103 protein-coding genes and 1 pseudogene (2 of these 104 cut by a window edge) are annotated in these 113,651 nt (G+C 71.5%); 58 read left to right on the forward strand and 46 right to left on the reverse strand.

The features are described from left to right. Both LNW73_RS18660 and LNW73_RS18665 read right to left on the reverse strand, forming a co-directional pair. Nucleotides 1-649: the 5' portion of a hypothetical protein gene (locus tag LNW73_RS18660; protein WP_250990681.1), read on the reverse strand. 353 nt of this gene lie to the left of the window's left edge; 649 of the gene's 1,002 nt are visible here — the first part of the coding sequence; its start codon is at nt 647-649; the stop codon falls past the left edge of the window. A 23-nt stretch (nt 650-672) separates the two neighbouring features. Then, nucleotides 673-1,335: a hypothetical protein gene (locus tag LNW73_RS18665; RefSeq protein ID WP_250990682.1), complete on the reverse strand. Its 663-nt coding sequence runs from the start codon at nt 1,333-1,335 to the stop codon at nt 673-675. 386 nt (nt 1,336-1,721) lie between these two features. Here LNW73_RS18665 and LNW73_RS18670 point away from each other — a divergent pair, with 386 nt between their 5' ends. The 10 genes from LNW73_RS18670 to LNW73_RS18715 all read left to right on the forward strand — a co-directional run bounded on the left by LNW73_RS18670 (nt 1,722) and on the right by LNW73_RS18715 (nt 11,095). Beyond that, nucleotides 1,722-2,417 carry a hypothetical protein gene (locus LNW73_RS18670; protein ID WP_250990683.1) on the forward strand — a complete coding sequence of 232 codons (696 nt, stop codon included), beginning with the start codon at nt 1,722-1,724 and terminating at the stop codon, nt 2,415-2,417. A gap of 8 nt (nt 2,418-2,425) precedes the next feature. Continuing rightward, on the forward strand, nt 2,426-3,226 hold the full coding sequence (locus LNW73_RS18675; RefSeq protein ID WP_250990684.1) for a ParA family protein: 801 nt from the start codon (nt 2,426-2,428) through the stop codon (nt 3,224-3,226). Between the two features lie 13 nt (nt 3,227-3,239). Continuing rightward, nucleotides 3,240-4,547, forward strand: a complete 1,308-nt coding sequence (locus tag LNW73_RS18680; protein WP_250990685.1) for a CpaF family protein — start codon at nt 3,240-3,242, stop codon at nt 4,545-4,547. After that, the gene (locus tag LNW73_RS18685) at nt 4,547-5,437 is read left to right on the forward strand and encodes a type II secretion system F family protein (RefSeq protein ID WP_250992960.1); all 891 of its coding nucleotides are present in this window, start codon (nt 4,547-4,549) and stop codon (nt 5,435-5,437) included. The genes LNW73_RS18680 and LNW73_RS18685 overlap by 1 nt, the downstream gene beginning before the upstream one ends. Beyond that, nucleotides 5,434-6,339 (forward strand): type II secretion system F family protein, encoded by a 906-nt coding sequence (locus LNW73_RS18690; protein ID WP_250976392.1) that lies wholly within the window; start codon nt 5,434-5,436, stop codon nt 6,337-6,339. The genes LNW73_RS18685 and LNW73_RS18690 overlap by 4 nt, the downstream gene beginning before the upstream one ends. Before the next feature lie 84 nt (nt 6,340-6,423). Continuing rightward, the gene (locus tag LNW73_RS18695) at nt 6,424-6,672 is read left to right on the forward strand and encodes a hypothetical protein (protein ID WP_138353525.1); all 249 of its coding nucleotides are present in this window, start codon (nt 6,424-6,426) and stop codon (nt 6,670-6,672) included. A gap of 8 nt (nt 6,673-6,680) precedes the next feature. Beyond that, nucleotides 6,681-7,160 (forward strand): TadE family protein, encoded by a 480-nt coding sequence (locus LNW73_RS18700; protein WP_250990686.1) that lies wholly within the window; start codon nt 6,681-6,683, stop codon nt 7,158-7,160. An 8-nt stretch (nt 7,161-7,168) separates the two neighbouring features. Further along, entirely contained in the window at nt 7,169-7,606 is a 438-nt protein-coding gene (locus LNW73_RS18705; protein ID WP_250990687.1) for a TadE/TadG family type IV pilus assembly protein, read from the forward strand. Continuing rightward, on the forward strand, nt 7,603-8,061 hold the full coding sequence (locus LNW73_RS18710; protein ID WP_250990688.1) for a pilus assembly protein TadG-related protein: 459 nt from the start codon (nt 7,603-7,605) through the stop codon (nt 8,059-8,061). Before LNW73_RS18705 ends, LNW73_RS18710 begins: the two co-directional genes overlap by 4 nt. A 55-nt stretch (nt 8,062-8,116) precedes the next feature. After that, the gene (locus LNW73_RS18715) at nt 8,117-11,095 is read left to right on the forward strand and encodes a LysM peptidoglycan-binding domain-containing protein (RefSeq protein ID WP_250990689.1); all 2,979 of its coding nucleotides are present in this window, start codon (nt 8,117-8,119) and stop codon (nt 11,093-11,095) included. A 121-nt stretch (nt 11,096-11,216) separates the two neighbouring features. Here LNW73_RS18715 and LNW73_RS18720 read toward each other — a convergent pair whose 3' ends face one another. The 3 genes from LNW73_RS18720 to LNW73_RS18730 form a co-directional block, all read right to left on the reverse strand. Continuing rightward, nucleotides 11,217-12,818 (reverse strand): transporter, encoded by a 1,602-nt coding sequence (locus LNW73_RS18720; protein ID WP_250990690.1) that lies wholly within the window; start codon nt 12,816-12,818, stop codon nt 11,217-11,219. Beyond that, nucleotides 12,815-13,567 carry an ABC transporter ATP-binding protein gene (locus LNW73_RS18725; RefSeq protein WP_250980207.1) on the reverse strand — a complete coding sequence of 251 codons (753 nt, stop codon included), beginning with the start codon at nt 13,565-13,567 and terminating at the stop codon, nt 12,815-12,817. Before LNW73_RS18725 ends, LNW73_RS18720 begins: the two co-directional genes overlap by 4 nt. Nucleotides 13,568-13,702: 135 nt before the next feature. Then, entirely contained in the window at nt 13,703-14,377 is a 675-nt protein-coding gene (locus tag LNW73_RS18730; protein ID WP_250990691.1) for a bifunctional DNA primase/polymerase, read from the reverse strand. A 282-nt stretch (nt 14,378-14,659) separates the two neighbouring features. Here LNW73_RS18730 and LNW73_RS18735 point away from each other — a divergent pair, with 282 nt between their 5' ends. Both LNW73_RS18735 and LNW73_RS18740 read left to right on the forward strand, forming a co-directional pair. Continuing rightward, complete coding sequence (locus LNW73_RS18735) at nt 14,660-16,042, forward strand: transcriptional regulator (protein WP_250990692.1); 1,383 nt, start codon at nt 14,660-14,662, stop codon at nt 16,040-16,042. A gap of 252 nt (nt 16,043-16,294) precedes the next feature. Continuing rightward, complete coding sequence (locus LNW73_RS18740) at nt 16,295-17,743, forward strand: hypothetical protein (protein WP_250990693.1); 1,449 nt, start codon at nt 16,295-16,297, stop codon at nt 17,741-17,743. A gap of 75 nt (nt 17,744-17,818) precedes the next feature. Here the strand turns inward: LNW73_RS18740 and LNW73_RS18745 are convergent, their stop codons facing one another. Further along, complete coding sequence (locus LNW73_RS18745; protein ID WP_250990694.1) at nt 17,819-19,075, reverse strand: ABC transporter substrate-binding protein; 1,257 nt, start codon at nt 19,073-19,075, stop codon at nt 17,819-17,821. A 160-nt stretch (nt 19,076-19,235) separates the two neighbouring features. Between LNW73_RS18745 and LNW73_RS18750 the strand changes: the two genes are divergently transcribed. Both LNW73_RS18750 and purU read left to right on the forward strand, forming a co-directional pair. Further along, nucleotides 19,236-19,682 carry an SCO4402 family protein gene (locus tag LNW73_RS18750; RefSeq protein WP_250992961.1) on the forward strand — a complete coding sequence of 149 codons (447 nt, stop codon included), beginning with the start codon at nt 19,236-19,238 and terminating at the stop codon, nt 19,680-19,682. 38 nt (nt 19,683-19,720) lie between these two features. Further along, entirely contained in the window at nt 19,721-20,584 is an 864-nt protein-coding gene (gene purU / locus LNW73_RS18755) for a formyltetrahydrofolate deformylase (protein WP_250992962.1), read from the forward strand. 30 nt (nt 20,585-20,614) lie between these two features. Here the strand turns inward: purU and rfbC are convergent, their stop codons facing one another. Both rfbC and rfbA read right to left on the reverse strand, forming a co-directional pair. Then, complete coding sequence (rfbC, locus tag LNW73_RS18760) at nt 20,615-21,217, reverse strand: dTDP-4-dehydrorhamnose 3,5-epimerase (protein WP_250976383.1); 603 nt, start codon at nt 21,215-21,217, stop codon at nt 20,615-20,617. Beyond that, nucleotides 21,214-22,095: a glucose-1-phosphate thymidylyltransferase RfbA gene (rfbA, locus tag LNW73_RS18765; protein ID WP_250976382.1), complete on the reverse strand. Its 882-nt coding sequence runs from the start codon at nt 22,093-22,095 to the stop codon at nt 21,214-21,216. Before rfbA ends, rfbC begins: the two co-directional genes overlap by 4 nt. 139 nt (nt 22,096-22,234) lie before the next feature. Here rfbA and rfbB point away from each other — a divergent pair, with 139 nt between their 5' ends. Both rfbB and rfbD read left to right on the forward strand, forming a co-directional pair. Next, a complete protein-coding gene (gene rfbB, locus LNW73_RS18770; protein ID WP_250976381.1) occupies nt 22,235-23,221 on the forward strand; it encodes a dTDP-glucose 4,6-dehydratase in 987 nt (328 codons plus the stop codon). After that, nucleotides 23,218-24,135 (forward strand): dTDP-4-dehydrorhamnose reductase, encoded by a 918-nt coding sequence (rfbD, locus tag LNW73_RS18775; protein WP_250976380.1) that lies wholly within the window; start codon nt 23,218-23,220, stop codon nt 24,133-24,135. Before rfbB ends, rfbD begins: the two co-directional genes overlap by 4 nt. Before the next feature lie 88 nt (nt 24,136-24,223). On the opposite strand, the gene LNW73_RS18780 is transcribed toward rfbD, so the two are convergent. Together LNW73_RS18780 and LNW73_RS18785 are read right to left on the reverse strand one after the other, a co-directional pair. Next, nucleotides 24,224-25,942, reverse strand: a complete 1,719-nt coding sequence (locus LNW73_RS18780; protein WP_250976379.1) for a hypothetical protein — start codon at nt 25,940-25,942, stop codon at nt 24,224-24,226. 249 nt (nt 25,943-26,191) lie between these two features. Beyond that, nucleotides 26,192-27,517 (reverse strand): hypothetical protein, encoded by a 1,326-nt coding sequence (locus LNW73_RS18785; RefSeq protein ID WP_250976378.1) that lies wholly within the window; start codon nt 27,515-27,517, stop codon nt 26,192-26,194. A 289-nt stretch (nt 27,518-27,806) separates the two neighbouring features. Between LNW73_RS18785 and LNW73_RS18790 the strand changes: the two genes are divergently transcribed. Genes LNW73_RS18790 through LNW73_RS18805 form a run of 4 tightly spaced genes read left to right on the forward strand, consistent with a single transcriptional unit; the run spans nt 27,807 to nt 31,644 of the window. Further along, a complete protein-coding gene (locus tag LNW73_RS18790; RefSeq protein ID WP_250990695.1) occupies nt 27,807-28,259 on the forward strand; it encodes a DUF2304 domain-containing protein in 453 nt (150 codons plus the stop codon). Further along, nucleotides 28,256-28,993 carry a glycosyltransferase family 2 protein gene (locus tag LNW73_RS18795; RefSeq protein WP_250976376.1) on the forward strand — a complete coding sequence of 246 codons (738 nt, stop codon included), beginning with the start codon at nt 28,256-28,258 and terminating at the stop codon, nt 28,991-28,993. The genes LNW73_RS18790 and LNW73_RS18795 overlap by 4 nt, the downstream gene beginning before the upstream one ends. Continuing rightward, nucleotides 28,990-29,934 (forward strand): glycosyltransferase family 2 protein, encoded by a 945-nt coding sequence (locus tag LNW73_RS18800; protein ID WP_250990696.1) that lies wholly within the window; start codon nt 28,990-28,992, stop codon nt 29,932-29,934. The genes LNW73_RS18795 and LNW73_RS18800 overlap by 4 nt, the downstream gene beginning before the upstream one ends. Nucleotides 29,935-29,958: 24 nt before the next feature. Then, nucleotides 29,959-31,644: a N,N-dimethylformamidase beta subunit family domain-containing protein gene (locus tag LNW73_RS18805; protein WP_250990697.1), complete on the forward strand. Its 1,686-nt coding sequence runs from the start codon at nt 29,959-29,961 to the stop codon at nt 31,642-31,644. A gap of 51 nt (nt 31,645-31,695) precedes the next feature. Here the strand turns inward: LNW73_RS18805 and LNW73_RS18810 are convergent, their stop codons facing one another. Together LNW73_RS18810 and LNW73_RS18815 are read right to left on the reverse strand one after the other, a co-directional pair. Beyond that, nucleotides 31,696-32,829, reverse strand: a complete 1,134-nt coding sequence (locus LNW73_RS18810; protein ID WP_250990698.1) for a maleylpyruvate isomerase family mycothiol-dependent enzyme — start codon at nt 32,827-32,829, stop codon at nt 31,696-31,698. Continuing rightward, a complete protein-coding gene (locus LNW73_RS18815) occupies nt 32,826-33,383 on the reverse strand; it encodes a sigma-70 family RNA polymerase sigma factor (protein WP_250976372.1) in 558 nt (185 codons plus the stop codon). The genes LNW73_RS18810 and LNW73_RS18815 overlap by 4 nt, the downstream gene beginning before the upstream one ends. Before the next feature lie 318 nt (nt 33,384-33,701). Between LNW73_RS18815 and LNW73_RS18820 the strand changes: the two genes are divergently transcribed. Continuing rightward, nucleotides 33,702-34,073: an STAS domain-containing protein gene (locus LNW73_RS18820; RefSeq protein WP_138353549.1), complete on the forward strand. Its 372-nt coding sequence runs from the start codon at nt 33,702-33,704 to the stop codon at nt 34,071-34,073. Nucleotides 34,074-34,099: 26 nt separating this feature from the next. Here the strand turns inward: LNW73_RS18820 and LNW73_RS18825 are convergent, their stop codons facing one another. The 3 genes from LNW73_RS18825 to LNW73_RS18835 all read right to left on the reverse strand — a co-directional run bounded on the left by LNW73_RS18825 (nt 34,100) and on the right by LNW73_RS18835 (nt 38,962). Next, entirely contained in the window at nt 34,100-35,308 is a 1,209-nt protein-coding gene (locus LNW73_RS18825; protein WP_250990699.1) for a tetratricopeptide repeat protein, read from the reverse strand. Between the two features lie 220 nt (nt 35,309-35,528). After that, complete coding sequence (locus LNW73_RS18830) at nt 35,529-37,088, reverse strand: DUF11 domain-containing protein (protein ID WP_250990700.1); 1,560 nt, start codon at nt 37,086-37,088, stop codon at nt 35,529-35,531. A 125-nt stretch (nt 37,089-37,213) separates the two neighbouring features. Further along, nucleotides 37,214-38,962, reverse strand: a complete 1,749-nt coding sequence (locus LNW73_RS18835) for a class I adenylate-forming enzyme family protein (RefSeq protein ID WP_250990701.1) — start codon at nt 38,960-38,962, stop codon at nt 37,214-37,216. A 164-nt stretch (nt 38,963-39,126) separates the two neighbouring features. Here LNW73_RS18835 and LNW73_RS18840 point away from each other — a divergent pair, with 164 nt between their 5' ends. From LNW73_RS18840 to LNW73_RS18855, 4 genes and pseudogenes are all read left to right on the forward strand, one after another. After that, a complete protein-coding gene (locus LNW73_RS18840; protein WP_250976368.1) occupies nt 39,127-40,386 on the forward strand; it encodes an amidohydrolase family protein in 1,260 nt (419 codons plus the stop codon). Nucleotides 40,387-40,393: 7 nt separating this feature from the next. Beyond that, nucleotides 40,394-41,560, forward strand: coding sequence for an acyl-CoA dehydrogenase (locus LNW73_RS18845; RefSeq protein WP_250976367.1), 1,167 nt, complete (start codon nt 40,394-40,396; stop codon nt 41,558-41,560). A gap of 37 nt (nt 41,561-41,597) precedes the next feature. Further along, entirely contained in the window at nt 41,598-42,743 is a 1,146-nt protein-coding gene (locus LNW73_RS18850; protein WP_250990702.1) for an acyl-CoA dehydrogenase family protein, read from the forward strand. A gap of 374 nt (nt 42,744-43,117) precedes the next feature. After that, nucleotides 43,118-43,540 (forward strand): annotated as a pseudogene (locus tag LNW73_RS18855) (ATP-binding protein); the annotation flags it as partial. 138 nt (nt 43,541-43,678) lie between these two features. Here LNW73_RS18855 and LNW73_RS18860 read toward each other — a convergent pair. Beyond that, nucleotides 43,679-44,605 carry a cyclase family protein gene (locus LNW73_RS18860; RefSeq protein ID WP_250990703.1) on the reverse strand — a complete coding sequence of 309 codons (927 nt, stop codon included), beginning with the start codon at nt 44,603-44,605 and terminating at the stop codon, nt 43,679-43,681. A 90-nt stretch (nt 44,606-44,695) separates the two neighbouring features. Between LNW73_RS18860 and LNW73_RS18865 the strand changes: the two genes are divergently transcribed. From LNW73_RS18865 to LNW73_RS18880, 4 genes are read left to right on the forward strand one after another with little or no spacing between them, the layout of a single operon-like run. Next, on the forward strand, nt 44,696-45,604 hold the full coding sequence (locus LNW73_RS18865) for an SDR family oxidoreductase (RefSeq protein WP_250990704.1): 909 nt from the start codon (nt 44,696-44,698) through the stop codon (nt 45,602-45,604). Between the two features lie 44 nt (nt 45,605-45,648). Beyond that, a complete protein-coding gene (locus LNW73_RS18870) occupies nt 45,649-46,791 on the forward strand; it encodes an acyl-CoA dehydrogenase family protein (RefSeq protein WP_250992963.1) in 1,143 nt (380 codons plus the stop codon). Next, nucleotides 46,788-48,266, forward strand: a complete 1,479-nt coding sequence (locus tag LNW73_RS18875) for an aldehyde dehydrogenase family protein (RefSeq protein WP_250990705.1) — start codon at nt 46,788-46,790, stop codon at nt 48,264-48,266. The genes LNW73_RS18870 and LNW73_RS18875 overlap by 4 nt, the downstream gene beginning before the upstream one ends. 32 nt (nt 48,267-48,298) lie before the next feature. Next, the gene (locus tag LNW73_RS18880; protein WP_250976364.1) at nt 48,299-49,366 is read left to right on the forward strand and encodes a Zn-dependent alcohol dehydrogenase; all 1,068 of its coding nucleotides are present in this window, start codon (nt 48,299-48,301) and stop codon (nt 49,364-49,366) included. Nucleotides 49,367-49,671: 305 nt separating this feature from the next. Here the strand turns inward: LNW73_RS18880 and LNW73_RS18885 are convergent, their stop codons facing one another. Beyond that, nucleotides 49,672-50,637 carry a GlxA family transcriptional regulator gene (locus LNW73_RS18885; protein WP_250992964.1) on the reverse strand — a complete coding sequence of 322 codons (966 nt, stop codon included), beginning with the start codon at nt 50,635-50,637 and terminating at the stop codon, nt 49,672-49,674. A gap of 301 nt (nt 50,638-50,938) precedes the next feature. Between LNW73_RS18885 and LNW73_RS18890 the strand changes: the two genes are divergently transcribed. Then, complete coding sequence (locus tag LNW73_RS18890) at nt 50,939-52,231, forward strand: MFS transporter (protein WP_250992965.1); 1,293 nt, start codon at nt 50,939-50,941, stop codon at nt 52,229-52,231. Nucleotides 52,232-52,278: 47 nt separating this feature from the next. On the opposite strand, the gene LNW73_RS18895 is transcribed toward LNW73_RS18890, so the two are convergent. Then, nucleotides 52,279-52,911, reverse strand: coding sequence for a flavin reductase family protein (locus LNW73_RS18895; protein ID WP_250990706.1), 633 nt, complete (start codon nt 52,909-52,911; stop codon nt 52,279-52,281). Between the two features lie 121 nt (nt 52,912-53,032). Here LNW73_RS18895 and LNW73_RS18900 point away from each other — a divergent pair, with 121 nt between their 5' ends. Next, nucleotides 53,033-53,977, forward strand: a complete 945-nt coding sequence (locus LNW73_RS18900; protein ID WP_250990707.1) for a hypothetical protein — start codon at nt 53,033-53,035, stop codon at nt 53,975-53,977. A gap of 91 nt (nt 53,978-54,068) precedes the next feature. On the opposite strand, the gene LNW73_RS18905 is transcribed toward LNW73_RS18900, so the two are convergent. The 3 genes from LNW73_RS18905 to LNW73_RS18915 form a co-directional block, all read right to left on the reverse strand. After that, a complete protein-coding gene (locus LNW73_RS18905; RefSeq protein ID WP_374118273.1) occupies nt 54,069-54,893 on the reverse strand; it encodes an enoyl-CoA hydratase/isomerase family protein in 825 nt (274 codons plus the stop codon). A gap of 114 nt (nt 54,894-55,007) precedes the next feature. Continuing rightward, the gene (locus LNW73_RS18910) at nt 55,008-57,185 is read right to left on the reverse strand and encodes an acetate--CoA ligase family protein (protein WP_250990709.1); all 2,178 of its coding nucleotides are present in this window, start codon (nt 57,183-57,185) and stop codon (nt 55,008-55,010) included. A 260-nt stretch (nt 57,186-57,445) separates the two neighbouring features. Beyond that, nucleotides 57,446-58,708, reverse strand: coding sequence for a flavin-containing monooxygenase (locus LNW73_RS18915; RefSeq protein ID WP_250990710.1), 1,263 nt, complete (start codon nt 58,706-58,708; stop codon nt 57,446-57,448). 184 nt (nt 58,709-58,892) lie between these two features. Here LNW73_RS18915 and LNW73_RS18920 point away from each other — a divergent pair, with 184 nt between their 5' ends. After that, nucleotides 58,893-59,345: a DoxX family protein gene (locus LNW73_RS18920; RefSeq protein WP_250976358.1), complete on the forward strand. Its 453-nt coding sequence runs from the start codon at nt 58,893-58,895 to the stop codon at nt 59,343-59,345. Further along, nucleotides 59,342-59,806, forward strand: a complete 465-nt coding sequence (locus LNW73_RS18925) for a Zn-ribbon domain-containing OB-fold protein (protein ID WP_250990711.1) — start codon at nt 59,342-59,344, stop codon at nt 59,804-59,806. The genes LNW73_RS18920 and LNW73_RS18925 overlap by 4 nt, the downstream gene beginning before the upstream one ends. A gap of 83 nt (nt 59,807-59,889) precedes the next feature. Here LNW73_RS18925 and LNW73_RS18930 read toward each other — a convergent pair whose 3' ends face one another. After that, nucleotides 59,890-60,327: a nucleotide triphosphate diphosphatase NUDT15 gene (locus LNW73_RS18930; protein ID WP_250990712.1), complete on the reverse strand. Its 438-nt coding sequence runs from the start codon at nt 60,325-60,327 to the stop codon at nt 59,890-59,892. A gap of 78 nt (nt 60,328-60,405) precedes the next feature. On the opposite strand from LNW73_RS18930, the gene LNW73_RS18935 reads away from it, so the two are divergent. Further along, nucleotides 60,406-61,485, forward strand: a complete 1,080-nt coding sequence (locus tag LNW73_RS18935; protein ID WP_250990713.1) for a pentapeptide repeat-containing protein — start codon at nt 60,406-60,408, stop codon at nt 61,483-61,485. A gap of 237 nt (nt 61,486-61,722) precedes the next feature. On the opposite strand, the gene LNW73_RS18940 is transcribed toward LNW73_RS18935, so the two are convergent. From LNW73_RS18940 to LNW73_RS18950, 3 genes are all read right to left on the reverse strand, one after another. After that, entirely contained in the window at nt 61,723-62,628 is a 906-nt protein-coding gene (locus LNW73_RS18940; protein ID WP_250976356.1) for a trypsin-like serine peptidase, read from the reverse strand. Nucleotides 62,629-62,787: 159 nt separating this feature from the next. After that, on the reverse strand, nt 62,788-63,957 hold the full coding sequence (locus LNW73_RS18945) for an acetyl-CoA acetyltransferase (protein WP_250990714.1): 1,170 nt from the start codon (nt 63,955-63,957) through the stop codon (nt 62,788-62,790). Nucleotides 63,958-64,066: 109 nt separating this feature from the next. Continuing rightward, entirely contained in the window at nt 64,067-64,357 is a 291-nt protein-coding gene (locus LNW73_RS18950) for a hypothetical protein (protein WP_250990715.1), read from the reverse strand. A gap of 107 nt (nt 64,358-64,464) precedes the next feature. Between LNW73_RS18950 and LNW73_RS18955 the strand changes: the two genes are divergently transcribed. Both LNW73_RS18955 and LNW73_RS18960 read left to right on the forward strand, forming a co-directional pair. Next, nucleotides 64,465-65,778, forward strand: coding sequence for an acyl-CoA dehydrogenase family protein (locus tag LNW73_RS18955; protein WP_250990716.1), 1,314 nt, complete (start codon nt 64,465-64,467; stop codon nt 65,776-65,778). Beyond that, nucleotides 65,775-66,281 (forward strand): nitroreductase family deazaflavin-dependent oxidoreductase, encoded by a 507-nt coding sequence (locus tag LNW73_RS18960; RefSeq protein ID WP_250990717.1) that lies wholly within the window; start codon nt 65,775-65,777, stop codon nt 66,279-66,281. Before LNW73_RS18955 ends, LNW73_RS18960 begins: the two co-directional genes overlap by 4 nt. Before the next feature lie 180 nt (nt 66,282-66,461). Here LNW73_RS18960 and LNW73_RS18965 read toward each other — a convergent pair whose 3' ends face one another. Continuing rightward, the gene (locus LNW73_RS18965) at nt 66,462-67,109 is read right to left on the reverse strand and encodes a TetR family transcriptional regulator (protein WP_138353567.1); all 648 of its coding nucleotides are present in this window, start codon (nt 67,107-67,109) and stop codon (nt 66,462-66,464) included. A 794-nt stretch (nt 67,110-67,903) separates the two neighbouring features. Between LNW73_RS18965 and LNW73_RS18970 the strand changes: the two genes are divergently transcribed. Then, nucleotides 67,904-70,393: a serine/threonine-protein kinase gene (locus tag LNW73_RS18970; protein ID WP_250990718.1), complete on the forward strand. Its 2,490-nt coding sequence runs from the start codon at nt 67,904-67,906 to the stop codon at nt 70,391-70,393. A gap of 44 nt (nt 70,394-70,437) precedes the next feature. Here LNW73_RS18970 and LNW73_RS18975 read toward each other — a convergent pair whose 3' ends face one another. Then, complete coding sequence (locus tag LNW73_RS18975) at nt 70,438-71,082, reverse strand: hypothetical protein (protein WP_250980493.1); 645 nt, start codon at nt 71,080-71,082, stop codon at nt 70,438-70,440. Nucleotides 71,083-71,167: 85 nt separating this feature from the next. Here LNW73_RS18975 and LNW73_RS18980 point away from each other — a divergent pair, with 85 nt between their 5' ends. Beyond that, entirely contained in the window at nt 71,168-72,337 is a 1,170-nt protein-coding gene (locus LNW73_RS18980; protein ID WP_250990719.1) for a DNA glycosylase AlkZ-like family protein, read from the forward strand. A gap of 169 nt (nt 72,338-72,506) precedes the next feature. Here the strand turns inward: LNW73_RS18980 and LNW73_RS36025 are convergent, their stop codons facing one another. Next, nucleotides 72,507-72,629, reverse strand: a complete 123-nt coding sequence (locus LNW73_RS36025) for a hypothetical protein (protein ID WP_285369611.1) — start codon at nt 72,627-72,629, stop codon at nt 72,507-72,509. A 91-nt stretch (nt 72,630-72,720) separates the two neighbouring features. Between LNW73_RS36025 and LNW73_RS18985 the strand changes: the two genes are divergently transcribed. Next, complete coding sequence (locus LNW73_RS18985) at nt 72,721-72,981, forward strand: hypothetical protein (RefSeq protein WP_250990720.1); 261 nt, start codon at nt 72,721-72,723, stop codon at nt 72,979-72,981. Nucleotides 72,982-73,000: 19 nt separating this feature from the next. Here LNW73_RS18985 and LNW73_RS18990 read toward each other — a convergent pair whose 3' ends face one another. The 3 genes from LNW73_RS18990 to LNW73_RS19000 are packed head-to-tail and all read right to left on the reverse strand — an operon-like array spanning nt 73,001 to nt 75,421. Further along, entirely contained in the window at nt 73,001-73,765 is a 765-nt protein-coding gene (locus LNW73_RS18990) for an enoyl-CoA hydratase/isomerase family protein (RefSeq protein ID WP_250976348.1), read from the reverse strand. After that, complete coding sequence (locus LNW73_RS18995) at nt 73,762-74,256, reverse strand: Zn-ribbon domain-containing OB-fold protein (protein WP_250990721.1); 495 nt, start codon at nt 74,254-74,256, stop codon at nt 73,762-73,764. The genes LNW73_RS18990 and LNW73_RS18995 overlap by 4 nt, the downstream gene beginning before the upstream one ends. A gap of 13 nt (nt 74,257-74,269) precedes the next feature. Continuing rightward, a complete protein-coding gene (locus tag LNW73_RS19000) occupies nt 74,270-75,421 on the reverse strand; it encodes a lipid-transfer protein (protein WP_250990722.1) in 1,152 nt (383 codons plus the stop codon). A 147-nt stretch (nt 75,422-75,568) separates the two neighbouring features. Between LNW73_RS19000 and LNW73_RS19005 the strand changes: the two genes are divergently transcribed. Beyond that, on the forward strand, nt 75,569-77,143 hold the full coding sequence (locus tag LNW73_RS19005) for a FadD3 family acyl-CoA ligase (RefSeq protein WP_250990723.1): 1,575 nt from the start codon (nt 75,569-75,571) through the stop codon (nt 77,141-77,143). A 51-nt stretch (nt 77,144-77,194) separates the two neighbouring features. Further along, on the forward strand, nt 77,195-77,548 hold the full coding sequence (locus LNW73_RS19010; RefSeq protein WP_250990724.1) for a VOC family protein: 354 nt from the start codon (nt 77,195-77,197) through the stop codon (nt 77,546-77,548). 3 nt (nt 77,549-77,551) lie between these two features. Here the strand turns inward: LNW73_RS19010 and LNW73_RS19015 are convergent, their stop codons facing one another. Next, nucleotides 77,552-78,169, reverse strand: coding sequence for a TIGR03086 family metal-binding protein (locus LNW73_RS19015; RefSeq protein ID WP_250990725.1), 618 nt, complete (start codon nt 78,167-78,169; stop codon nt 77,552-77,554). A 141-nt stretch (nt 78,170-78,310) separates the two neighbouring features. On the opposite strand from LNW73_RS19015, the gene LNW73_RS19020 reads away from it, so the two are divergent. Beyond that, nucleotides 78,311-78,658, forward strand: coding sequence for a DUF6247 family protein (locus LNW73_RS19020; RefSeq protein ID WP_250990726.1), 348 nt, complete (start codon nt 78,311-78,313; stop codon nt 78,656-78,658). Beyond that, complete coding sequence (locus LNW73_RS19025; RefSeq protein WP_250990727.1) at nt 78,655-78,915, forward strand: hypothetical protein; 261 nt, start codon at nt 78,655-78,657, stop codon at nt 78,913-78,915. Before LNW73_RS19020 ends, LNW73_RS19025 begins: the two co-directional genes overlap by 4 nt. Before the next feature lie 390 nt (nt 78,916-79,305). Here the strand turns inward: LNW73_RS19025 and LNW73_RS19030 are convergent, their stop codons facing one another. After that, complete coding sequence (locus LNW73_RS19030; protein ID WP_250976339.1) at nt 79,306-79,470, reverse strand: hypothetical protein; 165 nt, start codon at nt 79,468-79,470, stop codon at nt 79,306-79,308. Between the two features lie 152 nt (nt 79,471-79,622). Next, entirely contained in the window at nt 79,623-82,553 is a 2,931-nt protein-coding gene (locus LNW73_RS19035) for an AfsR/SARP family transcriptional regulator (RefSeq protein WP_250976338.1), read from the reverse strand. Nucleotides 82,554-83,052: 499 nt separating this feature from the next. Here LNW73_RS19035 and LNW73_RS19040 point away from each other — a divergent pair, with 499 nt between their 5' ends. The 6 genes from LNW73_RS19040 to LNW73_RS19065 all read left to right on the forward strand — a co-directional run bounded on the left by LNW73_RS19040 (nt 83,053) and on the right by LNW73_RS19065 (nt 90,061). Continuing rightward, nucleotides 83,053-83,718, forward strand: coding sequence for an AMP-binding protein (locus LNW73_RS19040; protein WP_250976337.1), 666 nt, complete (start codon nt 83,053-83,055; stop codon nt 83,716-83,718). Between the two features lie 74 nt (nt 83,719-83,792). After that, nucleotides 83,793-85,019 carry an amidohydrolase family protein gene (locus tag LNW73_RS19045; RefSeq protein WP_250992966.1) on the forward strand — a complete coding sequence of 409 codons (1,227 nt, stop codon included), beginning with the start codon at nt 83,793-83,795 and terminating at the stop codon, nt 85,017-85,019. Between the two features lie 152 nt (nt 85,020-85,171). Beyond that, complete coding sequence (locus LNW73_RS19050; protein ID WP_250976336.1) at nt 85,172-86,119, forward strand: LLM class F420-dependent oxidoreductase; 948 nt, start codon at nt 85,172-85,174, stop codon at nt 86,117-86,119. Between the two features lie 43 nt (nt 86,120-86,162). Continuing rightward, nucleotides 86,163-86,945, forward strand: coding sequence for an SDR family NAD(P)-dependent oxidoreductase (locus tag LNW73_RS19055; RefSeq protein ID WP_250990728.1), 783 nt, complete (start codon nt 86,163-86,165; stop codon nt 86,943-86,945). A gap of 104 nt (nt 86,946-87,049) precedes the next feature. Further along, nucleotides 87,050-88,177: an LLM class flavin-dependent oxidoreductase gene (locus tag LNW73_RS19060; protein WP_138353581.1), complete on the forward strand. Its 1,128-nt coding sequence runs from the start codon at nt 87,050-87,052 to the stop codon at nt 88,175-88,177. Between the two features lie 144 nt (nt 88,178-88,321). After that, nucleotides 88,322-90,061 carry an N-acyl-D-amino-acid deacylase family protein gene (locus LNW73_RS19065; protein WP_250990729.1) on the forward strand — a complete coding sequence of 580 codons (1,740 nt, stop codon included), beginning with the start codon at nt 88,322-88,324 and terminating at the stop codon, nt 90,059-90,061. 346 nt (nt 90,062-90,407) lie between these two features. Here the strand turns inward: LNW73_RS19065 and LNW73_RS19070 are convergent, their stop codons facing one another. Further along, the gene (locus LNW73_RS19070) at nt 90,408-91,952 is read right to left on the reverse strand and encodes a CehA/McbA family metallohydrolase (protein ID WP_250990730.1); all 1,545 of its coding nucleotides are present in this window, start codon (nt 91,950-91,952) and stop codon (nt 90,408-90,410) included. A gap of 180 nt (nt 91,953-92,132) precedes the next feature. Between LNW73_RS19070 and LNW73_RS19075 the strand changes: the two genes are divergently transcribed. From LNW73_RS19075 to LNW73_RS19085, 3 genes are all read left to right on the forward strand, one after another. Next, entirely contained in the window at nt 92,133-92,957 is an 825-nt protein-coding gene (locus LNW73_RS19075; protein WP_250990731.1) for a TIGR03619 family F420-dependent LLM class oxidoreductase, read from the forward strand. Between the two features lie 139 nt (nt 92,958-93,096). Continuing rightward, entirely contained in the window at nt 93,097-95,691 is a 2,595-nt protein-coding gene (locus LNW73_RS19080; protein WP_250990732.1) for a bifunctional FO biosynthesis protein CofGH, read from the forward strand. Nucleotides 95,692-95,869: 178 nt separating this feature from the next. Continuing rightward, nucleotides 95,870-96,973, forward strand: a complete 1,104-nt coding sequence (locus LNW73_RS19085; protein WP_250990733.1) for an ADP-ribosylglycohydrolase family protein — start codon at nt 95,870-95,872, stop codon at nt 96,971-96,973. Between the two features lie 61 nt (nt 96,974-97,034). On the opposite strand, the gene LNW73_RS19090 is transcribed toward LNW73_RS19085, so the two are convergent. From LNW73_RS19090 to LNW73_RS19100, 3 genes are all read right to left on the reverse strand, one after another. Beyond that, on the reverse strand, nt 97,035-98,615 hold the full coding sequence (locus LNW73_RS19090; RefSeq protein ID WP_250990734.1) for a sodium:solute symporter family protein: 1,581 nt from the start codon (nt 98,613-98,615) through the stop codon (nt 97,035-97,037). 388 nt (nt 98,616-99,003) lie between these two features. Then, nucleotides 99,004-99,786, reverse strand: coding sequence for an SDR family oxidoreductase (locus LNW73_RS19095; protein WP_250990735.1), 783 nt, complete (start codon nt 99,784-99,786; stop codon nt 99,004-99,006). A 100-nt stretch (nt 99,787-99,886) separates the two neighbouring features. Beyond that, a complete protein-coding gene (locus LNW73_RS19100; RefSeq protein ID WP_250990736.1) occupies nt 99,887-101,107 on the reverse strand; it encodes an aminotransferase-like domain-containing protein in 1,221 nt (406 codons plus the stop codon). A gap of 117 nt (nt 101,108-101,224) precedes the next feature. On the opposite strand from LNW73_RS19100, the gene LNW73_RS19105 reads away from it, so the two are divergent. Continuing rightward, nucleotides 101,225-102,064, forward strand: a complete 840-nt coding sequence (locus tag LNW73_RS19105) for a hypothetical protein (RefSeq protein ID WP_250990737.1) — start codon at nt 101,225-101,227, stop codon at nt 102,062-102,064. A gap of 112 nt (nt 102,065-102,176) precedes the next feature. Here LNW73_RS19105 and LNW73_RS19110 read toward each other — a convergent pair whose 3' ends face one another. The 3 genes from LNW73_RS19110 to LNW73_RS19120 all read right to left on the reverse strand — a co-directional run bounded on the left by LNW73_RS19110 (nt 102,177) and on the right by LNW73_RS19120 (nt 104,556). Beyond that, entirely contained in the window at nt 102,177-102,386 is a 210-nt protein-coding gene (locus tag LNW73_RS19110; protein ID WP_138353591.1) for a DUF397 domain-containing protein, read from the reverse strand. Nucleotides 102,387-102,594: 208 nt separating this feature from the next. Next, a complete protein-coding gene (locus LNW73_RS19115; RefSeq protein ID WP_250976325.1) occupies nt 102,595-103,452 on the reverse strand; it encodes a helix-turn-helix domain-containing protein in 858 nt (285 codons plus the stop codon). 390 nt (nt 103,453-103,842) lie between these two features. Then, nucleotides 103,843-104,556 carry a GOLPH3/VPS74 family protein gene (locus tag LNW73_RS19120; RefSeq protein ID WP_164294345.1) on the reverse strand — a complete coding sequence of 238 codons (714 nt, stop codon included), beginning with the start codon at nt 104,554-104,556 and terminating at the stop codon, nt 103,843-103,845. Nucleotides 104,557-104,816: 260 nt separating this feature from the next. Here LNW73_RS19120 and LNW73_RS36400 point away from each other — a divergent pair, with 260 nt between their 5' ends. Further along, nucleotides 104,817-107,189, forward strand: a complete 2,373-nt coding sequence (locus LNW73_RS36400) for a D-alanyl-D-alanine carboxypeptidase family protein (protein ID WP_308407689.1) — start codon at nt 104,817-104,819, stop codon at nt 107,187-107,189. On the opposite strand, the gene LNW73_RS19130 is transcribed toward LNW73_RS36400, so the two are convergent. Both LNW73_RS19130 and LNW73_RS19135 read right to left on the reverse strand, forming a co-directional pair. Continuing rightward, nucleotides 107,173-107,862 (reverse strand): rhomboid-like protein, encoded by a 690-nt coding sequence (locus LNW73_RS19130; RefSeq protein ID WP_250976324.1) that lies wholly within the window; start codon nt 107,860-107,862, stop codon nt 107,173-107,175. The two genes, LNW73_RS36400 and LNW73_RS19130, sit on opposite strands and share 17 nt — an antisense overlap. Before the next feature lie 105 nt (nt 107,863-107,967). Next, entirely contained in the window at nt 107,968-109,203 is a 1,236-nt protein-coding gene (locus LNW73_RS19135; protein WP_250990738.1) for a winged helix DNA-binding domain-containing protein, read from the reverse strand. Nucleotides 109,204-109,350: 147 nt separating this feature from the next. Here LNW73_RS19135 and LNW73_RS19140 point away from each other — a divergent pair, with 147 nt between their 5' ends. Continuing rightward, on the forward strand, nt 109,351-109,764 hold the full coding sequence (locus LNW73_RS19140) for an SsgA family sporulation/cell division regulator (protein WP_250990739.1): 414 nt from the start codon (nt 109,351-109,353) through the stop codon (nt 109,762-109,764). 85 nt (nt 109,765-109,849) lie between these two features. Here the strand turns inward: LNW73_RS19140 and LNW73_RS19145 are convergent, their stop codons facing one another. The 3 genes from LNW73_RS19145 to LNW73_RS19155 form a co-directional block, all read right to left on the reverse strand. Then, nucleotides 109,850-112,108, reverse strand: a complete 2,259-nt coding sequence (locus LNW73_RS19145; protein WP_250992968.1) for a heavy metal translocating P-type ATPase — start codon at nt 112,106-112,108, stop codon at nt 109,850-109,852. Nucleotides 112,109-112,214: 106 nt separating this feature from the next. Then, nucleotides 112,215-112,361: a hypothetical protein gene (locus tag LNW73_RS19150; protein ID WP_250990740.1), complete on the reverse strand. Its 147-nt coding sequence runs from the start codon at nt 112,359-112,361 to the stop codon at nt 112,215-112,217. Continuing rightward, a complete protein-coding gene (locus LNW73_RS19155) occupies nt 112,358-112,633 on the reverse strand; it encodes a heavy-metal-associated domain-containing protein (RefSeq protein WP_374118274.1) in 276 nt (91 codons plus the stop codon). Before LNW73_RS19155 ends, LNW73_RS19150 begins: the two co-directional genes overlap by 4 nt. Nucleotides 112,634-112,843: 210 nt before the next feature. On the opposite strand from LNW73_RS19155, the gene LNW73_RS19160 reads away from it, so the two are divergent. The 3 genes from LNW73_RS19160 to LNW73_RS19170 all read left to right on the forward strand — a co-directional run. Further along, the gene (locus tag LNW73_RS19160) at nt 112,844-113,248 is read left to right on the forward strand and encodes a hypothetical protein (RefSeq protein WP_250990742.1); all 405 of its coding nucleotides are present in this window, start codon (nt 112,844-112,846) and stop codon (nt 113,246-113,248) included. Nucleotides 113,249-113,375: 127 nt separating this feature from the next. Then, complete coding sequence (locus LNW73_RS19165) at nt 113,376-113,531, forward strand: hypothetical protein (protein WP_250990743.1); 156 nt, start codon at nt 113,376-113,378, stop codon at nt 113,529-113,531. Further along, on the forward strand, nt 113,528-113,651 hold the 5' portion of the coding sequence (locus LNW73_RS19170) for a PRC-barrel domain-containing protein (RefSeq protein WP_250990744.1). The gene runs 482 nt beyond the window's last position; only the first 124 of its 606 coding nucleotides appear in the window; its start codon is at nt 113,528-113,530; the stop codon falls past the right edge of the window. The genes LNW73_RS19165 and LNW73_RS19170 overlap by 4 nt, the downstream gene beginning before the upstream one ends.

The following is a 113,651-nucleotide window of genomic DNA, read 5'->3' on the forward strand; positions in this document are numbered from 1 at the left end:
GGCGGGCGGTGACAGACACCGGCTTGAAGTCCGCTTTGTCCAGCCAGACCCAGGTGTCGAGGTTCACCTTCTGCGATCCGGCGATAGGTGAGAGCGAGACATCCGTGTCGGGAACGCGAATCCGGTCGTAGGCGGCCTTGGCCAGAATCTCCGGGGTGACGGCGATCCCCGTATCAGGGACCGTGCCCTTCAGAACCCACGCGGCATGTTCCTGAAAGCACTTCAACGAGGCTGGATCGGCTAGGCGGTTGGGGTTGGCGACCCCGTTCCACCACAGCCCCTTGTCCGAGTTGGGGATTTCGAAGTCGGTGTGCGGGTTGCCATTGACGTAGTACTCCCGCTCCTGCTGCTCCCATGCGTCGCCGGTCGATCCCAGGGCCCACGTGTGTTCACGTTCCACCTTGAGTTGTTCGGCGGTGTACTGCGGTTCCAGCCAGCAGGCCGGTGGTGTCCAACCGGTGGTGGCGGTGAGTGCGGCCCCCGGGGGCGGAGTTGCGGGTTCGAAGCGGATGGAGCTCACGCCGGCCTTGAGGTCCTGGCCGTTGATGCCGCCCGTGGTGGGCGGAGGCTTCTCATTCGCGACGGCCGGGCTCGTCAGGGCTGCAGGGAGGCTCAGAGAGAGGGTCAACGACGTCAGCACGGCTGCCATGACCAGCTGCCGACGGCTCCTTCCTATCCCTTGCACTGGGCCGCTCCCTCAACGACTGTGATCTTGGATGTCTGCCAGACGCCGTTGGACGAGCCGTCCTTGACCAGCAACAGGTTGTACAGGACGTAGCTCTTGTCGTCGGCGGGGGTACGCAAGACTTCTCCGGTCTTCACCTTCTTGCTGAAGACCTTGCTCTGGTCCCGGCAGAAGGTGAGTGTCGCGGATCCGGCCTTGAAGACATCAGCCTTCGCCTCGTAGTAGCGGTCGTCGCCGGTGGGTGCCCAGCCGCCGTCAATGTTCGCCTTGATCTGGTTGTGGGCGTACGCAAGGCCGTCGTTGCGGGAGTAGAACGCGTAGGCCGGGTCCTTGAGGTCATCCTTGGCGCTCGCGCGCTTGATGGCACGCATGTACTGCTCGCCGTCATTGAGAACGCTGTCGCGAGCCGCATCACCGGTCTTCGGCCACGTGAAGACCATTTTGAGATCGCTGGGCAGGTCCGTCGGCGGACGCTTCACGGAGTCGGCGGGCGAGGCGCTCGGAGTGGTCGGGGCCGTGGTCGGGGCCGTGGTCGGGACGCCGGAGATTCCTTCGGAGGGTTTGGCGTCGCTGCCGCAGGCGGTCAGGGCCAGGGCCAGGGCCGTGGCCGTGGCGAGGGCGGCGGCGATGGGCGGCGTGCTGCGGGTCACGATGGGGTCCCCCGTGTGATGCGCGGACAGAGCGTTGAGGCTCGACGCTACCGGTGATGTCCGAGCGGTTATAGGGACCCTGCCCGTTCTGTGACCGGGTCCGCACGCCGGGGTCACATTCCTGACTGAAGTCCGTTCGCCGTTGAATGATCCCGGACAGTTCTGTTGCGCTTCCGTGAGTCTCCTGTCACACGATGCGCCTTGAGGGTGTTTATGCGGCGCTGATAGCGTGCGGTGACTTGACACCGGCCTGCGGGCTGTCGCCATCCGGAGCGCGACGACCTCTCCCCACGCAGCCAGGAGTCCAAGCACGCCAGCTCGACGGGGGCATTGACGTGAAGATCAGGGAACGTTCCGCTGCAGGTGGCAGTGGTGGTAGGCCGTCTGTGCCCGGGCCGATGATGGGTGGGCCGACGGGTGAGCGGCTGCCGGTCGCGCCGCGGGAGCGGAAGCCGGCGCTGGCGGCGCTCGCCGTACTGCTCATCCTCGTTGGGGCGCTGGGTGCGACGGTGCTGGTCATGCGTGCCGGGAACCGGATTTCGGCGATCGAGATCACCGAACCCGTACCGGCGGGGGAGCGCATTCCGACGTCGGCGATCCGTGAAGTAATGGTCGCCGATGGTTCGGATATCAGTTATGTGAAGTGGTCGCAGCGGACGAAGCTGGGCGACTACCGGGCCGCCGCCGACCTCGTCAAGGGGTCCGTTCTCGTCGGGCCGATGCTCAGCAGCGAGGAAAATCAGCTCAAGGCGGGCAAAGCGATCATCGGGCTCTCCCTCAAGGGCGGGCAGTTCCCCGAGGGGTTGAAGATCGGCGACACGGTCGCGGTCTACCGGGTGGGCAACGACGCGACGAAGTCCACCGCGGGCAACTCCGGCAACTCCGGCAATTCCGGCGGCGGGAACACCCTGCTCGCCGACAACGCCAAGGTCAAGGCCGTCCCGGCCGGCGGCGGCGACGGACTCGGGAGCAGCGGCACCGCGTACTCGATCGTCGTCGACCAGAGTGACGCCGGTCCGCTGACGCTGGCCGCGTCCGCCGGCGAGGTCTCGCTGGTGCTCGTTCCCGCCAGCAAGGGCTGAGGCCCGCCATGGCACTTATCGCGATCGCGGCCGACAAGGGTTCGCCCGGTGTGACGACGACGGCTGTCGCCCTCGCCGCCGTCTGGCCGCGCCGCGCGCTGCTCGTCGAGGCGGACCCGTCCGGCGGTGACCTCGTCTACCGCAGCCAGGCCGCGCACGGCGGTGTGCTCGACCCGAACACCGGCATGCTGTCGCTGGCCGCGACGGCCCGCCGCGGGCTGGCCGCGGAACAGCTGTGGGACCACGCGCAGCCGCTGGCCGGGGGCCTCGACGTCGTCGTCGGGCTCGGCGGTTCCGAGCAGGCGGCCGGGCTGGTCGGGCTGTGGCCGACGCTGGGCCGGGCGTTCGCGACGCTCGCCGAATCGCCGAACGGCGCGGCCGACGTGCTCGCCGACTGCGGCCGGATCGGCGCCGACTCGCCCTCGCTGGAACTGTTCTCGCATGCCGCGCTCGTCCTGCTGGTGTCCCGGACGGAGCCCGAGCAGCTCGCCAGGGTGCGGGACCGCGCCGCGGCGCTCTCCGCCAAGCTGCACGGTTCGCAGCGCGGCGCGGCCGCGCTCGGGTTCCCGCCGATCGGCGTGCTGCTGGTCGCCGAACCGGGACAGAGCGCCCGTATCGTCAGCCAGGTCAACGACATGCTCGTCGCCTCGCAGATCGCCGCCCGCGTCGTCGGCACCCTCGCGTACGACCCGGCGGGCGCCGAGCAGCTGGCCGGCCGCCGCCGCGGCCGGCTCGACAAGTCGCTGCTGATCCGTTCGGCCCGGCAGATCACCGCCGATGTGCCGCACCGGTACGGGGTTCTTCGATGAGCGGGGTTCTCCGATGAGCGCGATGGACCACCAGCTCGTCAAGCGGTTCCGGCAGGACGCGGGCGACCGCATATCCGAGCAGCGCCGCCTCGACCAGGCGTCGGGCGTGCCCGCGATGTCCCCCGAGGACGAGCGGCAGTTCGCCCGCGCCGTCATCGCGCAGATCCTGGAGGACTACGCGCGCGCCGAGATCAACCTCGGCCGCACGCCGCCCAACGCGGAGGCCGAGGAGGCGTACGCGGCGGCCGTGCACGCCGCGCTGTTCGGCGTCGGACGGCTGCAGCCGCTGCTCGACGACCCCGAGGTCGAGAACATCGACATCAACGGCTGCGACCAGGTGTTCGTCGGGTACGCGGACGGCCGGGAACTGAGCGCCGACCCGGTGGCCGAGTCCGACGAGGAGCTCGTCGAGCTCATCCAGGTGCTCGGCGCGTACTCGGGCCTGTCGTCGCGCCCCTTCGACTCGGCGAACCCGCAGCTCGACCTGCGGCTCCCGGACGGCTCACGTCTGTCCGCCGTCATGGACGTCACGCGCCGCCCCGCGCTCTCCATCCGCCGGGCCCGGCTCGGCAAGGTCTTCCTCTCCGACCTGGTCGGCAACAACACGCTCACCCCGGAACTGCACTCGTTCCTCAGCGCCGCCGTGCTCGCCCGCAAGAACATCATGATCGCGGGCGCCACCAACGCCGGGAAGACGACGCTGCTGCGCGCGCTCGCCAACGTCATCGGGCCGACCGAGCGTCTGATCACCGTCGAGCGGGCACTGGAGCTCGGGCTCGACCAGTTCCCTGAACTGCACCCGAACGTCGTGGCGTTCGAGGAGCGGCTGCCCAACTCCGAGGGCCAGGGCATGATCTCGATGGCCGAGCTGGTGCGGCGGTCGCTGCGTATGAACCCCTCGCGCGTCATCGTCGGTGAGGTGCTCGGCGACGAGATCGTCACCATGCTCAACGCGATGTCGCAGGGCAACGACGGCTCGCTCTCCACGATCCACGCCAACAGCTCCGCCGAGGTCTTCAACCGCATCTCGACGTACGCCCTCCAGGCGAAGGAGCGGCTGCCCGTCGAGGCGTCCCAGATGCTCGTCGCGGGCGCCATCGACTTCGTCGTCTTCGTGCAGCGGCGCAACGACTTCGAACGCGGCGGCACCCTGCGCCGTGTCGTCACATCCATCCGGGAGGTCAACGGCATCGACGGCCGCGTCCTGTCCAGCGAGGTCTTCGCGGAGGGCCAGGACGGGCGGGCCTACCCGCACGCGCCGCTGTCCTGCCTGGACGAACTCCTCGCCAACGGCTACCAGCCCTCGGGGGTGTGGCGATGATGACCGGTGTGTTCTCCCTGCCCGTGCTGTACGGACTGCTGGCCGGCACGGCCGTCGGCGGCGGTATCGCGCTGTTCGTCGTCGCGCTGCGCGGCTGGGCGCCCAAGCCGGGCGCCGCCAACGACAACGGCAAGCGGGCCGCCGAGCTGGTCCGCTTCCTGTCCACCCGCGGCTCGCTGGCGATCGGCGGCGGACTCGTCGTCCTGGCGCTCACCCGGTGGATGGTGATGGGCGCCGCGACCGGCATCCTCGTCTTCACCTGGGACCGCCTCTTCGGCGGCGCAGCCGAGGAGCGCGCCGCGATGAAGCGCGTCGAGGCGCTCGCCGCCTGGACCGAGTCGCTGCGCGACACCATCGCCGGCGCCGTCGGCCTGGAGCAGGCCATCCCCGCCTCGGCGCGGGCCGCCGCCCCGGCGCTGCGCACCCACCTGGAGGCGCTCGTCGACCGGCTGCGGTCGCGTACGCCCCTGCCGGACGCGCTGCAGCACCTCGCCGACGAGATCAACGACGCCTCCGCCGACATCATCATCGCGGCGCTCATCCTCAACTCGCGGCTCCGCGGCCCGGGTCTGCGCGAGGTCCTCGGCGCCCTCGCCAAGTCGGCCCGCGAGGAGGTCGACATGCGGCAGCGCGTCATGGCGCAGCGCGCGAGCACCCGGCGCAGTGTGCAGATCGTCATCGTGGTGTCGGTGACCTTCGTGCTGGGGCTGGCGATCTTCAACCGGAGCTTCGTCGAGCCGTACGGGACGGCCATCGGCCAGCTGGTGCTGGGCGTCGTGTGCGCGCTGTTCGCCGCCGGGTTCTGGTGGCTGCGCAATCTGTCGAAGATCGAGACTCCGGAGCGGTTCCTGACGCACGCACCCGAGCGACAGGAGATGGGCGCCCGATGAACAGCATCTTCCTGACCGTGACCGTCGGTGCCATCGCCGGTCTCGGCATCTTCGCCCTCGTCCGGGCGCTGATGCCGAACCGCCGCGGTGCGGTCGCGACCGTCGCGCAGATCGACGCGCTGCGCGCGGCGGGGCCGTCGAACGGTCCCGCACCGCGCGCCACCGACCTCAAGGGGCGGCTCGGCCAGCGCGTTTCGGCCTTCTACCTGCAGCAGGGCTGGGAACAGCGCTCCCTGCGGGCGGACCTCGCCGTGCTCGACCGCAGCTGGGACAGCTTCCTCGCCACGAAGGTGATGCTGTCCGCGGTCGGGGTGTTCTTCGGCCCGTTCCTGTTCGCGATCGCCTGGCAGCTCGGCGTCGGCAGCAACCCCGTCATCCCGCTCTGGATGGCGCTGCTCTTCGGCGGTCTCTTCTTCTTCCTGCCGGATGTGGAAGTACGGCGCGACGCCGTCGACAAGCGCCGCGACCTGCGGCGCGTCATCGGTGCGTACCTCGACCTGGTCTCCATGAACCTCGCGGGGGGCCGCGGTCTGCCCGAGGCGCTCATGGCCGCCGCCGAGATCGGCGACGGCTGGGCGCTGCTGCGCATCCGCAACGCCCTCGCGGACGCGCGGATCACCGGCACGAGCCAGTGGGTCGCCCTGGGGCGGCTCGGCGACGAGCTGGGGGTCGAGGAACTGAAGGACCTGTCGGTCACCTTGGGGCTGGTCGCCGACGACGGTGCGAAGGTGCGCGAATCGCTCGCCTCGCGGGCGGAGACGATGCGGCACCGGGAGCTTTCCGAGATCGAGGGCGGGGCAGGCGAGAAGTCGCAGTCCATGCTCGTGGCCCAGTTGTTGCTCTGTGCGGGCTTCCTGGTCTTCCTGATCTTTCCGGCCGCGATGCGGGTCTTCAAGGTCTGAATCGCCTGAAACATCCGAATCGCCTGAGACATCTGATGTGCAGAGTCTGATCCACGTAGTCACCGAGTCGAGAGGACTTGAACCATGAACCGTTTGCCCATCAGTCACCCCGCGATCGATTTCCTCGTCACGTTCATTCAGGGGCGGGTGCGTCACGCCCGCTCGGAGGAGACCTCACGCGGCGCGTCCGCCGTGGAGTGGGTCATCATCTCGGCCGTGGTCGTGACCATCGTCGGTGTGGTCGCCGCACTGATCAACAACGCGCTCAAGGGCAAGGCCACGGACGTCGGCAACTGCATCTCGGGCACCACCGACACGGGTACCTGCAAGTAAGCGGAGTGATGAGCAGCCGATCAGGGTCTTTCGTACGCCGCAGGCTCGACGCCGCCCGCGGTGACAGCGGTGTGGGCAGTCTCGCCGGCTCCGGTGGCGACCGCGGCATGACCGCGATCGAGTTCGTCTTCCTGACCCCGGTGCTCTTCTTCATGATCTTCGCGACCGTGCAGTTCGGGCTCTTCTACTTCGCCGACCATGTCGCGCAGGCCGCCGCCCAGGCGGGTGCCCGCAAGGCGCGGGCCGAGGCGGACGGGAACCCCGGCGGCTGGGAGGCCAAGGCCAAATCGACGGCGTTGAGCTACATATCGCAGCTCGGACCGAATCTGCTGGAGGGCCCGACGGTGACGTCGTCCGGCCCCGCGAACAACACGGTGGGAATCCGGGTGACCGCCACCGTGCCGACCGTCTTCCCGGGGATGACGTTCACCGTGAACGAGCAGTCGCAGGGTCCGATCGAGCGCTTCGTACCGGACATCGGGGGCTGAGGCCGGACATGCGCAGTTGGCTGCGGAACAGGGCCCGTCGGGCCGGCCACTCCGGCGATCAGGGGATCTCCACCATCGAGGTGGTGATCCTCGCGCCGGTCATGATCCTGTTCATCCTCGTCCTGGTCGCCTTCGGACAGCTGGTCGACGGCCGGGGCGCGGTGGACAGCGCCGCCCGCGACGCCGCCCGCGCCGGCTCGCTGCAGCGCGACGGCGGGACGGCGATGCGCCAGGCCCAGGCGGCGGCCGAGGCGGATCTGGCGGACACCTGCCTCGACCACCCCACGGTGACGAAGACCAGCGCGGGCTTCGAGGCCGGCGGCCTCTTCTCCGTCGATGTGACGTGCACCGTCCGCGGGTTCGGGGTCCTGGGGCTCAACATCAAGAACACCATCACCGCCACGAGCGCCTCGCCGCTCGACCCGTACCGGAGGGCAGCACCGTGACGTGGCTGACGGCGCGAATCTCCGCGACCCGCGACGACCGCGGCTCCGGCACCGCGGCGGTGCTCATGTTCGCCCTGGTTTTCATGACGCTCGCCGCCTTCGTCGTGGACGGCGGCCTGTCGATCCACCAGCGAGAGCGCGCCGCGGACATCGCCGAGCAGGCCGCCCGCTACGCGGCCCAGGACATCGACGTGGAGGCGCTGCGGAACGCGCCCGCGGGAGCCCCGCCGCGCATCAACACCGCGAACTGCGACGCCCGGGTCAAGGACTTCGCCGCGCGGTCCGGGCTCAGCATCGCGGACGCCGCCGCCTCCGGCTGCGAGATGGCGAAGACCACCGACCAACATGTAGAGGTGAGGATCCAGCTCACCTACAGTCCCACTCTGACCGGTTTCTTCTACAGCAAGGACTTCACGGTCCACGGGACGGCGGCGGCCGAGATCGCCACCGGCTGATCCGCCCCGATCCATCCACCGCACCACCGAAGGCAGAAGGCAGAGGAACGAGCCCATGGCACGCACGACCGCCAGTCGGCGTCCGGCCCAACCCGCGCAACCGGGCCGGCCGCAGCCGCCACGGCGCCGCCGTACGTTCGGTGACGTCGTCCGGGCGCTCCTGGCGTTTCTCGCGCTCGCCGTCCTGGTCGTGGGTGTGCCGGTCGCGCTGCTGAAGATCGTCGGCTCGCCGCTGCCGCACTCCTTCTCGATGGAGGTGCTGCGGGAGCCGATCACGACGGAGACGTTCATCAACGTGCTGGCCGTCGTGGTGTGGCTGGCGTGGGCGCAGTTCGCGGCGTGCGTGATCGTGGAGACCAAGGCCGCGATCTCCGGGATCGGGATGCCGTCGCGGGTGCCCGCGTCCGGGCCGAGCCAGCTGCTGGCGCGCCAGTTGATCGCCGCGCTGCTGCTGATCGGCGCGAGCGCCGCCAGCCTCACGCCGGGGCTCGCGCAGCTCGGCAACCTGCACGACCAGCCGCACCGCGGCGGCCCGGCCGTGACCGCCCAGCAGACGCCGGGGCAGGTGCAGCAGCACCAGCAGCACGCGGCCGGTGCGCAGCAGCAGGGCGGCGGGGCCGCCTCCACGACGGTGACGCCCGGTGCGGCCGCCGCCGCGGAGGCCGCCAAGGAGGCGACGAAGTTCTACCGGATCCAGCCGCCGGAGGGCCGGCACCACGATTCGCTGTGGGAGATAGCCGAACGCCACCTCGGGGACGGCCGTCGCTACAACGAGATCTACCAGCTCAACAAGGACCGGGCGCAGCCCGACGGTTCGAAGCTGTCCAAGGCGAGCCTGATCCGGCCCGGCTGGATCATGGAGATGCCGGCCGACGCGCGCGGCGGCGACCTCGTGGAGATGCCGGTCGCGGCACCGAAGCCCGCGCCTGACGTGCAGCACTACGCGGAGCGCGGCGGGGTCAAGGACACGGCGGCCGAAGGAGCCCACGCGGCGCACGCCGCACCCGTCCAGACACCCGCCCAGACCCCGGTCCAGACACCGGCCCAGACGCCCACGCAGAAGCCCGCAGAGCAGCCCGCCCACGCCGAAGCGGCCCCGGTCGGGCCGGCCGTCGCCGCACCGTCCGCATCCCAGGGCTCCGGGCACGGATTCGGGCTGCCCGAGGCGCTCATCGGCGCCCCGCTGCTGGCGGCCGGACTGCTCGCCGCGCTGGGCCGGCGCCGCCGTACCGCGCTGTGGCAGTCGGTCACCGCGGGCGCGGTCCGCACGCCCCGCACCCCCAACGGGCCCGAAGCGGACGCCGCCGACGCGCTGCGGATCGGTGCGGACGCCGACACCGTCGCGTTCCTCGACCGCGCGCTGCGCGCCCTGTCGGCACGGCTCGCCTCGGACGGCGGCAAGCTGCCCACCGTCTACGCGGCGTGGCTCACCGACGAGGCGCTGCACCTCCAGCTGGCCTGGCCCGAGGGGCAGCCGCCCGCGCCGTGGCAGCTCGGCCAGGACCAGACGTTCTGGCGGCTGGACCGGGCGGACCTGCCCGCCGACGCGGACGTCTCCGCCAGCGCCCCGTACCCGGGCCTGGCCGCCCTCGGCACCCTCGACGGCGCCCGGCTGATGCTCAACCTCGAAGCGGTGCCCGGCATCGTGTCGCTGACCGGCGCCCGCGCCGACCGTGAGGCGGTACTCGCCTCCGTCGCCGCCGAACTCGCCACCAACGGCTGGTCGGACCGGATGACGGTGACGCTCGTGGGCTTCGCCGAGGACCTCACGGCCCTCGCGCCGGCCAGGATCCGGCACCTCGCGGACGTCCCCGAGGTCATCGAGACGATGGCCGCCGAGACCGCGCAGCGCTCCGCCGCACTGCGGACCGCCGGCCAGGACAACGTGCTGACCGGCAGGACCGGCAGCGCCCAGCACACCCAGCGCTCCCCGCACCTCGTCCTGATCGCCACCGAGCCCACCGAGGAGGAGGCCGACCGGCTCGCCGAACTCGCCGCCGACTCCGGCCGGCTGGGCATCGGCTACCTCGTCGCATCGGCCCGGGACGACCTGCCGGGCGCCGCCTGGGCACTCGAGGTCACCGCGGCCGGCCGGCTGCTCGCCCCGCTCCTCGGTCTGGACCTGGAGGCGCAGCTGCTCCCGGCCGCCCAGTACCAGGCGATCCTCGGGCTGTTCGCGGCGGCCGACCCGGACCGCGAACCGTCCGCCTCTGTACCGCCGTTCATGGTCGACCTCACCGACCAGGGCCGGCCCGGGGTGTACGCCCGCCTCCTCGGCCCGTTCGAACTCATCGGTCTGGAGACCCCGGAGGCCGGGCGCAGCCTGCTCCTCCACGAGGCGCTGGCGCTGCTCCTGCTGCACCGCGAGGGCGTCCACCCACGGGTGCTGGCCTCCGCGCTCTGGCCGCGCGGCGTCACCGACGACGTGCGCGACGCGCTCATCGACCGGCTGCGCGACTGGCTCGGCACCGACGCCGACGGCTCGTCGCGGATGTCGTACGACGCCACCGGCCGCCTCGTGCTGTCCAGCACGGTCGTCTCCGACTGGGACGTCCTGCAGACCCTGCACCACGCGGCCTCCGAGGGCCCCGGCGCCGACGACCCGCAGACCCGCCGCCGGCTGCTGGCCGACGCCCTCGCGCTGGCCCGCGGCTCCCTCCTGGAGGACCGCGCCCCGGGCCGCTACGGCTGGCTCGCCCACGAGATCGTCGACGCCCAGCACCCGGTCCTCGTCGCCGAGGTCGCCCTCGCCCTCGCGGGTCTGCACCTCGACGCGGGCAAGCCGAAGGCCGCCGTCGCCGCCGTACAGACCGCCCTGGCGGTCACCGGCTCCGACGAGCGGCTCTGGCTCGCCCTCCTGCACGCGACCCACGCCACCGGCGACCCGGCCCGCCTCGAAGCTGCCGCCGAATCCCTCCTGGCCCGCAACCACACCCTCAACGGCGCGGCCCGCGGCCTTCCGCCCCGCGTCGAAGCCCTCCTGGACGAACTGCTTCCGACCTGGCGCGGCAGCATCGGCAGCATCGCCAACTGAGCAATCGCCAACTCTGCAATCGCCGGCCGAGCAATGGCCGGCCGAGCATCCGGCGCCCGGGCATTCCCGCCCGGGCGTTCGGCTTGCTCAGCCCTTCGCCGTGCTCAGCCCTTCGCCGTGCTCAGCCCTTCGCCACCGCCGCCAGGATCTCCGGAAGGCGGTTGAGGAGGCGGGGGGCCGTGAAGCGGAGGGATGCCGCGGCCAGGGCCAGGGCGTAGACGGCGCCGACCGGCAGCAGGATCCAGAGGTAGGCGTGGTGGCCGGCGACGTGGAGGTAGATCGTCAGGCCGACGAGCGGGAGGCAGCAGGCCGCGCCGGTGAGGCCGCCGCCGAAGAGGCTGATCGCGGCGAGACCGCCCTGGCCGGGGGCCGAGCTGCCGAACGGGTTGTCCTGCGGGAGGGCGTACGGGAAGCGGACGCTGGCGAAGGCGCCGGCGGCGATGAGGGCGCCCAGCAGGGCGAAGGACAGCCCCAGGGTCTCCGGGACGGCGTCCGGCCGGCCGAGGAGCAGGGCCGCGCCGATGGTGACGACCGTGACATACGGGACGGCGACGGTCGACAGGGCCAGTGCGCGGGCGCGCAGTTCGGCGTGGGCGTCGGCGCGGGTGGAGATGGTGGAGGCGACCGTCCAGAAGGCGGAGCCGTCGACACCGAACTGGTTGTACATCTGCATGCCGAGGAGCCCGGAGGCCCAGCACGCCGAGTAGACGCTGCCGTGCTGGACGGCGGCCACGATCGGCAGCAGCAGTCCGACGGCCAGCGCCGTCGCCCAGGCCGCCTTGGAGCGCGGGTCGCGCCAGGCGTAGCGGAACTGGCGTTCCATCACGGTGCCGGTGCGGCCGCCGGGCAGCAGCGCGGTCAGCCGGCCGCCACCGGTGCCCGCTTCCTTCTCCGCGGCCTGGAGGGTGGAGGCGTCGGGGATGACCATCAGCCGGTACAGGCTGTGGTGCCACCAGCGGATCACCAGGGCCAGGACGGCCGCGACGTAGAGGAGTTCGAGGACGGCCAGTCCGTACGAGCCCTCGGCCGCCGCGCGGACCGCGTCGATCGCGGGGGCGGGCGGCAGCCAGCGGAGCACGGAGGCGAGGGACTTGACGCGGTCCAGGCCGTCGGACGAGGCGAGCGAGCTGGCGCCGAGGTTGACGAGCTGTGCGCCGACCGCCACGAACAGGCCGCTGAGCAGCGCGAGGTCGCGCCCCTTGCGGCTGGTGAGCAGGCGGGTGTTGGCGGCGGCGACGGCACGCGACAGCGCCACGCAGAGCAGGAGCACGAGGGCGACGGCGGCGACCGCGACGACGATGGAGACCGCGTTGCCAGCCAGCGCGGACACCGCGCCCGCCGTCACGATGACGGTGAAGACCGGCCCTACGCCCAGCAGCGAGGAGATCAGCAGGGCGGTGATCAGCGGCCGCGGGCGCAGCGGCAGCATGGCGAGGCGGGTGGGGTCGAGGGTGTCGTCGCCGCCGAAGAGGAACAGCGGCATCACGGCCCAGCCGATGATGAGGACGACGGCCAGTCCGACGGCGGCCGCCGGCCCGTAGTCGCTGTGGCGCAGCGCGATCATCCCGACGCCCATGGCGAGCCCGTACAGCATCGCGAAGACGACGCCGACGATCCAGCCGATGGTGCGGCCGGTGGACTGCCGCAGCCCGTTGCGGATGATGGCGAGCTTGAGCCGGATGAAGACCGGAGTGACCGACGGGTGGGTGGCTGCGGCGCTCATCGTGCGCCGCCCAGCCAGTCGAGGTCCTGGCCGCCGCGTTCGGTGGCGCCGACGAGCGACAGGAACGCGTCCTGGAGGGACGACGCCTCGCCCCGTACGTCGGCGAGCGGGCCCTGGGCGACGATCCGGCCGGCGGCCATCACCGCGACCCAGTCGCAGAGGCTCTCCACGAGCTCCATGACGTGCGAGGAGAAGACGACGGTGGCGCCCGACCGGGTGTAGCGCTCCAGGACGCCCCGGATGACCTGCGCGGACACCGGGTCGACACCCTCGAAGGGCTCGTCCAGGAAGAGCACTTCGGGGTTGTGGAGCAGCGCCGCGGCCAGCCCGATCTTCTTCCGCATGCCGGTCGAGTAGTCGACGACCAGCTTGTTCTGCGCGGCGGCGAGGTCGAGGACGTCGAGCAGCTGTGCGGCGCGCTTGTCGACCTCGGCGCCGGGCAGGCCGCGCAACCGTCCGGTGTAGGCGAGCAGTTCGCGGCCCGACAGGCGTTCGAAGAGCCGCAGTCCCTCGGGGAGTACGCCGATCCGGGACTTCACGGCGACGGGGTCGGTCCAGACGTCATGGCCGGTGATCAGGACGGTGCCGTCGTCGGGGCGGAGCAGGCCGGTGACCATGGAGAGCGTGGTGGTCTTGCCGGCGCCGTTCGGGCCGACCAGGCCGATGAACCGTCCGGCCGGGAGTTCGAGGTCGATCCCGGCCACGGCCACCTGCTCGCCGAAGGACTTCCACAGGTTGTGGACGCTCACCGCGTAGCCCTGATCCGGTGCGCCTTGCTCCGGCGCGCCCTCGTCGGGCGCCCCCGCCTCGAATGTCTTCGGCACGTTGCGCCGTCCTTCCCCGTGGAGACCGCTGATCCACGGGGAAGCCTAGAGCAGGCCCTGTCAGGCCCCGGCGGGCGCTACCCGGGCCCGGCTCGCCGCCGCCTCGCGGCCGCACGCGTACGCCAGCGGGCTCAGCAGCTCCTCGACGTCGGGGAGCCAGCGGTTGAGGGCGGTGGGCTGGCGCGCCCACTGCACGGAGCCGCCGGTGCCGGTGCGGGTGGGCGGGGAAGCGATGAAGTCGCCCTCGCCACGGACCAGGAGGTCCAGGGAAGCGGGCGGCCAGCCCAGCTTGCGCAGCAGGTCGGGGACCTTGACCGACGCACCGGGCAGCACCAGGAAGATCAGCCGCCGGTTGGGGGTGCAGAGCACCGGGCCCAGCGGCAGGTCCATCCGTTCCATGCGGGCCAGGGCGAGGCAGCCGGCCACCTCGGGGACGTCGATCGCGTCGAAGGTACGTCCGGTCGGCAGCAGGATCGACGCACGCGGCTGCTTGGACCACATCCGGCGCACCGCGACGGCGCTGCCGCTGGCCTGCGTCGCCCAGTCGGGGCGGGTCGGGTGCGCGCCGGGCGCCGGGCAGGCGGGGGAGTCGCACGAGCAGCGTGAACCGCCGCCGTCGTCCTCCAGCCAGGAGCCGGGCAGCACGTCCCAGTGCCGCTCCTCCGCGTATCGGACCGCTGTGTCGAGCAGTTGGTCGGTGAGCTGCTGCGGGGGGGCTCCGATGGTGTCTTCCACGCGCTGCACAACTACCTCGGTCACCAAGGGTTACGGGGTGGAGCCGCGGCTCATCGTGGGCGCACGGGTGCACGGCCGGGGGCGCGTGCGGGAACGCGGCCCCGGATGGGGGTAGTCCCTGGTGGGTGCGGAGACGTACGCCCTGGAAGAAATGCCGTGAAAACGGTGAATTCACGTCATGTGTGCTGGGCATTGATCTCTTATCGAAGATCGCCGGGGTCACCAGGGGGAGCGGGACGACGGGCGCAGGCCCGTGGTCCCGCGACGAAGGAGGGGCACGACATGGCCGCACGACCACTGGTGGCGCGGCAGCCGAACGAACGGCTGCAGGCGCTCATCCAGGAAGCCGGCTGCTCCAACGCCGGTTTGGCCCGCCGGGTCAACATGTGCGGGGCCGAGCACGGCCTCGACCTGCGGTACGACAAGACGTCCGTCGCCCGCTGGCTGAGAGGCCAGCAGCCGCGTGGCCGGGCACCGGCCATCATCTCCGAGGCGCTGGGCCGCAAGCTGGGCCGGGCCGTCTCCATCGACGAGATCGGCATGGCCAACGGCAAGAACCTCGCCACCGGCATCGGGCTGCACTTCGCGCCCACCGTCCTCGGCGCGATCGAGCAGGTCTGCGAGCTGTGGCGCAGCGACGTCGGGCGCCGGGACTTCCTCACCGGGTCGACGGTGGCCGCCTCGGCCCTCGTGGAGCCCAGCCGCGACTGGCTGATCACCCGCACCGACGGCGCCGTCGCCCGGGCCGGCGGCTCACGGGTCGGCAGGGCGGACGTGGAGGCGGTGCGGGCCACGACGAAGGCGCTCGTGGACCTGGACCACCGCTTCGGCAGCGGCCATGTCCGGCCCATCGTCGTGCACTACCTCAACAGCGTCGTGTCGGGCCTGCTGGCGGGCTCGTACCGCGAGGCGACCGGCCGTCAGCTCTTCGGCGCCGTGGCACGGTTGACCGAACTCGCCGGGTACATGGCCATCGACACCGGGCAGCCGGGGCTCGCGCAGCGCTACTACATCCAGGCGCTGCGGCTCGCGCAGGCGGCGGGCGACCGCGGCTACGGCGGATACGTGCTGGCCGCCGGGATGAGCCATCTCGCCGAGACGCTCGGCAATCCGCGCGAGATCGCGCAGCTCGCCCGGGCCGCGCAGGAGGGGGCGCGCGGGCAGGTCACTCCCACCGCGCAGGCGATGTTCTACGCCGCGGAGGCCCGCGGGCACGCGCTGCTCGGCGACGCCCGGACGTTCGCCTCGGTCGCAGGACAGGCCGTCGACGCGCTGGAGCACTCCCAGCCGGACGACGATCCCGACTGGATCTCCCACTTCGACCAGGCCTATCTGGCCGACGAGTTGGCGCACGGCCACCGCGATCTCGGCCAGGCCGCACCGGCCGCCCGGCGCGCCGAGGAGGCCCTCGCGGGCCACCCCGTGACACGGGTGCGCCGCCGCGCGATCGGGCTGCTCCTCCTCGCCGACGCCCAGGTGCAGCAGCGCGAGATCGAGCAGGCCTGCCACACGGGCACCGAGGCGGTGGCCCTGCTGACCGGGCTGCGCTCCCATCGCGGTGCCGAATACCTCGACGACTTCCGCCGCCGCCTCGAACCGTACGGAGCGGAGCCCGCGGTACGGGAGTTCGGCGCCCATCTCCAGGAGCAGGAGGCCGCGGCGTAGGCCGTGTCGTCCGGGTGTTCGCGATACCGGCGGAATCACCACCCGCCGGAATCGTTACCGGAACGACATCGCCGTGCACGACGCCCCAAGAGACGGCCGATACCTCGCCATTCGGTCCTTCCCCGTCGTCAACACGGCCCTGTCCGGCCCTCGCCCGATCGGGTGCGTGGTGGGTTCTCAGGCTGACCCGGTAGCGTGAGCCGTCGAGTCCGATGACGGGTCCGACGACGGGTGAAGGCGGGAGTTCCGGCGATGCACAGCGGACACGGCGACGAGACGCCGGACGATCAGTACCGGCAGAACCCGGGAACGCCCGAGCCCCGAAGGGGTGTGGTGCTGCCACCGGAGCAGCCGCCGCAGCACTACGAGGACCATGTGCGGCCCGCCGGCGGGCAGCCGTGGGACCAGGTGCCGGGCGCCGCGCAGCCGCTGCCGCCCGAGGCCGGCGCGGGGGCGGACGCGACGATGATGTTCCCGCCGTATCCGCAGGCCACCCCGCCCGCTCCCGCGATGCCGCCGGTGCCGCCCGCGATGCCCCAGGCGCCACCCGCGGCCGCCGCACCGGTGCCGGAGGCGGACGCCACCCAGTTCCTGCCGCCGTACCCGCGCTCGTCGCCGCCCCCGGAGCCGTTCACCCCGGATCCGTTCCAGGCCGAGCCGTTCGCGCCGGAACCCTTCGCTCCCGAGCCGTTCACGCCCGAGCACTTCGGGGCGGGGACCGGGCCGGCGGGGTATCCCGCCGAGAGCGAGGCGGAGGCCACCCGGCACCTGTCGCTCTCGATCTTCGACGAGCCGTCGTACGACCAGCCGCAGGGGCCCTCGTACGACCAGTCGTACGACGAGCCGCAGTCCGCCCCGTCGGGCGACTACGACCACCTGTACCGGCAGGACGGCCCCCGGCAGCAGCCGAGGCCGGAGCCGGCCCGTCAGCAGCCCTACCGGGTGCAGGCGGCGCCGCCGGCACCGGCGCCCGCCCAGGGTCATGCGGATCCCTATGACGGTGCGAACGGTACGAACAACGCGAATGGTGCGAACGGTGGCGGCGGTGGCGGATCGCGCCGCCGGCTCTCCCCGGCCGCGGTGATCGGCATCGTCGTCGGCGGCTGCGCCCTGGCCGGACTGGCCGCGGGCGCCGCGCTCAGCGCGGGCGGCGACGACGACAGCAAGGACCAGGCCAAGGCGAGCAAGCCGCCGGCCTCGTCGGCCGGGGCGTCCGCGCAGCCGGGCGGCGCCGCCGACGACGCCGCCACGAAGCAGGCGAAGACCCTGGACGCACTCCTCAAGGACAGCGGCAGCAGCCGGTCCTCGGTGGTCAGCGCGGTGGAGTCGATCAAGTCCTGCAAGAACCTGCCCCAGGCGGCGGCCGACCTGCGCGCGGCGGCCGGCCAGCGCGGCACGCTCGTCACCCGGCTCGCGGCCCTCCAGGTGGACCAGCTGCCGCAGCACGCGGAACTGTCCGAGGCGCTGAACAAGGCGTGGGCGGCGTCGGCCGCGGCCGACAACGCGTACGCGTCCTGGGCGGACCAGGCGGCCGGCGACGGCAAGACCTGCAAGGGCGGCCACGCGAAGGGCACCCCGGTCAAGTCGGTGGGCGACCGCGAGAGCGGTAGCGCGACGGCGCAGAAGAAGCGCGCGGTCCGGCTCTGGAACGCGATCGCGAAGCAGCACAACCTGACCGAGCGCGAGTACTCCCAGCTCTGAGCCGATCGGGCGCCCGGGGTCCGGGCGCCCGCGTCAGCGGCCGCCGGCGCGCACGCCGCTGTGGCCGGACAGGCCCTAGTTGCTCTGGCTCACCTGGCGGCCGAGCGTCGCCGCCATGTCGACGAATCCGGTGCGCGCGGCGACCAGCCGGCCGTCCTTGACGACCTGGTAGACGACCTTCGCGTTGACCATCCGCGGGTGGCCCGGCACCGGGAGCATGTTCTCGTTGCGCCAGCCGAGGTCCGGGGTGAGGCCGCCGGTCGAGATGCCGGTCGCCTTGTCCAGCGCGCGCTTGAGGGTCATCGGGTTGACCTCCTCCGCGCCCATCGTCCGGACGACCTCGGTGAAGACCGAGTAGGCGATCCAGGTGGTCTGGACGCCGGGGTCGGCGACGTCGATCCGGTTGTCGCCGAACGCGTACTTCTTCACGACCTCCTTCATCGCGTCCCACTTGGGGTCCGAGGTCGGCGGGTACCAGCCGGTGGCGAACGCGTTCTCCAGCGGGCTGTTCCTGCCGCCGGTGCTGTCGATCAGCGACTGCTGGATGCTGCCGATCACCGAGGAGAACCGGACGTCGGGCAGCTCTTCGCCGAGCCGCCGGAGCGAGTCGATGAACGTGTCCGTGCGGTCGCCGAGCACGGCCGCGACACAGGTGCCGGAGCGGGCGCTGCCGACCGCCCGCTGGGCGACGCCGGTGTACTCGGTGGAGTCGTCGGCCGTCGGCAGGTCGCTGGCGGCGGGCCGGCCGCCGGCCTTGAGGCCGGCGTCGAGGAACAGCGGGAACTGGTCGCCGACGATGGTGTCCGGCCGCACCAGGCTGACCTTGGAGCAGGAGGCCGCCAGTTGCTTCCCGTTGCCCGTCAGCAGGGCCGGCAGGCCGCCGTTGACGGGATAGGACATCGGGCTCTGGAACTCCTCCTGGGTTATCCCGTAGCCCCCGATGTACGGGATCCCGGCCGACTCCAGGGTGGAGGTGAAGCTGTTGGCGTGCTCGCTGTACGAGCCGATGACGGCGACCACGCCCTCGTCCTGGGCCCGCTGCGCGCACTTCGCGGCCTCGACGGTGTCGTTGTGGTCGTTGCAGGTGAGGACCTTGAGCTCGCGGCCGTTCAGCCCGCCCGAGGCGTTGATGTGGGCCGCGAACGCCTGCGCCATGGCAGGCATTCCTGGCATGTTGGTCGATTTCGTACCGTCCGGTGCCCAGGTCATGACGACCACGGGTCCCGGGGAGCCCCCCGCGCTCCCCGGGATCACACCGCAGCCGCTGATCAGCGCCGCGCAGGTCGTCGATACAGCCAACAGGACAGCCTTGCGCGAACGCCGTTCAGTCATGAACATGGACGCTTCCGTTCCGCGCCCAACGCGGGGGTGACCCCGAGCGAACGCAGCGTCACGTTCAGGTGAATTACAGGTGCGGATTCGAGGGAACGTACGATCGGTCACCGTGCAGACTTCGGAGAAGACTTCCCGCCGCGGTGCCCGCTCCTCCACGATGGGGGGCATGCCGCTCAATGACATGCCTTGGTGGCGCTGGCGCAGCAATGTGCGCTCGGCGCTGCACATGATCAGCGACCCGGTGTTCCAGCAGGAGTGCTGGCTCGCCGGGGTGCCCGGTTTCGGCGACGTCACCGACGCCGTCTACCGCCTCGTCGAGGACACCTGGCTCGACAACTGGTCCGCCGAGAAATACGTCGGGACGATCTTCCGCGACTCGCAGGAGGCCGCGCTCGTCGACGTCGCGGTGCTGCGGGTGCTGAAGATCCTGCACCAGGTGGGCGCGGACGCGCCGGTCGGCACCTACCTGGAGCACCACGCCTGGCCGGAGGCGGTCCGCGCCGCCCGTGAGGCGCACGTCAAGCTCGCGACGGCCGACGGGGACGACGTGGACGCGCCGCCGCGCTCGCTCGACGTCCTGGCGATCTACACGCGTACCGCCTGACGGACGGCGGCGCCGCGCCGGCCGCCGCGTGTGCGAGGCTGGCCCGTGTGAACGAGCCGCAATATGTGCTGACGCTGTCCTGTCCCGACAAGCAGGGCATCGTGCATGCCGTGTCGAGTTACCTCTTCATGACCGGCTGCAACATCGTGGACAGCCAGCAGTTCGGGGACCAGGACACCGGGCTGTTCTTCATGCGGGTGCACTTCACGGCCGAGCCGCCGGTGGACCAGGACAAACTGCGCGCGAGCTTCGCGGCGATCGGCAGCGCCTTCCAGATGGACTGGCAGCTGCACGCGGCGGACGAGAAGATGCGGGTCGTCCTCATGGTCAGCAAGTTCGGGCACTGCCTGAACGACCTGCTGTTCCGCACCCGGATCGGCGCGCTGCCCGTCGAGATCGCGGCCGTGGTCTCCAACCACACGGACTTCGAGGAGCTCGCCGGCTCCTACGGCATCCCGTTCCACCACATCCCGGTGACCGCCGACACCAAGGACCAGGCGGAGGCGCGGCTGCTGGAACTGGTCGAGGCGGAGCGCGTGGACCTGGTGGTGCTGGCCCGCTACATGCAGGTCATCTCCGACGACCTGTGCAAGCGGCTGCCCGGCCGGATCATCAACATCCACCACTCGTTCCTGCCGAGCTTCAAGGGCGCCAAGCCCTACCACCAGGCGCACGCACGCGGGGTGAAGCTGATCGGCGCGACCGCGCACTACGTGACGGCGGCCCTCGACGAAGGACCGATCATCGAGCAGGAGGTCGAGCGGGTGGGGCACGAGGTCACCCCCGAGCAGCTCGTGGCGGTCGGCCGGGACGTCGAGTGCCAGGCGCTGGCGCGCGCCGTGAAGTGGCACAGCGAGCACCGCGTCCTGATCAACGGGCACCGCACGGTCGTCTTCGCCTGACGTGCGGTGCCGCGGGCCGTACCGGTCCGGTCAGGCGCCGGCGCCCAGCTCCTTGTAGTGGGCCTGGCAGACGTCGAAGTCCGGCAGCCGGCCGCCGTCCCGCATCTCCGCGAAGCTGGGGGCGGCCGCGTCCCGGGCGGACAGCTGGGGCGCGCCGGTCTGCCAGTCGATGCCGAGCTCGGGGTCGAGCGGGTGCACACCGTGCTCCTTGTCGGGACGGAAGACGTCCGAGACGAGGTACGAGAGCGTGGCGTCGTCGCTGAGGGCGCAGAAGCCGTGGCCCATGCCCTCCGCGATGTACAGGGCCTTGCGGTCCACGTCGTCCAGCCGGACGCCGTCCCACTGCCCGAAGGTGGGCGAGCCGACCCGCAGGTCGACCACCACGTCGAGCACCGCGCCGCGTACGCACGTCACGTACTTGGCCTGGCCCATCGGGACGTCGGCGAAGTGGATGCCGCGCACGACGTCCTTCGACGACACCGACATGTTGGCCTGCGCGAGCCGCATCGGATGCCCGACCTCGGCCTCCAGCCGGTCGAAGCGGTACCACTCCAGGAACAGCCCGCGCGGGTCGCCGTGCTGCTGCGGGGTGATCTCCCAGGCGCCGTGGAAGGACAGCGGTCGGATGTTCATCGCGGGAGGTCCTCTTCGAGGGCGAGCGTGTTGACCAGGTATTCGCCGTAACCGCTCTTCAGCAGCGGTTCGGCCAGTTTGCGCAGCTGCTCGGAGTCGATGAACCCCATCCGCCAGGCGGTCTCCTCGACGCAGCCGAGCTTCAGCCCCTGCCGCTCCTCGATGACCCGGACGTACTCCGAGGCCTGGACGAGGGAGTCGAAGGTGCCGGTGTCCAGCCAGGCGGTGCCGCGGTCCAGTACGGAGACGCGGAGCTTGCCCTGCTTCAGGTAGGTCGCGTTGACCTCGGTGATCTCCAGCTCGCCGCGCGCGCTGGGCTTGAGGCTGTTGGTGATGTCCACGACCTGGCCGTCGTAGAAGTAGAGGCCGGGGACGGCGAAGCGCGACTTCGGCCGCTCCGGCTTCTCCTCGATCGACAGCGCGTTGCCGTGCTCGTCGAACTCGACGACGCCGTACGCGGTGGGGTCCTTCACCTGGTAGGCGAAGATCACACCGCCGTCGGGGGAGCTGTGGTCCTGCAATTGCCGCCCGAGGCCCGCGCCGTGGAAGATGTTGTCACCGAGAATGAGCGCCACCGGCTCGCCGCCGATGAAGTCCGCACCGATCTGGAAAGCCTGGGCGATTCCACCGGGATTCGGCTGCGAGCGGTATTCGATATTGATACCGAATTGCGAGCCGTCGCCGAGGAGCCGACGGAACTGCTCCTGGTCCTGCTCGGTGGTGATGAGCAGTATGTCGCGAATTCCCGCCATCATGAGCGTCGACAGCGGGTAATAGACCATCGGCTTGTCGTAGACCGGCATCAGCTGTTTGGAGACCGCTTTGGTGATCGGCCACAGCCGGGACCCGGTCCCGCCGGCGAGGAGGATACCACGCATGTTGTTTCTACTTTCTCCGGCGGCAGGCGGCCGATGACTGCTCGGCTTCGCCCCTGCACTCGGGGAACGGCTAGAGTTACGGCGAAGCAAACCATCTTACGCCGCCCCCCAGTAGGGGCCTGACTGGACTCTGGCACTCATGAACATTCTTGTTACCGGTGGCGCCGGATTCATCGGCTCGCAGTTCGTCCGCGCAGTCCTGTCAGGGGAGATGCCGGGGCTCGAGACCGCCTCCGTCACCGTACTGGACAAACTCACCTACGCCGGCAATCCGGAGAACCTCGCTCCGGTCGCCCACCTGCCCGGCTACCGGTTCGCGCACGGCGACATCTGCGACGCGGACTTCGTCGCCTCCGTCCTGCCCGGCCATGACGCGGTGGTGCACTTCGCCGCGGAGTCGCACGTCGACCGGTCGATCACCGGCGCGGCCGCGTTCGTCACCACGAACGTGCTCGGCACCCAGACCCTGCTGGACGCCGCCCACAAGCTCGGCATCGGCCGCTTCGTGCACGTGTCCACGGACGAGGTGTACGGCTCGATCAGCGAAGGCTCGTGGACCGAGGACTGGCCGCTCGCGCCCAACTCCCCGTACGCCGCGGCGAAGGCGGGCTCCGACCTGATCGCGCTCGCCTACCACCGCACGCACGGGATGGACGTGGTGGTCACCCGCTGCTCCAACAACTACGGGCACCATCACTTCCCCGAGAAGATGATCCCGCTGTTCGTGACGAACCTGCTGGACGGCAAGAAGGTCCCGCTCTACGGCGACGGCGGCAACATCCGTGACTGGCTGCACGTCTCCGACCACTGCCGGGGCATCGCGCTCGCGCTGCAGGGCGGCAAGGCCGGTGAGGTCTATCACATCGGCGGCGGCACCGAGTTGACGAACAAGGAGCTCGCCGGCCGGCTGCTGGAAGCCTGCGGCGCCGGCTGGGACATGGTCGAGTACGTCGAGGACCGCAAGGGCCACGACCTGCGCTACTCCCTGGACATCGGCAAGTCCCGCGCCGAGCTGGGCTACGAGCCGCTGATCGGCTTCGACCAGGGCCTCGCCGACACCGTCGCCTGGTACCGCGACAACCGCGCCTGGTGGGAGCCGCTCAAGGCCAAGGCGGCGCTTTCATGAGCGATGCCGGCACGAACGAGGACCCGGCCGCCGGCGTCACCCGCTGGCTGGTGACCGGGGCCGGCGGGATGCTCGGCCAGGAGGTCGTGGCGGCCCTCGCGGCTGATCCGGCTTCGGCCGTCACCGCCGCCACCCGGGCCGACCTGGATCTGACCGACCCCGCGGCGCTGCTCGCGGCGGTCCGCGGCCACCGGATCGTGGTCAACGCCGCCGCCTGGACGGACGTCGACGGCGCGGAGGCCGACGAGGCCGCCGCCACCGTCGTCAACGGCGACGGGGTGCGCCACCTGGCCGCCGCCTGCGCCGCCGCGGGCGCGCTGCTCATCCATGTCTCCACCGACTACGTCTTCCCCGGCGACGCCAAGGAGCCGTACCGCGAGGACGACCCGACCGGGCCCGTCAACGCCTACGGCCGCGGCAAGCTCGCCGGTGAACTCGCGGTCGCCGAGCTGCTGCCCGACAGCGGCTACACCGTGCGCACCGCGTGGCTGTACGGCGCGCACGGCCGCAACTTCGTGGCGACCATGCTGAAGCTGGCGGCCACCCACGAGACGCTCGACGTCGTCGACGACCAGCTCGGCCAGCCCACCTGGGCCCGCGCGCTGGCCGTCCGGCTCACCGAGCTGGGCCGCGCCGCGCTCGCCGGCGACGCCCCGGCCGGCGCGTACCACGGCACGGCCGCCGGCCAGGCCACCTGGTACGAGCTGGCCCGCGCCGCGTTCGAGCTGTCCGGCCTCGACCCGGAGCGGATCCGCCCCACCACGGCCGACAAGTTCGTCCGGCCGGCCAAGCGTCCGGCCTACAGCGTGCTGGGCCACGACCGCTGGTCCGCCGCCGGGCTGCCGGCGATGGCCGACTGGCGGGACGAGCTGAAGGCCGCGGTCGCGGCGGGAACGTTCGCCGCCGGAGCCTGAGTTCGGCCGGCCGCACGACGCAGGACCACGGAACGACGAAGGAGGGGCACCCGCCGCGGCGGGTGCCCCTCCTTCGTCGTTCCGTGGGTTACGGCTGGCCCTTGCGCCAGGCGTACTCGCAGCCGTGCAGCAGCTGGTCCGTCTCCGGCGGGGAGATCGGGTTGAGCTTGCGCGGCGGGTCGCACTTGCCGTGCGGGGCGAACTTGGAGCAGGTGCCGTCGGGCTTCGCGAGCAGGTGCGCCTGGTACGCGAGCCGGCCCATGGTGCTGACGCCCTTCGGGTTCTCCGGGAAGAAGGGGTCGGACTGGGCGGAGGCCGCCATGCCGGTGAGCACCACGGTGGCGGTCAGTACGCCGATGGCGGCGTAGCGGCCCGCGTTGCGGGACGCGGCCGGCGACTGCAGCGCGGGGATCGCGGCGAGCCGCTCCTTGACGCGCTCGCCGGTCAGGACGCAGGCGAGACCGAACAGCGCGAGACCGCAGTAGAGGAGCGTCTGGTAGGTACGGGGGAAGAGCTGGACCGCCTGGTCGCGCTCCATGTGGGAGGCGAAGAAGAAGCGGATCGCCCAGGCGCTGCCGAAGCAGGCGACGACGCCGATGACGGCGGAGCGGCGCAGCCCGACGGTGAGCGCCACCGCGACGCCGACCATCATCAGCGCGGTGAACACCCCGACGCCGCCGAGTTCGCCCGGCGGCGGCCACATGCCGGGCAGGTTGCCGTTGCGGGTGTAGAACGGCGTCATCGCGATGTAGCCGGGGTCGACCAGCGTCAGCGTCGAGCAGAAGCGGTCCTTGGTGCTGTCGGCGGCCGACAGCAGCATGTAGCCGTACTTGCCGCCGATGATCAGGAACGCCAGCAGGGCGGTCCCGAGGAACGCGCCGGCCCGCAGCATGCCGTCCCGCCCGGAGCGCCAGGGGAACAGCCCGACGATGGCGAGGAGTATCCCGGGGGCGGACCAGATGTGCCAGCCGGAGTAGACGATGAACAGGACGCCGAGCATCGCTCCGACGGCCGCGCCCCGCCAGGCCACGGCCGGATACGGCCGGCGCGGTGAATTGCGCAGCAGCTGCAGGAGCTTGGCGAGCAGCGGGATGAGGACGACGAGCACCAGCGGGCTGTACGGCTTGTAGACCACGACCGAGGGGATGCCGGCCAGCATGCCGACGCCGAGCGCCGGCAGCGGACGCAGGAACATCCGCCAGGCCAGGTACGCGGCCGGACCGGTGAGCGCGATCGAGATGATCAGGATCCACTTGAGGGCGAACGCCGTCTGGTGGTTGTCGACGAAGTGGTCGGCCCAGAAGGCGGTCAGGTGCGGCAGCACCGGCGGGTAGATGTTGACCATGTGGCCGCTGTGCTGGATCTGGGTGGCCCAGGCCTCCAGCCGTCCGTTGTCACCGCTCTGGCCGTTCAGCGGCCAGGGGGTGCCGCGCAGGGCGACGACCTGTCCGCCGGCCGTCATGCCCGTCGCCAGTCCGGCGATGGCGGCGCAGACCAGCCGCAGCACGATCCGGTGCACCCGGGGACTGGCCCGGAAGACCGACCAGAGCACGAGGGCGAGCAGCGGCAGTGCCACCGCGATGAGCCGGAACTGCAGCGCCGCCAGCCCGCTGACCTGTCCGATCCGGGTCATCGGGTTGACCGCGATGGACGTGCTCCACCGGGCGAAGGCGAGGGCGGCCCCGATCGCGACGGCGAACTCGGCGGCGATCATCGCCAGCCGTTTGCGCCAGGGCTTGAACGCGACAGCGGCGGCGTTGAGCACCCCTGCTGCTCCGGGCGCCCTCGGCGCGTCGGTCGGTGTCATATCTCAGTCAGCTCCAGCGATCCGGTCGGTCGCCCTGGCAGCGGCGTGACCGTCTTCGAGGTCGGTGTGTGTGCGCCGGAGCCGGACGGGTAGGGCGGCTAGCGTGCTGACCGCCGTCTTCACGTGTGAGGTGCTGCACACCAGTACTGATGAGGTTCGGTGGGACAGCGTTCCAGATCGTACGGGAATCCCGATCGGGGTTTGCCGCCGGGCGGGCCCCGGGGCCTGCGGGCACTGGCCCCCGGCCGGTCAGCCGGGCTTGACGGTGCCGATCGCCTCGGCATCCCCGACGAGTGCCCGGGTCGTCGGGTCGAAGGGCCGGTCGAAGCGGCGCAGCCCGACGCGCAGTCCGAACAACAGGGCGACGGCGGCGGCACTGGCGGCGATCGCGTAGGACAGTTCGACCTGCAGCGCCGTGCCGCCGGGCAGCAGGGGGGCGATGCCGAGGGCGAGGGCCCCGATGGTCCAGGCGACGCACAGTATGCGGTGGCCGCCGGTGGCCAGGGTGCCGCTGCTGAGCACGATCGCCGCGAGGTGGGCGACCGCGCCGAGACCCAGCAGACCGAAGTCCAGGGAGCTGAGGGCCGGCGGCGCGTGGAAGGCCGTCTCGTTCAGGGCCGGGCCGATCACCGCGCAGACGACCGCCCAGCCGGCGCCGAGCGCCGACACCATCAGCAGGTTGCCGCGCAGGGTGCGCAGGAAGCCGGCCTTGTCGCCGGCGGTGTGCCGGCCGGTGAGCTCCACCAGCAGGGACGCCTGCATCGAGCTGACCAGGAACTGCGGCACCCGCACCAGGATCAGCGCCGAGACCAGGGCGGTGACCAGCGGGGCGTTGTCCGGGTCGAGGAGCTTGGCGGTGACGACCGGAGCGTTGGCCACGGCCTGCATCAGCGTGGTGGAGACGACCAGCACGCCGAAGCCGTTGTGGATCTCACCGGGGCCGGCGGCCGGTCCCGGCCGGGACGCCCGGCGCATCGCGGGCAGGCACAGGAGCACGGCGGGCAGCGGGGCCAGCGCCATGGCCAGGCCGAAGGCGAGGAAGGAGCCGTTCGCGGCCAGCAGAGCGACCGCGGCGCCCACCCGCAGCGCCGCGTCGGCGGTCAGCTGGACGGCGTACCAGCGGAAGTTCCCGTACCCGGCGAGGATGCCGCGCGCGGTGTGCTGCGCGGCCCAGCCCACGAAGGCCGCGCCCAGCACCGCGACCATCGCCCGGTCGCCGTTGAAGAGCAGGTTCGCCAGCGGGCCCGAGGCCGCGGCCAGCGCCGCCAGGACCACGGCCAGCATCGCCGTCGCCGTGAGTATCCCGCGCCGGATGGCGGGTCCGGCGCCCAGCCCGGAGGCGGTCCGCGCGGCGACCACCCGGGTCAGCTCCTGCTCGACGGGGAAGAACAGCCCGATGCCCGCGAAGGCGATCACCGACCACAGGACGGAGATCTGGGCCATGTCGTCATGGCCGAGCGTCCGTCCGGCCAGGGCCAGGAAGATGTACGAGGCGCCGGCGTTCGCCGCCACCCCGGCCCCGACGAGAAGGGTCCCGGAAGGGAGCGTGCGCAGGAGTGCTGTGGGCGACTTCATGTGGCGGCCAGAATACCCCGGAGGGCATGACAGGTACTCGCCGGACCTGCGCCCCGAGCGGCCCGGAGCCCGTGGGGCGTGGGCGTCCACCCGGCTTTCGGCTCTTGTGGCCAAGGGGTACCATGAGCGCCGTGTCCGGCAGCGTGTGTGACGTCGCCACCCAGTCGAGGGTTGGCGGGACGTCTTCTTCGCCCTCTGCCCGGTAGCCGGTCATTCCCTGGACGTCAGCCGACGTCGGTATGACGCGGCAGCCTCGTACTCCGACCGGAAAGACGGCTGAATCGTGCAATTGTCCGTACTGACTTCGGTGACCGGCTTGGCGGTGCTCGGATGCATCGTCGAGCTGTTGCGTCGCCAGCAACTGCGCGAGAAGTACGCGGCCCTGTGGCTGCTCATCGGCCTGATCATCGCTCCGCTCGGTTTCTTCCCGACCTGGCTCGACTCGATCGCCAACAAGCTCGGCGTCGCCTCCGGTGTGAGCCTGGTGCTCTTCGCCGGCTTCGTCCTTGTGCTGCTCGTCACACTGCACCTGAGCTGGGAGTCCAGCCGTCTCGAGGCCGAGACGCGCACCCTGGCCGAGGAAGTGGCCCTGATCCGGGCGCACTTGGCGCAGAGCGCCGACCCGATGCCCGCCAACGCGGTGAAGCCCGTCATCGACGGCACCACCGGCACCGACGGCACCACCGGCACCGACGGCACCACCCCCACCACCCCTACGGATGATCGCGAGGCCCGGGCATGATCGATGGCCGACGGGTGCTGGTGATCGTGCCGGCGTGGAACGAGGACGCCGGACTGGCGACGACCCTGGGTGAGATCAACAAGGAACTGCCCGACGCGGACATCCTCGTCGTGGACGACGGTTCCACCGACCGCACGGCCAAGGTCGCCGCGGCGGAGGGCGCGATCGTCGCCCGCCTGCCGTACAACCTCGGCGTCGGCGGCGCCATGCGGCTGGGCTACCGCTACGCGCTGGAGTACAACTACGACGTCGCGATCCAGATCGACGCCGACGGCCAGCACGACCCGAGCTATGTGCCGGCCCTGCTGCGCGAGCTCGACAACGCCGACCTGGTCGTCGGCGCCCGCTTCGGCGGCGAGGGCGACTACCAGGCCCGCGGCCCGCGCCGCTGGGCGATGCGGCTGCTGTCCGGAGTCATGTCCAAGCTGGCCGGCACCCGGCTGACCGACGCCACCTCCGGCTTCCGCGCCTGCAACCGCGACCTGATCGAGTTCTTCGCCGGCTGGTACCCGGTGGAGTACCTCGGCGACACGGTGGAGAGCACCGTCGGCGCGATCCGCTGCGGCTACACCGTCCGGCAGGTCCCGGTCGCGATGCGGCCGCGCACCACCGGCAAGCCGAGCCACTCGCCGCTGCGCGCCATGGTCTACCTGGCCCGCGCGGGCCTGGTCCTGCTGCTCGCGCTGATCCGGCGGGTGCCGACCCAGGCCCCGCACACGATGGCCTCGGCATGACCGACCAGGATCCGTCCGGCGGCGGTTCCGCCGGACCGCGCTTCGACATCCTGATGCCGTACTACGGTGACGTCACCCTGATGCAGGACGCCGTCCGCAGCGTGCTGGCCCAGGACGGGGACGACTGGCGGCTCACCGTCGTCGACGACGGCAAGGAGGCGGGCGTGCCGGAGTGGTTCGCCGCCCTCGCCGACGACCGCGTCCGTTACCTCCGCAACGAGCGGAACCTCGGGGTGACGGGTAACTTCAACCGGTGCGTGGAGCTGTCGGAGGGCGAGTACACCGTCCTCATGGGCTGTGACGACCTGCTGCTGCCGAACTACCTGCGGACGGTGCGCGCCGCCCTGGACCATGAGCCGAAGGCGACCATGGTGCAGCCCGGCGTCGATGTCATCGACGGCGAGGGACGGTTGTCCCGGACCTTGGTGGACACCACCAAGGAGCGGCTCTACGCGCCGAAGGGCCCGCGCCCCCTCATGCTCAGCGGCGAGGACCTGGCGGTGAGCCTGCTGCGTGGCAACTGGCTCTACTTCCCCTCCATCTGCTGGCGTACCGAAGCGATGCGCAGGTTCCGCTTCCGGGCCGACCTCGGGGTCATCCAGGATCTGGCGCTCGTCGTCGACCTGCTGCTCGACGGCGCCTCACTGGTCGTCACGGACACCGTGTCCTTCCAGTACCGCAGACATGCCGTCAGCGAGTCGTCCGCCAAGGCCCTTTCGGGGGACCGCTTCGACGAGGCGCGGCGCTTCTTCCGGGAGACCGCGGAACGGCTGACGGCCCACGGCTGGAACCGCGCCGCGAAGGCCTCGCGCCGGTACTGGTCCTCACGGCTGCACGCGCTGACCCTGCTGCCCGCCGCGGCCCGCCGCGGACCCCGGGGCAGCACCCGCGGATTGATTCGGCACGCGTTCGGTTCCATCGGTAGGGGTCCCACGGCCTGATTGTTACTCAGCTGCACCGCGGCGGTGAACGAATCGTTATCGTCGTTCTTCGCCCGGCCGGGCGAATTCACATTCTGCGATCCTGCTCGCCTGTATGATCGTAAAATCATGAATCTGCGCCGGATAGCTCTCCTTGTCGCCGCCCTAGGCGTAGTTGTCGCAGTATGCGTTCAGTACGGCACCAACCTGCTGGACAGTGCCAAGGAGACGGTGACGGCGCTGCCGACGCCGGGGCGCCCGCCGGTGCAGGTGGTGACTCCGCCCCCCGAGAAGGGCGGTCCCGGCAAGAATGTCGGAATCAATGTCGCCAAGGAAAACGCCCTTCCGGGTACGACCGACTGGAAACTGAAGAACCCCGGTCCGCAAAACGCTATCGAAGGTTATGCCGATCGGGTGAGTGTCGACCCGGGCGATAAATTCGGCCTGTACGTCTCCACCCCTGCGCGCGATTTCCAGGTGGAGGCGTACAGGATGGGTTGGTACGACGGTAAGCAGGGCCGGCTGGTCTGGTCCTCCGACCGTGTCAGGGGCCAGCGACAGGCCGCCGCGGAGATGACTCCGCAGATCTATATGGCGCGCGCCCCCTGGAAGCGTTCCCTGGAGGTCTCCACCCAGGGCTGGCCGGAGGGCGACTACCGGCTGAAGCTCGTCTCCGCCGCCGGCCACGACCGCTGGGTGCCCCTCACGGTGCGCTCGAAGTCGGCCGAGGGCCGCAGCGTCTTCATCAACGCGGTCGCCACGTGGGCGGCGTACAACTCCTGGGGCGGCGCCAACATCTACGGCGGCATCAAGGGCTACGGGGACCGGGCGCGCAAGGTGAGCTTCGACCGCCCCTACACCGGGGCGGGCGACGGCCTGTTCGGCTGGCACGAGCTGCCGATGCTGACGCTCGCCGAGCGCATGGGCATCCCGCTGGCCTACGGCACCTCGCTGGAGCTGGATTCCGAGCCGGCCCGCTTCAAGGGCGCCCGCGGGATGATCTTTCCGAGCCATGACGAGTACTGGTCGTCGGGAATGCGGACCAACACCATCGCCTTGCGTGACAAGGGCGTCAACCTGGCATTCTTCGGGGCGAACAACGCCTACCGCCACGTGCGGTTCGAGTCCTCGCCGCTGGGCGCCGAGCGCGTCGTCACCTGCTACAAGGACGCCGCCGAGGACCCGATGAGCCTCACGGACACCGACGAGGCCACCCAGCAATGGCGGCAGGCGCCCAACCCGCGTCCCGAGTCCTCGTTCCTCGGCATCCAGTACGAATGGGCGGGCGTGCTCGCCCCGTATGTGGTCACCGACCCGAACGTCTGGCTGTACAAGGGCACCGGCGCGCACGCCGGTTCGCAGTATCCGGGTCTCGTCCGCAGTGAATTCGACCGGGTCTTCTCGGACGGAAACACTCCGCGGCCCATTCAGATTCTCTCGAATTCGCCGGTCGTCATTCAAGGCAAGGACAAGAGCTTCGCCAATTCGTCCTACTACACCACTGCTTCCGGCGCCGGAGTGTTCAGCGCGGGAACCCTGGGCTGGACGTGTGCCGTGGACGCTTCGCCGTGCTGGGGCAAACTGCCCAAGGAAACCGGCAAATTCGCCACCAAGGTCGCCGAGAACATAATCAGCGCCTTTCAGGCGGGGCCCGCGGCCAAGGCCCATCCTGCCGTGGACAACTACGAGAAGTACGCCCGTCCGACAGGCCGTTTCAAGTACAACATGTGACCCGCGTCGCACCCGTGCCCTGACCGCCGGGGCACGGGCGGCGCGCGCCGCTCAGAGCCGGGACAGGCTCGCGGCGGCGAAGAGCACATCCCGGATGACGTCGCGGTCCCCGTCCTGGCCCACCGCTATCCGCTCGGGCTCCAGATGACCCGCTGCCAGCTGGCAGAACTCGACGCTGTCGAGCGCGACATGGGCCACCGCCTCCTCGGCGGTGGCGAGCGCGCCCGGTGAGTCCAGGGCGATGTACCAGTTCCCCCCGCCCCGGCCCTCGACCTCCAGATGCACCGACCGGCCGGGTGAGCCCGCGGCGGTGAGCCGGGACGGGGAGGCCGTGAGTCCGGCGCGGCGGCGCCCCGCTATGGCGGTGGGCAGCATCCGGGCCGCCAGGTCGATCATGCGGTTGAGGTTGCGCGGCGCCGGCGGGTCGTACGGGTAGTCGACGGCCTCGGCGATGTCCCAGGCGTGTATCCAGCACTCGAAGGCCCGGTCGAGGAAGGCGTCCCGCAGCGGCAGCGTGAACCCGCCGTACCCGACGTCCAGTCCGGCCGTCCCGTGGCCGGCGAAGGACACCGTGCGCACCAGCGTCCGGCTCTGCTCGCGCCACCGGGCACGCAACGGGGCGCCCGGCACGTTCCGCGCCGTGGCCCAGTAGCTCTCGGTGCGCTGCGCGGGATCGAACGGCAGCTCGTCGATGGGCAGCCCGAGCGCGGACGCGACCAGGCCGTCCACCGCGCAGAGATGGCCGATGACCTGCGCGACGGAGACCTCACGGGCCACCCGCTTGTCCTCGTACCAGCGCAGCTCCACCGGCGCGTCCCAGTAGCCGTCGCCGAGATCGCGCAGCAACGCGTCCAGCCGGGCGGACTCCGCGTCGTACGGGCCCGCCCATTCGGGCACCGGAATGCGCGCCGGGCGGCGGTCGAGACAGCCCGACAGCACCCGGGACCGCAGCAGCGGATCAAGGTCGAGCGTCTCCTCCTGGTGCAGCAGGCCGACGGCGTCGCGCAGCCGCAGCGCCTCGTCCGCGCAGGCCGCGCAGTCCGTGAGGTGCACCTCGACGGCGAGCGACTCGTCGCGTGAGCAGGCGGCCAGCGCCCAGGCGCCGAGCAGGGACTTGAGGGTGCTGTGGTCGTACGGCGGGAACCGTTCCCGGTCCGGCCCGGTGCCCGACGTCCCGGCGGTCACCGCTGCCGCCCGTCGAGACCCGCGTGCGCGGCGGGTGCCATCGCGGTGGACAGCAGCTGCAGGCCCAGGCGCAGCCGGCGCCTGGCCTCGTCCTCGGTCACGCCCAGGTCGGCGGCGGTCTGCCGGTAGTCGCGCCGCCGGAAGTAGGCGAGTTCGAGGGCGTCGCGCAGCGGGGCCGGCATGGAGGTGACGATGAAGTCGGCGCGGGCCGCGGTGTTGGCCTCGCGGACCTTCGCCTCGACCTCGTCCTGGCTGCTCCGGCCGCGGTTCTCCGCGTGGCGCAGCCGCTGCACGGCCCGGCGCTGGGTGAGCGCGGCGATCCAGGAGCGCAGCGAGCCGCGCCTCGGGTCGTAGGCGTCGGGGTTCTCCCAGAGGAAGCCGAAGACCTCGCGGGTGATGTGGTTCGCGGCCTCGTCGTCGTCCAGCACGCGGTGGGCGAGGCTGTGCACCAGCGACGCGTACCGGTCGTACAGCTCGCCGAGCGCGGCTTCCTCCCCGCGGGCCAGCCGCTGCTGCATCTTGCGGTCCCAGCGGGGTGGTGCCGGTGTCGCCATGCCGCCGCCCCTCTCCCCTCGCCGCCGGCGGTTCCGTCGGCCGCGTCCGCTCTGCCGGGCCTGCCCGGCCCCGTCAGCTCGAATGTAACCGCCACCTACGACGGCGTACGCCCCTTTGCGCCATCCTGCCGCCGTATCGGACCGCTTCTGGCGATGTGTTATGCGGGTGTGACCGCGGTACTGCTCGGCTGTGCGGGATTCCGGGCATAGGGTTCACATGATGACGCTGTCGCAATTCCCCGAGGAGCGGCCTTCCGGGCCTCCGCGGACCGCCAGGGTGGCCGGGCTGCTCCCAGCGACGTCGCGAGGTGAGACTCAGTGGAAGTAACGCAGGTCGAGCAGGACGGCTGGGCCGTGGTGATCGTCACGGGCGAAATGGACCTCCTGACCTCCCCCACCGTGCGCCAGCACGTACACGAGGCGGTCGCCGACGGGCGGCGCAGCGTGGTCCTCGATCTCGCGGAGGTGCGCTTCTGCGACTCCAGCGGAGTGGGTGTGCTGATCGCCGCGCGCCGGCTGATGCGTTCGTGTGCGGGCCGGCTCCGTATCGTCCTGCCGGACCAGGGCGCCGCCGACGACGGCTCCCATGTCAACCGGGTGCTGGCCGCCCTCGGCGTCCGCCGCCTCTTCGACGTCTACCCGGACCTTGCCTCCGCGACCGACGACTCGGCCCGGCCGATATCCGCCTAGCCCGCACCACGTGTTGATGGTGCCTCTCAGTACACCGGTGGTCTGGCCGGGGGCTTCGCCGGAGCCGGGCCCAGCGTCGTGGTGCCGATCGCGGCACGGTGGCCGAGGCCGGTGCGATAGGCGTCCATGGCGGCCTCGACCCGTCCGGTACTGCGCAGCAGATCGCCCAGCAGCCGGCAGAGGTCCGCGAGATCGCCGGCGGCGCCGGCGCGTTCCAGCAGGGACAGCGCGTTGACGTAGTGCTCCTCGGCGGCGTCGAGTTCGCCGTCCTCCTGCGCGATCAGACCGAGCAGCCGGTGGGCGCCGGCCGCGTGGATGGCGCCGCGCTCGGGCCCGATGCGGTCGAGGAGCCGGGCGAGCAGCTCGCCCGCCTCGGAGTGGCTGCCGCGCCGGCGCAGCACGTCGGCGAGTTCCACCTCCACCTGATCGGCGAAGAGCACGGACCGCTGTGCCGCCAGCATGTCGCGGGCGAGCCGCAGTTCACGTTCCGCATGCTCCAGATTGCCGTCCTGGGCGTGTACATAACCCCGCATCCAATGACATTTAGCCAGGTCGGAGCGGAAGCCCAGCCGCTGGTACAGCTCCTGTGCCGTGGCGAGCGAGGCGTCGGCCTCGGTGATCCGGCCCTCGGCGATGAGGGTGCGGGCCACGCTGCGGTGCATTCCGGCGACCAGCGCGGGATCGGTGGCGGAGGGGGCGAGTGCGAGGGCGAGCTCGGCGGCCTGGGCGGCGCGGGCGTGGGCGCCCATGTCCATGTACGGGGCGATGACGGCGGTGTGCAGGAGCAGCAGCGCGTCGGCGTCCTGGGTTCCGGCGGCGTGCAGCCCGTCGATCGCGCTCTCCAGCAGGTAGCAGGCGTAGCGCAGTTCACCCGCGAGCAGATGGGAGACCGCCCGGCCGCGGATCGCCGCGGCCCGGCGCGGCAGCGGCTCGCCGGCCAGCAGCTGCTCCACGGCCTCGAAGTGCTCGCGGGCGACGGTGAGTTCACCGGTCTCGAGGGCGCAGTCGCCCAGTCCGAGCAGGCCCGAGACCTGCTCGTCCGCGAGCTCGTGGTCCCCGGCGGTGGCGAGCGCCGCGCGGAACCGGTCCGCCGCGGTGGCCGCGTCGCCCGCGGCCAGCGCGATCCGGGCCTCGCCCAGCCGGCGCGCCGCGTGCACCTGCGCCTGTGCGCGGCCCGGCCGGCGGTCCCGCGGACCTTTGCGCGCCGCAACCGCACTGTCCGTAGCGTCCGCCACGTCCGCCTCCCAAGGCCTGGTCGCGCCACGCGGCCGGACGTCCTGCGCGCGTCAACTCGGCGACGCGTCCGGGAAGTTACGTGGTCAGCAGACGCAGACTAGCCGCTGTCGGGGCGTGCCCGGCCGCAGCTGTCACGGCCCGCTAATCCTGACGGTGCCAGGAGCCCCATTGGTCCCGGTCATCCCGATCGTCCCGGTCCTTCCCGGGAGTCCCGCGCTCTCAGGCCTGCCGCGACCGGGCCCTTCGCCGGCGCAGCACGACGAAGCCGGCGCCGAGCGCGAGGACCGTGAGCCCGCCGGCCAGCGCGACCCGCTTGCGGGTGAGGAGGCGGCGGTCGCCGGTGACGGCGATCACCGCGGTGTTGTCGCCCGGGTCGGTGTCGAAGTTGGTGCGGGAGTTGGGGTCGTGGTCGATCTGGAGGGTCGCGGAGCCCGCCGAACCGTCGATGACCCGGTCGATCCGCAGCTGGAACGGGAAGACGACGGACTCGCCCGGGTCGAGCCAGTTCTTGGTCTCGCAGGTGTACTGCGGGGCGCCGCCGGCACCGGGCGCGTCCTCGTCGTTCGGCCGCACCGGCCGGCAGCCCTTGGGCGCCTTGACGACGGTGGTGCCCGCCGGAACGCGGATGTCGACGGCGACGACCGGGTTGCCGACGGTGATGTCGGAGACCGCGGCGGGGCCGTGGTTCGTCACCGTCACTCCGGCGGTGACGCGCCGGCCGACCGTGCCGGAGACCCGGCTGCCGGTGACCGCGAGGTCCGCGGTGTTGCGGACGGCGACCGCGGTGGTGGCGAAGTTGTCCTCCTGGTAGAGGTCATCGGCCGAGGGACCCGGGCGTGGCACCAGGCGCAGCGGGGTGCCGGTGCCCTTGGTCCAGGACGCGGTCCCGTGGGCGTCGGCGAGCGCGTCGGCGGATTTCGACGTCACGCGCAGATCCGTCCGCTCCCAGAGCGCGAAGCTCTCGGTGCGGAAGGCCGGCGGCTCGGCGAACGCGTAGGTCGCGCCGGGCGCCAGCGGCTGGTCGATCACGCAGAGCGCGGAGGCGGAGGCGGGGAAGTCGGCCGACGGCGGCGTCCGGAGGGACTCGCAGTTGGAGTGCGCGGCGGACCAGGACAGTCCGCGGGATCCGTAGATGCGCACGATCGCGCCGGGAGCCGTCTCGTTCCCGGCGTTGGTGAGGGTGAACGGCAGCACCACGGTGGCGCCCGGTGCCGGGGGCGCGGCCGCCCGCAGCCGGAACGGCGCGGAGGTGACCACGTCGGGGCCGGAGCCGACGGAGACCGTGGTCCGAACGGCGCGCCCGCCGCCCGGTGCCCCCTTGGGGGTGTACGTGATCACGCCGTGCGCCCCGGCCCGGGCGCCGACGAGGCTGTGTATGCGAAGCGACAGCAGCTTTCCGGGGTTGGAAGGGGTGGTGCGCAGATCGCACTTGGCGACGGCGCTGCCGCGGGCGTGGGTGCAGCTGGTGGGCCAGATCACTTCCGCGACGCGGGCCAGTCCGCGGGCGTCGACGGTGAACACGCCGGGGGTGAGCGTCCCCGTGGGTCCTCCCTGCCGCAGCCCGACCTCCAGCGTGCGCAGCGCGCCCGGGTCGGGGGCGGAGGGGGCCGGCACCACGAGCCGGGCCGGCGCGGTCACCGCGATGTCGCCGCTCGGGGCGCTGCTCCGGGCTCCGCCGTCAACGCCGGCCGGGGCTCCGGCGAACGGGGCTCCGGCGAACGGGGATCCCGCGGCTCCCAGCGTCAGGAGGCACACGGCGGAGGCCACGGCAGCGGTCACAGCACCACGGAAGGACGGACTTCTCAAGGCAACCTTCAGCTGAAGAAAAGGAGATGCCTTCGTGCGGGTGTGCGATATCGAGGGCAGCGAGCAGAGGTGAGAATACGGGAACGGAGCGGGAGAATCTAGGACGGGCCGGTGCCGCCGAAGCGCTCCCGCAGCTTGAACTTCAGCACCTTGCGCAGCACGTCGTTGCGCGGCAGGGCGTCCACGATCTCCAGCTGCTCCGGCAGCTTGTGGGCGGACAGCCCGTGCTCCCGCAGATACCCGGTGATGTCCGCGAGGGTGATCGGCGGTGCACCGGCGGGCTGTTCCACGACGGCGCAGACCCGTTCACCGCGCTCGGGGTCGGGCAGCCCGACGACGGCGGCGTCGGCGACGGCGGGGTGTTCGTAGAGCAGGTCCTCGATCTCCTGGGCGGAGATGTTCTCGCCCTTGCGGATGATGATGTCCTTGAGCCGGCCGGTGAGGACGAGATAGCCGTCCGGGGTGAGCCGGCCGAGGTCGCCGGTGATGAGGAAGCCGTCCGGGTCGAAGACCTCGGCGGTCTGGGCGGCGTGGAGATAGCCCTGGCAGACGGCCTCGCCGCGCAGCCTGACCTCACCGTCGGTACCGGCGGGCAGCGGCTTGCCGTCGGAGTCCGTGATGCGGATCTCCATCGCTGCCGGGGGGCACCCCTCGGTGGTCGCGAGATGGTCGGGGGTGTCGTCGGGAGCGCCCATGGTGATCATGGGGACCTCGGTCATGCCGTAGCCGTGGGTGAGTTGGCAGCCCATCTCCCGGGTGACCTCGTAGTACAGCTCGGGCGGCATGGGCGCGCCGCCGCCGGCGAGCAGTCGCAGGCTGGGGATGAGCTTGGTGGCGGGGTCCTTGCGCTGCTCGGCCAGGAACATCGAGTAGAAGACGGTGCTGCCGCCCGCGACCGTGACGCCGTGCTCCCGGTACGCGTCGAGCGAGGCGGGCAGCGCGAAGTGCTCGAGGAGCAGCGCGGGGAAGCCGTGGAGCAGCAGCATCACGGTGTAGTCGGGGCCGGCGACATGGGCGTAGGGGAAGGCCATGGAGCCGACGTCGTCGGGGGTCAAGCGCAGCGCGTGGGCGAGGCAGCCGCCGGCGGCGATGAGGCTGCGGTCGGTGTGCAGCACGCCCTTGGGGTCGGAGGTGGTGCCGGAGGTCCAGTAGATCCAGCGGACCGAGGTGCCGTCGGCGGGCGGTTCCGGCAGCACGGCCGGATCGCCGTCAGGGAGCCGGTCGTAGGTGGTGAGCAGGAGCGGCGGCCGGGACAGCCGCGGCGCGAGGCGGTCGGCCATCGCCGCGTAGTCGTATCCGCGCCACTCGCCGGGTATCGCGAAGAACTCCGCCTCGGCCTCGCGCAGCGCGTAGCCGACCTCCCGGTCCCGGTAGAAGGGGATGAGCGGGGTCTGTACCGCGCCGAGCCGGGCGAGGGCGAAGGTCAGCAGCACCGTCTCGATCCGGGTGGGCAGCTGCCACGCGAACCGGCTGCCGGGCCGGACGCCGAGGTCGTAGAGACCGGCGGCGACGCGTTCCGCCCGGTGGCAGAGCTGGCCGAAGGTGATCCGGCGGCCGTCGGTGTCGAGGAGGACGGGGGCGTCAGGGGTGAGCTCGGCGCGGCGGGCGGCGAGCGCCCAGAGGGTGGGTGACGCACCGAGGGCCGCTGCGACGGCGGTCGGGGTCTCCTGCGCCGCGACGGTGCCGGGCTTCTGGGCTGCGACCGTTCCGGGCTTCTGCGCCTGGGCCGTGCCGGGCTTCTGCGCCGAGACGGTGCCGGGCTCCTGCGCCGCGACCGTTCCGGGCTCCTGCGCCTGGGCCGTGCCGGAATGCGTCGGGGCCGTGCCGCTCTCCCGCGTCGGGTCCATGCCGGTCTCCTCCGTACCGTCACCACACCTGACGTAGCGTCAGATCCTGGCGGCAGCGTATGCGGCGCGGCCCCGCCGGTCCAGGGGTGTGACGCCGATGGACGCGACGTGCGTGCGTGCGTACTCTAAATCTGACGATCCATCAGATCTGCAGGGAGAGGCCGATGGAACTGCCCAGGATCATCAGCGTCGACGACCATGTCATCGAACCCGCGCACCTCTTCGAGAAGTGGCTGCCGGCCAAGTACCGCGACCGCGGTCCGAAGCCGCTGACCGCCGGTATCGGTGAGCTCGCGTACGTCGCCGGGAAGTACCAGATCACGATGGACCCGGACGGACCGCCCACCGACTGGTGGATCTACGAGGACCTCAAGTTCCCGTACAAGCGGAACATCGCCGCCGTCGGCTTCGACCGCGACGACATGACCCTGGAGGGCATCACCCGCGCCGAGATGCGCCGCGGCTGCTGGGACCCCAAGGAACGCCTGGCGGACATGGACCTCAACCATGTCGAGGCGTCGCTCTGCTTCCCGACCTTCCCGCGGTTCTGCGGGCAGACGTTCTCGGAGGCGCACGACAAGGAGGTCGCGCTCGCCTGTGTGCGCGCCTACAACGACTGGATGGTCGACGAGTGGTGCGGTGACAGCGGCGGCCGGCTCATCCCGCTGTGCATCATCCCGCTCTGGGACATCGACCTGGCCGTGGCCGAGATCCGCCGCAACGCCGCCCGCGGCGTCAAGGCCGTCACGTTCAGCGAGATCCCGACGCACCTGGGCCTGCCGAGCATCCACTCCGGCTACTGGGACCCGTTCTTCGCGGTGTGCCAGGAGACCGGCACGGTCGTGAACATGCACATCGGCTCGTCCTCGCAGATGCCCGCCGCCTCCCCGGACGCGCCGCCCGCCGTCCAGGCCGCGCTCAGCTTCAACAACGCGATGGCCTCGATGATGGACTTCCTCTTCAGCGGGGTCCTCGTCAAGTTCCCGACCCTCAAACTCGCCTACAGCGAGGGCCAGATGGGCTGGATCCCGTACGCCCTGGAGCGCGCCGACACCGTCTGGGAGGAGCACCGGGCCTGGGGCGGGGTGCGCGACATCATCCCCGAGCCGCCGTCGACGTACTACTACCGGCAGATCTTCTGCTGCTTCTTCCGCGACAAGCACGGGGTCGCGTCGCTGGACGTCGTCGGGCGCGACAACGCGACCTTCGAGACGGACTACCCGCACGTGGACTCGACCTTCCCGCACACCAAGGCGGTCGCCGAGGACCACATGAAGGGGCTCGACGACGAGACCGTCTACAAGCTCATGCGCGGCAACGCGATCCGGATGCTCGATCTCGACTTCGACCGCGGTCTCGACCTCTCGTCCTTCGCACGGCAGAGCCCCGCGCCCGCGCCCGCGGCCGGCGCATCCGGCAGGTGAGACGCGCGTGGATCTGACGTACACCGCTGAGCAGGAGGAGTTCCGGGCCGGGCTGCGGTCCTGGCTCGGCGACGTACTGCCCAAGCTGCCGCCCCGGCCCGACCCGCGCGACTGGCCGGGGCGGCGCGCGTACGACGCCGGCTGGCAGCGGATGCTGTACGACGCGGGGTACGCGGGCCTGCACTGGCCGGTCGACGCGGGCGGGCGGGGCGCGACGCCGGTGCAGCACCTGATCTTCCTGGAGGAGACGGAGAAGGCGGGCGCGCCCTATGTGGGCGCCAACTTCGTCGGGCTGCTGCACGCCGGGCCCACCATCGCCGCCGAGGGCACCGACGAGCAGCGGCGGCGCTGGCTGCCGCCGGTGCTGCGCGGCGACGAGGTGTGGTGCCAGGGGTTCAGCGAACCCGGCGCCGGCTCCGACCTGGCCTCGCTGCGGACCCGCGCGGTGCGCGACGGCGACGCGTACGTGGTGACCGGCTCGAAGATCTGGACCTCGCACGCGGAGGTCGCGGACTGGTGCGAGCTGCTGGTCCGCACCGATCCGCAGGCGCCCAAGCACCGCGGCATCTCCTGGCTCGCGATGCCGATGGACGCCCCGGGCGTCACGGTACGGCCGCTGCGCACCCTCGCGGGGTCGACGGAGTTCGCCGAGATGTTCCTCGACGAGGTGCGGGTGCCGGTCGCGAACCGGGTGGGGGCGGAGAACGACGGCTGGCGCGTCACCATGGTCACCCTCTCCTTCGAACGCGGCACCGCCTTCGTCGGCGAGGTCGTCGCCTGCCGCCGCGTCCTGGGCGAGGTCGCGCGTGCCGCCAAGGCCAACGGCAGCTGGGACGATCCGGCGCTGCGGCGCAGGCTGGGCCGGCTAGCGGCCGAGTTCTCCGTGCTGTGGCGGCTCACCCAGTGGAACGTCAGCGAGGCGGAACGCTCGTTGCGGGCCGGCGGCACGGGCGTGCCCGGGACCGGCGGGTCGGTCTTCAAACTGCGCTACTCGCACGCCCGGCAGGAGCTGTACGACACGGCCGCCGACGTGCTGGGGCCGCTCGCGCAGGACGCCGGGCATCCGTGGACGGCGGAGCGGCTGTCGTCGCTCTCGTACACGATCGCGGCCGGCACTTCGCAGATCCAGAAGAACATCGTGGCCGAGCGCATCCTCGGCCTCCCGAAGGGTTGAGGGCCGAAGGTTGACGGCCGAGGAGCGGGGGCTGACCGTGGATTTCCAACCGACAGAAGATCAAGAGGCATTGCGGACGGGGGTGCGGGAGCTGCTCGCCGGGCGCTTCCCGCGCGAGGCGCTGCGCGCGGCGGTCGACGCGGGCGACGCGGTCGACGTGGTCGACGCCCTGGAGACCGGTTCCGGTTCTGGTTCCGGCAGCGGTTCCGCTTCCGGCTCGGCGGGCGGGCCGCCGGTGGTCGACCGGGCGCTGTGGCGTGAGCTGGGGGAGGCCGGGTTCTTCGCCCTCAGGCTGCCGGAGGCGGACGGCGGCGTGGGCCTCGGGCTGCCCGAGGCCGTGCTCGTCTTCGAGGAGGCCGGCCGCGTCCTGCTGCCGGGACCGCTGGTCGGTACGCATCTGGCGGCGACCCATCTGACCGGTCCGGTGGCGGCGGGCGCGGCGGCAGGAGAGCTGCTGGTGGCCCTGGCGCTGCCGCCCGCCCCGGTCGGCCACCTGGGCGCCGCGGACGCCGTCCTGGTGCTGGGGGAGCCCGGGTCCAGGGAGCCCGGGTCCGGGGAGCGCGGGTCGGTGGAGCGCGGGGAGCTCGGCGGGGCGGGCGTTGGGGCGGTCGTCGGGCTCTTCGCCGCGGACGGATATCCGGCGGCGGAGATCCGTTCCGTCGACCCCCTCACCCCCCTTCACCTGCCCGGCAGCGTCCTGACCCCGGCCCGCGCACTCGACGGCGGCGCGGGTGCCGACCCGGTCCTCGCCGGCGCCGACCCGGTCCTGCTGCGGCGGGAGGCCGCGCTGCTGACCGCCGCACTGCAGGTCGGCAGTGCCGGAAGGACCCTCGCGATGGCCGTGCAACACGCCCGGCAACGTGAGCAGTTCGGGCGGCCGATCGGGGCGTTCCAGGCGGTGAAGCACCTGTGCGCGGACATGCTCGTACGGCTGGAGATGGCCCGCACGGCCGTCTACGCGGCGGCGGTGTCCTGCGACGCCTTCGAGACGGCCGCGGCGCGGCTGCTCGCCGACGACGCGGCATCCCGCAACGCACGTGACTGCCTGCAGGTCTTCGGAGGGATGGGCTTCACGTGGGAGGCCGACGTACACCTCCACATCAAGCGGTCCTGGGTGCTCGCCGCCGGGCGCGCGGACGCGGAGCGCCATGAGGAGGAGCTGGCGGGGGAACTGCTCGGATGAAGGCACCGTAAATGATCAGTGACGCTGCGTTGATATCGGGTTGTGTCCTACGCGTTACTCGTGACGGACCGGAGTCGGCGTCCGGCTCGGGTACGCTCCATCGGGTGCGAGAGGTACAGAGGCGCCGAGTGGTCGCCGCCCGGCGGAGCCGGGCGGGCGCCGCGCCTGGGACGCCTGGATGTTCGAATCCTCCCCACACGCCCCGCAATGTGCTTCGCACAGTATGCGGTACGCATACTCCTTTGCGCTGGAATATGCCCGAAGCGCTTGTTGGGGTGACTGTAGGTCAATCATGCTGTGCTACATGGACGTCACGTACGGTGACTCCTCTGTGGCGCGAGGCGATGTGTCCGCCGGTTCGGATGGTGTGAGCGGTGCAGGTGCTTCAGGTTCAGCTCGAGGTCGGCGCGGATCCCGCGGAAGTGGGCCGGGCCAGGCGATGGGCGCGCTCACGGCTTCTGGGCTCCGGCATAGGGGCCGACGAACCGCTCGCCGAGACCTTGATTCTGCTGATCTCCGAGCTCGTGACGAACGCGGTCGTGCACACCGGCTGTCCCGCGGTGCTGCGCATGCTCTTCCCGGACACCTCGGATGCCTCGGGCACCTCGGACTCGACGGTCCGGGTCGAGGTGGCGGACGCCAGCGACTGCCCGCCCACCCCGCGGCACGCGCACCGGGACGAGACCGGGGGCCGCGGCCTGGAGCTGGTGGACGGGCTGGCCGACCGGTGGGGCTGGCAGCCCGAAGGAGCCGGCAAGCGGATCTGGTGCGAGGTGGACCGCGCCGAGCGGATCGCCTGCCGGGAGACCGTGGACCAGCAGCCCGGTGAGCGCCAGAGCACTGGACACCGGGCAGCCGACCGGCCCCTTGCCCGTACGGACCGGACCCCCCTCACCGACCGCACCCTCGCGGACCAGCGGATCAGCCTGAAGCGCCTAGAGCACTGCGACCGGTGCGACCGGACTGCCTGCCCCGCCCACGAAGGGCTCGGGCGTGGCGTCCAGGAAGAACTCGTACCGCCCCGCCTCGGCGCAGGCCTCTGACAACTCCTCCAGATTCCAGTTCTGGCCCTGCAGCATCCCCATTTCCACGAGATCGAGTCCGTGCACCGGCAGCCAGAGGTTCTCGATCTCCGGCGGGAAGATCTCGAAGGTGAGCGTGTCGTTGGCGACCGCCGCCACATCGCGCGCGTGGAACCACTCCGGCGTCCTGATGGACAGCCCGGGGGACGGGAAGGCGTAGCCGTGCTTGTCGCCGCCCAGGTAGGAGCGCAGCTGGCCGGTGCGGACCAGCACGATGTCCCCGGCGCGGACCGTGGTGCCCGCCAGTTCCTCGGCCGCCTCCAGGTCCTCGGGGGTGACCGCGTGGTCGCCGGGCAGCCGGTCCAGCTTCCGGGCGGCGGCGACGTCGAGCAGCACACCGCGTGAGACCAGCGTCGTCACCTTCTCGATGCCGCTGAAGGCGGCGCCGCCGTGCGCGGTGACGGAGTCGGCCGGACGGCCGTTGTAGATCTTTCCGGAGTGCGAGACATGGGTCAGGCCGTCCCAGTGGGTGGCCGCCTGCAGGCCCATGGTGACGGCGTCGTCGCTGGTGGCGATGGTCCCCGGGCCGAACATCTCCAGGTTGAGCGCGACCATCGTGCGCAGTGGGTTGACCCGGCCGGGGATCATGCCGGTCTGCACGCCGTCCTGCTGCAGCGGCAGGGCCAGCGGGACGCGCCGGCCGCTGCGCACGGTCCCGGCCGCGATGCGCACCACTTCGTCGGTGATCAGGTTCAGCGTGCCGATCTCGTCGCCCTCGCCCCACCGCCCCCAGTTGTTGATCCGTTTGGCGATGTCGTGGAACTCGGCGGGAAGCGTCACAGCGGCCTCCTGGTCGTAGGGCTTGTGCTGGGGTGTGTACTCACTCCTAGAATCTAACGGTCCGTCAGAAACCATGAGAAGGGGCGGGACGTGGGCAACTTCCTGACCGGAAAAGTCGTCGCTGTTACGGGTGCCGGGCGTGGCATCGGCCGCGCGGTCGCGCTCGCCTGTGCCGCCGAGGGGGCCAAGGTCGTCGTCAACGACTACGGGGTCTCGATCGACGGCGCGAGCGAACCGGCGAGCGAGATCGCGGAGTCGGTCGTCAAAGAGATCCAGGCGGCGGGCGGCGAGGCCGTCGCCGTCGCCGACGACGTGTCGACGATGGCGGGCGGCGCGCGCATCGTCACCACGGCCGTCGAGACGTACGGGCGTATCGACGGTGTCGTGTGCGTGGCCGGCATCCTGCGCGAACGCATGCTCTTCAACATGGGCGAGGAGGAGTGGGACCCGGTCATCGCCACCCACCTGAAAGGCACCTTCACCGTCTTCCGGGCCGCGTCCGCGGTCATGCGCAAACAGGGCGCCGGCACCCTGATCGGCTTCACCAGCGGCAACCACCAGGGCAGCGTCTCGCAGCCGAACTACTCGGCGGCGAAGGGCGGCATCATCTCGCTGGTGCGCAGCGCCGCACTCGGCCTCAACAAGTACGGGGTGACGGCGAACTGCGTCGCCCCGGTCGCCCGCACCCGCATGTCGGCCAATGTGCCCATGGAGCTGAAGGAGATCGGCGAACCGGAGGACGTGGCCGCCATGGTCGTCTTCCTGCTCTCCGAGCGCGCCTCCGACATCACCGGGCAGGTCTACACCGTCGCCGGACCGAAGATCGCCGTCTGGGCGCAGCCGCGAGAACTGCGGTCGGCCTGGGGCGACGGGCCCTGGACGCCGGAACGCATCGCGGACGTCCTGCCCGGAACCATCGGCGTCGACCCGATGCCGATGCTCGAACAGCTGGAGGCGATGCGCGCGGCAGCGGCCGCGGCCGAGCGGCCCAACGCATAGCGACCGTCCGGCCCTTCATGATCGGCCCGATGACCGGAGGATCCGTGGACTTTACGTTCGGCCCGGAGGCCGAATCCTTCCGCGCCCAGGCGCGGGCCTGGCTCGCCGAACACCGTGACGGGTGGCCGGCGGGCGGGCGCGGCTGGGAGCGCACCCTCGGCACGGCCGGCTGGATAGGGCTCGGCTGGACCGGGGACTACGGCAACCGCCGGGCGACCCTCGCCCAGCAGGTCGTCTGGGGTGAGGAGTACGCGAGATCCGGAGCCCCCGGCCGGTCCGGCCACATCGGTGAGAACCTGCTCGCCCCCACCCTCCTCGCCCACGGCACCGCAGCGCAGCGGGACCGCTTCCTCCCTTCGATAGCCCGCGGCGAGGAACTGTGGTGCCAGGGCTACAGCGAACCGGACGCCGGATCCGACCTGGCCGGGATCCGCACCGCGGCGGTCCGGGACGCCGGCGGCGGCTACCGGATCACCGGCCAGAAGATCTGGACGTCGCTCGCCCAGGACGCCGACTGGTGCTTCGTCCTGGCCCGCACCGAACCCGGCTCCCGCCGGCACCACGGCCTCAGCTTCCTGCTGGTGCCGATGGACCAGCCCGGCCGGATCGAGGTCCGGCCGATCCGCCAGATGTCCGGCGACGCCGAGTTCAACGAGGTCTTCTTCGACGCGGCGCACGCGTCCGCCGACCACCTCGTCGGGGCGGAGGGCGGCGGCTGGACCGTCGCCATGTCCCTGCTCGGCTACGAGCGAGGGGTGTCCACCCTCGTCCAGCAGATCGGCTTCGAGCAGGAACTGCGCGAGATCACCGACCTCGCCCGGACCACCGGCGCCGACACCGAACCCGTCCTGCGGGCCCGGATCGTCCGCCAGTGGGCCGAGCTCAGGACGATGCGCTGGAACGCCCTGCGCACCCTGGGCACCGACTCGCCCGGCGCCCCCAGCGTCGCCAAGCTGCTCTGGGGCGGCTGGCACCAGCGGCTCGGCGAACTGGCCATGGCGGTCCGGGGCACGGAGGCCGCCACCGGCCCCACCGCCTGGACCCCGTCCCGGCCCTACGAACTCGACGCGCTGCAGCGGATGTTCCTCTTCAGCCGTGCCGACACGATCTACGGCGGCTCGGACGAGATCCAGCGCACCATCATCGCCGAGCGGGTGCTCGGCCTCCCGAAGGAGCCGCGGCCATGAGCCGACCTGTACCCCCGACCTACGCGCACTGGATCAACGGGCAGTGGCACGAGCCCGCCCAGGGCCACTACGCGATCATCAACCCGGCCACCGAGGAAATCGTCGGGCACGCCCCCGAGGCGACCGCCGACGACGTGGACGCGGCCGTCCGGGCGGCCCGCGCCGCCTTCGACGGCTGGTCGCGCACCGCCCCGCGCGACCGTGCCGCCGTCCTCGACCGGATAGCCGACGCGATCTCCGCCCGCGCCACCGAACTCGTCCCCCTCCTCCAGGCCGAGACGGGCGCCACCGCGCGCGTCGCCGCCGCCCTGCAACTCCCGCCGGCCGCCGACCGCTTCCGCCGCTACGCCCGCGGCGCGGTCGAGCCCGATGTCATCCCGCTCGCCCCACAACCCGTCAAAGCATCTCCTCTCGCACCCGGTGGACTGATCGGCGCCGCCGCCGTACGCCGCCCGGTCGGCGTCGTCGGCTGCGTCACCTCGTACAACTTCCCGCTCGCCAACCTCGCGGGAAAGGTCGCCCCCGCCCTGGCGATGGGCAACACGGTGGTGGCCAAGCCCGCCCCGCAGGACCCGCTGACCTGCCTGCTGCTCGGTGAGATCTTCAAGGAGGCGGGCCTGCCCGACGGTGTGTTCAACGTGATCGCCGGATCGGGCGCGGCGGCGGGCGAGGCACTCGTCGCGCACCCGGGCGTCGACATGATCAGCTTCACCGGGTCGACGGCGGTCGGGAAGGCGATCGCTTCAGCGTCCGGCCGGACGCTGAAGCGCACGCTGATGGAACTCGGCGGCAAGGGTGCGGCGATCGTCCTGCCGGAATCGGGTGGAGCGGTCCTCAAGGCGGCGGTCGGGGCGGTCGCCTCCACCTGGGCCTTCCACAGCGGTCAGATCTGCACGGCGCCCACCCGCGTACTGGTCCACCGCGACCAGTACGAGCAGGTGATCACCGCCCTTGCACAGTACGCCGGAGCGCTGACCACCGGGGACCCTGTGGATAACTCGACCGTCGTCGGCCCGCTCATCAGTGCCGCCCAGCGCGATCGCGTCGAGGCGTACATCGCCGGCGCCCGCGCCCAGGGCGCCCGCGTCGTCACCGGCGGCGAACGTCCCGACCTCAAGCCCGGCTTCTACGTCGCCCCCACCCTCATCGCCGACGTCACCCCCGACATGACCGTCGCCCAGGAGGAACTCTTCGGCCCGGTCGTCGTCGCCCTCGCCTACGACACCGAGGACGAGGCCGTCGAGATCGCCAACGGCACCCCGTACGGGCTCTACGACTATGTCTTCTCCGACGACGCGGGCCGCGCCTGGGCGCTCGCCGCCCGCCTGCGCAGCGGCAACGTCGGCATCAACACCGTTCAGCGCCACCCCGAGACGCCGTTCGGCGGCTTCAAGGAGAGCGGGGTCGGCCGGGACGGCGGCTCGTTCGGACTGCACGCGTACAGCGAACTCCAATCGGTCGTCTGGCCTTCCTGAAACCGAAGGCCCTTGAGGGAACAGGACAGTTCATGAGAGGCGTCATTTTCGACGGCACGCAGCCCCAGGTGGTCGACGACCTGGAGGTCCGCGGCCCCGGCCCCGGCGAGGTGCTGGTCGCCATCCAGGCCGCGGGCCTGTGCCACAGCGATCTGTCCGTCATCGACGGCACGATCCCGTTCCCCGTCCCCGTGGTCCTCGGCCACGAGGGCGCCGGCATCGTCGAGGCGGTCGGCCCCGGGGTCACCCATGTAGAGCCCGGCGACCACGTGGCGCTGTCGACCCTCGCCAACTGCGGCACCTGCGCGCAGTGCGACCGCGGCCGCCCGACCATGTGCCGCAAGGCGATCGGCTACCCGGGCAGGCCCTTCTCCCGGCAGGGCAAGGACCTGTTCAACTTCGCCTCGAACTCGGCCTTCGCGGAGAAGACCGTGGTCAAGGCCGTCCAGGCGGTCAAGATCCCGAAGGAGATCCCCTTCACCTCCGCCGCCCTGATCGGCTGCGGCGTCCTGACGGGCGTCGGCGCCGCGCTCAACCGCGCCAAGGTCGACCGCGGCGACACGGTCGTCGTCATCGGCACCGGCGGCATCGGCCTCAACGTCCTCCAGGGGTGCCGGATAGCGGGCGCCACCCGGATCGTCGCCGTGGACGCCAACCCCGCCAAGGGCGACGTGGCCCGGCAGTTCGGCGCCACCGACTTCATCGACGCGTCCGCCGTGGACGACACCGTCGCGGCGGTCCGCGAGCTGCTGCCGACCGGCGCCGACCACACCTTCGAATGCGTCGGCAACGTCAAACTCATCCGCCAGGCGATCGACCTGCTCGACCGGCACGGCCAGGCCGTCCTGCTGGGCGTGCCGCCGGCCGACGCCGAAGCGAGCTTCCTGGTGTCGTCCATGTACCTGGACAAGTCCATCCTGGGCTGCCGGTACGGCTCGTCCCGCCCGCAGCGCGACATCGCGCTCTACGCCGAGCTCTACCGCCAGGGCAGGCTGCTGCTCGACGAACTGGTCACCGAGACCTACCCCGTCGAGGACTTCGCGAAGGCCGCCGACGACGCCCACCACGGCCGGGTGGCACGGGGGGTGCTCACGTTCTGACGGGTCCGAACGGGCGCTAGGCCGTGTCTGACAAATCCCTCCCCCAGCTACCGCTGGGAGGTGCCCCCAGCCCGGGGCGTCTGGCACGCACGCTCTCCCCCAGCTACCGCTGGGAGGTGCCCCCAGTTGTCGGGCTCATCCACGTACCCCGGTACGAGGACGACCCTCCGCCTTGCGATCGCACGCACCAGACGCCCCGGGCCCCGCCCTCCGGGCGGACGCCGCTATTTGTCAGACACGGCCTAGCCGCCCACCTTCCGGCAGCCCGGCGACGGCGTCGTCGATCCGGGCGTCGGAGGGGGCGTTCAGGCGATCGGTGTGGCAGTGGCGGTGGTGGCGGTGGCGTTGAAGGTGCGGCGGTAGGCGGACGGTGAGACGCCCAGCGCCGCGTGCAGGTGCTGCCGCATGGACGCCGCCGTGCCGAACCCGGCCCGGTGCGCGACCTGGTCGACGCTCAGGTCGCTGGACTCCAGCAGGTGGCGGGCGCGTTCCACGCGCTGCTGCACGAGCCACTGCCCGGGGCTGATCCCGACCTCCTCACGGAACCGCCGGGTGAAGGTCCGTACGCTCATCGACTCGCGCTCGGCGAGTTCGCGCAGCGTCAGCGGCCGGTCGAGCCGGCCCAGCGCCCAGGCGCGGGCGGCCGTGGTGCTGGCCAGCTGCGGTTCGGGGAGCGGCCGCTGGATGTACTGCGCCTGGCCGCCGTCGCGGTGCGGGGGAACGACGGTGCGGCGGGCGACGGCGTTCGCGATCGCGGTGCCGTGGTCCCGGCGGACGATGTGCAGGCAGAGATCGATTCCGGAGGCGACGCCGGCCGAGGTGAGGATGTCGCCGTCGTCGATGTAGAGCACGTCGGGATCCACTTTGACCTGCGGAAAGAGCCGCTGGAAGTGGTCGGCGCTGTCCCAGTGGGTGGTGGCGGGCCGGCCGTCCAGCAGACCGGCGGCGGCCAGCAGATAGCTGCCCGTGCAGATCGACACGACGCGGGTGCCGGGCCGGATGCGCGCGAAGGCGGCGGCCAGCGGGCCGGACAGCCGGCCCGAGACGTAGATGTCGTCGAGCTCGTGCGTGGCGGGGACGACGACGGTGTCGGCCGCCTCCAGGACCTCGGGCCCGTTCTCGACGAGGATCGGGAAGTCGGCGTCGGTCTGGACGAGCCCCGGCACGGCCGAGCAGGTCACGACCTCGTAGAGCTTGCGGCCCTCCTGGGTGCGGGCCCCGCCGAAGATCCGGGCGGGGATCCCCAGCTCGAAGGGGATCACGCCGGGCATGACCAGGACCGCCACCCGGTGCCGGTCCTGGTGCCGGAACGGTCCCGCGGGGGCGTCGGCGGAGGTCTCGGCCGGGGTCTCGGCCGTTCCCCGCGGTGCGGTGGACCGTTTCCCGGCCTGGTCCGGAGTCGTCATGGCCCGATTCTTTCACATCATGGCCATCCGGCCACTCGTTCCGTGTTGAAGCAGGCCCGAAGCTGATCGTGTGACGCAGACACCTCAAGCCCCCACCCAGGATCCGCAGGACGTTCCGGTCTCCGAGGGGCAGGACGCTCCGGTCTCCGAGGCATCGGGCGCCGGGATACCGTCCGGCGCGGTGCCCACTCCCGGCCGGCGGTCGCGGGTTCACCGCGCCTGGTTCGTGGCGGCCGTCACCTTCGTGACGATCATCGGCGCGGCGGCGTTCGCCTCCCTGCCCGGTCTGCTGATCGAGCCCCTGCACGCGGAATTCGGCTGGTCACGCGGCATGATCGGCTTCGCCGTCTCCATCAACCTCGCGCTGTACGGGATCACCGCACCGTTCGCCGCCGCCCTGATGGATCGATTCGGCATCCGTCGCGTCGTCGCCGCCGCACTCACCACCATCGCGCTCGGCGCCGGCCTCACCATCTTCATGACGCAGACCTGGCAGCTGATCCTCTGCTGGGGCATCCTCGTCGGCACCGGCAGCGGGTGCATGGCGCTCGCCTTCGCCGCCACCGTCGCCAACCGGTGGTTCGTCACCCGCCGCGGACTGGTGACCGGCATCCTGACGGCGGCCGGCGCGGCCGGGCAGCTGGTCTTCCTGCCGCTGCTGTCCTGGATCGTCGAGCAGCACGGCTGGCGGCCCGCCGCCGCGACCGTCGCCTTCTCGGCGCTCGCCGTCGTCCCGTTCGTCTGGCTGCTGCTGCGTGACCACCCCGCGGACGTCGGCCTGTCGGCCTACGGGGCACCGGAGTTCACCCCCAAGCCGGCCCCGGTGCGCGGCGCCGCCCGGCGGGCGCTCAAGGCGCTGTCCGTCGCTGCCCGTACGGGCCCCTTCTGGCTGCTCGCGGGATCCTTCGCGATCTGCGGAGCCTCCACGAACGGCCTGATCAGAACGCACTTCGTACCCGCCGCCCACGACCACGGCATGCCGGTCACGGCCGCCGCGTCCCTGCTCGCCGTCATCGGTGTCTTCGACATCGCCGGAACCATCGCCTCCGGCTGGTTCACCGACCGCTTCGAGCCGCGCCGGCTGCTCGCCGTCTACTACGGGATGCGGGGACTGTCGTTGATGTTCCTGCCGCAGCTGATGGCGAACACCGTGCACCCGCCGATGATCGTCTTCATCGTCTTCTACGGCCTGGACTGGGTCGCCACCGTCCCGCCGACCATCGCCCTCTGCCGTCAGTACTACGGCGACGACAGCGCCATCGTCTTCGGCTGGGTCCTGGCCGCGCACCAGATCGGTGCCGCCGTCGTGGCCTTCCTGGGCGGTGTCGCGCGGGACGCCTTCGGCTCGTACGACCTCGTCTGGTACAGCTCGGGCGCGCTGTGCGCGGTCGCCGCGCTGATGGTCCTGGTCATCCGGCGGGGGCCCTCGACGGGGATCCCGGCCGTCGCGGCGGCGTGACCTGCGCGTCCCTGTTCGACCCTCTGTTTTCCCGCCCTCAGTGTTAACTACTGGGCGAAACGGCCGAAGCGTCCACGGTAGAAGAGCAGCGGCCCGGCCTCGGGCGTGGTCCCGTCCGCGCCATCGGGCTCCGCGCAGCCGAGTTCGTTGACCCGGCCGACGACGATCAAGTGGTCGCCACCGGTGTGCACCGCGTGGATCGTGCAGTCGATCCACGCGGGTATGCCCGCCAGCCGTGGCGAGCCGGTGACGGGCGCCGGCGTCCAGTCGACCCCCGCGAACTTGTCCGCCCCGCTCACGGCGAAGCCGCGGCACAGGGTGCCCTGTTCGTCGCTGAGGATGTTGACGCAGAAGACGCCGGCGCGCGCGATCTTCGGCCAGGTCGTGGACGTACGCGCCACCATGAACGCGACCAGCGGCGGATCGAGCGACAGCGACGTGAACGACTGGCACGCGAACCCCGTCGGGCCCTCCGTCCCGGGGGCGGTGACGATCGTCACCCCGGACGCGAACGTGCCCAGCACCTTCCGGAACACCCCCGGATCGACCGGCGCCCGTTCGTCCGGCCCCACGGCCCGCAAGTCCGGGCGCGGCAGCGGTTCCACGGGGCCCGCCGTCGTGGCGGCCCCTACCGACCTGAGGTACCGGACGGCGGTGGCCGCCATCCCTGCGTGTCCCATCACATCGACCATTGAAGCTGACGGTACGTCAGATGGGAAGGGGGATCCGTCGGCGGCTTGCGTAGGGCATACTTTTGAACGCGTTCAATAATGCGTTCGGGTGTGGGGAGAGGGGACAGCCATGCGCTGGATCAGGCGGGGCGGGCACGAGTTGAAGGCGTGGCTGAGGACCTTCTTCCGGGGTACGCCCCTCTTGGCCGCGTTCCTGACGTACGTCGCGGCGGCCTGTGTGGCGGTGGCGGGCTACCTGGCGCTGGACCCGGCCACGGACCCCCGCACCGGCAGCGAGGGAACGGTCGGCCTGCTCGGCTGCTGCCTCCCCCTGATCGCGCTCCCCCTTCTCGGGCTCTTCGCGATCAGCGGCGCGGTCCTGCACGCGCTGCCGGTCCTCGCGCTTTCCGCGCGGGCGGCCGGACGGCAGGGGCGTTGGTGGTGGCTGTGGTGCGTCCCCATCGCCGCGGGGACCGGGACGCTGTACACCCTGGTCGTCGCTTCCCCCCTCCAGGACCATGTCCTGTGGTGGGTCTGCATTTCCGCGGGTGCGCTCCTGGCCGCCTGGAACGCGGGATTCCACCTGCGGCGGGAGTCGCGCACCGGGGTGACGACAGCGAGAGGCCGGATCGGATTTCGCACCTTCATGGCAGGGAGCCTCAGCGTCGCACTGCTGCTCGCCGGATCGGCGGTGGCGTACGGCACCGGCCTGGTGACGCGGTACGAGCCGCCGGTGCTGAGCGTGGCAGCCGTCGCCGGCACCTGGGCGGACGGCAACGGCGGTACGGCGGTACTCACGGCTGACGGCGGAGCGGTCCTTGCCGGAATCTTCGTCGACGACGGGTTCGGGGACTTCCCGGGAGCGCTCGCGACGACGATCTGCGCCGGCCGCGGGACATGGGCCTATCAGGCGGATCCGGATGTCTGGAAGCAGCGGGTCGTGATCAACGGGCCTGGATGCGGTGAGCTACAGCCCTTCGAGGTTGGCGGAAGGACCGGCCGGCCACAGCTGTTCTTCTTCGTCGGGGATCCGGATTCGCCGACGCGCTACACCCTCACGCAGCAGACCGGTTAGCGCCCCGGCCGGCCGGACCCCCGCCGTCACCGCTCCCCGTCACGGCCCGCCGTTACCGCTTCCCGTCGCCGCTCGCCGTCACCGCCTCCCGTCACCGCCCCCTGAACTCCGGGGACCTGCGCTCCACAAAGCTCCGGACGCCTTCCTGGGCGTCGTCCGTCGTCATGTTGATCTCCTGGGCGGCCGCCTCCGCTGCGAAGGCGGTCGAACGGTCGGCGTCCAGCGAGGCGTTGACCAGCTGCTTGGTCAGGGCGATGGAACGGGTCGGGCCGGTGGCGAGGCGTTCGGCCCATTCGCGGGCGGTCTTCTCCAGGTCGTCGGCGGGGACGACGCGGTTGACGAGGCCGAGGCGTTCCGCGGCGGCGGCCGGGAGGTCGTCGCCGAAGAACATCAGCTCCTTCGCGCGCTGCGGGCCGATGAGCCGCGGCAGCAGATACGCGCCGCCTCCGTCGGGCACGAGGCCGCGGCGGACGAAGACCTCGATGAACTTCGCGCGGTCGGAGGCGAGGACGAGGTCGCAGGCGAAGGCGAGGTGCGCCCCGATGCCGGCCGCCGTGCCGTTGACCGCCGCGATCACCGGCTTCTCGCAGTCCAGGACGGCGGCGACGAGGCGCTGCGCGCCGCGCCGGATCGTCCGGGCGACATCGCCCGCGACACGCTCGCCGGGCGCGGCCGCGCCGCCGCTGAGGTCGGCGCCCGCGCAGAACGCGCGGCCGGTGGCGGTGATGACGACCGCCCGGACGGCGGGGTCGGCGGACGCCGCGTCGAGCAGCGCGATGATGCGTTCGCGCTGGTCCCAGGTGACGGCGTTCATCGCTTCCGGACGGTTGAGAGTGATCCATGAGACGCCGTTGTCAGTGGCGTGAAGTACCAATGAATCAACCGGATCGACCGGCTCGGAATCATCCACATCAATCGGCTCGGCGGAATCTTCACGGGGGTGGGCGTCATGCGGAAGTGGCTCCTTGCTGTACGGAGGGCTGGGGGCGGATCGGACGGCTCACCGGCAGACGGCTCACGGGCAGACACCTCACCGGCAGACCGCCAGTGCGTCGAGCGCCACCGCCCCCTGGCCGCGCGGCAGCACCATCAGCGGGTTGATGTCGAGTTCGGAAAGATCGCCGCCGAGTTCCATCGCCATCCGCTGCACGCGCATGACGACGTCGACGAGCGCGTCGACGTCGGCCGGGGGCGCCCCTCTGACCCCTTCGAGCAGCCGGTGGCCGCGGAGTTCGCCGAGCATGTCGCGGGCCATGTCCTCGCCGAACGGCGGTACGCGGACGGCGGCGTCGGCGAGGATCTCGACGAGCACCCCACCGAGGCCGACGGTGACGGTCGGGCCGAAGAGGGGGTCCTGGGTGACGCCGACGACCATCTCGACGCCGCGTTCGACCATCTGGCAGACGAGGATGCCGTCGAGTTCCACGCCCTCGTAGCGGGCGATGTCGGTCAGGTCGCGATAGGCGTCGCGGACCTGGCTCGCGGAGGTCAGACCGATCTTGACCAGGCCGAGTTCGGTCTTGTGGCCGAGCTGCGCACCGGACGCCTTCATGACGACGGGGTAGCCCACCAGGCCCGCGGCCCGGACGGACCCGGCCGCGCTGGTGACCAGCTGCTCGCGCGGCACGCGGATCCCGTACGCGCGCAGCATCTGCTTCGCCGCGTGCTCGCTGAGCTGGTGGCCCGCGCGCATCAGGGCCTGGGCCTTGCGGGCGGAGGAGGAGCGGGTGCGGGGGGCGTCGTCGAAGGGGGAGCGGTAGGCGGCGGCGAAGTGGTGGTGTTCGAGGTAGGACTTGACGGCGCTGATGCAGTTGCCGAAGGTGCGGAAGGTGGCGAGCCGGGACGAGCCGAGGAGCGTGGTGCGGTAGGCGTCCTCGGTGCCCAGCGGCGAGCCCCACACCACGCACACCAGTTTGTCCGTGCTCTCCGCCGCGTCGGCCAGGTCCTGCGCGAGCTTGTCGCTCATGGGTGGGAACGGACCGGTGATCGGACAGATGAGCACGCCGACGGACGGGTCGGCGAGGATCGCGTCGATGATCTTCCGGCCGCGCCAGTCGCCCACCGGGTGACCGCCGTTGTCGATGGGGTTCGCGACGTTGAGGTAGTCGGGGATCCACTGGTGGAGTTCGGTCTGCTTCGCGTCGGACAGGCGCGGGATGTCGAGCCCGGCGGCGGTGGCGAGGTCGGAGAAGTGGGCCCCGGTGCCGCCGGATATGGAGTAGACGACGACGCCGTCCGCGGTGGGCGGCTTGGCCCGCGCGAGCAGGGTCGCCGTGTCCTGGAGCTGGTCGAGCCCGTCGACGCGGATGACGCCGAACTGCTTGAAGGCCGCGTCGACGACGGCGTCGGAGCCGGTCAGCTTGCCGGTGTGGGAGGCGGCCATACGGGCGCCGGTCTCGGTGCGGCCGACCTTCACCATCACCACCGGCACCTTGTTGCGGGCCGCCCGGTCGGCGGCGAGGGTGAACGAGCGGCCGTCCCTGAGCCCTTCCACATAGGCGGCGATGGCCCCGACCTCGGGCTGCTCGGCGAAGTACGAGATGAAGTCGGCGGTCTCGAGGTCCGCCTCGTTGCCGGTGGGTGCCCAGTGGCTGATGCGGATGCCCAGTTCCTGCAGCGTGTAGAGGGGCCGGCCCTGGTGGCCCGACTGTGTGATCAGCGCGATGGCCGGCCCGGTGAGGTCGTCGCGGAACTTCTCGAAGGCGTTGAGGTTGGTGTTCGGACCGAGCAGCCGCATGCCGGAGGCGGCGACGACCTCGGCGAGCCGGGTCTGCGCGGCGGCGCCCTCCTCGCCGGTCTCGGCGAATCCGGAGGCGAAGGCGACGGCGAACCGGACCTTGGCCTCGGCCAGCTGCTCGATGACGGGAAGGGGGTCACCGACGAGGAGCACCGCGAGGTCCACGGTCTCCGGCAGATCCGTCACCGAGGCATAGCAGGGCAGGTCGAAGACGGTCTCGCGGCCGGGGTTGACCGGGAAGAGCCGGGCCCCGACCCGCTGCGACCAGGCGATGAGCTGTCTGGTGATGCCGGTGTTCGGCCGTCCTTCCGTGTCGGACGCGCCGACCACCGCCACGGTCTCCGGCCGGAAGAACCGGTCGAGGTCCGGGACGGTGTTGTGCAGCGGACGGCCACCGACGTCGGTGTCGGACGCGCCGCGTGCGACGGGCCCGGGGCCGGGGCTGCGGGTGCTGTATGTCGATCCAAGCATCGGTCTCGCCCGCTCCTGCTCGAAGGTATACAGAACTGACGCATAGTCAGATTACTGAACTGACGACGTGTCAGGAACAGTGCGGGCATGTGAAAGATGTGAAGGAGGCCAACTGGGCCGCTATTCAGGGGGTTTTGGGCGCGCGAACTGACGCCGGCGGACCCGCTCGGTGGCATCTTTGGCCGGAAACGGCCAGGGCGGGGTCCGGGGCGGGCAGGGGAGGAAAGGGTGAATATGCGAACGGAGCGGACAGCGGCCGGTCACGGCCGCCGGGAGGTGCGGGCGGCCGCGCGGGCGATACGCCGGGCGTCGATGGCGAGTTCGCGGAACATGCCGCTGATGGGATTGGTGAAGCCGGTGAAGTAGAGACCGGGAGCGCCGGGCGGGGTGTGCGGGCCGTGCACGACGGGGCGGCCGTTGCCGTCGAGGACGCCCAGATGGCCCACGAGGGGCTCCAGGCCGCGCCGGTATCCGGTGGCGGCGATGACGACTTCCGGGCTGATGCCCGAACCGTCGGCCAGCACGACCTTGTCACCGTCGAAGCTCTCCACGGCGGCGACGGGTTCCACCCGCCGTGCCTGGATCGCGTCGATGAGGCCGACGTCCTGCACCGGGATGGCTCCGTCGTCGCGGACTCGGGAGTAGAGGCCCGTGGTGGGGCGGGCGAGTCCGTAGGCGGACAGGTCGGGGATGCTGAGCCGCTCCACGTACGGGGCGACCCGGTCGACGACCGCGGTCGGCAGCCGGCGGCAGAGGATCCCGGTGGCCTGGGCGGGCCAGCCCGCCGTGGTGCGGCGCAGGATGTGCGGCGGCGTCCGGACGGCGATCCGCACGCGGGCGGCGCCCCCCTCGATGAGGTCGACGGCGATCTCGGCGCCGGTGTTGCCGACACCGACGACGAGCACGTCGCGGCCCGCGTAGGGCTGGGCGTTGCGGTAGTGGGCGGCGTGCAGCAGCTCGCCGGAGAATCCGTCGCGGCCTGGCCAGTCCGGCAGGTGGGGTACGTGGTTGGTGCCGGTGGCGACCACGACGACGGAGGCGGTGAGCAGCCGTCCGCCGGTGGCGGGCAGCTGCCACGTACCGCCGCCGCCCGCGCTGCCGCCCTTGCCGCCGCGCCCGCCGGCTCCTCCAGGGCTGCCTCCGGCGCTGTCGGCGCCGTCGACGCGGTCGATCCGGGACACCTCGATTCCGGTGGCGACGTCGATCCGGTGGTGCGCGGTGTAGCGCTCCAGATAGCGGATGACGTCGTCGCGGCCGACCCACCGTCCGTACGCGCGCGGGATGGCAAAGCCGGGCAGGCCGGACAGCCGTCGCGGGGTGTGCAGGTGGAGCCGGTCGTAGTGGCCGCGCCAGGAAGCGGCGACCGCGTCCGACCGCTCCAGCACGAGCGTGCGGACGCCACGCCGGCTCAGCGCCGCCGCCGCGGCGAGGCCGCCGGGTCCCGCGCCGATGACGATCGCGTCGGGGGAGGCGGTGGGTGCGGAGGGGGCCGGCGGGACGGAGGAGGTGGGCTGGTCGACCATGTGGTGCTCCCGGGGCCTGTCGGAGGGGCGGTCGGAGGGACGAACCGGAAGGTGGCAGGTGGCGCGGGAGTGAGAGTAGTCCCGGAAGCGATCAATCCGAGAGCGTTTGGCGCCGGACTCTTGCGCGGATCGGTCTCCATCCGATGAACTGACGTATCGTCAGATTTCGAGTGGGAGGCCCGCGATGCAGACGATCTGGCTCACCGGAGCCGAATGGCTCGCCGTGCTGCGCATAGGCCTCGGTCTGTGGTGGCTGGAGAGCTGGCGGCACAAGGACAAGAAGGGCTGGTTCGAGCGCGGCACCGGCATCGCCTGGGCCAAGAGCGTCGCGGACAAACACCGCTGGAGCTTTGTGCGGGGCGGCTTCACCACCGTCGTCGCGCCACGGCCCAAGCTGATGGCGTACATCGTCGTGTACGCCGAGCTGGCGCTCGGGCTGGGCCTGACGGTCGGCCTGCTGACACCCGTGGCGCTCGTCGGCGGGCTGCTCCTCAACCTGCTCTATCTCGTCCTGATGATCCACGACTGGGCCGAGCAGGGCCAGAACGCCATGATGGCGCTCATATCGCTCGTCGCACTCTTCGCGATGAGCTGGCAGGCCTGGTCCCTCGACAACCTGTGGGGGCTGTTCCTGTGACGGCGCAGCGCTTCGACCTTCCCGACATCGACGCCTTCACCCGCCCGTACTGGGCGGCCGCCGCCGACGGCCGGCTGCTGATCCGGCGCTGCGCCGCCTGCGGGGCCGCGCACCACTATCCACGCGAGTTCTGCCCGTCCTGCTGGAGCGAGGACGTCGCGTGGGAGCAGGCGAGCGGCCGCGCCACCCTCTACACCTGGTCGGTCGTCCACCTCAACGACCTGCCGCCCTTCGGCACCCGGGTGCCGTACGTCGCCGCCGTCGTCGATCTCGCCGAAGGCCCGCGGATGATGACGGAGGTCATCGACTGCGAAGCGTCCGCCCTGCGGATCGGCATGGACCTGCACGTACGCTTCCGCACCGAAGAAGCCACTCCCGACGGGCCGGACGCTCCGGCCGGTTCCCAGGCTCCGGCCGTCGCCGTCTTCGCTCCGGCTTCGCCCATCGCACCCGCCACGTGATCACAGGCAGCTGATCGCCGCGATCGGCTGGAGGTGCCACGCGGGGCTGCCCATGCCGGACGGGGTGATCCGAGTGAAGCGACCTACGGAGGAGGATCGTGGTCGGCGGAGTGCAGGATGGTGTGCGCACCGTCTTGGATGTGACGTATGACCGCGGCGGAGGCAACGAAGATCGGATCCGGCAGGGCATCCAGGGGCCAGAACTTCCAGGAAGTGCATCGCTCCGGCTCCCGCACCCACGGGTCTCCCGTGTACTGGAGAACCTCCACGCCGACCTGCATATGGTGGCCGGCTGCGGGGTCGGGATCGGTCACACACATCACACGTGCCGCGAGGGCATGGATTCCGGTCTCCTCGAGCAGCTCCCTGCGTGCGCTGTTGATCAGTGTCTCACCCAGCTCGAGGTGACCACCGGGCAGTCCCCAGGTACCCGCGCCGAAAGTGTTGACCCGCAGGCCCAGTAGGAGGTGATCGTCCCGGCGGACGACAGCTTGAACCCCCACGCGTACGTGCGCCGTCATCGCAGTCTCCTCACAGATCCGTTTTCACCCTACGCTTCGAGCTTGGTCGGAAGTGCGCCGCTCGACGGACGGAGAAGTGTGAACACAGTTGCCTATGACGGCATTTTGGAACCTGGCGCATTCGCGGGAGTGACACTCGTCGGAGTCGACTTCTCCAACCTGTGTCTCGTCGGAGCTGATTTCTCCGGCGCTGTGTGCAAGGACTGCGACTTCTCGGGCAGCGACCTCAGCATGGCCGACTTCACCGGCGCGGATCTGTACCGCTGCACATTTGCTCGAACGGTTCTGTACGGAGCGAAGTTAGGCGACGCCAACCTCACCCGTACCGATTTCGAAGGGGCGTTCATCTACGGTTGGCTGCTCCACGATTCGGCCAACGTCACCTATGCCAACCTCCTGTCCTTCGAACTTGAGTCGCGCCGACGCTCCGTTGCGTTCTCGGGCTTGCCCAGCGAACAAACCATGCGCTTCGGGCAGATCATCCCGGACACCACTCAACTGTGTCATGACGACTACCAGGTCGGGCGGGTCAGATTCACGTTTGCCGACCTCGACCTCCAGGAGGCAGCCCTTCAGCGGGCCCAGATATTCAACCGGCTGAAACAGCTCTACCGAGAGAATCACGACGGTAGGACGGCGCTGCACTGCCACTTCCACGAGCGCTACTTCCTCACGCGTTCCCGTTTCAAGCACAGTGCACTGACCGAGGGACGCCATCGGGACGGTGTCGCCCGCACCTTCACTCATACCGGCTTTTCCTACGCGGCGGAGGTCATCAGCGGCTACGGGGTCCGTCCGTTGCGCATCCTGAGGGTCCTCGCCGCCCTCTTCGCCGTTTTTCTCGTTACCGCATGTCTGGTGACCAGCCTGTCCGACGGGAGCGGAGTGATCCGCCAAGGCGTGGGCGTTACCGCGGGCCCGACATCTCAGGCCGCCGGCCGTCCCGAAGTCGTGCAGGTCACTGAGGACCTCGGACGGCATGGAGCGGACATCGGTCGACTGGTCCAGTTCTCTGCGCTGTCGCTCGTCAATCCTGAACTGAACCAGTTCACGCCCTACGGGGTGATGATCCCCATCACCTTGGTGTACTTCGCGTTGTCGGCATGCCTGCTCGCCCTTCTCTTCTCATCCGTCTTCGTGAGGCTGCTCAGTGAATAGGGCGATCCGGTGCAGATCTCACCGGAAGTGTCTGGCGTTGATCCAACAGAAGCCGCCTGGTTCGGCCGCCCGTGTCCAGGGGGACGGCGCGCAGGTCTGTCACCAGGGTGCGCACCAGGGTGAGGGCGGCCGCGTCATCCCCACGGAGGGGGACGGCCAGGCCCTCCGTGCGCGCGACCCACACTCCTGCCGCACTCAGGTTGAACGCCCTGACCACGTGTGCGCCTGGCAGGCCTCTCAGCCGCCCGCCGTTCGGTAGAGGGTGAAGAGGGCGTCCTCGAAGAGGGGGCTGTAGGAGACGCTGTCGTCCGGGCCGCCGCCGTCCAGGCCGCCCACCAGGCCGATGACCTTGCCGGTCTTGGTCTTCGGGTCGAAGTCGAGCAGCCAGGGGCTGCCGGACGTGCCGTCGTAGTAGCCGCCGCAGTCCATCTGGAGCTGGCGCAGGCCGGAGAGGCGGGAGGTGGCCGTCGTGCAGCTGATCGCCCGGCCCGTCGGGTCGAAGGCCTCGCCGGGGTAGCCGATCACGGTGACCTTGTTGGTCCAGCCGGGTGTCCGGGTGAGGACGTTGGCGCCGGTGATGTCCTCGATGCTCCGGCCCTCGTCGTTCTTCTTCACCCGTGCGAAGGCGAAGTCGTAGTCCGAGCCCGAGCCGGTGTCGTAGTCGTCCCACCGGGGGTCGGTGAAGACCTGGTCGACGGCCCAGGTCCCGTACGGCTGGGTCTTCGCGCCCTTGACGTAGTCGGGGACGAAGACGACGTCCGTGCCCGCCTCGCAGTGCGCGGCGGTCAGCAGGAGGCTGCGGGACGGGCTGTGGACGACGCTCGCCGAGCAGAAGTGGGCCTCGGCCGAATCGTCGACGGAGAAGAGCACGCCGACGGTCGGGATGCCGTTGATGTGCCGGGCGGCGCCGGCCGGGGCGATGGTGGTGCTGACGTTCGCGTTGGGGAGCGGCAGCTCCTCCGGCCCGAACGGAGCGGTCTGCGGCATGGCGTTCGCCATCCGCTCCGGGGTCCAGAACTGGGCCGCGGCCTGGTTCGTCCAGCCCTCCCGGGCGTTCGGCTGCGGGCTGGCCCACGGCGTCCACAGCGCGGCGGCGGTCAGCACGAGAGTGCAGGCCAGGGGCAGGGCGAACCGCTTGACCACGCGATACCCCTCTCCGGGCCGCCCGTAGATCGACTGACCGGGCCAGCGTACTCACGCACGCCGCGAAGAGGCCTTTCGTGATCTTCGATCTTCGTGATTCTTCCGACCGATGAGACACATGGTCCCGGTCGGGCCACCGCACCCCGGGCCGGACGGGCCCTAGCCGCGTTCCAGGATCACCGTTCCCGAGGAGCAGAACCAGCCGCCGGTGCCGGAGGCGACGGCCAGCCGCGGCAGCCGCCCGCCGGACTTGCGCACCTGCCGGTCGCCCGCCTCGCCGCGCAGCTGCCGGACGGCCTCGATGAGCAGGAACAGACCGCGCATCCCGGGGTGGCAGGCGGACAGGCCGCCGCCGTCGGTGTTGACGGGCAGATCGCCGTCGATCGTGAGCCGGCCCTTCTCGACGAAGGCGCCGCCCTCGCCCTTGGCGCAGAAGCCGAGGTCCTCCAGCGTCACCAGCGTCATGTACGTGAAGGCGTCGTAGATCTCGGCGAGGTCGATGTCGGCGGGGGTCACCCCGGCCCGTTCGAAGGCGATCCGGCCCGAGACCGCCGCCGGGGAGACCGTGAAGTCCTCCCACTCGGACATCGTGGTGTGCGAGACCGAGGTGCCCGAGCCGAGGATCCAGACGGGGGTCTTCGCCGTGTCCGGTACGTACTCCTCGGCGGCCAGCAGCACCGCGCCGCCGCCGTCGGAGCGGATGCAGCAGTGCAGCTTGGTGAACGGGTCGGCGATCATCGGCCCGGACAGCACCTCGTCGACGGTGATCGGGGTGCGGTACATCGCGTCGGGGTTGCGGGCGGCGTTGGCGCGGGCCTGTACGGCGACCTCGGCGAGCTGTTCCAGCGTCGTGCCGTACTGGTGCATGTGGCGGCGCGCGGCCATCGCGTACTTGGAGATGAGGGTGTGGCCGTACGGGACCTCGAACTGCAGCGGTCCGCGGGCCCCGAAGGAGAGGTTCGCGGTGCGCCGTTTCGCCTTGATGTCGGCGCGCGCGGTGGAGCCGTAGACGAGCAGGACGGCGTTGGCGTGGCCGGCGGCTATCGCCTCGGCGGCGTGCGCGGCCATGACCTCCCAGGTGGAGCCGCCCACGGCGGTGGAATCCACCCAGGTGGGGCGCAGGCCGAGGTACTCGGCGACCTCGACCGGCGCGAGGATCCCGAGGCCGGCCGAGGCCAGGCCGTCGACGACCGACCGGTCGAGCCCGGAGTCGGCCAGCGCCCGGCGGGCGGCCTGGGCGTGGAGGGCGTACGGGGTGGCCTCGTCGACCCGTCCGCAGTCGGACAGCGCCACGCCGACGACGGCGACCTTGCGAGCAGCAGCAGCCATGAATCTGACGGTACATCAGATGTGAAAGCCCGGAACAGGGGGAGCGGAACAGGGGCCGGAACAGGGGGCCGGAACGGGGATGCGGCGAGGGGGTGGGACGGGTCCGGGCTCAGCGCCTCTTGCGCAGCTGGGCGGCCGCCGAGGACATCTGCGTCAGGGCGACGAGCGCGAGCAGGATGTACAGCACCCGCTGGAAGCCCGAGATGTCGCTCATCCAGAACTGTGCGCTGATCCACAGGACCAGCAGGGCGGCCCAGATCGCGATGTAGACCTTGAGCTGTGTCGTCGACGTGTCCGGTCCGGGGGAGAGGAAGCGCAGCGTGGTGCTGCGCGGGCGATGCGGCTTCGGGCGCGGGGTCTTGCCGTCCTGGCTGGGGTCCTGGCTGGGGTTCTGGCTCATGCCGGACATCATGCCCGGTCGGGAATGGGTGCTCCCCGGCTCTGTGCATCTGGACTGCCGCTCCCTAAGATGACGGACCGTCAGATGAGCCTGTGAGGAGCCCGCCGATGGATGCCGCGTTCACCGAGGAGCAGGACGAGATCCGGCGCACCCTGCGAGAGGTGCTGCAGAAACGCTGCGGGCCGGACGAGGTCAAGGCCGCGGTCGGCACCGCCGCGGGATACGACGAACCCCTGTGGCGCCAGCTCGCCGAACAGCTCGGCCTGCCGGGGCTCGGGCTGCCGACGGAGTACGGCGGCGCCGGCTGCGGGCCGACCGAACTCGTGCTGGCCTGCGAGGAGGCGGGCCGCACGCTGTTGCCGTCGCCCCTGTTCAGCACCGCGGTGCTGGCCGCCCCGCTCATCGCCGACCTCGGCACCGAGCAGCAGCGCGCCGACCTGCTGCCCAGGATCGCCGCCGGCGCCGTGACGGTGGCGCTCGCGCTGCCGGGCGGACTCGGTACGGCCCTGGGCCTGACCGGCCCGAACGACGGCAGCTGGGCGGGCGGCGGCCGCGCCGGCGGCATCCAGGCCCGTCAGGAGCCGGACGGGGCCGGCTGGCGGCTCTACGGGCAGGCCGACCAGGTGCTCGGCGGGCACAGCGCCGGCCTGCTGCTCGTCGCCGCCCACGCGGGCGGCTACGCGGCCGCCCGCACCCGGCTCTTCCTCGTCGACGGCGACGCGGCCGGCGTCGTACGCACCCGCCTCACCGCGCTCGACGAGACCCGCCCCGAGGCCCGCATCGAGCTGCGCGACGTCGCCGCCGTGCCGCTCGGCGGCGACGAGGCGGCCGACCCGGGGCCCGCGCTCGCCCGGGCAGGTGAACTCGCCGCCGCCGCGCTCGCCGCGGAGGCGGTCGGCGCCGCGGACCAGGCGCTCGCCTCAACCGTGGAGTACGTGCAGGTCAGGGAGCAGTTCGGACGTCCCGTCGGCTCCTTCCAGGCCGTCAAGCACCGGCTCGCCGACCTCTACGTCCAGGTCCAGGCGGCGCGCTCCGCCGCCTACTACGCCGCCTGGGCGGCCGCCGCCTCCGAGGGCGACCTGCCGGTCGCCGGGCCGCTCGCGCTCGCACAGGCGCTGGAGGCGCTGCGGTCCGTCGCGGGTGAGGCGATCCAGCTGCACGGCGGCGTCGGCTTCACCTGGGAGCACCACGCGCACCTGTACTTCAAGCGCGCCGCGTCCGACGAGCTGCTCTTCGGCCCCGTGCACCTGCTGCGCGCCCGCGCCGCCGACCGGGCGGGGCTCTTCGGCCCGGCGGTCGCGACGGCTCCTCCGGCGGCTCCCGTGGTTTCGACGGCTCCTCCGGGGATTCCCGCGGCTGAGGCGGCCGCGACGACTCCGACGGCTTCGACCGAGTCGACGGCCGCCGGGAGCGCGGCATGAAGAAGACGCTGATGGAACGTTCGAAGCCACTCGTCCAGAAGGTGTCGTCCACCCGCGGCTTCGCGAAGGTCGCGCCGTACGTCGTCCCGGCCATGGACAAGGTCGTGCACCGGCTGACCAAGGGAAAGGTGCTGCTCAGCGCCCAGATGCTGCCGGGCATCGTCCTGACGGCTACCGGCGCGAAGAGCGGGCAGCCGCGCCGTACGCCGCTGGCGTGCATGCCCGAGGACGGCGGCACGTTCGTCCTCATCGGCAGCAACTTCGGGCGGACCGATCACCCGGCGTGGACCGGCAATCTGATCAGGCATCCGGACGCGGAGATCAGCTGGAAGGGGAAGGACCTGCTCGTCGTCGCCCGGCTCCTCGAAGGCCCCGAACGCGAGGCGGCCTGGGCGGCGGTCCTGAAGTTCTGGCCGCCCTACGCGTCCTACGCGGCGCGGGTGGACCGGCAGATACGGCTCTTCCGTCTCGTGCCGCGCGGCGCGGAACCGGTCGCGGACTGACCACCGACGACGTATCGAGCGATGGCATCCGGGCATCCGGGCATCCGCACGCACGAGAACGCGGGCGCCGTACCGGCTACCTCCCCCGAGGACCGGACGGCGCCCGCGTTGGGCGTGACGTGGCAGGACGGATGGACACGTGAACAGGAGCGCGCCAAGGGCCGCTTGGGGCCTGATGAGTTACTTGACGGGCTTCTTTCCGGTGACGCCGAGATGCACCAGCAGTGCGAGGTTCGGCTTCAACTCGGCCTGTTTGACGCCCCAGCTGGTGAACCCCTTCTGGTGCGAGGCGACGGCGGCCAGCATGGCGACCAGCGAGCCGGCCATGGCGGCCGGGCTGACCTCCTTGTCGACCTTGCCCTTGCTCTGCAGATCCTTGATGGAATCCGTGAGCGAGTTGGTGACGGCGTTGAGGATCTTCATGCGGATCTTGTAGAACCGCTTGTCCCCTTCCGCCGCTCCGAGGTCGACGACGCGCAGAATCGCGTCGTTCTTCCGCCAGAAGGAGAGGAAGCCGTCGACCAGTTCCTCCGCCGCCAGGGCGCCGGACTTGCCGATCCAGGAGCGTCCGGCGACCAGGTCGGTGAGGCTCGCTCCTTCCTTGGCCATTTCCTCGGCGAGTTCGAGGACCGCGCCCTCGACGTCGGGGAAGTACTGGTAGAACGTTGCGGGGGAGGTGCCCGCCATCCGGGCCACGTCAATGACCTTGACGTCCCGGTACGGCGAGGTGCTGAGCATCTCGCCGAGGCAGTCGAGCAGCTTCTGCCGCGTCGCCTGACCTCGACGACCGGCAACACGGCCGTCGACGGTGCGAACTTGTCCTGTCATGCCGTCAGTTTACCGGCGGGTGATCAGCGCGCGATTCGGCCTCGTGCAAATGGGTTCGACCGGTTTCCGGGTGCGGTCCCGACTGCGTCGGGTGCGGTCCGGACTGCGTCGGGTGCGGTGCCGACCGCGTCGGGTGCGGTGCGGGGGTGTTTGCCCGTCAGGCTTTGCCCGGGCTCCGGCCGGACGCTCCCGGGCCTGCGCCGGACCTTCCCGGGTCTGCACCGGACATTCCGGGGCCCACGCCGGACAACTGGCCGTCAGACCTGTCGGCGGCTCGGTCGCCGGCTCAGTCGCCGGCGCCGGCCCCGCCGCTTCGGGACGCCTCCGGTCCGCCATTCGAGCGAATCATCTTATCAACAGCCTGTGGATAACTTCTGTGGGCAGAGCCCTTCGGAGCTCAAGAAGGGAGCATATGTTCGAATAGTGTCGGAAGGGCCGTATTCGCCGGCCTCGGCGCGACGCGGACGGCCCGCGACACGCCGTCCCGACTTCTTCATCGGTCGGGATGAGTCGGGTCGAAGCCGGCCGGGCTCAGGTCCCCCCGTGGATCGGTCGACGGCCCGCCCCGCGGCGTCCGGGCCCGGGTTTTGCCTGGTTCCGGCCCGGTTCGGGCCCGGTCCCGCGTCCCTTCCGGCTCCGGTCAGCCGTCGGTTCACACCGGTCAGCACCCGGGGTCCGTACCGACAGAATCGACAGATGTCGTGTCGTTACGCCCCCGGGTTCGCAACTGGACCCTTCGCCAGGAAGAATCAGCTTCCATATGGGGAACACCCCACGGGGAGGGACGGGCACCGGTGGAGCAGCTGACGCAGCACGACCCGCGACGGATCGGCCCTTTCGAGGTGCTGGCCCGGCTCGGTGCCGGCGGCATGGGGCTGGTCTATCTCGCCAGGTCGGCCTCGGGCCGCCGGGTCGCGATCAAGACGGTGCGCGCCGAGCTCGCCGAGGACCAACTGTTCCGGGTCCGGTTCAGCCGTGAGGTCGAGGCGGCACGCGCGGTCAGCGGCTTCTACACGGCCGCCGTCGTGGACGCGGACGCGCGCGCGGCCGTGCCCTGGCTGGCCACCGCGTACGTCCCCGCCCCCTCCCTCGAAGAGATCATCAACGAGGCCGGGCCGATGCCCGCCCAGGCCGTCCGCTGGCTCGCCGCCGGCGTCGCCGAGGCGCTCCAGTCCATCCACGGCGCGGGGCTCGTGCACCGTGACATGAAGCCGTCCAACGTCCTGGTCGTCGAGGACGGGCCCCGGGTGATCGACTTCGGTATCGCCAGCGGGGTGTCCAACACCCGGCTGACCATGACGAACGTCGCCGTCGGCACCCCCGCCTACATGTCGCCCGAGCAGGCTCGCGACTCGCGCAGCGTGCGCGGCGCCAGCGACGTGTTCTCGCTCGGCTCGACGCTGGTGTTCGCCGCGACGGGGCACGCCCCCTTCCATGGCGCGAACCCCGTCGAGACGGTCTTCATGCTGCTCCGCGAAGGCCCCGACCTGGCGGGTCTGCCCAGCGAGCTGCGGCCCCTCATCGAGTCCTGCATGCGGATGGAAGCCGACCAGCGGCCCACGCCCGCGGAGCTCCAGGCCCAGCTCGCCCCGCATCTGTTCTCCACCGGCAGTGACGACACCGGTACGGCGTCCGCGTGGCTGCCGCCCGGGGCGGTCGCGCTGATAGAGCAGCGCCGCAGCGGCCGGCCGGCCGTCGCCGTCAACGCCAGCACCGCACCGCCGCGGCTGCCTCCCCCGCCGCCGTCCGAGCCGCCGCGCACCCCCGACCCGGAACCGGTCGGGCACGGCCGGCACGGCGTGGGCGGCCGACAGGGCCCCGGCGGCCCCGGTGGGCTGAACGGTCCTGGTGGTTTCAACGGTCCCGGCGCGCTGAACAACGGCCCCGGCGGTCCGCATCAGGGCGGTCTGAACGCGCCGGTCGGCGGGCGTGGTGGTGCCGTGGCCGAGCCGCACACCCACGGGCCCGTCCGGCTGGCCGGTTCGGCCCCGATAGGGCCTGGCCTGCGCGTCGCGGACGCCGACCACAAGGTGCGGCCGCCGGACGGCGCCCCCGGTACGGACTGGGTGCGCCGCGGTGGCTCCCACCGGGCCAACGGGCCCGGCGCGCTCCCCGTGCAGCAGCCCCAGCCGCCGGCCCCGCCGGGGGAGTGGCGGCCCTGGCGCTTCCGCATGTCCAACGACGTGTGGGGCACGCCCGTCGTCTCCGACGGCCGCCTGTACGTCACCTCCTTCGAGGTGCACGCGCTCGACATCGCCAGCGGGCGGCGGCAGTTCAAGACCCGTGACGTCGCCTGGACGATGGCCGTCGCCGACGGCCGCATCCACGCCTCCGACGGACCGAGCCTCTACGCCCTCGACACGGCCGACGGCGGCGACCTCTGGCGCACCGGCGTCGAGGGCTGGATCTACTCGCTGCACGCCGAACGCGGCACGGTCGTCACTGGCACGCGGGGCGGCGGCGTCCAGGCCTGGGACGCCGACCGCGGTCTGCTGCGCTGGGAGCGCGGCGGCGCGCAGACCGAATTCGAGTCCCCCGAGTCGGGGCCCTCGATCGCCGCCGGCACCGTCTACTTCCAGGGCGGCGGCCGCTTCTACGCCATCGACGCCGGGTCCGGCGCCGAGCGCTGGTCCTACCCGGTCGGTGCGACCGGCGTCCCCGGCGCCACCGGCAGCGTCCCGACGCGGCCGGTCGTGGCCGACGGCATCGTCTACGTCACCGCGGGCACCCGGGTCCTCGCCCTCGACGCCAGGTCCGGGGCGGAGCGCTGGCGCTTCGACGCCCCCGCCGTCATGTTCGGGCCGCCGGCCCACGTGCCGGGCGCCGGCGCGGCGGGCGGTGGCATCTACATCGCCGACCACCTCGGCACCGTCTACGCCCTCGACCCGCACAGCGGCCGCGACCGCTGGCGCGTCGCCACCGAGCCCCGGCAGTCCCTCGAACCGGTGCTCGTCGCCGGCGGCGACGTGCTGCTGGGCGCCGGCAGCGCGCTCTACACGCTCGACGCCGTCACCGGCAATCCGAAGTGGCGCTTCGCCGCCCAGGGCGAGATCGTCGGATCACCGGTCGTCGCGGACGGACGCGTCCACTTCGGCTCGAAGGACCACTGCCTGTACACGGTGGACGCCGGGGGCGGCCAGCTGCGCTGGAAGCTCGAAACGGGCGGCGAGATCACGGGGTCGCCGGTGGCGGCGGACGGGGTCGTGTACGCGTGCAGCAAGGATCGGTGTGTGTATGCGCTGGACGCGGTGAAGGGGACGGGGGCCGCGGCGCGGCGGCCTTAGGGTCTGTCGTCTGCGGTGGGGGAAAGTCCGCAGGAGGCGGACCGCTAGTCCGGACGTTCCGGTGTCGGACGGTGCTCCGGCGGGATCCACGTCGCTGTCCGGGTGTCCTCGGGCTCGGTCCCCGACGGTTCCGGGGGGGTCTCGGGTGGGGCCGGCCAGGTCGCTGTCCGGGTGTCGTCGGGCTCGGTCCAGGCTGGTTCGGGGGTGGTCTCGGGCGGGGGCCAGGTGGGGGGAGCGGTCACGGTGTCGATGGGGTGGGGCGAGGGGCTGCCGTAGTGGCGGTGGCGGCGGCCGGACATCGTGGCGGCGCCGATCAGGAGCAGGGCTCCGCCGCCGAGGGCGTTCGCGACACCGATGCCGAGGCCGTCGCCGCCCGCGGTGAGGGAGCCGGCGGCCATTCCCTGGCGGACCATCCACAGGATGGTGAAGCCGAGGACCAGGACGCCGGAGAAGGCGACGAGGAGCCGGGAGCGCAGCAGGATCCCCAGGAGGGTGATCAGGGTGGCGAAGAGCATGGGGAGGAACAGGGAGCCCATGACGGCGGCCCGGTCCGTGGTGATCCCGTTGAAGAGGTCTTCGATGCGGATCTCGGAGCCGTGACGGCCGTCGTACCAGGCACGGAAGGGGCTCCAGACGGCGGCCGCCGCTCCGAGGAGGGCGATGAGGGACCCGAAGACGTTGCGGATCATCGTGCGTCGTCCAATCTCGGCGCCCCCGTATGCCCCACGCTATGCCGGGCGGCGTGAGCTCGCCACGCGGGGCAGACTCTGGCCCATGGACACCGGGAAGCTGCGCGCGTGGTGGTCGCACTGTCAGGGGCTGGACGGGGTGGCGGCTGGTTCGGCGGCCGGGACGCTGGGGCGTACCGGGTGGGCGCGGTCCGTGGGTGGGTCCGGGCCGTATCTGGGGCTGTACGCGCGGGCCGGGCTGTCGCGGGAGGCGGTGGACGCGGCGGTGGCGCGGCTGGAGGTCCATGAGCTGCCGTCGGTGCGGGGATGTACGTATGTGCTGCCGGCCGCCGACTTCGCGCTGGGGCTGCGGCTGGGCGCGGGGGCGCCCGAGGGTGAGCTGGCGGCGGCGGTGAAGCACCTGGGGGTGACCGGCGCGGAGATCGAGGGGCTGTGCGAGGCGGTCACGGGCGTGCTGGGGGAGCGGCCGCTCGATCCGGCCGCGATCAAGGCCGCGACCGGTGACGCCGTCCGCGGACTGGGCGAGGCGGGGAAGAAGCGCGGGACGGCGACGACGCTGCCGCTGGCGCTCGGGCTGCTGCAGGCCCGCGGTGCGATCCGCCGGGTGCCGGTGAACGGGCGGCTGGACCAGCAGCGGTACGGGTATGTGGCGTGGGGCCTGGACCTGGGGGAGTGGACGGCGGAGTCGGCGCGGGCCGAGCTGGCCCGGCGTTACTTCGGGTGGGCCGGGCCGGCGTCGATGGTGCACTTCCGGTGGTTCTCCGGTTTCACGGCCACCGCCGCCAAGGCCGCGGTGGCCGGGCTCGGTCTGCGGCCCGTCGACGGTACGGATCTGCTGTGGACGGAGGCGACGGCGGCGGAGTACGCGCGGTTCACCGCGCCGGAGGAGCCCTCGTACGCGCTGGTCGCGGGCATCGACGGGATCCATCTGCTGCACCGCGACTTCGGGCGGCTGCTCGATCCGGCGGACGCGCAGCGCCCGGAGCTCACCGGACCGAAGGCGCTGGGCGCCCTGTCGGACTCGCCCGCGCACATGATCGTGGACCGGGGGCGGCTGGTCGGGCTGTGGGAGTTCGACACGGCGGCGCAGGAGATCGTCCGGCAGACGTGGGTGGCGCCGGACGCGGAACTGCGGGCGGCCGTCGCGTCGGCGGAGGCCTTCGTCCGGGATCAGTTGGGCGACGCCCGCAGCTTCAGTCTGGATTCGCCGAAGAGCCGGGCGCCGCGGATCGCGGCGCTCCGGTCGGGGCGATGAGGCTGCTAGCCTGACGCGCTCCTGCCAACCACTGGGGATGGTCAGCCTTGCAGCTCCGCCAACTGCGCCTTGTCGCGGTACTCGCCGTCGTCGTTCTTTCGCTCACCGGTTTCAGCGGGAGCAAGAGCAAAAGCAAGAGTCACAGCAAGGGGGGCGGTTGCAGCAGCAGTCACAGCGGCAGCAGTTCGTCGAGCTCGAATTCCGGCTCCAGCTCCAGCGCGGGCTCCACTTCCGGCTCCAGTTCGGGTTCCACTTCCGATTCCTCGACGTACAGCCCTCGACCGCAGTCCACCAGCACCTACCACCGGAGCACCAGCTCACCGACGTCCTCCGGTTCGGCCGGTCCGACGGCGCTGCCGGCCGCGATCGACCAGGTGTCCGTCGTGCAGTGCCACAGCTCCGGCGCCGCGCGGCCCACGTCCCAGCTGCGGATCGACAACGGCCGGGGCCCCAAGTCGTACTACTTCACCGCCGTGGTGCGGCTGAAGAACGCCCAGGGCGTGCAGATCGGCAGCTCCACCCTGGCCCGCACCCTGGTGAAGGCCCGCTCGGCGAAGACGGTCGACGTCACCGGGACGCTGGACTCGGGCGTCGCGAGCGGGGAATGGACCGACTGCGCCGTCGCGAGCGCCACCCGCAGCTGAGCTGCTGGGTCCGTGACGGTCAGCGCACCCGGAACTCCCCGCTGCGCGACGTGAACAGCCCCGCCTGACGTTCCGGCGGCAGGTTCCCGAGCGCGATGAGGTGCGGGGCCTGCGCCAGCGCGTGCGCGCGGGCCGCCTCGCGGGCGGACCAGACGGCGCGGACCGTGCCCTGGACCGCCTCCGTCGGGTAGGAGGCGATGACGGCGGCGGCGCGCAGGGCCGCGTCGAGCAGCTCGTCCGCCGGGACGACCTCCGACACGAGACCGGTCTCGTAGGCCCGTCGCGCGCCGATCCGCTCCGCGGTGCCCATCAGCGACATCCGCATCACCTCGCCGTACGGCATGCGCTGCGCCATGAGGACGGACTCGTAGGCGCTGACCATGCCGTACGTCGTGTGCGGGTCGAAGAAGGTGGCGTGCTCGGCGGCGATGACGAACTCGGCCTCGCCGAGGAGGTAGAACGCGCCGCCGCAGGCCATGCCGTTGACGGCCGCGACGACCGGCTTCCACAGGTCGTTGGACTTGGGGCCGAGGCGCAGCAGCGGATCGTCGATGGAGTACGGGGACGGCGGCTGCGGGACGTCGACGGAGCGGTCGATCCCGGTGCAGAAGGCCTTGTCGCCGGCGCCGGTGAGGACGATGGCGCGGACGTCGTCGGTCATCCGGAACTCCCGCCACAGGGCGGTGAGTTCGGTGACGGTGTCGAGGTCGATCGCGTTGTGGCGCCGCGGGCGGTCCAGGGTGACGACGGCGACGCCGTCCTTCGACGTACAGGTGACGCTCATGGCCGCTCCAGCAGCCAGCGCGGCACGGTGACGCCGTCCGCCATCGCGTGGAAGGCGACCTTCACCCCGGCGCCGATGCGGAGTCTCGACGGATCGACGGAGCCGAGCGGGGCGTCGGCCGACGTGACGAGGTTGCCGACCAGGCGGATCCGCGGGGCGTCCAGCAGCTCCACGACGATGGCGTTGTACGGCGCCTGTTCGGCGTAGGCGGGCAGCAGCGGCGGATGCGGGAAGACGTACGACCAGATGCGGCCGCGGCCGCTCATCCGCCGCCACTCGCTGTCGAAGGACTGGCAGTGCGGGCAGCAGGGGCGCGGCGGGAAGCGCAGGACGCCGCAGGCGGCGCACGCCTGGACGCGCAGCTCGCCGCGGCGCGCGTACTCCCAGAAGGGCGCGCCGTCGTCGTCGGGTACGGGCAGCAGCAGTCCGTCGCCGGTCGTGGCGTGGGCGGGCTCGGCGGACCGGGCGGGTTCGGTGGGCAGGGCGGTCATGGCGGTCAGCTCCTCAGCTTCGCAGCAGCAGCGCGGATGTCGGTACGCCCTCGCCCGCCGTGACCAGGCAGGTCGCGGCGTCGGGGACCTGGGCGGTGGAGTCGCCGCGCAGTTGCTTGACGCCCTCGTTGATGAGGTTGAAGCCATGGACGTATGCCTCGCTGAGACCGCCGCCGCCCGTGTTGATGGGGAGCCTGCCGCCGATCTCCAGGGCGCCGCCCTCGGTGAACGCGGCGCCCTCGCCGCGTCCGCAGAAGCCGTAGCCCTCCAGGGAGAGCGGGATGAGCGGGGTGAACGCGTCGTAGATCTGGGCGACGTCCACGTCCTCGGGGGTGAGGTCGGAGTTCTTCCACAGATGGCGTGCGGTGGCCCAGGACGGACCGGTCAGCGGGTCGTCGTTCCAGTAGTTGACCATGCCGTGGTGCTGGGCGGGCAGGCCCTGGGCGGCGGAGTGCACATAGACGGGCTTGCGGCGGCAGTCGCGGGCGCGCTCGGCGCTGACGACGACGCAGGCCAGCGCCCCGTCGGTCTCCAGGCAGTTGTCGAAGAGGCAGAGCGGTTCACTGATCCAGCGGGACGTCATGTACATCTCGCGGGTCAGCGGGCGCTCGTACATCATCGCGGCGGGGTTCTGGTTGGCGCGGTTGCGGCAGGCGAGGGCGACGTTGAACAGATGGTCGCGGGTCGCGCCGAACTCGTGCATGTAGCGGCGGGCGAGCATTCCGATCTCGTCGGCGGGGCGCAGCAGCCCGAAGGGGCGGGTCCACTGGCCGGGGGTGGGGAGCTGGACCGCGGTGTTGGTCCAGGGGCGCTTGCCGCTGCCGCGTTTGCGGGACCGCCAGGCCACGCCGACGGTCGCCTGACCGGTGGCGACGGCCGCCGCGAGGTGCGCCACGGTAGCGCAGGAGCCGCCGCCGCCGTACCCGACCTTGGAGAAGAAGGTGACGTCCCCGGCGCCGATGGACTTCGCCACCTCGACCTCGTCGGTCTCCTCCATCGTGTAGGAGGCGAAGCCGTCGACCTCGGCGGGTGCTATCCCGGCGTCGTCGAGTGCGGCGATGATCGCGCGGCAGGCCAGGGTGCGTTCGGACTCCACAAGGTTCTTGGCGAACGGGGTCTGGCCTATTCCCACGATCGCTGTCGCGTCCTTCAGGGCACCGCTCACGGACACCTCCCGGCATGGTCATCACTGCTGACAGCAAGTCAGGGTACCGCTAATCTGACGGGTAGTCAGGTAGTGGTGGGCCAGAGGTGACCCGGGATTTCCGGTAGCGGTGGTCAGACAGTCGGCAAGCCCGTTGAGGGGAGCATCATGCGCGGTGACCTGGACTGGGGCAGCATCCCGGGGCTGGTACGAGCGGCGGTACGACAGTACGGCGACCACGAGGCCGTCGTCGACGGCCGGACCCGCATCAGCTACGCGGAGCTGGGCGAGCGCGTCGAGCGGGCCGCCGCCGCAACGATCGCGGCCGGCGTCGAGGCCGGCGACCGGGTCGCCATCTGGGCGCCCAACACGCTCGACTGGATCGTCGCGGCGCTCGGCGCCGTGTCCGCGGGCGGTGTCCTCGTCCCCCTCAACACCCGCTTCAAGGGCACCGAGGCGGCCTATGTCCTGGAACGGACCCGCGCCAAACTGCTCTTCGTCACCGGCACCTTCCTCGGCACGTCCTACGTGGCCTCGCTGCGCCGCGCCGACGCCGAACTGCCGCACCTGCGCGAGGTCGTCGTGCTCTCCGACACCGCTCCCGAGGGGTACCGCACCTGGCGGGACTTCCTGGCGGGCGGCGAGACGGTCTCCCGCGAGGCGGTACGCCGCCGGGCGGACTCGCTGCGCCCCGACGACCCCTCGGACATCACGTTCACCTCCGGGACCACGGGCCACCCCAAGGGCGCGGTCATCAGCCACGCCCAGACGCTGCGCGTCTACAGCGTCTGGAGCGAACTGGCCGGCCTGACCGAGGGCGACCGCTACCTGATCATCAACCCGTTCTTCCACACCTTCGGCTACAAGGCGGGCATCATCGCCTGCCTCATGCGCGGCGCCACGATGGTGCCCCAGCCCGTCTTCAACGTCGACACCGCGCTCGCCAACATCGCCGCCGAACGCATCAGCGTCCTCCCCGGCCCGCCCACCCTCCACCAGTCGATCCTCGACCACCCGGCCCGCGCCCAGCACGACCTGAGCGCGCTGCGCCTCGTCGTGACCGGAGCCGCCGTCGTCCCGCTCGAACTCGTCGAACGGCTGCGCTCCGAGCTGAAGATCGCCACCGTCCTGACGGCGTACGGCCTCACCGAGGCCAGCGGCACGGTCACGATGTGCCGCCAGGGCGACCCCGCCGAAGTCATCGCCTCCACGTCGGGCCGTGCCATCCCCGACACCGAGGTACGCGTCCTGTCCGCGGGGCCCGGCGAACCCGGCGAGGTCCTGGTCCGCGGCTACCACGTCATGCGCGGCTATTTCGAGGACCCCGACGAGACCGACCGCGCGATCGACGCCGACGGCTGGCTGCACACCGGCGACGTCGGCGTCATGGACGCCGACGGCAACCTGCGCATCACCGACCGCATCAAGGACATGTTCATCGTCGGCGGCTTCAACGCCTACCCCGCCGAGATAGAACAGGCCCTGCGCCACCACCCCGACGTCACGGACGCCGCCGTCATCGGCATCCCCGACCCCCGCCTCGGCGAGGTGGGCAAGGCCTACGTCGTCCGCCGCCCCGGCTCCACCCTCTCCGCCGACGACCTCATCGCCTGGTCCCGCCGCGAAATGGCCAACTACAAGGTCCCGAGGGAAGTGACCTTCCTGACGGAACTGCCGCGCAACGCGAGCGGCAAGGTGATGAAGGCGGAGCTGCGAGGGGCGGCGCGGACGCCGCCCGCGTAGCCGGGCAAAAGTGCCTGTTCCTCGAAGCCCTCGCAGGTCTAAGCTCTGCGGATGGCCTTGGAATGGGAACAGGTAATCGTTCACTCGCTGGACCCGGCGGCCCTGGGACAGTGGTGGGCCGACGCCCTCGGCTGGGTTGTCGTCCACTCCTCCGACGACGAGTTCGAGATCCGCCCGGCACCGGATCGCCTGCCCGGACTGGACTTCGTCCGGATCGATGAGCTCAAGCAGTCCAAGAGCCGACTGCACCTCGACTTCCGCCCCGACGACCAGGCCGCCGAGGTGGCCCGCCTGGAGGCGCACGGTGCCCGGCGCGTCGACATCGGCCAGGGCGAGCAGGCATGGGTCGTCCTGGCGGACCCCGAGGGCAACGAGTTCTGCATCCTGGGCCAGCGGCGTCAGTAGGCCTCAGACCCGGCGTTCCGGATTCCGGCCCATTCGGTTCAGGAGCCGGTTCTGCCGCGACGCTTCCTGCGGGAGGGTCTCCCCGGGCGCGGCGAAGAAGCGGTGGGTCGTGTCGGGGGCGGTGGGGGATTCGGCCAGGCCGGCGTAGACCTCTTCCAGGCGGTCGTCGATCCAGGCGACCAGGCCGGTGTCCAGCTTCTCGTCTGCGCCGGTGGCTCGGGCGAGGTCCCAGGTGTGGATGACGCTGTCCGTGGTCCGCACGGCGAGGGCTTGGGCTCCGGTCACCCGGCCCAACGGATAGTCGAGAACCTGGCGCAGTGCGCCCGGCCGGGCGAACGCGGTGGCGCACTGCTGGACGGACCGGGTGTACGCCCCGAGCGGATCGGCGCCGAGTGCGTCGGCGCCCCGCAGGTGGAGGAAGTCCGCGCCGGTGCCGCCGTCCAGCAGGCCCACGTAGCTGAGGTTGCCCCGCGTCATGTGGTTGGTCAGGAGGCGTACGTCCCACTCCGTGCAGGGAGTCGGCCACGCCCACTGCTCGGCCCGCACCGCCCGCAGCACCCGTTCGAACCCGGCCCCGGCCAGGACGAACCGTTCCATGAGTCCTTCGAAAGCATCGACCATGCCCCTCAGCCTGCCCGCTGCCGGCGGCCGGGGCCGGCGGGCATCGGACGTCGTGCAGGCGGGCTCAGCTCAGCGGGCTCTTCACCTGCGTCGAGACCGGTACGGTGAAATCGTCGAGACCGCTCCTACCGGAGGTATGCGATGACCGAGCAGCCCGTCGGCCCGTACGGGCCGTTGATCGCGATGCCGGAGTTGACGCCCGACGCCCTTCGGGCTGCGGTTGCGAAGATCGCACCCAGCAGGATCCCCGCCCTGATCCAGCATCTCTTCGAAGCCACCACCAACGCGCAGGCCACCAGCAGCCTCGCTCCGCTGCGGGCTTTCGTCCATTCATGGGCCGTGTTCGTCGCCATTGAACGCCATCCGGAACGCGCTGCTCGTCTCCGGGAGCTGGAGCGGATCGTGGATGAGGGCCAGCAGGATCCGACCGAGGCGATTGCTGAGATCCGGGCCATCCGTGAGACGGCGGAGACGGAAGCCGGCCTGTGAACGGCTGGACCTGGGACTGGAACCCGAGCGAAGCGCAGGTGGCTCAGGGACTGCCGCCCGGCGTGGTCGCGGAGGTCGAACGGTTGGCCGCTGAGCTCGCTGCCCTGGGGCACGATGCCATCAAGGTCGGGCGACCGGAGGACCGAGAAGGCGGGCTTCGGGAGTTCGACATCCTCAGCGGGCGTGGCTTCTTCTCCTTCCTCGCTGTCCCGCGCCACGAGGCGATCTCCATCTGCTCGATCACCTGGTACGAGTGATCGGACGTCGGCCGCTTCATGCGACGGCAGGGCGCCCCTGCCCCCGCGCAGGAAGAGAGACCGGCCACGGCGCCCCCTCCACGCCATGGTCGGTCTCTCGCGTTCCCCCTGTGCGGTCCCGTGCGTTCCGCTGAGTCCCCCCGGACTCTGGATTCGTGCCGGGTCCCCCCGGACCCGTTCACCTGTGGGCTCCCCCGAGCCCCGTGCACTCCTGGGTTCCCCCGAACCCCTGAGCTTCCCCCGTGCGGTCCCCCCGGACCGTGGGCTCCCCCGAGCCCGTTCGCTCGTGAGCTCCCCCGAGCTCCTGAGCGTTCCCCCGTCTTTCCCCCGTGCTTCCCCCCGGTCACCCCTGGCGCTCCCCCGAGCGGGCGGGGCCTGTTGGGTGGCCTCCTACTTGAGGGGCTCCGAGTCGCTGTGCCAGTTGTCGGGCTTGGTCTCGGTGCCGCCGTCGGCGAGCAGTACGTCGGGGATGGGCTCCGTGGTGCTGTCGCTGTGCCAGTTGTCCGGCTTGACGGTGCCGCCGTCGTTCTTTGGCTTTGGCGTCTCGGTGGTCATATGGACTCCCCAGGTTTTGTCGGTCCTGTGTTGCACCCACCCGGTGGCGACCCCCGTGCGCCACCAGGTGGGTAGCTCGTGCAATGAATGGAATCCTGGCATCCCGAGATAATCAACAGATAAACGAGCGCGTTGCTCGGGGTGACCTGCGATTATATGGCGACGGCGGGGGACGATCGGTCGTCGATGAGCCGGCGCACCTCGTCCGCCTCCGGGGAACCGAGCGCGGTGAAGATGCTCAGGGCGTCGTGCCAGCACGCGCGGGCGCGTACGGTCTGCCCGAATCCGGCGAGGGCCCGGCCGAGTACGGTCAGGGCGTTCGCGGTGCGCCATTCGCCGCCGACCTCGCGGAGGATGACGAGGGCCTGCTCGGCGTGGGACGCGGACTGGCGCCACTGGCCGTCCGCCAGGTGCACCTTGGAGAGCCGGAAGAGCGTCATGCCTTCCCAGAACCGCTGCCGTGCTTCGCGGAAGATGCCCAGGCCCTCGGTCAGGCAGGCCGATGCCTCGTTGAGGCGGCGGGTCGCGGTGAGGGCGATGGCCATGGCGTAGAGGCCGTTGCCGAGCCGGAAGCCGACGCCCAGTTGACGGTAGATCGAGACGGCCTGCTCGGCGGTGGAGACGGCCGCCTCCGTTTCGCCCAGTTCCAGCTGGGCGCGGGAGAGGTTGCTGAGCGCGGCGGCCTCTCCGTGCCGGTTGCCGTCCTCGCGGAACGCCTCCAGGGCGTTCATGTGGTACTCGGCGCACTCGGCGAACCGAAGCGCCTGCAGGGCGACACTGCCGCGCAGGTTGGGCGCGTAGCTGCAGGTCAGCGGGTCCTCGGAGGCGAGGCCCAGGATCAGGGAGCGCTGGGCCTCGTTGTCCGCCCCCGCGAACTGCCCGAAGAGCCGGTGGAGTTGGCCGAGGAGCACGCGAGCGCGTCCTTCCACGAGCGGTTCCGCGCAGTCGCCGGCCGTGGTGATGAGGGCCCGCACACCCTGCTCGTACTGCCGGGCGTACACGCCCGACTCCATCAGGTCCTGGGCCGCCCACAGCAGGTCGACCGCCCGCCGCATCGGGCCCTCGCAGCCGCCTCCCGCGGTCTGCTGCACGGCGGCGAGCAGGCCCTGGGCCTCGGAGAAGAGCCATTCCAGGGCCTCTTCGCGGGTGCCGAAGGCCAGGCCGGTCCTTTCGGTGGGGGCGAGGTGGTCCAGGACGCGGTCGCCGGGGTTCTCCAGCTCGTACGCGCACGCGGCGGAGGAGAGGTAGAAGTCGAGCAGCCGGGACAGCGCGCGGCAGCGGGCCTCGTCGGTCTCGTCGCGGTCGGCGCACTCGCGGGCGTAGAGCCGCAGCAGGTCGTGGAAGCGGTAGCGGGCCGGGGCGGCGGACTCGATGAGGCTGATGTCGACGAGGGCTTCGAGCAGTTCCTCGGTCGAGTACGGGTCCATGTCGAGGACGGCGGCGGCCGCGTCCAGCGAGATGTCCGGGCCGTCGGGCAGCGACAGCAGGCGGAACGCGCGGGCCTGGAGCGGCTCGAGCTGGCCGTAGCCGAGTTCGAAGGTGGCCTTGACGGCCAGGTCGCCGGCGCGCAGTTCGTCGAGGCGGCGGCGCTGGTCGGCGAGCTTGCGGGCCAGGACGGCGACGGTCCAGGTGCGGCGCGCGGCCAGCCGGGAGGCGGCGATGCGGATGGCGAGCGGCAGGAAACCGCAGGCGGCGACGACGTCGAGGGCGGACTGGCGCTCGCTGGTGACACGCTCCTCGCCGACGATCCGGGTGAAGAGCTGCAGCGCCTCCTCGGGGCTCATCACGTCCAGGTCGACGAGGTGGGCGCCCGCGAGGTCGACCATCCGGACCCGGCTGGTGATCAGCGCGGCGCAGCCGGGCGTACCGGGCAGCAGCGGCCGGACCTGGGCGGCGTCGTGCGCGTTGTCGAGCAGCGCCAGCACCCGGCGGCCGTCGAGGGTGGAGCGGTAGAGCGCGGCGCGGTCCGCGAGCGAATCGGGGATCGCGTTGTCGGACAGGCCCAGCGCCCGCAGGAACGAGCCGAGGACGGCTTCGGGTTCCGCGGGCCTGGCGTCGGTGCCCTGCAGATCGACGTAGAGCTGCCCGTCGGGGAAGGCCTCGCGGGCGGCGTGGGCGACATGGACGGCGAGGGTGGTCTTGCCGACGCCGCCGATGCCGGCCAGCGCGGAGACGGCCATGACGCCCTTGTCGGCCTCGGTGAGCTGGGCGCCGAGCTCCCGGACGAAGGCGGCGCGGCCGGTGAAGTCGGAGACGGTCGCGGGGAGCTGGGCCGGCCGGACCACCTCGGCGGTGTGCGCGCCGGGCCCGGCGGGGGCGGCCAGGCCCGGATCGGCCTCCAGGATCCGCTGGTGGAGTTCGCTGAGCTCGGCGCAGGGGTCGACGCCCAGCTCGTCGGCGAGCAGCCGGCGGGTGTCCGCGTACACACCGAGCGCCTCGGCCTGCCGCCCGCTGCGGTAGAGCGCGAGCATCAGCAGGCAGCGCAGCCGTTCGCGCAGCGGCTGCTCGGCGGAGAGCGCGGTCAGTTCGGAGACGGCCTCGGCGTGCGCGGCCAGCTCCAGGTCCAGTTCCAGGCGGGTCTCGGTGACGGTGAGCCGCCACTCCTCCAGCCGGTTGCGCTGGGCCTCCGCGTACGGGCCCGGCAGCCCGGCCAACGGCTCGCCGTTCCACATGGCCAGCGCCGTCGCGAGCAACTCGCGGGCCCGCACCGGGTCGCCCGCGCCCCGGGCCTTCTCGGCCTCGGCGGCGAGCCGCTCCGCCGCGGCGAAGTCCAGCCCGTCGGGCGCCACGTGCAGGGCGTAGCCACCGGATTCGGTGACGAGCGCGTCGGCGCCGAGCGCCTTGCGCAGCCGGAACGCGTACGAGCGCAGTGCGGCCAGCGCGGTGGTCGGTGCGGTCTCGCCCCACAGGGCGTCGAGGAGTTCGGATGCGGTCGCGGTCCGGCCGCCGCGCAGCAGCAACGCGGCCAGGAGCGCGCGCTGCTGCGGGGAACCGGTGACGATCGGCTGGTCGTCGCGCCATGCCCGTACCGGACCGAGAACTGCGAACCGCAGTCCCCGGCCGGGCCCTGTCGCGCTGTCCATGCTGCCCCCTGAGGCGTGCCGGCCGATGCGGTGTCAATCGGCACGACGCGCGTATATCTATCGTTCATCGCGTACCGGAACAGTGTCCGCATGACGGGTGGGGCCGATCGCTCAGCCCCCCGTCCCGTGCCAGTTTGCCGTGTCGGAGGGCCGGGGTCACCCCGTGCTAGGGCCCGACCCGGCGTTACGGGGAAAGTTGTGCTGAATTTGAGGTTCCGTCTGTGTCTGCCCGCGGCTTGTGCTGTGTGAATTTCGGTGGTGCCGGTGTGTTTCCTGGTGCGAGGGAGGTGAGAGGTCAGTCATGTGTTCACAATGCGTACCGATGGCGGTGACAAGAGGCGGCTCCGGATCCGGTTCCGGGACCGGATCCGGTTCGGGAAGCGGTTCAGGACCGGGTTCGGGGTCAGGGTCGGGTTCCGGCCATGGTCCGGGGTCCGGATCTCGCCCCCGGAGCGGAGCCAGGGGCCTGGCGGCCGTCGACCGCCTGCCCGGACCGTGGTTGCGGCGACGGGCCGCGTGGGCACCGCAGTCGGTGCCGGCGCTGCCGTTCCCCGACGGCGCCACGGCGGGCACCGCCGGTTGCAGCTACCGGGAGTTGGACCGCCGGGCACGGGCGGTGGCCGCCCGCCTCGGGCAGTTGCTGCCGCCCGGCAGCCGGGTCCTGCTCGCCTACCCCGAAGGGGCCGATCTCGCGGGGGCGTTCTTCGGCTGCCTCTACGCGGGGATGACGGCGGTGCCGCTCGTGCTGCCCGCGCCGGGCGTGACGTCGGCGGTGGCCCGCTGCGTCGAGCGCTGCGCGCCGGCCGCGGTACTGACGGGCGGCGACGGCTGGACCGCGCTGGCGGTGGACCGGTCCCGTACGCAGGTGGTGGAGGCGGACGGCACCCTCGTCGGCGGTGAGCCGGTGTGGAGCCTGGCCGAGAGCTGGCGCCCGGTGGGCGTCCTGCGCACCGCGCCGGGCTACCAGCGCTACCTGGACGACGGTCCGGCGGGCGGCCGGCTGGAGCCGGCGATGGGGCACGGGGATCTGGCGGACGTGGTGGCGGAGCTGGCGCAGGCGGTGCGGCTGGGGACGGAGGAGGAGAACGTGGGGTGGATCGCGGCGGTGCACGGGGTCGAGGACGCGGTGTGGCGGATTCTGCTGCCGACGCACGTTTCTCTGTAGCGCGCGGGTGGGCCGGGAACAGAAGGCCGTTCACGTAGCTGACGGATCGTCAGATGGGCGCTACCGTGGTGGCCATGGAGACCTTCCCGAAGATCATCTCGGTGGACGACCACACGGTTGAGCCCCCCAACGTCTGGCGGGACCGGCTCCCGTCCAAGTACCACGACATCGGCCCGCGCGTGGTCCGCGCCCCCCTGAAGGAAATGACCTTCATGGGGGGCAAGTTCGCCCCCGTCATGGGGCAGCCGGGTGACGACGGGCCGATCGGCGACTGGTGGATCTACGAGGATCTGCACCGCCCGCTGACCCGCCTCGACACCGCCGTCGGGTACTCCCGCGACGAGATCAAGCTCGAGGTGATCACCTACGAGCAGATGCGTCCCGGTTCCTTCAGCGTGCCCGAGCGGCTGGTCGACATGGACGTCAACCACGTCCAGTCCGCGCTCTGCTTCCCGACCTTCCCGCGGTTCTGCGGCCAGACGTTCACCGAGGCCAAGGACCGGGAGCTCGGGCTGCTCGGAGTGCGGGCGTACAACGACTGGATGGTGGAGGAGTGGTGCGGCCCCGAGGCGCACGGGCGCCTCATACCGCTCACCCTCGTCCCGCTCTGGGACGCGGAGCTGGCGGCGGCCGAGGTGCGCAGGAACGCGGCGCGCGGGGTGCGGGCCGTCTGCTTCTCGGAGATCCCGCCGCACCTGGGGCTGCCCTCCATCCACACCGACGAGTGGGACCCGTTCCTGCGGGCCTGCGACGAGACCGGCACCGTCATCGCGATGCACATCGGCTCGTCCAGCAAGATGCCCTCCACCTCGGCGGACGCGCCGCCCGCGGTCGGTTCGACGATCACCTTCGCCAACTGCTGCTTCTCGATGGTCGACTGGCTGATGTCGGGCAAGTTCGAGCGCTTCCCGAACCTCAAGATCATGTACGCGGAGGGCCAGATCGGCTGGATCCCGTACATCCTGGAGCGCGCGAACGTCGTCTGGGAGGAGAACCGGGCCTGGGGCGGGGTGGCGGACAAGGTGTTCCGGCCGCCGTCCGAGCTCTTCGCCGAGCATGTCTACGGCTGCTTCTTCGACGACGCCTTCGGCCTGAAGAACCTCGACGCCATCGGCGTGGCCAACGTGCTCTACGAGACGGACTACCCGCACTCCGACTCGACGTGGCCCAAGTCGAAGGAGGTCGGCGAGGCGCAGATGGGGCACCTGGCCCCGGACGTCGTCGACCGCATCGTCCGCGGCAACGCCATTTCCCTGCTGGGGCTCACGGACGACGGCCTGTGGGCCGGGCCGGGAGCGTAGCACCGGCCGTGGCCTGACCCCCGCGGGGGTCCGGCCGTGGCCTGACCCCCGCGGCGCTGAACCCGGTCGCACCCCTTGTCTGATGGGTCGTCAGCTATCACGATGGACCCCGTCGTAATACTTGACGGTCCGTCAGATAAGAGGGAGTTCCCATGGTGCGGATCCTGCCCGAGGGGCGGCTGGTGTACGGGATGCAACTCCCCATCCAGTCGCAGAGCACCATCTATGCCGAGCCCTGGGAGGCGGATGCCACCCCGGGGGACCTCGCCGCGATAGCCCGCACCGCCGACCGCGCCGGCTTCTTCTACATCGCGAGCTGTGACCACGTGGCCATCCCCCACCGCCTCGCCGGGCCCATGAGCACCATCTGGTACGACCCGGTCGCCACCCTCTCCTTCCTCGCGGGGGTCACCACCCGCGTCCGGCTGATGAGCCATGTCGCCGTCGTCGGGCTGCGCCATCCGCTGATCACCGCCAAGCAGTACGCGACCCTCGACCATCTCAGCGGGGGCCGGCTGATCCTCGGGGTCGGGGCCGGTCACGTGCAGGAGGAGTTCGACGCGGTGGGTGCGGACTTCGCGCGGCGGGGGCCCGTTCTCGACGAGACCATCGACGCGCTGAAGGCGGCGCTGGGGCCCGAGGAGTTCCCCGAGCACCACGGGGAGCTCTTCGATTTCGGCGGGCTCGGGCAGCGGCCCCGGCCGGCCCAGGAGCACGTTCCGGTCTGGGTGGGCGGATCGTCGCCCGCCGCCGTTCGCAGGGCTGCGGTGAAGGCCGACGGATGGCTGCCGCAGGGCGACCCCCGGGACCGGATCCCTGAGCAGATCGCGAAGCTCAGGGAATTGCGGGAGCGGGCCGGCATCGAGGAGCCGATCGAGATCGGCGCGATCGCCGAGCCGCTGCACATCGGCGAGCCCACCTGGAACGTCGGGCGGCGCACGCTGCACGGCAAGCCGGACGCGCTCGCCGAGAGTCTGCGCGAGTACCGCGCGATGGGTGTGGGCCAGATCCAGGTGCGGTTCCGGAGCCGCAGCCGGGACGAGCTGATCGAGCAGATGGAGGCGTTCGGTACGGACGTCGCCCCGCTCCTCAACGACTGAACGGCACGACCGGCCGAACAACGTGAGCGACCGAGGGAGAGACATGGGCAAGCTGGACGGGCGCGTGGTGCTGATCACCGGCGCGTCGCGCGGGCAGGGCGAGCAGGAGGCGCGGCTGTTCGCCGCCGAGGGGGCGAACGTCGTCCTCGCGGACGTGCTCGACGAGCAGGGCGAGGCGCTGGCCAAGGAGATAGGGGACGGCGCGCGCTACGTCCATCTGGACGTGAGCCGCGAGGAGGACTGGGCGGCGGCCGTCGCCGCGACGACGGAGGCCTTCGGCCGGCTCGACGGGCTGGTCAACAACGCGGGCATCCTGCGCTTCAACGAGCTGGCGAGCACCCCGCTGGAGGAGTACCAGCTGGTGGTGCAGGTCAACCAGGTGGGCGCGTTCCTCGGCATGCGGGCGGCGATCCCCGCCATCGAGGCGGCCGGCGGCGGCACCATCGTCAACACCGCCTCGTACACCGCGCTGACCGGCATGGCGCTGCTGACGTCGTACGCGGCCACGAAGGCCGCGATCGTCGGGATGACGCGGGTGGCGGCGATGGAGGGCGCGCCCAAGGGGATCCGGGTGAACGCGATGTGCCCCGGCGCCATCGACACCCCCATGTCCAACCCCTCCCAGCTCGATCCGGAGGCGGACCCGGCGGAGTCCTCGGCGGCGCTGGACGAGTTCTACAGGAAGCTCGTACCGCTCGGCCGGATCGGTCAGCCGGTCGAGGTGGCGAAGCTCGCACTGTTCCTGACCAGCGATGACTCGTCGTACATCACCGGGCAGCCGTTCGTGATCGACGGCGGCTGGCTCGCCGGGGTCTCGGTCTTCTAGTCGCTGAATCTGACACATCATCAGCTATTGACGCTCCGCCGAGGCGGTGCCAGAGTCGTTCGTATCTGACGGAGTGTCAGAAAACTTTAGGACGGTGAACCTCCTTGGAATTCGGGCTCTTTGTACAGGGATATGTGCCTGTCGCGCGCTCCGCGGTCGACCCCCAGGCGGAGCACAAGGTGCTGCTGGAGGAGACCGAGTACGTCATCCAGGCGGACAAGTCCGGCTTCAAGTACGCCTGGGCCTCCGAGCACCACTTCCTGGAGGAGTACTCGCACCTGTCGGCGAACGAGGTCTTCCTCGGCTACCTCGCCCACGCCACCGAGCGCATCCACCTCGGATCCGGCATCTTCAACCCCCTCGCCCCCGTCAACCACCCGGTGAAGGTCGCCGAGAAGGTCGCGATGCTCGACCACCTCTCCGAGGGCCGGTTCGAGTTCGGCTCGGGGCGCGGGGCGGGCAGCCACGAGATCCTGGGGTTCATGCCGGGCATCACCGACATGAACCACACCAAGGAGATCTGGGAAGAGACCATCGCCGAGTTCCCCAAGATGTGGCTCCAGGACGAGTACGTCGGCTTCCAGGGGAAGCACTGGTCACTGCCGCCGCGCAAGATCTTCCCCAAGCCGTACGGGAAGTCGCACCCGGCCATGTGGTACGCCGCCGGATCGCCGTCCTCGTACGCGATGGCCGCCAAGAAGGGCCTGGGAGTACTCGGCTTCAGCGTCCAGAAGGTCTCCGACATGGAGTGGGTGCTGGAGCAGTACAAGAACGGCATCCAGGAGGCCGAGCCGATCGGCGACTTCGTCAACGACAACGTCATGGTGACGTCCACCGCCATCTGCGCGGAGACGCACGCCAAGGCCGTCGAGATCGCCGCCAAGGGCGGCCTCAACCGGCTGCAGTCGCTGGTCTTCCGCTACCACGACACCTTCCCCCGGCCCGAGGGCATCCCCGAGTGGCCGGAACTGCTCCCCGAGTACAGCGAGGAGATCATCGAACTCCTCATCGCCGAGGAGCTGATGATCTGCGGCGACCCGGACGAGGTCACCGCGCAGTGCAAGCGCTGGGAGCAGGCCGGCGCCGACCAGCTCTCCTTCGGGCTGCCGATCGGGATCTCGTACGAGGACACGATGAACACGATCAAGCTCATCGGTGAGCACGTCATCCCGAAGATCGACACGGACCCGGTGCACCGCACCACCCGGTTCCGCCAGGCGGCGGGCCAGTAGAAGCGGGGGCGGCGTCTTCCCGGACCGCCGCCCCGCGCCTCCGGCCGGGACAGGGCGTCATACGGCAGCGGTCTGCCGACCTGTCCGGACCGGAGGCGCAACCACGCCCGCACGACTTCACAACCCGGAGAGGTGAGATCGACCATGCTTGACCACCTGATCAAGGGCGCCACCGTGGTGGACGGCACGGGAGCCCCCGCGTACACCGCCGACGTCGGTCTGCGCGGCGGCAAGATCGCCACCATCGCCGAACCCGGCACCGTCACGGAGCCCGCCCGGACCCAGGAGGACGCCACCGGCCTCGTCCTGACCCCCGGCTTCGTCGACCCCCACACCCACTACGACGCCCAGCTGTTCTGGGACCCCTTCGCCACCCCGTCCATGAACCACGGCGTCACCACCATCGCGGGCGGCAACTGCGGCTTCACCCTCGCCCCGCTCAACCCCGCCCGCCCCGAGGACGCCGACTACACGCGCCGCATGATGTCCAAGGTCGAGGGCATGTCCCTCAAAGCCCTGGAGGACGGCGTCGACTGGACCTGGTCCTCCTTCGGCGACTACCTCGACGCCCTCGAAGGACGCATCGCCGTCAACGCGGGCTTCATGGTCGGCCACTGCGCGCTCCGCCGGCACGTCATGGGCCCGGACGCCGTCGGCGGACAGCCGACCGAGAAGCAAATGGAGCAGATGCTCCAGCTCTTCCACGAATCCATGGCCGCCGGCGGCTGGGGACTGTCCACCACCCAGTCCTCCACCCACTCCGACGGCGACGGCCGACCCGTCGCCTCCCGGCACGCGGGCCGCGACGAACTCATCGCCCTGTCCCGCGCCGTCGGCGAACACGAGGGCACCCAGATCGAGGCGATCGTCGCCGGCTGCCTCGACCAGTTCGCCGACGAGGAGATCGACCTCTTCGTCGACATGAGCGCCGCCGCCGGACGCCCCCTCAACTGGAACGTCCTCACCATCGACGCCTCCGTCCCGGCCCGCGTCCCCCGCCAGCTCGCCGCCTCGGAACGCGCCCGCAAGGCCGGCGGCCGCATCGTCGCCCTCACCATGCCGATCCTCACCCCCATGAACATGTCCCTCGGCACGTTCTGCGCCCTCAACCTCATCCCCGGCTGGGGCGAGATCCTCAACCTCCCCATCCCGGAACGCATCGCGAAACTCCGCGACCCCGCCGTCCGCACCGAAATGCTGCGCAGCGCCAACAGCCCCGAAGCCGGCGTCTTCCGCCGCCTCGCCAACTTCGGCCGCTACGTCATCGGCGACACGTACACCGAGGCCAACGCCGGCGTCAGCGGCCGTGTCGTCAAGGACATCGCCGCCGAACGCGGGCAGGAGGCGTTCGAGACCATCGTCGAGATCTGCGCCAACGACGACATGCGCACCGTCCTGTGGCCGATGCCCACCGACAACGACCCGGACAGCTGGGCGCTCCGCGCCCGCACCTGGGAACACGAGGACGTCCTGCTCGGCGGCTCCGACGCGGGCGCCCACCTCGACCGCATGTGCGGCGCCCCCTACACCACCCGCTTCCTCGGCGACTGCCTCCGCGGCCGCCGCCTGGTCCCGCTGGAACAGGCCGTCCGCATGCTCACCGACGACCCCGCCCAGCTCTTCGGCCTCCGCGGCCGAGGCCGGGTGACCGAGGGCTACTACGCCGACCTCGTCCTCTTCGACCCCGCCCGCATCGACGCCGGCATCGCCACCCTCGTCCACGACCTCCCGGGCAACAGCCCCCGGCTCGACTCGCGGGCGATCGGCATCGTCTCCGTACGGGTCAACGGGGTCGAGACGATCAGGGACGACGAAATCACGGGCGCCGTCCCCGGAACGGTGTTGCGGTCGGGCCGCGACACGGCATCCGTATCGACAGTTTGAGAACCCGCCCCGGGCGGGGGTGCGGGTGCGCCGGCGGCGGGCCGCGCCGCCTCCCGCGGGGGTGCGGGTACGCCCGCGCCCGCCCCACCATTACGCCTGCGGCGGGCTTTTCCCCACCCACCCGCCCTTTGCCGGCACGAATGCAGGCGCGTCGGCACCTGCCCGAAGACCCGCGGACGGCGTTCCCGCCCGCACCAGCAGCCAGGCTGTGACGTGAGGGGGACGGGGCCGCAGGGGGAGGGGTCCGAAATGCTGCCGTGTATTTGTGGGCCGCCAGGCCCGTAAATATACGATTTCGGACCCCTCCCCCGGAGGGCCCGGCCCCCGACCCACAACGAGCCGCTCCCTACCGAACGTCCAGCCAGATCGGATTCGTCAACGCAGCAACCGCGCCCGGAAGGCCACTCGCCCCACCGTCAGTAACCGGATGCCGCACCTCCGCCCGGACGTACGCCGCCAGCGACGCCGTCGTCCGCCACTCGACGGAACCCACCCCGGAGGGAGCAAGCTGCGTGGCGAACATCTGGCCCTCGTCCGTCATCAACCGCACCTGCGCCCCGAACACCCCGCCCGCATCCCTCACCCCCGACACCTCCAGCCGCACCGTCACCACATCCTCCGCCCCCACCACCAACCGCTCCCCGATCCCCGCATGCTCCCCCCGCGGCCCGGTCGCCGTGAAAGCGAGCTGCACGCCGGACGACTCCGCCAGCCAGCTGCGCCCCGCGCGGATTCCCGCGAGCAGAGCGTCACGGTCGAGGCCGTCCGCGAGGACGACCGTCTGGGGGAGGCCCACGACATTCGGCTCGCGGTGGGCGTCCGAGTTGCCCATGGCGGGGATCCAGTGACCGTCGCCGCGGGTGGACGCCGTGAGGAGGTTGTCCCAGGTGTTGAGGGAGAGCTCGTCGTCGGGGCCCCAGGGGCCGTTCCAGACCTCGATGACGTCCGCCTGGTCGTAGCCGAACTTCCACTGGCTGGCGGGGAAGATCCCGTACGGATGGGCCGGCACCACCAGGCCGCCCGCGCCACGGATCCTGCGCGCGAACCGCGGGTACGCGTCGTCGCGGGCGCGGTAGCGCCAGTCGAACCAGACGCCGGGGTCCGTGCCGATGGCCAGGTAGTGGCCGTTGCGGGTGGTGATCTCCTCGCCGGTGAGGACGAGCAGGTCGTCGCCGGCGAGCGGTCCGTAGGCGGAGTGTGCGGACGTGGTGTTGTGTTCGCTGGTGTTGATGAAGTCGAGTCCGGCGGCGCGCGCGGCGGCGGCGACCTCGGCCGGGGTGCGCTGCCCGTCGGAGTGGACGGTGTGCAGATGGCAGTCGCCGCGGTACCAGGCGCGGCCGCGCCCCTTGGCGTGCTGCGGCGGGTAGGTGGGCGCCGGGGTGGCGCCCCGCGGGCCGTAGCGCAGGGTGATGGTGACGGAGTAGTCCAGCCCCTGTGGGGCGACGGTGTACGGCCCGAGGACGACGTTCCAGGTGCCGGGAGAGACGGGTCCGGCGAGATACCCCGGCGTGGCCTGTTCGGCGCTGATCGCGAACGCGGTGCGCGCGCCGCCGGACCAGCCGCGGAAGCCCTTGCCGCCGAGCGCGGTGCCGTGCTGGTCGAAGATGCCGATGTCGCAGGCGTTGCCGACGGTTCCGACGGGCACGGCCGGCCGGTCGTAGGTGTAGGAGACGGCGATCTCACGGACGCCGTGCGGCACGTTCACGGGCAGGTAGACGAAGTCCGCCACACCGGTGGGCAGATGTCCGGTGACGGTACGGGTCTCCTCGGCCGCGGGGGCGCCGTCCTGCGCACCCGCCGGCTCGGCTCCGGCGAAGCTCACAGGAGCCAGCGTAAACACTCCGGTGGCTCCCGCGAGCGCCGTGAACTTGAGAACTTCGCGTCGTTCCATCCGTCGTGCCTCCTGGGCGAGAGGGGTGGGAGGTGCCGCAGCGAAGTGTTCTACTCCGGAGCGTCGGAGGCCGGAACGGCAAGCGGCCGGCGGATGACCGGATCGCAGGCAAACGCACACGTACCTGAACGGCGTCCCGAACCACCCCGTTGTCGCCCCACCCTCAACCGGAGGTTGCCCGTGCGGATCAACACCACGATCTTCCTGACCGACGAGACCATCGGCCCCGTCCGCCTCGCCGAGGAGCTGGAGCAGCGCGGGTTCGCCGGGCTGTTCCTGCCGGAGCACACGCACATTCCGGTGGCCAGGACCACCCCGGCGCCGATGGGGGAGCCGCTGCCGCGCGAGTACGGGCGGACGCTCGACCCGTTCACCGCGCTCGCGGCCGCCGCGGCGGTCACCCGGCGGATCGCGCTGGGGACCGCCATCACGCTGGTGGCGCAGCATGATCCGATCGTGCTGGCGAAGCAGATCGCCACGCTCGACCACCTGTCGGGCGGGCGGTTCACGCTCGGGGTGGGTTTCGGCTGGAACGTGGAGGAGGCGGCGGACCACGGGGTGGAGTGGGCGCGGCGGCGCGATCTCGTACGGGACCGGATGCGGGTGATGCGGGCGCTGTGGGCGCCCGAGCCGACGGCGTACGCGGGGGAGTTCGCGTCGGTGGCGGCGAGCCAGGCCCATCCCAAGCCGGTGGGTCCGCTGCGGACGCTGGTCGGCGGTGCCGCGGGACCGAAGCTGTTCGGACACATCGCGGACTACGCGGACGGTTGGATGCCGATCGGGGGCGGCGGCCTCGCGGACGCGCTGCCGCGGCTGCGGGCGGTGTGGGACGGGGCGGGCCGCGGACCGGGCGGGCCGCAGATCGTTCCGTCGGCGGTGCGCCCGACCGAGGGCAAGCTCGCGCACTTCGGTGAGCTGGGCATCGAGGAGTGCGTGGTCCAGCTGCCGCCGGCCGGCGAGGACGAGGTGCTGCGCGTGCTGGACGACTACGCGCGGTTCCTGTGACCGGCGCTGGGCCCCGCGTGAAGCGCAGCGCGACCCGCCCGCCGGAGTCCTCGCGTCCCGATCGAGCCGCCCCCCGGGTGGCCAACGCCATAGCAAGTGCCATGACCCCGGGTGCCGGGCAGCGACCTATGCTCGGGAGATGACCATGAGCCTGTCCCGCCCCGAGGAGCCGACCCCCACTGCCAACGGCATGCGGCGCGCGCTGAAGCGTGCCCGCGACGGAGTCGCGCTGGACACCGCCGAGGCGGCGGTGCTGCTGCAGGCACGTGGTGACGACCTGGTGGACCTGTCCGCGACCGCGGCCCGGGTGCGTGACGCGGGCCTGGAGACGGCCGGGCGGCCCGGGGTGATCACGTACTCGCGGAAGGTCTTCATCCCGCTGACCCGGCTGTGCCGTGACAAGTGCCACTACTGCACCTTCGTGACGGTGCCGGGCAAGCTGCGCCGTGCGGGCCACGGGATGTTCCTGTCTCCCGACGAGGTCCTCGACATCGCGCGCAAGGGCGCGGAAATGGGCTGCAAGGAGGCCCTGTTCACGCTCGGGGACCGTCCGGAGGAGCGCTGGCCGGAGGCGCGGGAGTGGCTCGACGCGCACGGGTACGACGACACGCTCGCGTATGTGCGGGCGATGTCGATCCGGGTGCTGGAGGAGACCGGACTGCTGCCGCACCTGAACCCCGGCGTGCTGTCGTGGCAGGACCTGCAGCGTCTCAAGCCGGTCGCGCCGTCGATGGGCATGATGCTGGAGACGACGGCGACCCGGCTGTGGTCCGAGCCCGGCGGCCCGCACTACGGCTCGCCCGACAAGGACCCGGCCGTACGGCTGCGGGTCCTCGAGGACGCCGGCCGCTCCAACGTCCCGTTCACCACCGGCATCCTGATCGGGATCGGCGAGACGTACGCGGAGCGCGCCGAATCGCTGTTCGCCATACGGAAGATCGCCCGGCAGTACCACGGCATCCAGGAAGTGATCATCCAGAACTTCCGCGCCAAGCCGGACACCGCGATGCGCGGGATGCCGGACGCGGAGCTGGAGGAGCTGGCGGCGGCGATCGCGGTCGCCCGGCTGCTCCTCGGCCCGGCGGCCCGCGTCCAGGCGCCGCCGAACCTGGTGGACGGGGAGTACGCGCGGTTCATCGACGCGGGGATCGACGACTGGGGCGGGGTGTCCCCGCTGACCCCCGACCACGTCAACCCCGAGCGCCCGTGGCCGCACATCGACGAGCTGGCGGAGCGGACCGCGGCCGCCGGGTTCACGCTGCGCGAGCGGCTCACGATCTACCCCGAGTTCATCCAGCGCGGCGAGCCGTGGCTCGACCCGCGGCTGCTGCCGCACGTCCGGGCCCTGGCGGACCCCGGGACGGCGCTGGCGGACGAGAACGCCAAGCCCGTCGGGCTGCTCTGGCAGGAGCCGGACGAGGCGTTCACCGCCACCGGCCGCACCGATCTGCACGCGACGATCGACACCACCGGGCGCACCGGCGACCGCAGGGACGACTTCGACGACGTGTACGGCGACTGGGAGTCGCTGCGCGAGCAGGCGGCGCCCGGGATGGTGCCGGACCGGGTCGACGGGGACGTACGGTCCGCGCTCGTGACGGCCGCGGACGACCCGACGAAGCTCACCGACGAGCAGGCGCTCGCGCTGCTGCACGCGGACGGCCCGGCGCTGGACGCGCTGTGCCGGATCGCGGACGACGTGCGGCGCGACACGGTCGGCGACGAGGTCACGTACATCGTCACCAGGAACATCAACTTCACCAACGTCTGCTACACCGGCTGCCGTTTCTGCGCCTTCGCGCAGCGCCGCACCGACGCGGACGCGTACACGCTGTCCCTGTCGCAGGTCGCCGACCGCGCCGAGCAGGCGTGGGAGGTCGGCGCGACCGAGGTGTGCATGCAGGGCGGCATCCACCCGGACCTGCCGGGCACCGCGTACTTCGACATCGCGCGGGCGGTGAAGGAGCGCGTGCCGGGCATGCATGTGCACGCCTTCTCGCCGATGGAGGTGGCCAACGGGGCGACGCGTACGGGCATGTCGATCCGCGACTGGCTGGCGGCGGCCCAGGAGGCGGGGCTCGACTCGATCCCCGGCACGGCCGCCGAGATCCTGGACGACGAGGTGCGCTGGGTCCTCACCAAGGGCAAGCTGCCGACGGCGACATGGGTGGAGGTGGTGAAGGCCGCGCACTCGCTGGGCCTGCGCTCGTCCTCCACGATGATGTACGGGCATGTGGACCAGCCGCACCACTGGCTGGGCCATCTGCGGCTGCTCGCCGAGATCCAGCAGGAGACCGGCGGCTTCACGGAGTTCGTGACGCTGCCCTTCATCCACACCAACGCGCCCGTCTACCTGGCCGGTATCGCCCGCCCGGGTCCGACGCTGCGGGACAACCGCGCGGTCACGGCGATGGCCCGGCTGCTGCTGCACACCCATATCCCCAATATCCAGACCAGTTGGGTCAAGCTGGGCGCGGAGGGCGCGGCGGAGATGCTGCGCTCCGGGGCGAACGACCTGGGCGGCACGCTGATGGAGGAGACCATCTCCCGGATGGCCGGCTCCAGTTACGGCTCCTACCGGTCGATCCAGGACCTGGTCGCCATCGCGGAATCGGCCGGCCGGCCGTCCCGTCAGCGCACCACCCTGTACGGCGAGGTCTCCGGGGAGCGCCGGGCGGCGGGCCTCGCCTCCGACGGCCATCTGCCCGAGCTGCTGCCGGTGCTCGACGCGTAGCGGTGCGGGGCGGACGGCGGACGGCGGACGGCGGATGGACAGGGGGCGTGCGACGGCCTCGGGGGCGTGCGCGGAGCCACTGGCCGGTGCACCCCCTGTGCCGTCGGGGACACGGGACGTGAGCGGCATTGTCGACTATCGTGCTGCGACTGACAGCTGCTGACCGAAGGGGCTCGCTTTGACGGCGGTTTGGGGACGGGCGCAGCAGCAGGATTTCCGCAGCCGCGTACGCGGCTGCCTGCTCGGCGGGGCCATCGGCGACGCGCTGGGCGCGGGCATCGAGTTCGACTCGCTGAAGGCGATCCGGGCGGAGCACGGCCCGGACGGCGTCACGGACTTCGTGCCGGCGTTCGGCCGCCGGGGCACGGTCACCGACGACACCCAGATGACCCTTTTCACCACAGAAGGCTTGATACGGGCCCAGGTGCGCCGTGACAGCGGCGCCTGGCACCCGCCCACCGATGTGCACCGCGCCTATCTGCGCTGGGCGGCCACCCAGAGCGACTGGGGGCCCGACGAGCGCCGCAAGGACACCGGGTGGCTGGCGCGCGAGGAGTGGCTGTACGCGCGCCGCGCGCCCGGCCGGGCGTGTCTGAACGGGCTCGGCGACGACCGGATGGGCACCGTCGAGAATCCCAAGAACCCCGACTCCAAGGGCTGCGGCACGGTGATGCGCTCGGCGCCGTTCGGGCTGCTGGTCGGCTGGGAGCCCGGGCTGGTGTTCCAGCTCGCCGTCGAGTGCGCGGCGCAGACCCACGGCCACCCCACCGGGCAGCTGGCCGCGGGCGCGTTCGCCGTCATCGTGCACGGGCTGGCGCGCGGCGACGCGCTCGACGGTGCCGTGCAGCACGCGCTGGCGCTGCTCGGCTCGCGCCCCGACCACCAGGAGACCACGGACGCCCTGCAGCGGGCGCTGGGCGCCGTCCGGCAGGGGATGCCGTCACCGGAGCGCGTGGAGTCGCTGGGGGAGGGCTGGACGGCGGAGGAGGCGCTGGCGATCGGCGTGTACTGCGCGCTCGTCGCCGAGGACGTCCGGCACGGGCTGCTGCTGGCGGTGAACCACGGCGGGGACAGCGACTCGACCGGTTCGGTCTGCGGCAACCTGCTGGGCGCGCAGCACGGCGAGACGGCTCTGCCGCCGTCGTGGATAGCGGAGCTGGAGGGGCGCGGCACGATCCTGCAGCTCGCCGACGACTTCGCGATGGAGATGACGCAGGCCCCGGCGCTGCACGGCCCGGCCGGGTCGTCACCGTCCTGGCTGGAGCGCTACCCGAACGCGTAAGGGCCGGTCCCGTCGGAGGATCCCGTCGGAGGGCCGGCCCTTACGCCTGGTGGCCGCCGCCTCAGTCGTTGGCGGGGACCGCCGCCGTGTCCTGCGGCTTGGCCGGCTCCGGGACGGCCGCCGCCGCGGCGGAACCGCCGTCGCCGCCACCGTCGGTGTTGATCTTCTCCAGCAGCGCGTCCCGCTCCGGGGTGTCCTCCGGCTTGATGAAGCCGATGACGATGTACAGGACGAGCGAGACCGCGAGCGGCACCGAGATCTGGTACTCCAGGTTCACCCCGCCGTCGATCGCGTCGTTGACCGGGTAGTTGAGCAGGTAGAACGCCAGGAGACCCATCGCCCAGCTGGTGAGCGCGGCGGTCGGACCGGACTTACGGAACGGTCGCAGCAGGCCGAGCATGAAGGGGATCGCGATCGGCCCCATCAGTCCCGCCACCCACTTGATGACGATGGTGATGATGTCCTTGAAGGTGGGCGAGTTGACCTGGGTGGCGATGGCCATGGACAGGCCGAGGAAGGCGAGCGTGGTGAGCCGCGCGGCGATCAGGCCGGCGCGCTGGGTCCAGGCCCGTGCCGTCTTGGAGAACGCCGGGGCGATGTCGCGGGTGACGACGGCCGCGATGGCGTTGGCGTCGGAGGAGCACATGGCCATCGTGTGCGAGAAGAAGCCGACGACGACCAGGCCCAGCAGTCCGTGCGGCAGCAGCTGCTCGACCATCAGGCCGTACGAGTCCGACCCGTCGGGCTTCTTGGCGGTCACCAGCAGCGGGGAGACCCACATCGGGAAGAAGAGGACCAGCGGCCAGACGAACCACAGGGCGGCGGAGAGCCGGGCCGAGCGGACGGCCTCCTTGGCGTTGGCGGTGGCCATGTAGCGCTGGGCCTGGTTCCACATGCCGCCGTTGTACTCGAAGGTCTTGATGAACAGATACGCCAGCAGGAAGATCAGCGTGTACGGTCCCGCGGTGCCGCTGGTGTGGCCCTGCAGCTTCGGGTCGTCCCAGACGTTCCAGATCCCGCTGATGCCGCCGATCTTGCCGAGGGCGGCCACCAGCATGGCGATCCCGGCCAGCAACTGGATGACGAACTGCCCCAGCTCGGTGAGCGCGTCGGCCCACAGACCGCCGACCGTGCAGTAGATGGCGGTGATCGCGCCGGTGATGACGATGCCCTGGGTGATCGTGACGCCGGTGAACACCGACAGCAGGGTCGCGATCGCCGCCCACTTGGCGCCCACGTCGACGATCTTCAGCAGCACACCGGACCAGGCGAGCGCCTGCTGGGTGGTGAGGTTGTACCGGTTCTTGAGGTATTCGAGCGGTGAGGCGACATGCAGCCGGGAGCGCAGCCGGCTGATCCGGGGCGCGAACAGGTTGGCGCCGATGGCGATGCCGATCGCGATCGGGAAGGACCAGGTGACGTAGGACGTCACCCCGTACTTGTAGGCGATGCCCGCGTATCCGGTGAACATCACCGCGCTGTATCCGGACATGTGGTGCGAGATGCCCGCCAGCCACCAGGGCATCTTGCCGCCGGCGGTGAAGTAGTCGCCGACATCGTCGATGCGCTTGTGCGACCAGACTCCGATCGCGATCATCACGCCGAAGTAGGCGATGAGTACGGCCCAGTCGAGATTGTTCATGTCCCCTCCAGGGGGTCCGCCTTGTGAACGTGAAACGCACTTCGCTGTGACGTTCGCTGCGGCGGGTGTCCCCGTGCGGGAGTGGGGACTTCCGGGATTGAACCCCCTGTCAGGGCGGTCGGTCAAGGGTCTCCGCGTTCAAGAGTCTGAACAGGAATCAGAAAGCCGAACGATTTTACTCGTTCTTGACCTTCCTTGGCATTGTCGTGACCGTGACGGCGAACACACGATGAGCGGGCACTTCGCTGGACGTCCTGCACGGCATGACGAAGTACCGCGCGGGAACGGGATCCCGCGCGGTAGAGAGAGGAGGGGGCCTGTCGAGCCGAGTGCCGCCGCGTCCGACGGGCGGCCAGCCGACTGTCGCCGGGCCTGCTGCCGCCGAGCGCTACCGCATCAGTTCGCCGGCGTTCACCAGCAGCGACTGCCCGGTGATCGCACGAGCCCGGTCGGAGGCCAGGAAGACCGCGGCCTCCGCCACGTCCCCGTCCGTCGCCAGCTCCGGGAGCGCCATCCGCTCAGTGAGCCGGCCCAGCACCTCGTCCTCGGACACGCCTTCGGTGTGCGCCGAGAACTGGACGAACGCCTGCACCGGCGGGCCCCACATCCAGCCGGGCAGCACCGTGTTCACCCGGATCCGGTACGGGCCCAGCTCGCGCGCCACCGAGTACATGGCCGACGTCAGAGCGCCCTTCGACGCCGCGTACGCCGCCTGCCGCACCTGCGAGGGCGCCGCCACCGCGGACTGCGTCCCGATGATCACCACCGAGCCGCCGTGCGCCTTCAGTGCCGGCAGGCACGCCTTGGTGAGCCGCAGCGTCCCCAGCAGATTGACGTCGATGACGCGCTGCCACGAGGCGAAGTCCGCGTCCTCCAGGCCGCCGAAGTAGCCGTCCATGGCGGCGACGTGCACGACCGCGTCGATACCGCCGAACCGCTCGACCGCCAGCGCCGCGAGCGCCTCGCACTGGTCGTCTTCGGCGATGTCGGTGGAGAGCCACGCCACCTTCGACCCCTCGGGGTCGATCTCCTCCGCCACTTTCGCGAGCTGCGCCTCGGTCCGCGCCCCGAGCACCACGTTCGCACCGTCGCGCGCGGCGGTGGTGGCCACGCGCTGCCCGAGCCCGGCGCCGACCCCGGATACGACCACGGTCTTTCCTGACAGCAACATGTTCGCCTCCGGCGCGGTTCCCCTGTCCTGACGGACCGTCAGGTTAGATCCCCGCTGTCCAGAACACCACCCCCGCGCCGTGCGGGTGCCGGTGCCCGGGTCAGCGCACCGCCGGCGCCGTGGACAGCGCGGTGGCCAGGCGCCGCAGGCCCTCCGCGATCTCGGTGGGGGTGTGTGTCGTGAAGGACATGCGCAGGGTGGCCGGGTCGCCGGGGCCGGCGAAGAAGGGGGTGCCGGGGACGTACGCGACATCGTGCGCGACGGCGACCGGCAGCAGGGCGGTGGCGTCGAAGCCGTCCGGCAGCCGGACCCACAGGAACATCCCGCCGTCGGGCCGGTTCCAGGCGCTGCCCGCCGGGAGCGCGGCCGGCAGGCCGGCCAGCAGGGCGTCGCGCCGCAGGCGGTACGCGTCGCGCACGCGGTGGAGGTGGGCGTCGAGGTCGCGGTCGGCGAGATAGCGCGCCGCCGCGGCCTGGTCGACGGTGGAGGAGTGCAGGTCCGCGGCCTGCTTGGCGATGACGCAGGCGCGCCGCAGCGCTTCCGGCGCCCGCAGCCAGCCGAGCCGCATGCCGGGCGCCATGATCTTGGAGAACGAGCCCAGCAGGACGGTGCGGTCGGCGGCCGCCTCCAGGGAGGCGATCCACGGCACGGGCTCCCCGTCGAAGCGCAGCTCGCCGTACGGGTCGTCTTCGACGATCCACAGCCCGTGCCGTGCGGCGACCTCGGCCACCGCCTGCCGGCGGGCGAGCGGGAGCGTACGCCCGGTGGGGTTCTGGAAGTTCGGGATCAGATAGAGCAGTTTCGGCCGCTCGCGGACGACGAGTTCCTCCAGCGCGGCGGGGTCGATCCCGTCCTCGTCGGACGGCACCGGCAGCACCCGCGCCCCGGTGAAGCCGAAGCACTGCAGCGCGGCCAGATAGGTGGGGTCCTCGACGAGGACGGTGTCGCCCGGCTCCAGCAGCGCGGTGGCGAGGAGCGCCAGGCCCTGCTGGGAGCCGGCGGTGACGAGCAGGTCGTCCGCGTCGGTCGGGAGCCCGCGGGCGCCGAGCCGGGCGGCGACGGCGCCGCGCAGCGCCGGGTCGCCCTCGGTGGTGGAGTACTGGAGCACCCGCTGGGGCGCCTCGGCGAGCACCTGGTCGTAGGCGGCCCGGATCCCCTCGGCGTCGAAGAGCTCGGGGGCCGGCAGCCCGCCCGCGAAGGAGATCACTTCGGGGCGTGCGGTGAGCGCGAGGATCTCGCGTACCGGCGACGCGCCGACCGAGGCGGCGCGGGCGGCCAGTGCGGGGACGTCGGCTCGGTTCACTCGATGCATTCGCGTCATGCGCGCAGCCTACGAATAATCGGTGGCCTGTCCACCTATTTGACCAACATGCGAACGGGAACACGGGGCGCGACCGGCTCTTCCCCATCTGACGTATCGTCAGCTACACCTGTAGGCATGACAGAAGAGACGCGCAGCGAGGTGTACGCGGAGCTGGCCTCCGTCGGGCCGTACGGGGTGCGGGTCGGGCACGCCCTGATCACCATGGTGGAACCCCTGCCGGGCCATGAGTACGCCTACAACAGGTGGTACGAGGACGATCACTTCATCGCGGGCGCGATGGCCATGCCCTGGATGTACGCCGGGCGCCGCTGGGTCGCCACCCGCGATCTGCAGCTGCTCCGCTACCCGGAGAAGTCCGCCGTCGCCCAGCCCGTCACGGCGGGCTGCTACATCTCCACCTACTGGGTCACCGCCGGCCGCTACGACGACCACATGAAGTGGACCGTCGGCATCAACAAGCGCCTCAACCGGGACGGCCGGGTCTACCAGGACCGCACCCATGTCTTCACGGCGTTCCAGGACCACTCCGCCACCGTCTACCGCGACGGTGCCGCCGGCCCCCGGGACTTCCACGCGCTCGACCACCCCTACGCCGGGCTGGTCGTGGAGGTCATCGACGCCGAATCGGCCGAGCAGCGCGAGGAACTGCTGGAGTGGCTGCGCTCCCGGCACCTGCCCAAGCGCCTCGCGGGCTCACCGGCCGCGATGGTGACGATCTTCAAGCCGACGCCGCTGCCCGGCGACAGGATGACGTACGTGAAGCAGGTCGAGGGGGTCGACACCCGTCTGACGCTGCTCTGGTTCCTGCAACAGGATCCGCGCGAGGCGTGGGACGCGCATTTCACCGGCCTGGACGACGAGGTCGCCGCCTCCGGTCTGGGCCGCGTCGAGCTGGTCGCGCCCTTCGTCCCCACCGTCCCCGGCACGGACACCTACGTGGACCGGCTCCGCTAGCGGAACCGGCTGCGGGCCGCTCACGGCCTGCAGTGAGCCCTCTCGGCCAGGACGGCGGGCCGGACGAGAGGGCTCTTCGGCACTGCTGATCGGTGCTGCTGCTCCCACGGGGTCAGTCGAGGTCGTACGAACCCCGGCCGACGTCGGTGACGAAGGCTGCCCAGGACTCCGGCGAGAAGTCGAGGGTCGGACCGTAGGGATCCTTGGAGTCACGGACGGCGACAGCGCTGAGGGTGGGTGAGGCCACCTCCACGCATGCGCCGTTCCCCTGCGAACGCGAGGACTTGGTCCACGCCTTGGTGTTGCCCAGCTGAATTGCCATGATCGCTCCGAGCTTTTCTGGTTGTGCAGCTCTGACGCGACTGAAGCTACTCGCCAACATCACCCACCGCAGGGTCTATTCACTCGACCGGATGGCATATTCCATGTGACTCTTCCGCATTGAGCCGACGGGGGTGTACTCTCCCGCCTTTCCCAGTCCAAGGCGGATCGGAGAGCCGAGTTGCCGGCTCGCCGACCCTCAACTCGCTTCAGCGCGCGTATTCCTTCGCGGCGTCGGCGATGAACTGGCGGCTCGCTTCGGCACTCAGCGCCTGTGCACGGAGATGCTCGTACATCACGCTGTATCCGTGTACATCGACCGGCTTCTCCAGATACAGGTCGGAGGTCACGCCTTCGATGTACACCACACTGGAATCGGTGGTGTCCGGAAATTCGAGAATCGCGAAGTTTCCCGACATGCCGGGGTGTGCGCCGGCTTCGTACGGAAGTACCTGAACGGTCACGTGCGCCTGTGAGCCCATCTGCACGAGGTACTCGAGCTGTTCGCGCATGACGTCCTTGCTGCCGACCACCCGGCGCAGCGCGGATTCGTCCATGACGACCCAGAACCGCAGCGGAGAGGCCGGGTCGGTGATCCGCTCCTGGCGCCGCAGCCGGATGTCGATGCGCTTGTCGACCTGCTCGGGGGTGGCCTCGGGCAGCGTGCCCTCGATGACCGCCTCGGCGTAGTTCCGGGTCTGCAGAAGGCCCGGAACTACGAGCGAGTCGTACACCCGGAGTGATTCCGCTTCGGTCTCCAGGCCGATGTAGACGCTGTACGGCACATCGCCGAACGCGTGCCACCAGCCCTGCTGACGGGATTCCTTCGCCATGTGCATGAGGGAATCGACGATTCGCTGGTCCTCGACGCCGTACACGCCGCACAGGTCGCGGACATCGCGCTGGCTGATGCTGCGGCGGCCGTTCTCCAGCCTGCTGATCTTGGACTGCGAGACCAGCAGCCGGGCCGCCACCTCCTCCGCGGTCATCCCCTTGGTCTCGCGGAGTTTGCGCAACTCCGATCCAAGTCGGCGTCGCCTGACGGTGGGATTAACGTTGGCCGCCACGGGTGGTGCACCTCCGGCTCCGGACTACTTCTCGTACTTCTTCTCTGCCGCACTGGTGACGCTTTTCCTACCGCGTGCGTACTGCTGGTCAGCAGCCTGCCACTACCGGTCATCACCGCGCTGGCGATTGGTCGTACGAACTGCGCAAACGCAACGCGCGGGGTGGGGGACCGGCGTTGACCGGTGCCCCACCCCGCGCGTCGCGGCGGCTCCCTGGATTCCCCGGGCCCGGAGGCCGGGGGAGGGTCGCTCAGGACGGCGGGCCTTCGGTGTCCGGTCCCTGCCGCCGGACACCGTGCCCTTGCCTGCCGTCCCTGCTGTCTGCTCACTGCTCGTCCGCCGGGTACCGCGAACTGCGAACTTCGCCCCGCGCACTGCTCCGGGGCGCCGCTATCGCGCTCCGGCCCGGGCCATGCTGTTGTGCCCGGCCGGCCCCACCGCTGCGGGCCGTCCCTGCACGGGAGCCCGTTTCGGCTGAGCCGCGGCGCCGTTCTGCACGTCCATGACGGCGTGCGCGACGAGACCGCCCATCGGGTCGTATCTGATCAGGTCCCGCAGGCGCGATCGCGATGACCGGCCCTCGTTCCCTGGATACAGGTGCTTGCCGAGCCCCACCGCGTGGGCGAGGGCAGCGAGAGCCGCGGTCCGCGGGTCCGGCGGGACGCCGGTGCGGATCGCGTTGTCGAGCCGGGCTCTGATGTCCCGGCTGACCTCGCTGTCGCTCGCCTGGTAGCGAGTCGTCGGCAGCACCCCGCACATCTGTCCCGCCACGGCATGCACCATGCCGCACCGCTCCAGATGCGCGAGATACGTCTGGCGCAGCCCCAGGCGGGGCCCGCCGATCCAGTGGACAGCGCGAACCGGACTGCCACGACGGCGCAGCAGTTCGAGCGCGGAGTCCAGTGTCGGATCTCCTGTCGGCCGTGGGTGTACCACGGCGATACGATCCCCATCAGGGGCTATCCGTCCAGCCAGGGCCAGCTCGACGAGCTGTGCCCCGGCGAGGCCGAGGTCGAGCGACTGCGGCTGCGCTGTGGTCCCGGTCGTCGGGTCCAGAGCGAGCAGCAACAGCTCTTCCGGAATCGTTCTGCGGCTCTTGCCCATCCATGCCTCCCCGCGTGGATGAATGACAGGGTGACGCCTCTCACATTCATCTGTCGAGAGCGCCTGGAGTGTTCGGGATGGAACCGACTGGTATGTCGTTCTCGTCTAGGGGGTCAGCGGTGGTGTCGCAGACGGGCCGCGATCGGTTCCGGCGGGTCTGATAGGGGCTTCCAGGCCGGGAACTGGAAACTGGTGCAGTGAGATGGGGCGTCGTGCGTCGTGCACGGGACCGCCCCTCGTGATGTGTGGAGGAGGTCTGCGTGGCGGGCGAGTCCCCCGGCAGGGAGCAGCAGCAGGAGTCGTCGGGGGTGGCGGCCGAGCAGAAGGCGCTCGATCCGAGGCTGACGGTGTTCCGTGGGCCGAATGTGGTGCCTGAAGCCGTGCGCGAGGAGCACGGCGCTCTGCCCGACGACCCGGGCGCCGGCACGGACCCCCGTCCCGTAGATCACCCGGTGTCCTCCGGGACCCCCGGCGGGACCGGTGGCGAGGACGAGGACAGCGGCCGCGGGAGCCTGCCGCGCCAGTCCGGCGCGTCTGCATCCGGCAGTGGTCCGGATACGCCGGACGACGTACCCGGCCCGGACGACGCCATCGCGGAACCTACGGTCCCCGAGGACGCGCACGACGGGACGGATGACACAGCGCCCGCGGATGTGACCGTCTCCCCGGCCGTGGACACTCCGGAGGATTCCGTCGCGGAAGCGGAGTCCGCGGCCGCCGAGCCCGCTGACGAGTCCGTCGCCGCGTCCGCCGAGGAGCCCGTCGGAGAGCCTGCCGACGAGCCGGAGGACGCACGGCCGGTGGGTGCCGGGGACGCGTCCGACGCGTCCGACGCGTCCGAGGCGTCTGCCCCGCCCGAGGACGGGACCCCGGACGGGACCCCGGACGAGCCGGCGGACGAGCCCCGGGACGAGCCCCGGGACGAGCCCCGGGACGCTTCTGCGGAGGAGCCGGCGGAAGAACCGGCGCGGGAGCCGGTGCGGGAGCCGGTGCGGCAGTCCGCCGTGGCGCCTGCCGCCGCGCCCGCCGTCGAGCCTGCCGACCGCCAGCCGGAAGGGAAAGCCGCCAGAAGCGCCCCGGCGGACGTGCCGGCCGCTCCGCGCACGGAATCCCCCGCGGAGCCCCCGCGGGCCTCACAGGAGCAGTCAGCGTCGCCGTACGCCCTCGCATGGCCGGAGGTGGAGCGTCCGGTACGCCCGGCCGCCCCCGAGGCCGCCGCCCCCGCTGCCCCGTCGGCCCCGGCTCCGGCCGCGCCGGCGCCGTCCGCGTTCGGCGAGGCTCCCGAACAGCAGCCCGAGGCCGGCCCGCAGGGCACCCGGCAGATGCCGCTGCCGTTGCCGCCGGCGCCCCCGCAGCCGCTGAAGCTGCTGGCGGAGCTGACGAACACCCCGCCGCCGCCCGACACGAAGCTGCGGACGGTGGTCAGACGGTTCAAGATCTGGACGCCGCTGGTGGTGCTGCTGCTGATCGCCGCCGCGGTCGCGCAGTCGTTCCGTCCGCTGCCGGCTCCGGTGCTGACGCTGACCTCGGCGTCCACGTACACCTTCGACGGCGGTCAGCTGTCGCTGCCGTGGCCCGCGATGGGCCAGTCGGTCGTCGAGGTCGAAGGCGTCGGGGGCATGGGGGTGCGCGGCGCGCAGACCCCGGTGCCGATCGCGAGCGTCACGAAGGTGATGACCGCGTACGTGATCCTCCGCGACCACCCGCTCAAGGGGCAGGAGACCGGCCCGAAGATCAAGATCGACCAGACCGCCGCGGACGAGGCGGCGTCGGTCGACGAGTCCAGGGTGCAGGTCCAGCTCGGCCAGGAGTTCACCGAGCGGCAGATGCTGGAGCTGCTGCTGATCCCGTCCGGCAACAACATTGCCCGCGCGCTGGCCCGCTGGGACTCCGGCACGCAGGAAGCTTTCGTCATCAAGATGCAGAAGGCCGCCGTCGACCTGGGCATGAAGAACACCACGTACACCGGGGCGAGCGGGGTCGAGGCGACGACGAAGAGCACAGCCGTCGACCAGCTGATGCTGGCCCGGACGGTCATGGCGAACGAGGTCTTCCGCTCCGTGGTGGCCATGGAGCACACGATCATTCCCGGCGTGCCGGAGATCTACAACAACAACCTGCTGCTGACCCGCACCCCGGGCGTCATCGGCATCAAGACCGGCTCCAGCACCCCGGCGGCCGGCGCCCTGATGTGGGCGGCGCGGAAGACCATCGACGGCAAGCCGCGGATGGTCCTCGGCGTGGTGCTCCAGCAGCGCAAGGGCTCGACGCCCAACGAGATGCTGGCGTACGCCCTGTCCACCAGCGATCCCCTGATCAGGGCCGCGCGCGCCGCGCTCACCTCGGCGGTGGTGGTGAAGAAGGGCACGGTCGTCGGCCAGGTGGACGACGGTCTCGGCGGGACGACGCCGGTCGTCGCCACCAAGGACCTGACGGCGGTCGGCTGGTCGGGTCTGAAGTCCGACCTGAAGCTGGCGGCCGGCACGGCCGGCGTTCCGCACTCGGCGAAGGCCGGGACCGAGGTCGGCACGCTGAGCCTCGGCTCCGGCACGGGCGAGACGAAGGTGCCGGTGGCGCTGCAGTCGGACCTCGCTGAGCCGTCCTTCGGGGACAAGCTCATCCGTCTCGGCTGATCCGCCGGACGGCACGGGAGAAGACGGCGGCCGGGTCCAGGTGACCCGGCCGCCCTCGTGTCAGCGGGTAGCAGGCGAAGCCGAGCAGTACGGCGGTGAAGTGGCCGACGTCGGTGAACGTGCGGCCGTGGACCAGGGCGAGACCGTAGAAGCCCAGGACGCAGAAGCCGTAGAAGAACCGCCAGCGGAAGACCAGGAAATACGTCAGGACGGCCTCGACGACCGCCAGGCCGTAGCTCACGCCCACGTCCAGGGTGTCGACCGAGGTCTCGGGCGCCCGGCCGTGGTGGATCGCCCAGAGCAGCACGCCCTCGCTGATGTACGTCGCCACGACATGGCCGATGAGGACGACGGTCAGCCAGCGCAGGGTGCCGAGCCAGCGCTCGGCGGTGGCGTGGAAGACGGTGTAGAGGAACGCGTAGAACAGCCAGCCGCCGCCGTCGATCCACAGCGCGCTCCTGATCAGCGCCCTGACCGGTTCCTCCGACAGGTTGTGCAGGTTCGTCGACCGTTCGCCGAGCATCTCGTCCAGCTGGGAGGGCGAGACATGGTGCATGACGACGGTCGTCACGAACAGGACGGCCAGCCAGATGTAGGTGCCGGGGGCGCTCCGGATGTAGGACCGTACGGCGCGCAGGAGCGACGTGAGGCGCGACCGCCAGGAAGTGTCCACGCTCGGATTGTGCTCGGATTGTGTCCGATAAGTGGCTTTTGGTGACTCCCGGCGCGCCCCGGGCGGCACCGGGGAGCCGGGCCGCACCTGGTCCCCGCAGGTTGCTCAGGCCGACAGCTCCCGCTCCAGCGGCGTACGGAACCGCGGGGTGACCCGGACGTCCCCCAGCCAGTCGCCGAGCCGCGCCGCCTCGGCCGCGATCGCCGCCACCGCCTCCTTGCCGGGCCCCTTGCCCGAGCTCTTCCCCGAACCCGTCCCCGAGCTCTTCCCCGAACCCTTTTCCGGACCGGGCAGCAGCCGCCACACGATCTCCCCGTCCGGGCGCTGCGCCCATCCGCCGACGACCCGGCCGTCCCACCACACCGTCGGTCCGACGTTCCCGGTCTTGTCGAAGAGCGCGGGCCGGTGTTCGTCCGGCAGGAACCAGTCGCGCTGCTGCCAGCCCATCGGCGTCGGGTCGAGACCCGGCAGCAGGGCGGCCCACGGGCCGGCGGCCGGCGCGGGTTCCACATCGCCGGGGAGTACGTAGCCGGTGCCCTCGTCCAGCGCGACCGGCTGGGCGCCGACGGCGGTCAGTGCCTTGCGCACGTCCGTCAGCGTCCAGCCCGTCCACCACTTGAGGTCGGCCTCGGTGCCGGGGCCGTACGCCGCCAGCCAGTCACGGGCCAGTGCGGCCTTCGCCTCGGCGGCGGGCGGTTCGGAGAGCGGCTCGGCCGCCGCCCACCGGAACTGACTGCTCGTCCACGACCCCACCGGTCTGCGCCGGGTGATCCTGCCCTCCGCCGCGAGCACCCTGATGATGCGGCTCGCCACGTTCTGCCGTGTCTCGTACGGCTTTCCGGCCGCTCTGACCACCTGCTCGCGCAGCCGCGGTTCGTACCCGCCCAGCTGTGCGGCGGTCGACTCGCCGTGCACCGCCAGCGCGGCGACCACCGCCTCCTCGACCTCCGACAGCCAGGCCCCGTCCCAGCCGCCGCCCTCGGCGAGGTACTTGAGCAGCCCCGCCCGTTCCTTCACCGCGATCGCGCGGGCCGCCGCCGCGTACACCACCGGCGCGGAGTCCAGGGTGACGACGAACATCGTCCGGCGCATCGCCAGCAGCCGCACCAGCGAACCGGCCTCGTACAGCGCCCGTTCCACCTCCGTGAAGCCGGGCTCGGTGAGCCGGGCCGCCGTGGAGAGATACACCGTCGCCGCGTCCGTCGCGTGCAGCGCCACCAGCGACCGGGTGACCTCCTCCGCGGACTTCGCGCGCAGCCCCGGCGCCAGGAGATGCCGCACCCCCAGCCGCGCCCGCCGCTCGTCCCCGCCGATCCGCCGCACCGCCCCGTCGACCGTCATTTCCCCATGCTCACACGCACCTCGGACAGTGCCCCGAGCGGCACGTGGCGCCCATCACAGTGATCGGGACCGAAGTCACGTAATCCCCGGCCCGATTTCCCTGTCTTGGAGAGGAGTGGACACTACCCAGCGGGAGAGGGACACCTCATGCTGACCGTCATCGACCAGACCCTCCGGGCCCGGCTCTGCGCGTCCCCGGCCGGGGACCGCGTCATCGCCGCGACTTTGATCTACCAGTGTGACGACCCGCTGGCCGCGCGGATGTCGTTCCCGGCGTCGGCGACGCTCGACGGCCTGGACGTCACCTGGACCTTCGCCCGCGACCTGCTGGCGGCGGGGCTCCGGATGCCGTCGGGCGAGGGCGACGTGCACGTCTGGCCCTGCGGGGAGCGGCGGACGATGGTCGAACTCTCCTCGCCGGAGGGCATCGCCCTGCTCCAGCTCGACACCGAGGACGTCCAGGACTTCCTCACCCGCTCCTACACGGCCGTCCCGCCCGGCGACGAGCACCGCCACATCGACCTGGAAGCCGACCTGGCGGCGCTCCTCGCGGACGAGTGAGCGGACGAGTGAGCGGACGAGTAGGGCGCTGGACCGGGCCTTGAGGTCAGCCCTTGAAGTCAGCCCTTGAGGTCAGCCCTTGGAGTCAGGCCTTGAAGCCGCGCAGGCGCAGGCTGTTGCCGACGACGAAGACGGACGAGAAGGCCATGGCGGCGCCCGCGATCATCGGGTTGAGCAGCCCGGCCGCGGCGAGCGGCAGGGCCGCCACGTTGTAGCCGAAGGCCCAGAAGAGATTCACCTTGATCGTGCCGAGGGTCCGGCGCGACAGCCGGATCGCGTCGGCCGCGACCCGCAGGTCGCCCCGTACGAGCGTCAGGTCGCCCGCCTCGATGGCGGCGTCGGTCCCGGTGCCCATCGCCAGGCCCAGGTCGGCCTGGGCGAGCGCGGCGGCGTCGTTGACGCCGTCGCCGACCATCGCGACGGAACGGCCCTCGGACTGCAGCCGCTTGATGACGGCCAGCTTGTCCTCGGGCATGACCTCGGCGATGACATGGTCGGCGGAGATCCCGACCTCCTCGGCCACCGCGCGCGCCACCGCCTCGTTGTCGCCGGTCAGCAGCATCGGGGTGAGGCCGAGGGCGCGCAGCCGCGTCACGGCCTCCGCGCTCGTCGGCTTGACGGCGTCGGTGACGACGAGGACCCCGCGGGCCGCCCCGTCCCAGCCGACGGCCACCGCCGTACGGCCCTTGGCCTCGGCCGCGGCCTTGGCGGCCGCCAGGTCCGCGGGCAGGAACTGGGTCCACTCGTTCAGCAGCTTCTCGCGGCCGACCAGCACCGCGTGGCCTTCGACGACGCCCTGCACCCCGAGCCCCGGGACGTTGGCGAAGTCCTCTGGCACCGGCAGCGGGCCGCCCGTGCGCTCCGCGGCGGCGGTCGCGACGGCCTGGGCGATGGGGTGCTCGGAGGCGTGCTCCAGGGCGCCGGCCAGCCGCAGCACGGTCTTCTCGTCCTCGCCCTCGGCGACGTGCACCTCGGTGAGCGTCATGACGCCGGTGGTCACCGTGCCGGTCTTGTCGAGGACGATCGTGTCGACCGCGCGGGTGGACTCCAGGACCTCCGGGCCCTTGATGAGGATGCCGAGCTGGGCGCCGCGCCCGGTGCCGACCATGAGGGCGGTGGGCGTCGCGAGTCCCAGCGCGCACGGGCAGGCGATGATCAGTACGGCGACTGCGGCGGTGAAGGCCGCGGAAGCGCCCTCGCCGGCGCCGAGCCAGTAGCCGAGGGTCGCGACGGCGAGTGCGATCACGACGGGCACGAAGACCGCCGAGATCCGGTCGGCCAGCCGCTGCACGGCGGCCTTGCCGTTCTGCGCGTCCTCGACGAGCCGTGCCATCCGGGCGAGTTGGGTGTCGGCGCCGACCCGGGTGGCCTCGACGACGATCCGGCCGCCCGCGTTCACCGTGGCGCCGGTGACGCCGTCGCCGGGAGCGACCTCCACCGGTACGGACTCGCCCGTCAGCAGGGAGGCGTCGATCGCGGAGTTGCCCTCGCGGACGGTGCCGTCGGTGGCGATCTTCTCGCCGGGGCGGACGACGAACAGGTCACCGGCCGTCAGTTCGCCGGTGGGGACGCGCACTTCGCGCCCGTCCCGCAGGACGGCGACGTCCTTGGCTCCCAGCTGCAGCAGCGCCTTGAGCGCCGCTCCGGCCTTCCGCTTCGAGCGGGCCTCGAAGTACCGTCCGGCCAGGATGAACGCGGTCACCCCGGCGGCGGCCTCCAGGTAGATGTTGCCGCTGCCGTCACCGCGCGAGATCGTGAACTCGAAGGGGTGCTTCATCCCGGTCATACCGGCCGTGCCGAAGAAGAGCGCCCACAGCGACCAGCCGAACGCGGCGAGCGTGCCCACCGAGATCAGCGTGTCCATGGTCGCGGCGCCGTGCCGCAGATTCGTCCAGGCGGCCTGGTGGAACGGCCAGGCCGCGTACACGACGACGGGCGCGGCGAGCGTGAGCGAGAGCCACTGCCAGTTGTCGAACTGCAGCGCCGGCACCATCGCCATCGCGATCACCGGCACGGCGAGCACGACCGCGGTGAGCAGCCGCTGCCGCAGGGAGGTGAGCTCGTCGGGCGCGGACTGCTCGGGCCCGGATCCGGCGGGGTCTGCGGGGTCGGCGGGCGGGGCGGGCAGCACGGCGCTGTAGCCGGTCGCCTCGACGGTGGCGATGAGGTCGTCCACTGCGACGCCGCCGTCAAAGCTGACCCGGGCCTTCTCGGTCGCGTAGTTGACGGTCGCGGTGACGCCGTCCATCCGGTTGAGCTTCTTCTCGATGCGTGCCGCGCAGGAGGCGCAGGTCATGCCACCGATCTCCAGCTCCACCTGCCGGCCGGCGGCCGCCGTGGTCATCGCCACTTCACTCCACTCCTTCGATCAGGGCCGGACTCCGGTCCTTCGGGGTCGGTCCTTCAGGGCCGGTCCTTCAGGGCCGGTCCTTCGATCAGGGACACGTGCCCTACATGCCCTGGTGTGAGGCCGGGCGCGGTTCCGGGGCGGCCGGGCCGCCGCTGTCCCCCCGCACCGCGCGGCCGAGGCCGAACGCGGTGCCGAGGACGACCAGCAGGATCAGCAGATAGCCGCCCAGCCTGACCGGTGCGGTCACGCCCGGCCGACCAGTTCGTAGCCCGCCTCGTCGACGGCGGCGCGGATGGTCTCGTCGTCCAGCGGCCGCTCGGACGCGAGGGTGACCAGCCCGGTGGCGACGTCGACCTTGACGACGGTCACGCCGGATACGGTCGCGAGCTCCTTGGTCACCGCGGACTCGCAGTGGCCGCAGGTCATGCCCGAGACGGAGTAGACGACGGTGCCCGCGGCCTGCGACTCGTCGGTCGCGCCGTCGGTGTGGCAGGTTCCCTCGGGGGAGCAGCAGGACATGGCGTTCTCCTCATGCGTCTCGTGCGGTGACGGCTGTCGCCGTCCACTGGTGACCACCATATACCCCCCCAGGGTATTAAGCGAAGCTGGACCCGCCGTGACCCCCGCCCGTCGTCAGGCCTGTCGTTAAGCCCGCCGCTCACCGGGTAGACGCCGCAGCGACGGATTCGGCCACGTTCGGCCACCGTTCGACAACCGGAGGTGACTCGGATGCTGTTCCTGGGATTGGTGCTTCTCGCCGCGACCGGAACGCTCACGGGACTATTGATCGCGGGCAACCTGGGCGGCGGGCCGGACTACACGGTGGCGCTGCTGGGCCATGACCTCATCACGATGAACGCGCTCTCCATCTTCTGCGCCGGCCTCGCCCTGGCCCTGGTCGCCTGTCTGAGCCTGCTGATGGCGGGCGAAGGCGCCGCGCTGCGCCGCCGCAAGGCGGTACGGCTGCGGGAGGCGCGCAACGACGCGGACGCGGCGGTCGCCGAGCGCGACGCCCTCGCCGCCCGGGTCGAGCGGCAGCGCACCGAGGACGACCACCCCGCGCGGACCTCCGCCCCGGAGATGCCGCTGCAGCAGCCGCGCAAGCACCGCGCGCCGCACGCGTTCGGCAGCTGACCGCGGCCGTCGCCACCCAGGCCCCCTCCCTATCTCTCCTCTCCCATCTCTGCTCCCCGCGAGTGGGAGAGGAGAGATGGGGGAAGCCGAAGGGCAGGGCTACTGATTCTGCGGGGAGTGGTGCGCGATGGACTGGTGGATCTGGATCGTCGTCGTGGTTGCGGTCCTGCTGGTACTGGCCGGATCGGCGGCGGGCGTACAGGCACGGCGCCGCATCGGCGGGGTGATCGCGGTACGCCGCGGCGCCATCGGCCGGCGGGCCGGGAAGGGACGCGTGAAATGACCGCACCCCAGCCCCCTTCCTCTTCTTCTTCCGCGATGATGCTGGCCTCGGAGATCACCAAGCGGCCGGTCGTGACACTGGCCGGCGAGGCCGTCGCACAGGTCAAGGACCTCGTCTTCG

Origin of the sequence: Streptomyces sp. RKAG337, from assembly GCF_023701715.1 — a bacterium.
In the GTDB taxonomy this organism is placed as follows: Bacteria; Actinomycetota; Actinomycetes; order Streptomycetales; family Streptomycetaceae; genus Actinacidiphila.

Coding starts and splice junctions, on each gene's coding strand:
- LNW73_RS18975 (WP_250980493.1), bottom strand. CDS start 71,082: ATGATCCGCAACGTCTTCGGGTCCCTCATCGCCCTCCTCGGAGCGGCG.
- LNW73_RS19095 (WP_250990735.1), bottom strand. CDS start 99,786: ATGTTGCTGTCAGGAAAGACCGTGGTCGTATCCGGGGTCGGCGCCGGG.
- LNW73_RS18920 (WP_250976358.1), top strand. CDS start 58,893: ATGCAGACGATCTGGCTCACCGGAGCCGAATGGCTCGCCGTGCTGCGC.
- rfbC (WP_250976383.1), bottom strand. CDS start 21,217: ATGAACATCCGACCGCTGTCCTTCCACGGCGCCTGGGAGATCACCCCG.
- LNW73_RS18950 (WP_250990715.1), bottom strand. CDS start 64,357: ATGAGCCAGAACCCCAGCCAGGACCCCAGCCAGGACGGCAAGACCCCG.
- LNW73_RS19105 (WP_250990737.1), top strand. CDS start 101,225: ATGACAGAAGAGACGCGCAGCGAGGTGTACGCGGAGCTGGCCTCCGTC.
- LNW73_RS19070 (WP_250990730.1), bottom strand. CDS start 91,952: ATGGAACGACGCGAAGTTCTCAAGTTCACGGCGCTCGCGGGAGCCACC.
- LNW73_RS18720 (WP_250990690.1), bottom strand. CDS start 12,818: ATGAGCGCCGCAGCCACCCACCCGTCGGTCACTCCGGTCTTCATCCGG.
- LNW73_RS18895 (WP_250990706.1), bottom strand. CDS start 52,911: ATGGGACACGCAGGGATGGCGGCCACCGCCGTCCGGTACCTCAGGTCG.
- LNW73_RS18900 (WP_250990707.1), top strand. CDS start 53,033: ATGCGCTGGATCAGGCGGGGCGGGCACGAGTTGAAGGCGTGGCTGAGG.
- LNW73_RS19160 (WP_250990742.1), top strand. CDS start 112,844: ATGCTGTTCCTGGGATTGGTGCTTCTCGCCGCGACCGGAACGCTCACG.
- LNW73_RS18990 (WP_250976348.1), bottom strand. CDS start 73,765: ATGAGCGTCACCTGTACGTCGAAGGACGGCGTCGCCGTCGTCACCCTG.
- LNW73_RS18675 (WP_250990684.1), top strand. CDS start 2,426: ATGGCACTTATCGCGATCGCGGCCGACAAGGGTTCGCCCGGTGTGACG.
- LNW73_RS18995 (WP_250990721.1), bottom strand. CDS start 74,256: ATGACCGCCCTGCCCACCGAACCCGCCCGGTCCGCCGAGCCCGCCCAC.
- LNW73_RS19145 (WP_250992968.1), bottom strand. CDS start 112,108: ATGACCACGGCGGCCGCCGGCCGGCAGGTGGAGCTGGAGATCGGTGGC.
- LNW73_RS18835 (WP_250990701.1), bottom strand. CDS start 38,962: ATGGACCCGACGCGGGAGAGCGGCACGGCCCCGACGCATTCCGGCACG.
- LNW73_RS18955 (WP_250990716.1), top strand. CDS start 64,465: ATGGATGCCGCGTTCACCGAGGAGCAGGACGAGATCCGGCGCACCCTG.
- LNW73_RS19110 (WP_138353591.1), bottom strand. CDS start 102,386: ATGGCAATTCAGCTGGGCAACACCAAGGCGTGGACCAAGTCCTCGCGT.
- LNW73_RS18885 (WP_250992964.1), bottom strand. CDS start 50,637: ATGCCCGGCGTGATCCCCTTCGAGCTGGGGATCCCCGCCCGGATCTTC.
- rfbA (WP_250976382.1), bottom strand. CDS start 22,095: ATGCGTGGTATCCTCCTCGCCGGCGGGACCGGGTCCCGGCTGTGGCCG.
- LNW73_RS18910 (WP_250990709.1), bottom strand. CDS start 57,185: ATGCTTGGATCGACATACAGCACCCGCAGCCCCGGCCCCGGGCCCGTC.
- LNW73_RS18945 (WP_250990714.1), bottom strand. CDS start 63,957: ATGGCTGCTGCTGCTCGCAAGGTCGCCGTCGTCGGCGTGGCGCTGTCC.
- LNW73_RS18690 (WP_250976392.1), top strand. CDS start 5,434: ATGAACAGCATCTTCCTGACCGTGACCGTCGGTGCCATCGCCGGTCTC.
- LNW73_RS19065 (WP_250990729.1), top strand. CDS start 88,322: ATGCTTGACCACCTGATCAAGGGCGCCACCGTGGTGGACGGCACGGGA.
- LNW73_RS18780 (WP_250976379.1), bottom strand. CDS start 25,942: ATGACACCGACCGACGCGCCGAGGGCGCCCGGAGCAGCAGGGGTGCTC.
- LNW73_RS19030 (WP_250976339.1), bottom strand. CDS start 79,470: ATGACCACCGAGACGCCAAAGCCAAAGAACGACGGCGGCACCGTCAAG.
- LNW73_RS18745 (WP_250990694.1), bottom strand. CDS start 19,075: ATGACTGAACGGCGTTCGCGCAAGGCTGTCCTGTTGGCTGTATCGACG.
- LNW73_RS18840 (WP_250976368.1), top strand. CDS start 39,127: ATGGAACTGCCCAGGATCATCAGCGTCGACGACCATGTCATCGAACCC.
- LNW73_RS19090 (WP_250990734.1), bottom strand. CDS start 98,615: ATGAACAATCTCGACTGGGCCGTACTCATCGCCTACTTCGGCGTGATG.
- LNW73_RS18715 (WP_250990689.1), top strand. CDS start 8,117: ATGGCACGCACGACCGCCAGTCGGCGTCCGGCCCAACCCGCGCAACCG.
- LNW73_RS19055 (WP_250990728.1), top strand. CDS start 86,163: ATGGGCAAGCTGGACGGGCGCGTGGTGCTGATCACCGGCGCGTCGCGC.
- LNW73_RS19100 (WP_250990736.1), bottom strand. CDS start 101,107: ATGACGCGAATGCATCGAGTGAACCGAGCCGACGTCCCCGCACTGGCC.
- LNW73_RS19045 (WP_250992966.1), top strand. CDS start 83,793: ATGGAGACCTTCCCGAAGATCATCTCGGTGGACGACCACACGGTTGAG.
- LNW73_RS19020 (WP_250990726.1), top strand. CDS start 78,311: ATGACCGAGCAGCCCGTCGGCCCGTACGGGCCGTTGATCGCGATGCCG.
- LNW73_RS19155 (WP_374118274.1), bottom strand. CDS start 112,633: ATGTCCTGCTGCTCCCCCGAGGGAACCTGCCACACCGACGGCGCGACC.
- LNW73_RS18680 (WP_250990685.1), top strand. CDS start 3,240: ATGAGCGCGATGGACCACCAGCTCGTCAAGCGGTTCCGGCAGGACGCG.
- rfbD (WP_250976380.1), top strand. CDS start 23,218: ATGAGCGATGCCGGCACGAACGAGGACCCGGCCGCCGGCGTCACCCGC.
- LNW73_RS18705 (WP_250990687.1), top strand. CDS start 7,169: ATGCGCAGTTGGCTGCGGAACAGGGCCCGTCGGGCCGGCCACTCCGGC.
- LNW73_RS18965 (WP_138353567.1), bottom strand. CDS start 67,109: ATGACAGGACAAGTTCGCACCGTCGACGGCCGTGTTGCCGGTCGTCGA.
- LNW73_RS19050 (WP_250976336.1), top strand. CDS start 85,172: ATGGTGCGGATCCTGCCCGAGGGGCGGCTGGTGTACGGGATGCAACTC.
- LNW73_RS19015 (WP_250990725.1), bottom strand. CDS start 78,169: ATGGTCGATGCTTTCGAAGGACTCATGGAACGGTTCGTCCTGGCCGGG.
- LNW73_RS18980 (WP_250990719.1), top strand. CDS start 71,168: ATGGACACCGGGAAGCTGCGCGCGTGGTGGTCGCACTGTCAGGGGCTG.
- LNW73_RS19135 (WP_250990738.1), bottom strand. CDS start 109,203: ATGACGGTCGACGGGGCGGTGCGGCGGATCGGCGGGGACGAGCGGCGG.
- LNW73_RS18815 (WP_250976372.1), bottom strand. CDS start 33,383: ATGGCGACACCGGCACCACCCCGCTGGGACCGCAAGATGCAGCAGCGG.
- LNW73_RS19010 (WP_250990724.1), top strand. CDS start 77,195: ATGGCCTTGGAATGGGAACAGGTAATCGTTCACTCGCTGGACCCGGCG.
- LNW73_RS18750 (WP_250992961.1), top strand. CDS start 19,236: ATGGGGGGCATGCCGCTCAATGACATGCCTTGGTGGCGCTGGCGCAGC.
- LNW73_RS18735 (WP_250990692.1), top strand. CDS start 14,660: ATGGCCGCACGACCACTGGTGGCGCGGCAGCCGAACGAACGGCTGCAG.
- LNW73_RS19080 (WP_250990732.1), top strand. CDS start 93,097: ATGACCATGAGCCTGTCCCGCCCCGAGGAGCCGACCCCCACTGCCAAC.
- LNW73_RS18875 (WP_250990705.1), top strand. CDS start 46,788: ATGAGCCGACCTGTACCCCCGACCTACGCGCACTGGATCAACGGGCAG.
- rfbB (WP_250976381.1), top strand. CDS start 22,235: ATGAACATTCTTGTTACCGGTGGCGCCGGATTCATCGGCTCGCAGTTC.
- LNW73_RS18700 (WP_250990686.1), top strand. CDS start 6,681: ATGAGCAGCCGATCAGGGTCTTTCGTACGCCGCAGGCTCGACGCCGCC.
- LNW73_RS18695 (WP_138353525.1), top strand. CDS start 6,424: ATGAACCGTTTGCCCATCAGTCACCCCGCGATCGATTTCCTCGTCACG.
- LNW73_RS19165 (WP_250990743.1), top strand. CDS start 113,376: ATGGACTGGTGGATCTGGATCGTCGTCGTGGTTGCGGTCCTGCTGGTA.
- LNW73_RS18785 (WP_250976378.1), bottom strand. CDS start 27,517: ATGAAGTCGCCCACAGCACTCCTGCGCACGCTCCCTTCCGGGACCCTT.
- LNW73_RS18915 (WP_250990710.1), bottom strand. CDS start 58,708: ATGGTCGACCAGCCCACCTCCTCCGTCCCGCCGGCCCCCTCCGCACCC.
- LNW73_RS19005 (WP_250990723.1), top strand. CDS start 75,569: ATGCGCGGTGACCTGGACTGGGGCAGCATCCCGGGGCTGGTACGAGCG.
- LNW73_RS18930 (WP_250990712.1), bottom strand. CDS start 60,327: ATGACGGCGCACGTACGCGTGGGGGTTCAAGCTGTCGTCCGCCGGGAC.
- LNW73_RS18800 (WP_250990696.1), top strand. CDS start 28,990: ATGACCGACCAGGATCCGTCCGGCGGCGGTTCCGCCGGACCGCGCTTC.
- LNW73_RS18685 (WP_250992960.1), top strand. CDS start 4,547: ATGACCGGTGTGTTCTCCCTGCCCGTGCTGTACGGACTGCTGGCCGGC.
- LNW73_RS18740 (WP_250990693.1), top strand. CDS start 16,295: ATGCACAGCGGACACGGCGACGAGACGCCGGACGATCAGTACCGGCAG.
- LNW73_RS19035 (WP_250976338.1), bottom strand. CDS start 82,553: ATGGACAGCGCGACAGGGCCCGGCCGGGGACTGCGGTTCGCAGTTCTC.
- LNW73_RS18795 (WP_250976376.1), top strand. CDS start 28,256: ATGATCGATGGCCGACGGGTGCTGGTGATCGTGCCGGCGTGGAACGAG.
- LNW73_RS18960 (WP_250990717.1), top strand. CDS start 65,775: ATGAAGAAGACGCTGATGGAACGTTCGAAGCCACTCGTCCAGAAGGTG.
- LNW73_RS19140 (WP_250990739.1), top strand. CDS start 109,351: ATGCTGACCGTCATCGACCAGACCCTCCGGGCCCGGCTCTGCGCGTCC.
- LNW73_RS18880 (WP_250976364.1), top strand. CDS start 48,299: ATGAGAGGCGTCATTTTCGACGGCACGCAGCCCCAGGTGGTCGACGAC.
- LNW73_RS19120 (WP_164294345.1), bottom strand. CDS start 104,556: ATGGGCAAGAGCCGCAGAACGATTCCGGAAGAGCTGTTGCTGCTCGCT.